The 115,343-nt window shown below is 34.9% G+C and carries 129 protein-coding genes, 2 pseudogenes and 2 riboswitches (1 of these 133 running past the window's edge); of the genes and pseudogenes, 32 read left to right on the top strand and 99 right to left on the bottom strand.

Annotated features, from left to right (window positions below; translation table 11 throughout):
- From JJJ02_RS09670 to rpsJ, 23 genes are all read right to left on the bottom strand, one after another.
- On the bottom strand, window positions 1-420 hold the 5' portion of the coding sequence (locus tag JJJ02_RS09670; protein ID WP_096077486.1) for an adenylate kinase. The gene continues 228 nt to the left of window position 1, outside the view; the window shows 420 of its 648 coding nt (coding positions 1-420); its start codon is at window positions 418-420; its stop codon lies beyond the left edge, outside the window.
- A gap of 17 nt (window positions 421-437) precedes the next feature.
- A complete protein-coding gene (gene secY, locus JJJ02_RS09665; protein ID WP_111716800.1) occupies window positions 438-1,727 on the bottom strand; it encodes a preprotein translocase subunit SecY in 1,290 nt (429 codons plus the stop codon).
- Entirely contained in the window at window positions 1,727-2,167 is a 441-nt protein-coding gene (gene rplO / locus JJJ02_RS09660) for a 50S ribosomal protein L15 (RefSeq protein ID WP_096077488.1), read from the bottom strand. Before rplO ends, secY begins: the two co-directional genes overlap by 1 nt.
- 27 nt (window positions 2,168-2,194) lie before the next feature.
- Window positions 2,195-2,374, bottom strand: coding sequence for a 50S ribosomal protein L30 (gene rpmD, locus JJJ02_RS09655; protein WP_099578977.1), 180 nt, complete (start codon window positions 2,372-2,374; stop codon window positions 2,195-2,197).
- A 14-nt stretch (window positions 2,375-2,388) separates the two neighbouring features.
- On the bottom strand, window positions 2,389-2,886 hold the full coding sequence (rpsE, locus tag JJJ02_RS09650) for a 30S ribosomal protein S5 (RefSeq protein ID WP_099578979.1): 498 nt from the start codon (window positions 2,884-2,886) through the stop codon (window positions 2,389-2,391).
- 18 nt (window positions 2,887-2,904) lie between these two features.
- A complete protein-coding gene (gene rplR, locus JJJ02_RS09645; RefSeq protein WP_096077490.1) occupies window positions 2,905-3,267 on the bottom strand; it encodes a 50S ribosomal protein L18 in 363 nt (120 codons plus the stop codon).
- Between the two features lie 27 nt (window positions 3,268-3,294).
- Window positions 3,295-3,831 (bottom strand): 50S ribosomal protein L6, encoded by a 537-nt coding sequence (gene rplF, locus JJJ02_RS09640; RefSeq protein WP_099578981.1) that lies wholly within the window; start codon window positions 3,829-3,831, stop codon window positions 3,295-3,297.
- 28 nt (window positions 3,832-3,859) lie between these two features.
- Window positions 3,860-4,258, bottom strand: a complete 399-nt coding sequence (gene rpsH, locus JJJ02_RS09635) for a 30S ribosomal protein S8 (protein WP_096077492.1) — start codon at window positions 4,256-4,258, stop codon at window positions 3,860-3,862.
- Between the two features lie 29 nt (window positions 4,259-4,287).
- Complete coding sequence (gene rpsN / locus JJJ02_RS09630) at window positions 4,288-4,473, bottom strand: 30S ribosomal protein S14 (RefSeq protein WP_036787751.1); 186 nt, start codon at window positions 4,471-4,473, stop codon at window positions 4,288-4,290.
- A gap of 28 nt (window positions 4,474-4,501) precedes the next feature.
- Window positions 4,502-5,047: a 50S ribosomal protein L5 gene (gene rplE, locus JJJ02_RS09625; RefSeq protein ID WP_096077493.1), complete on the bottom strand. Its 546-nt coding sequence runs from the start codon at window positions 5,045-5,047 to the stop codon at window positions 4,502-4,504.
- Window positions 5,048-5,070: 23 nt separating this feature from the next.
- Entirely contained in the window at window positions 5,071-5,379 is a 309-nt protein-coding gene (gene rplX, locus JJJ02_RS09620; RefSeq protein WP_099578983.1) for a 50S ribosomal protein L24, read from the bottom strand.
- A gap of 31 nt (window positions 5,380-5,410) precedes the next feature.
- Window positions 5,411-5,779 carry a 50S ribosomal protein L14 gene (gene rplN, locus JJJ02_RS09615; protein WP_086041702.1) on the bottom strand — a complete coding sequence of 123 codons (369 nt, stop codon included), beginning with the start codon at window positions 5,777-5,779 and terminating at the stop codon, window positions 5,411-5,413.
- A gap of 30 nt (window positions 5,780-5,809) precedes the next feature.
- Window positions 5,810-6,073 carry a 30S ribosomal protein S17 gene (gene rpsQ, locus JJJ02_RS09610; protein WP_096077495.1) on the bottom strand — a complete coding sequence of 88 codons (264 nt, stop codon included), beginning with the start codon at window positions 6,071-6,073 and terminating at the stop codon, window positions 5,810-5,812.
- Between the two features lie 26 nt (window positions 6,074-6,099).
- Entirely contained in the window at window positions 6,100-6,312 is a 213-nt protein-coding gene (gene rpmC, locus JJJ02_RS09605) for a 50S ribosomal protein L29 (RefSeq protein WP_041635771.1), read from the bottom strand.
- Window positions 6,302-6,736 (bottom strand): 50S ribosomal protein L16, encoded by a 435-nt coding sequence (gene rplP / locus JJJ02_RS09600; protein WP_086041700.1) that lies wholly within the window; start codon window positions 6,734-6,736, stop codon window positions 6,302-6,304. Before rplP ends, rpmC begins: the two co-directional genes overlap by 11 nt.
- 2 nt (window positions 6,737-6,738) lie before the next feature.
- On the bottom strand, window positions 6,739-7,392 hold the full coding sequence (gene rpsC / locus JJJ02_RS09595) for a 30S ribosomal protein S3 (RefSeq protein ID WP_096077496.1): 654 nt from the start codon (window positions 7,390-7,392) through the stop codon (window positions 6,739-6,741).
- Between the two features lie 27 nt (window positions 7,393-7,419).
- Window positions 7,420-7,797: a 50S ribosomal protein L22 gene (rplV, locus tag JJJ02_RS09590; RefSeq protein WP_240838699.1), complete on the bottom strand. Its 378-nt coding sequence runs from the start codon at window positions 7,795-7,797 to the stop codon at window positions 7,420-7,422.
- A 22-nt stretch (window positions 7,798-7,819) separates the two neighbouring features.
- Window positions 7,820-8,098: a 30S ribosomal protein S19 gene (gene rpsS / locus JJJ02_RS09585; RefSeq protein ID WP_012656110.1), complete on the bottom strand. Its 279-nt coding sequence runs from the start codon at window positions 8,096-8,098 to the stop codon at window positions 7,820-7,822.
- A gap of 66 nt (window positions 8,099-8,164) precedes the next feature.
- Window positions 8,165-8,995, bottom strand: a complete 831-nt coding sequence (gene rplB / locus JJJ02_RS09580; RefSeq protein WP_096077499.1) for a 50S ribosomal protein L2 — start codon at window positions 8,993-8,995, stop codon at window positions 8,165-8,167.
- A 47-nt stretch (window positions 8,996-9,042) separates the two neighbouring features.
- The gene (gene rplW, locus JJJ02_RS09575) at window positions 9,043-9,318 is read right to left on the bottom strand and encodes a 50S ribosomal protein L23 (protein WP_096077500.1); all 276 of its coding nucleotides are present in this window, start codon (window positions 9,316-9,318) and stop codon (window positions 9,043-9,045) included.
- Window positions 9,318-9,941: a 50S ribosomal protein L4 gene (gene rplD, locus JJJ02_RS09570; protein ID WP_099578989.1), complete on the bottom strand. Its 624-nt coding sequence runs from the start codon at window positions 9,939-9,941 to the stop codon at window positions 9,318-9,320. The genes rplW and rplD overlap by 1 nt, the downstream gene beginning before the upstream one ends.
- Before the next feature lie 28 nt (window positions 9,942-9,969).
- On the bottom strand, window positions 9,970-10,632 hold the full coding sequence (gene rplC / locus JJJ02_RS09565; RefSeq protein WP_099578991.1) for a 50S ribosomal protein L3: 663 nt from the start codon (window positions 10,630-10,632) through the stop codon (window positions 9,970-9,972).
- Window positions 10,633-10,658: 26 nt separating this feature from the next.
- Entirely contained in the window at window positions 10,659-10,967 is a 309-nt protein-coding gene (gene rpsJ, locus JJJ02_RS09560; protein ID WP_096077503.1) for a 30S ribosomal protein S10, read from the bottom strand.
- A 424-nt stretch (window positions 10,968-11,391) separates the two neighbouring features.
- Between rpsJ and JJJ02_RS09555 the strand changes: the two genes are divergently transcribed.
- Entirely contained in the window at window positions 11,392-11,790 is a 399-nt protein-coding gene (locus JJJ02_RS09555) for a hypothetical protein (RefSeq protein WP_096077504.1), read from the top strand.
- A 37-nt stretch (window positions 11,791-11,827) separates the two neighbouring features.
- Here JJJ02_RS09555 and JJJ02_RS09550 read toward each other — a convergent pair whose 3' ends face one another.
- On the bottom strand, window positions 11,828-13,165 hold the full coding sequence (locus JJJ02_RS09550) for an NCS2 family permease (RefSeq protein ID WP_240838696.1): 1,338 nt from the start codon (window positions 13,163-13,165) through the stop codon (window positions 11,828-11,830).
- A gap of 254 nt (window positions 13,166-13,419) precedes the next feature.
- Here JJJ02_RS09550 and JJJ02_RS09545 point away from each other — a divergent pair, with 254 nt between their 5' ends.
- On the top strand, window positions 13,420-14,136 hold the full coding sequence (locus JJJ02_RS09545) for a PepSY domain-containing protein (RefSeq protein WP_240838693.1): 717 nt from the start codon (window positions 13,420-13,422) through the stop codon (window positions 14,134-14,136).
- A 53-nt stretch (window positions 14,137-14,189) separates the two neighbouring features.
- On the opposite strand, the gene JJJ02_RS09540 is transcribed toward JJJ02_RS09545, so the two are convergent.
- On the bottom strand, window positions 14,190-15,707 hold the full coding sequence (locus JJJ02_RS09540) for an SLC13 family permease (RefSeq protein ID WP_111716803.1): 1,518 nt from the start codon (window positions 15,705-15,707) through the stop codon (window positions 14,190-14,192).
- A 77-nt stretch (window positions 15,708-15,784) separates the two neighbouring features.
- Entirely contained in the window at window positions 15,785-17,914 is a 2,130-nt protein-coding gene (locus JJJ02_RS09535) for a DNA topoisomerase III (RefSeq protein ID WP_240838690.1), read from the bottom strand.
- Window positions 17,915-18,044: 130 nt separating this feature from the next.
- Here JJJ02_RS09535 and JJJ02_RS09530 point away from each other — a divergent pair, with 130 nt between their 5' ends.
- The 4 genes from JJJ02_RS09530 (at window position 18,045) to JJJ02_RS09515 (ending at window position 21,529) form a co-directional block, all read left to right on the top strand.
- Complete coding sequence (locus JJJ02_RS09530) at window positions 18,045-18,857, top strand: HAD-IIB family hydrolase (RefSeq protein WP_239242028.1); 813 nt, start codon at window positions 18,045-18,047, stop codon at window positions 18,855-18,857.
- A gap of 5 nt (window positions 18,858-18,862) precedes the next feature.
- Window positions 18,863-19,714: a GNAT family N-acetyltransferase gene (locus JJJ02_RS09525; RefSeq protein WP_239242029.1), complete on the top strand. Its 852-nt coding sequence runs from the start codon at window positions 18,863-18,865 to the stop codon at window positions 19,712-19,714.
- Window positions 19,715-19,874: 160 nt separating this feature from the next.
- The gene (locus tag JJJ02_RS09520; protein ID WP_111745204.1) at window positions 19,875-20,726 is read left to right on the top strand and encodes a GRP family sugar transporter; all 852 of its coding nucleotides are present in this window, start codon (window positions 19,875-19,877) and stop codon (window positions 20,724-20,726) included.
- A 17-nt stretch (window positions 20,727-20,743) separates the two neighbouring features.
- Window positions 20,744-21,529 carry a glucose 1-dehydrogenase gene (locus JJJ02_RS09515; RefSeq protein WP_239242030.1) on the top strand — a complete coding sequence of 262 codons (786 nt, stop codon included), beginning with the start codon at window positions 20,744-20,746 and terminating at the stop codon, window positions 21,527-21,529.
- A gap of 46 nt (window positions 21,530-21,575) precedes the next feature.
- Here JJJ02_RS09515 and JJJ02_RS09510 read toward each other — a convergent pair whose 3' ends face one another.
- The 3 genes from JJJ02_RS09510 to ybaK are packed head-to-tail and all read right to left on the bottom strand — an operon-like array spanning window position 21,576 to window position 24,062.
- Window positions 21,576-22,481: an AEC family transporter gene (locus JJJ02_RS09510; RefSeq protein WP_239242031.1), complete on the bottom strand. Its 906-nt coding sequence runs from the start codon at window positions 22,479-22,481 to the stop codon at window positions 21,576-21,578.
- 26 nt (window positions 22,482-22,507) lie between these two features.
- Entirely contained in the window at window positions 22,508-23,590 is a 1,083-nt protein-coding gene (locus JJJ02_RS09505; protein ID WP_239242032.1) for a metallophosphoesterase, read from the bottom strand.
- On the bottom strand, window positions 23,580-24,062 hold the full coding sequence (ybaK, locus tag JJJ02_RS09500; protein ID WP_239242034.1) for a Cys-tRNA(Pro) deacylase: 483 nt from the start codon (window positions 24,060-24,062) through the stop codon (window positions 23,580-23,582). The genes JJJ02_RS09505 and ybaK overlap by 11 nt, the downstream gene beginning before the upstream one ends.
- Window positions 24,063-24,139: 77 nt before the next feature.
- On the opposite strand from ybaK, the gene JJJ02_RS09495 reads away from it, so the two are divergent.
- The 4 genes from JJJ02_RS09495 (at window position 24,140) to mspA (ending at window position 26,331) form a co-directional block, all read left to right on the top strand.
- A complete protein-coding gene (locus tag JJJ02_RS09495; protein ID WP_170122541.1) occupies window positions 24,140-24,613 on the top strand; it encodes a GyrI-like domain-containing protein in 474 nt (157 codons plus the stop codon).
- A 3-nt stretch (window positions 24,614-24,616) separates the two neighbouring features.
- The gene (locus JJJ02_RS09490; RefSeq protein WP_239242035.1) at window positions 24,617-24,775 is read left to right on the top strand and encodes an SE1832 family protein; all 159 of its coding nucleotides are present in this window, start codon (window positions 24,617-24,619) and stop codon (window positions 24,773-24,775) included.
- A 93-nt stretch (window positions 24,776-24,868) separates the two neighbouring features.
- Window positions 24,869-26,014 carry an MFS transporter gene (locus JJJ02_RS09485; protein ID WP_239242036.1) on the top strand — a complete coding sequence of 382 codons (1,146 nt, stop codon included), beginning with the start codon at window positions 24,869-24,871 and terminating at the stop codon, window positions 26,012-26,014.
- Window positions 26,011-26,331 (top strand): membrane stabilizing protein MspA, encoded by a 321-nt coding sequence (gene mspA / locus JJJ02_RS09480; RefSeq protein ID WP_111716823.1) that lies wholly within the window; start codon window positions 26,011-26,013, stop codon window positions 26,329-26,331. The genes JJJ02_RS09485 and mspA overlap by 4 nt, the downstream gene beginning before the upstream one ends.
- A gap of 32 nt (window positions 26,332-26,363) precedes the next feature.
- Here mspA and JJJ02_RS09475 read toward each other — a convergent pair whose 3' ends face one another.
- The 8 genes from JJJ02_RS09475 to JJJ02_RS09440 all read right to left on the bottom strand — a co-directional run bounded on the left by JJJ02_RS09475 (window position 26,364) and on the right by JJJ02_RS09440 (window position 37,058).
- A complete protein-coding gene (locus JJJ02_RS09475; RefSeq protein ID WP_111716825.1) occupies window positions 26,364-27,524 on the bottom strand; it encodes an aminotransferase class I/II-fold pyridoxal phosphate-dependent enzyme in 1,161 nt (386 codons plus the stop codon).
- Window positions 27,525-27,535: 11 nt separating this feature from the next.
- On the bottom strand, window positions 27,536-28,378 hold the full coding sequence (locus JJJ02_RS09470) for a MetQ/NlpA family ABC transporter substrate-binding protein (protein WP_239242037.1): 843 nt from the start codon (window positions 28,376-28,378) through the stop codon (window positions 27,536-27,538).
- 85 nt (window positions 28,379-28,463) lie between these two features.
- Window positions 28,464-29,126 (bottom strand): methionine ABC transporter permease, encoded by a 663-nt coding sequence (locus tag JJJ02_RS09465; protein WP_111716828.1) that lies wholly within the window; start codon window positions 29,124-29,126, stop codon window positions 28,464-28,466.
- Window positions 29,127-30,137 (bottom strand): methionine ABC transporter ATP-binding protein, encoded by a 1,011-nt coding sequence (locus JJJ02_RS09460; protein WP_239242038.1) that lies wholly within the window; start codon window positions 30,135-30,137, stop codon window positions 29,127-29,129.
- Between the two features lie 71 nt (window positions 30,138-30,208).
- Window positions 30,209-30,314, bottom strand: a riboswitch (SAM riboswitch).
- Window positions 30,315-30,381: 67 nt separating this feature from the next.
- Entirely contained in the window at window positions 30,382-33,561 is a 3,180-nt protein-coding gene (locus JJJ02_RS09455; RefSeq protein WP_255724845.1) for an efflux RND transporter permease subunit, read from the bottom strand.
- Window positions 33,562-33,684: 123 nt separating this feature from the next.
- A complete protein-coding gene (locus JJJ02_RS09450; RefSeq protein ID WP_111716831.1) occupies window positions 33,685-34,533 on the bottom strand; it encodes an NAD(P)-dependent oxidoreductase in 849 nt (282 codons plus the stop codon).
- Window positions 34,534-34,991: 458 nt separating this feature from the next.
- Complete coding sequence (proC, locus tag JJJ02_RS09445; RefSeq protein WP_111716833.1) at window positions 34,992-35,777, bottom strand: pyrroline-5-carboxylate reductase; 786 nt, start codon at window positions 35,775-35,777, stop codon at window positions 34,992-34,994.
- A 30-nt stretch (window positions 35,778-35,807) separates the two neighbouring features.
- Window positions 35,808-37,058: a lipid II:glycine glycyltransferase FemX gene (locus JJJ02_RS09440; RefSeq protein WP_239242039.1), complete on the bottom strand. Its 1,251-nt coding sequence runs from the start codon at window positions 37,056-37,058 to the stop codon at window positions 35,808-35,810.
- A gap of 118 nt (window positions 37,059-37,176) precedes the next feature.
- Between JJJ02_RS09440 and JJJ02_RS09435 the strand changes: the two genes are divergently transcribed.
- Window positions 37,177-37,434 carry a hypothetical protein gene (locus JJJ02_RS09435; RefSeq protein WP_240838688.1) on the top strand — a complete coding sequence of 86 codons (258 nt, stop codon included), beginning with the start codon at window positions 37,177-37,179 and terminating at the stop codon, window positions 37,432-37,434.
- Here JJJ02_RS09435 and JJJ02_RS09430 read toward each other — a convergent pair.
- The 12 genes from JJJ02_RS09430 to JJJ02_RS09375 all read right to left on the bottom strand — a co-directional run bounded on the left by JJJ02_RS09430 (window position 37,427) and on the right by JJJ02_RS09375 (window position 50,910).
- Window positions 37,427-38,191 (bottom strand): VOC family protein, encoded by a 765-nt coding sequence (locus JJJ02_RS09430; protein WP_240838685.1) that lies wholly within the window; start codon window positions 38,189-38,191, stop codon window positions 37,427-37,429. The genes JJJ02_RS09435 and JJJ02_RS09430 overlap by 8 nt on opposite strands.
- Before the next feature lie 3 nt (window positions 38,192-38,194).
- Window positions 38,195-38,875: a class I SAM-dependent methyltransferase gene (locus JJJ02_RS09425; protein WP_111716841.1), complete on the bottom strand. Its 681-nt coding sequence runs from the start codon at window positions 38,873-38,875 to the stop codon at window positions 38,195-38,197.
- Between the two features lie 117 nt (window positions 38,876-38,992).
- Complete coding sequence (locus JJJ02_RS09420) at window positions 38,993-39,685, bottom strand: LutC/YkgG family protein (protein WP_255724844.1); 693 nt, start codon at window positions 39,683-39,685, stop codon at window positions 38,993-38,995.
- Window positions 39,685-41,118, bottom strand: a complete 1,434-nt coding sequence (locus JJJ02_RS09415) for a LutB/LldF family L-lactate oxidation iron-sulfur protein (protein ID WP_111716845.1) — start codon at window positions 41,116-41,118, stop codon at window positions 39,685-39,687. The genes JJJ02_RS09420 and JJJ02_RS09415 overlap by 1 nt, the downstream gene beginning before the upstream one ends.
- The gene (locus JJJ02_RS09410) at window positions 41,118-41,852 is read right to left on the bottom strand and encodes a (Fe-S)-binding protein (RefSeq protein WP_111716847.1); all 735 of its coding nucleotides are present in this window, start codon (window positions 41,850-41,852) and stop codon (window positions 41,118-41,120) included. Before JJJ02_RS09410 ends, JJJ02_RS09415 begins: the two co-directional genes overlap by 1 nt.
- Before the next feature lie 129 nt (window positions 41,853-41,981).
- Window positions 41,982-42,683, bottom strand: a complete 702-nt coding sequence (locus tag JJJ02_RS09405; RefSeq protein WP_240838681.1) for a FadR/GntR family transcriptional regulator — start codon at window positions 42,681-42,683, stop codon at window positions 41,982-41,984.
- Between the two features lie 106 nt (window positions 42,684-42,789).
- Window positions 42,790-44,976 (bottom strand): thermonuclease family protein, encoded by a 2,187-nt coding sequence (locus JJJ02_RS09400; protein WP_240838678.1) that lies wholly within the window; start codon window positions 44,974-44,976, stop codon window positions 42,790-42,792.
- A 268-nt stretch (window positions 44,977-45,244) separates the two neighbouring features.
- Window positions 45,245-46,915 carry a glycoside hydrolase family 13 protein gene (locus tag JJJ02_RS09395; RefSeq protein WP_240838675.1) on the bottom strand — a complete coding sequence of 557 codons (1,671 nt, stop codon included), beginning with the start codon at window positions 46,913-46,915 and terminating at the stop codon, window positions 45,245-45,247.
- Window positions 46,916-46,924: 9 nt separating this feature from the next.
- Window positions 46,925-47,989 (bottom strand): GTPase domain-containing protein, encoded by a 1,065-nt coding sequence (locus JJJ02_RS09390; protein WP_111716855.1) that lies wholly within the window; start codon window positions 47,987-47,989, stop codon window positions 46,925-46,927.
- Between the two features lie 101 nt (window positions 47,990-48,090).
- Entirely contained in the window at window positions 48,091-49,089 is a 999-nt protein-coding gene (locus JJJ02_RS09385; RefSeq protein WP_240838672.1) for a FecCD family ABC transporter permease, read from the bottom strand.
- Complete coding sequence (locus JJJ02_RS09380; RefSeq protein WP_240838670.1) at window positions 49,089-50,105, bottom strand: FecCD family ABC transporter permease; 1,017 nt, start codon at window positions 50,103-50,105, stop codon at window positions 49,089-49,091. The genes JJJ02_RS09385 and JJJ02_RS09380 overlap by 1 nt, the downstream gene beginning before the upstream one ends.
- A complete protein-coding gene (locus tag JJJ02_RS09375; RefSeq protein ID WP_111716860.1) occupies window positions 50,098-50,910 on the bottom strand; it encodes an ABC transporter ATP-binding protein in 813 nt (270 codons plus the stop codon). Before JJJ02_RS09375 ends, JJJ02_RS09380 begins: the two co-directional genes overlap by 8 nt.
- Window positions 50,911-51,056: 146 nt before the next feature.
- Between JJJ02_RS09375 and JJJ02_RS09370 the strand changes: the two genes are divergently transcribed.
- Complete coding sequence (locus JJJ02_RS09370; protein ID WP_111716862.1) at window positions 51,057-52,094, top strand: NAD(P)/FAD-dependent oxidoreductase; 1,038 nt, start codon at window positions 51,057-51,059, stop codon at window positions 52,092-52,094.
- A 26-nt stretch (window positions 52,095-52,120) separates the two neighbouring features.
- Here JJJ02_RS09370 and JJJ02_RS09365 read toward each other — a convergent pair whose 3' ends face one another.
- The 4 genes from JJJ02_RS09365 to JJJ02_RS09350 form a co-directional block, all read right to left on the bottom strand.
- Window positions 52,121-52,846 (bottom strand): glucosamine-6-phosphate deaminase, encoded by a 726-nt coding sequence (locus JJJ02_RS09365; RefSeq protein WP_240838666.1) that lies wholly within the window; start codon window positions 52,844-52,846, stop codon window positions 52,121-52,123.
- Between the two features lie 12 nt (window positions 52,847-52,858).
- Window positions 52,859-53,710: a YitT family protein gene (locus JJJ02_RS09360; protein WP_099579106.1), complete on the bottom strand. Its 852-nt coding sequence runs from the start codon at window positions 53,708-53,710 to the stop codon at window positions 52,859-52,861.
- A gap of 136 nt (window positions 53,711-53,846) precedes the next feature.
- On the bottom strand, window positions 53,847-54,785 hold the full coding sequence (locus JJJ02_RS09355; RefSeq protein ID WP_111716866.1) for an L-lactate dehydrogenase: 939 nt from the start codon (window positions 54,783-54,785) through the stop codon (window positions 53,847-53,849).
- Window positions 54,786-54,831: 46 nt separating this feature from the next.
- Window positions 54,832-56,427, bottom strand: coding sequence for an L-lactate permease (locus JJJ02_RS09350; RefSeq protein WP_240838663.1), 1,596 nt, complete (start codon window positions 56,425-56,427; stop codon window positions 54,832-54,834).
- A gap of 344 nt (window positions 56,428-56,771) precedes the next feature.
- Here JJJ02_RS09350 and JJJ02_RS09345 point away from each other — a divergent pair, with 344 nt between their 5' ends.
- Window positions 56,772-57,311 (top strand): hypothetical protein, encoded by a 540-nt coding sequence (locus JJJ02_RS09345; protein WP_239242050.1) that lies wholly within the window; start codon window positions 56,772-56,774, stop codon window positions 57,309-57,311.
- 200 nt (window positions 57,312-57,511) lie between these two features.
- Here JJJ02_RS09345 and JJJ02_RS09340 read toward each other — a convergent pair whose 3' ends face one another.
- Window positions 57,512-58,729, bottom strand: a complete 1,218-nt coding sequence (locus tag JJJ02_RS09340; protein WP_111716871.1) for a NupC/NupG family nucleoside CNT transporter — start codon at window positions 58,727-58,729, stop codon at window positions 57,512-57,514.
- Window positions 58,730-59,030: 301 nt separating this feature from the next.
- Between JJJ02_RS09340 and JJJ02_RS09335 the strand changes: the two genes are divergently transcribed.
- Window positions 59,031-60,308 carry a DUF1958 domain-containing protein gene (locus tag JJJ02_RS09335; protein ID WP_240838661.1) on the top strand — a complete coding sequence of 426 codons (1,278 nt, stop codon included), beginning with the start codon at window positions 59,031-59,033 and terminating at the stop codon, window positions 60,306-60,308.
- A gap of 66 nt (window positions 60,309-60,374) precedes the next feature.
- Window positions 60,375-61,079, top strand: a complete 705-nt coding sequence (locus tag JJJ02_RS09330; protein WP_240838658.1) for a M50 family metallopeptidase — start codon at window positions 60,375-60,377, stop codon at window positions 61,077-61,079.
- Between the two features lie 167 nt (window positions 61,080-61,246).
- Here the strand turns inward: JJJ02_RS09330 and JJJ02_RS09325 are convergent, their stop codons facing one another.
- From JJJ02_RS09325 to JJJ02_RS13350, 6 genes and pseudogenes are all read right to left on the bottom strand, one after another.
- Window positions 61,247-62,131, bottom strand: a complete 885-nt coding sequence (locus JJJ02_RS09325; RefSeq protein ID WP_240838655.1) for a nuclease-related domain-containing protein — start codon at window positions 62,129-62,131, stop codon at window positions 61,247-61,249.
- Window positions 62,132-62,735: 604 nt separating this feature from the next.
- Window positions 62,736-63,304 (bottom strand): annotated as a pseudogene (locus JJJ02_RS09320) (tyrosine-type recombinase/integrase).
- 136 nt (window positions 63,305-63,440) lie between these two features.
- Window positions 63,441-63,830: a transcriptional regulator gene (locus JJJ02_RS09315; protein ID WP_240838652.1), complete on the bottom strand. Its 390-nt coding sequence runs from the start codon at window positions 63,828-63,830 to the stop codon at window positions 63,441-63,443.
- Window positions 63,831-64,003: 173 nt separating this feature from the next.
- Window positions 64,004-64,338 (bottom strand): annotated as a pseudogene (locus tag JJJ02_RS09310) (ArsR/SmtB family transcription factor).
- A 19-nt stretch (window positions 64,339-64,357) separates the two neighbouring features.
- Window positions 64,358-64,975 (bottom strand): CadD family cadmium resistance transporter, encoded by a 618-nt coding sequence (locus JJJ02_RS09305; RefSeq protein WP_149459927.1) that lies wholly within the window; start codon window positions 64,973-64,975, stop codon window positions 64,358-64,360.
- A 161-nt stretch (window positions 64,976-65,136) separates the two neighbouring features.
- Window positions 65,137-65,259, bottom strand: coding sequence for a hypothetical protein (locus JJJ02_RS13350; protein ID WP_255724840.1), 123 nt, complete (start codon window positions 65,257-65,259; stop codon window positions 65,137-65,139).
- Between the two features lie 119 nt (window positions 65,260-65,378).
- Between JJJ02_RS13350 and JJJ02_RS09300 the strand changes: the two genes are divergently transcribed.
- From JJJ02_RS09300 to JJJ02_RS09290, 3 genes are all read left to right on the top strand, one after another.
- Window positions 65,379-66,830: an NAD-dependent succinate-semialdehyde dehydrogenase gene (locus JJJ02_RS09300; RefSeq protein WP_240838649.1), complete on the top strand. Its 1,452-nt coding sequence runs from the start codon at window positions 65,379-65,381 to the stop codon at window positions 66,828-66,830.
- A 160-nt stretch (window positions 66,831-66,990) separates the two neighbouring features.
- A complete protein-coding gene (locus JJJ02_RS09295) occupies window positions 66,991-68,136 on the top strand; it encodes an MFS transporter (protein ID WP_396614741.1) in 1,146 nt (381 codons plus the stop codon).
- 89 nt (window positions 68,137-68,225) lie between these two features.
- Window positions 68,226-69,260 carry an SDR family oxidoreductase gene (locus JJJ02_RS09290; RefSeq protein WP_240838646.1) on the top strand — a complete coding sequence of 345 codons (1,035 nt, stop codon included), beginning with the start codon at window positions 68,226-68,228 and terminating at the stop codon, window positions 69,258-69,260.
- A 58-nt stretch (window positions 69,261-69,318) separates the two neighbouring features.
- Here the strand turns inward: JJJ02_RS09290 and desA are convergent, their stop codons facing one another.
- From desA to JJJ02_RS09255, 7 genes are all read right to left on the bottom strand, one after another.
- Window positions 69,319-70,332, bottom strand: coding sequence for a Delta(5) desaturase DesA (desA, locus tag JJJ02_RS09285; protein WP_240838644.1), 1,014 nt, complete (start codon window positions 70,330-70,332; stop codon window positions 69,319-69,321).
- 225 nt (window positions 70,333-70,557) lie between these two features.
- On the bottom strand, window positions 70,558-71,571 hold the full coding sequence (moaA, locus tag JJJ02_RS09280) for a GTP 3',8-cyclase MoaA (protein WP_240838840.1): 1,014 nt from the start codon (window positions 71,569-71,571) through the stop codon (window positions 70,558-70,560).
- Complete coding sequence (gene mobA, locus JJJ02_RS09275) at window positions 71,549-72,181, bottom strand: molybdenum cofactor guanylyltransferase (protein WP_239242066.1); 633 nt, start codon at window positions 72,179-72,181, stop codon at window positions 71,549-71,551. The genes moaA and mobA overlap by 23 nt, the downstream gene beginning before the upstream one ends.
- A complete protein-coding gene (locus tag JJJ02_RS09270; RefSeq protein ID WP_240838642.1) occupies window positions 72,182-72,415 on the bottom strand; it encodes a MoaD/ThiS family protein in 234 nt (77 codons plus the stop codon).
- A 5-nt stretch (window positions 72,416-72,420) separates the two neighbouring features.
- Window positions 72,421-72,861 carry a molybdenum cofactor biosynthesis protein MoaE gene (locus JJJ02_RS09265; protein WP_239242068.1) on the bottom strand — a complete coding sequence of 147 codons (441 nt, stop codon included), beginning with the start codon at window positions 72,859-72,861 and terminating at the stop codon, window positions 72,421-72,423.
- Complete coding sequence (gene mobB, locus JJJ02_RS09260; RefSeq protein ID WP_240838639.1) at window positions 72,848-73,351, bottom strand: molybdopterin-guanine dinucleotide biosynthesis protein B; 504 nt, start codon at window positions 73,349-73,351, stop codon at window positions 72,848-72,850. The genes JJJ02_RS09265 and mobB overlap by 14 nt, the downstream gene beginning before the upstream one ends.
- A complete protein-coding gene (locus JJJ02_RS09255; RefSeq protein ID WP_240838637.1) occupies window positions 73,345-74,592 on the bottom strand; it encodes a molybdopterin molybdotransferase MoeA in 1,248 nt (415 codons plus the stop codon). Before JJJ02_RS09255 ends, mobB begins: the two co-directional genes overlap by 7 nt.
- Window positions 74,593-74,657: 65 nt before the next feature.
- Between JJJ02_RS09255 and moaC the strand changes: the two genes are divergently transcribed.
- Entirely contained in the window at window positions 74,658-75,134 is a 477-nt protein-coding gene (gene moaC / locus JJJ02_RS09250) for a cyclic pyranopterin monophosphate synthase MoaC (protein ID WP_240838635.1), read from the top strand.
- On the opposite strand, the gene JJJ02_RS09245 is transcribed toward moaC, so the two are convergent.
- The 11 genes from JJJ02_RS09245 to JJJ02_RS09195 form a co-directional block, all read right to left on the bottom strand.
- Entirely contained in the window at window positions 75,135-75,641 is a 507-nt protein-coding gene (locus JJJ02_RS09245) for a MogA/MoaB family molybdenum cofactor biosynthesis protein (protein WP_240838633.1), read from the bottom strand.
- Between the two features lie 11 nt (window positions 75,642-75,652).
- Complete coding sequence (locus JJJ02_RS09240) at window positions 75,653-76,648, bottom strand: ThiF family adenylyltransferase (protein WP_240838631.1); 996 nt, start codon at window positions 76,646-76,648, stop codon at window positions 75,653-75,655.
- Between the two features lie 18 nt (window positions 76,649-76,666).
- Window positions 76,667-77,824 carry a nitrate/nitrite transporter gene (locus tag JJJ02_RS09235; RefSeq protein ID WP_240838628.1) on the bottom strand — a complete coding sequence of 386 codons (1,158 nt, stop codon included), beginning with the start codon at window positions 77,822-77,824 and terminating at the stop codon, window positions 76,667-76,669.
- Window positions 77,825-77,991: 167 nt separating this feature from the next.
- The gene (locus tag JJJ02_RS09230; protein WP_111745245.1) at window positions 77,992-78,498 is read right to left on the bottom strand and encodes a hemerythrin domain-containing protein; all 507 of its coding nucleotides are present in this window, start codon (window positions 78,496-78,498) and stop codon (window positions 77,992-77,994) included.
- Between the two features lie 11 nt (window positions 78,499-78,509).
- Window positions 78,510-79,160 carry a nitrate respiration regulation response regulator NreC gene (gene nreC / locus JJJ02_RS09225; RefSeq protein ID WP_240838625.1) on the bottom strand — a complete coding sequence of 217 codons (651 nt, stop codon included), beginning with the start codon at window positions 79,158-79,160 and terminating at the stop codon, window positions 78,510-78,512.
- A 10-nt stretch (window positions 79,161-79,170) separates the two neighbouring features.
- Window positions 79,171-80,199 carry a sensor histidine kinase gene (locus JJJ02_RS09220; protein WP_240838623.1) on the bottom strand — a complete coding sequence of 343 codons (1,029 nt, stop codon included), beginning with the start codon at window positions 80,197-80,199 and terminating at the stop codon, window positions 79,171-79,173.
- A gap of 1 nt (window position 80,200) precedes the next feature.
- On the bottom strand, window positions 80,201-80,668 hold the full coding sequence (locus JJJ02_RS09215; protein ID WP_133445335.1) for a GAF domain-containing protein: 468 nt from the start codon (window positions 80,666-80,668) through the stop codon (window positions 80,201-80,203).
- A gap of 17 nt (window positions 80,669-80,685) precedes the next feature.
- Entirely contained in the window at window positions 80,686-81,360 is a 675-nt protein-coding gene (narI, locus tag JJJ02_RS09210; protein WP_086037887.1) for a respiratory nitrate reductase subunit gamma, read from the bottom strand.
- The gene (gene narJ, locus JJJ02_RS09205; RefSeq protein WP_240838620.1) at window positions 81,353-81,931 is read right to left on the bottom strand and encodes a nitrate reductase molybdenum cofactor assembly chaperone; all 579 of its coding nucleotides are present in this window, start codon (window positions 81,929-81,931) and stop codon (window positions 81,353-81,355) included. The genes narI and narJ overlap by 8 nt, the downstream gene beginning before the upstream one ends.
- Window positions 81,924-83,474 (bottom strand): nitrate reductase subunit beta, encoded by a 1,551-nt coding sequence (gene narH / locus JJJ02_RS09200; protein WP_111716195.1) that lies wholly within the window; start codon window positions 83,472-83,474, stop codon window positions 81,924-81,926. Before narH ends, narJ begins: the two co-directional genes overlap by 8 nt.
- Complete coding sequence (locus tag JJJ02_RS09195; protein ID WP_255724835.1) at window positions 83,464-87,138, bottom strand: nitrate reductase subunit alpha; 3,675 nt, start codon at window positions 87,136-87,138, stop codon at window positions 83,464-83,466. Before JJJ02_RS09195 ends, narH begins: the two co-directional genes overlap by 11 nt.
- A 191-nt stretch (window positions 87,139-87,329) precedes the next feature.
- Here JJJ02_RS09195 and fdhD point away from each other — a divergent pair, with 191 nt between their 5' ends.
- Window positions 87,330-88,121 (top strand): formate dehydrogenase accessory sulfurtransferase FdhD, encoded by a 792-nt coding sequence (gene fdhD / locus JJJ02_RS09190; protein WP_240838618.1) that lies wholly within the window; start codon window positions 87,330-87,332, stop codon window positions 88,119-88,121.
- Window positions 88,122-88,156: 35 nt separating this feature from the next.
- Here fdhD and JJJ02_RS09185 read toward each other — a convergent pair whose 3' ends face one another.
- The 6 genes from JJJ02_RS09185 to JJJ02_RS09160 form a co-directional block, all read right to left on the bottom strand.
- Window positions 88,157-88,444 (bottom strand): hypothetical protein, encoded by a 288-nt coding sequence (locus JJJ02_RS09185; RefSeq protein WP_239242082.1) that lies wholly within the window; start codon window positions 88,442-88,444, stop codon window positions 88,157-88,159.
- Window positions 88,419-88,760 (bottom strand): hypothetical protein, encoded by a 342-nt coding sequence (locus JJJ02_RS09180; protein ID WP_240838615.1) that lies wholly within the window; start codon window positions 88,758-88,760, stop codon window positions 88,419-88,421. The genes JJJ02_RS09185 and JJJ02_RS09180 overlap by 26 nt, the downstream gene beginning before the upstream one ends.
- A 130-nt stretch (window positions 88,761-88,890) precedes the next feature.
- Window positions 88,891-89,442, bottom strand: a complete 552-nt coding sequence (locus JJJ02_RS09175; protein WP_240838612.1) for a biotin transporter BioY — start codon at window positions 89,440-89,442, stop codon at window positions 88,891-88,893.
- A 121-nt stretch (window positions 89,443-89,563) separates the two neighbouring features.
- On the bottom strand, window positions 89,564-90,493 hold the full coding sequence (locus JJJ02_RS09170) for an ABC transporter substrate-binding protein (RefSeq protein WP_240838610.1): 930 nt from the start codon (window positions 90,491-90,493) through the stop codon (window positions 89,564-89,566).
- Between the two features lie 132 nt (window positions 90,494-90,625).
- Window positions 90,626-91,768 (bottom strand): acyl-CoA dehydrogenase family protein, encoded by a 1,143-nt coding sequence (locus JJJ02_RS09165; protein WP_239242090.1) that lies wholly within the window; start codon window positions 91,766-91,768, stop codon window positions 90,626-90,628.
- A 10-nt stretch (window positions 91,769-91,778) separates the two neighbouring features.
- The gene (locus JJJ02_RS09160) at window positions 91,779-92,378 is read right to left on the bottom strand and encodes a C39 family peptidase (RefSeq protein ID WP_240838607.1); all 600 of its coding nucleotides are present in this window, start codon (window positions 92,376-92,378) and stop codon (window positions 91,779-91,781) included.
- A gap of 289 nt (window positions 92,379-92,667) precedes the next feature.
- On the opposite strand from JJJ02_RS09160, the gene modB reads away from it, so the two are divergent.
- Window positions 92,668-93,339, top strand: a complete 672-nt coding sequence (gene modB, locus JJJ02_RS09155) for a molybdate ABC transporter permease subunit (RefSeq protein WP_239242093.1) — start codon at window positions 92,668-92,670, stop codon at window positions 93,337-93,339.
- Window positions 93,340-93,439: 100 nt separating this feature from the next.
- Here modB and JJJ02_RS09150 read toward each other — a convergent pair whose 3' ends face one another.
- Window positions 93,440-94,432 (bottom strand): D-2-hydroxyacid dehydrogenase, encoded by a 993-nt coding sequence (locus JJJ02_RS09150; protein ID WP_240838605.1) that lies wholly within the window; start codon window positions 94,430-94,432, stop codon window positions 93,440-93,442.
- Window positions 94,433-94,447: 15 nt separating this feature from the next.
- Window positions 94,448-94,849, bottom strand: coding sequence for a PTS sugar transporter subunit IIC (locus JJJ02_RS13455; RefSeq protein ID WP_396614739.1), 402 nt, complete (start codon window positions 94,847-94,849; stop codon window positions 94,448-94,450).
- A 56-nt stretch (window positions 94,850-94,905) separates the two neighbouring features.
- Here JJJ02_RS13455 and deoD point away from each other — a divergent pair, with 56 nt between their 5' ends.
- On the top strand, window positions 94,906-95,622 hold the full coding sequence (gene deoD, locus JJJ02_RS09140; protein WP_096077572.1) for a purine-nucleoside phosphorylase: 717 nt from the start codon (window positions 94,906-94,908) through the stop codon (window positions 95,620-95,622).
- Between the two features lie 80 nt (window positions 95,623-95,702).
- On the opposite strand, the gene JJJ02_RS09135 is transcribed toward deoD, so the two are convergent.
- The gene (locus JJJ02_RS09135) at window positions 95,703-96,062 is read right to left on the bottom strand and encodes a hypothetical protein (RefSeq protein WP_240838601.1); all 360 of its coding nucleotides are present in this window, start codon (window positions 96,060-96,062) and stop codon (window positions 95,703-95,705) included.
- Between the two features lie 172 nt (window positions 96,063-96,234).
- Between JJJ02_RS09135 and JJJ02_RS09130 the strand changes: the two genes are divergently transcribed.
- The 3 genes from JJJ02_RS09130 to JJJ02_RS09120 all read left to right on the top strand — a co-directional run bounded on the left by JJJ02_RS09130 (window position 96,235) and on the right by JJJ02_RS09120 (window position 98,502).
- Window positions 96,235-96,843 (top strand): DedA family protein, encoded by a 609-nt coding sequence (locus JJJ02_RS09130; protein WP_111716171.1) that lies wholly within the window; start codon window positions 96,235-96,237, stop codon window positions 96,841-96,843.
- Between the two features lie 345 nt (window positions 96,844-97,188).
- Window positions 97,189-97,971, top strand: coding sequence for a TerC family protein (locus JJJ02_RS09125; RefSeq protein WP_111716169.1), 783 nt, complete (start codon window positions 97,189-97,191; stop codon window positions 97,969-97,971).
- Between the two features lie 105 nt (window positions 97,972-98,076).
- Entirely contained in the window at window positions 98,077-98,502 is a 426-nt protein-coding gene (locus JJJ02_RS09120; protein ID WP_099579185.1) for a hypothetical protein, read from the top strand.
- Between the two features lie 66 nt (window positions 98,503-98,568).
- Here the strand turns inward: JJJ02_RS09120 and JJJ02_RS09115 are convergent, their stop codons facing one another.
- Window positions 98,569-99,015, bottom strand: a complete 447-nt coding sequence (locus JJJ02_RS09115; protein ID WP_240838599.1) for a hypothetical protein — start codon at window positions 99,013-99,015, stop codon at window positions 98,569-98,571.
- A gap of 94 nt (window positions 99,016-99,109) precedes the next feature.
- Window positions 99,110-99,213: riboswitch (TPP riboswitch) on the top strand.
- Between the two features lie 83 nt (window positions 99,214-99,296).
- Between JJJ02_RS09115 and JJJ02_RS09110 the strand changes: the two genes are divergently transcribed.
- The 7 genes from JJJ02_RS09110 to JJJ02_RS09080 all read left to right on the top strand — a co-directional run bounded on the left by JJJ02_RS09110 (window position 99,297) and on the right by JJJ02_RS09080 (window position 106,609).
- Entirely contained in the window at window positions 99,297-99,869 is a 573-nt protein-coding gene (locus JJJ02_RS09110; protein ID WP_240838836.1) for a thiamine phosphate synthase, read from the top strand.
- Complete coding sequence (locus JJJ02_RS09105; protein ID WP_240838597.1) at window positions 99,842-100,954, top strand: NAD(P)/FAD-dependent oxidoreductase; 1,113 nt, start codon at window positions 99,842-99,844, stop codon at window positions 100,952-100,954. The genes JJJ02_RS09110 and JJJ02_RS09105 overlap by 28 nt, the downstream gene beginning before the upstream one ends.
- A complete protein-coding gene (thiS, locus tag JJJ02_RS09100; protein ID WP_096077580.1) occupies window positions 100,938-101,135 on the top strand; it encodes a sulfur carrier protein ThiS in 198 nt (65 codons plus the stop codon). The genes JJJ02_RS09105 and thiS overlap by 17 nt, the downstream gene beginning before the upstream one ends.
- 1 nt (window position 101,136) lies before the next feature.
- Window positions 101,137-101,904 carry a thiazole synthase gene (locus JJJ02_RS09095; RefSeq protein WP_239242099.1) on the top strand — a complete coding sequence of 256 codons (768 nt, stop codon included), beginning with the start codon at window positions 101,137-101,139 and terminating at the stop codon, window positions 101,902-101,904.
- Window positions 101,901-102,890: a HesA/MoeB/ThiF family protein gene (locus tag JJJ02_RS09090; RefSeq protein ID WP_240838595.1), complete on the top strand. Its 990-nt coding sequence runs from the start codon at window positions 101,901-101,903 to the stop codon at window positions 102,888-102,890. The genes JJJ02_RS09095 and JJJ02_RS09090 overlap by 4 nt, the downstream gene beginning before the upstream one ends.
- A gap of 139 nt (window positions 102,891-103,029) precedes the next feature.
- The gene (locus tag JJJ02_RS09085) at window positions 103,030-105,711 is read left to right on the top strand and encodes a YhgE/Pip domain-containing protein (RefSeq protein ID WP_240838593.1); all 2,682 of its coding nucleotides are present in this window, start codon (window positions 103,030-103,032) and stop codon (window positions 105,709-105,711) included.
- A 64-nt stretch (window positions 105,712-105,775) separates the two neighbouring features.
- Complete coding sequence (locus tag JJJ02_RS09080; RefSeq protein ID WP_111716154.1) at window positions 105,776-106,609, top strand: YitT family protein; 834 nt, start codon at window positions 105,776-105,778, stop codon at window positions 106,607-106,609.
- Between the two features lie 118 nt (window positions 106,610-106,727).
- On the opposite strand, the gene JJJ02_RS09075 is transcribed toward JJJ02_RS09080, so the two are convergent.
- From JJJ02_RS09075 to lrgA, 11 genes are all read right to left on the bottom strand, one after another.
- Complete coding sequence (locus JJJ02_RS09075) at window positions 106,728-107,672, bottom strand: alpha/beta hydrolase (protein ID WP_240838834.1); 945 nt, start codon at window positions 107,670-107,672, stop codon at window positions 106,728-106,730.
- 19 nt (window positions 107,673-107,691) lie between these two features.
- Window positions 107,692-108,027 (bottom strand): monovalent cation/H(+) antiporter subunit G, encoded by a 336-nt coding sequence (mnhG, locus tag JJJ02_RS09070; protein ID WP_239242252.1) that lies wholly within the window; start codon window positions 108,025-108,027, stop codon window positions 107,692-107,694.
- Between the two features lie 43 nt (window positions 108,028-108,070).
- Complete coding sequence (locus JJJ02_RS09065; protein WP_111716149.1) at window positions 108,071-108,349, bottom strand: Na(+)/H(+) antiporter subunit F1; 279 nt, start codon at window positions 108,347-108,349, stop codon at window positions 108,071-108,073.
- Window positions 108,346-108,831, bottom strand: coding sequence for a Na+/H+ antiporter subunit E (locus JJJ02_RS09060; protein ID WP_133423607.1), 486 nt, complete (start codon window positions 108,829-108,831; stop codon window positions 108,346-108,348). Before JJJ02_RS09060 ends, JJJ02_RS09065 begins: the two co-directional genes overlap by 4 nt.
- 4 nt (window positions 108,832-108,835) lie before the next feature.
- Window positions 108,836-110,302 (bottom strand): proton-conducting transporter transmembrane domain-containing protein, encoded by a 1,467-nt coding sequence (locus JJJ02_RS09055; RefSeq protein ID WP_240838591.1) that lies wholly within the window; start codon window positions 110,300-110,302, stop codon window positions 108,836-108,838.
- Window positions 110,295-110,621, bottom strand: a complete 327-nt coding sequence (locus JJJ02_RS09050; RefSeq protein ID WP_240838569.1) for an NADH-quinone oxidoreductase subunit K — start codon at window positions 110,619-110,621, stop codon at window positions 110,295-110,297. The genes JJJ02_RS09055 and JJJ02_RS09050 overlap by 8 nt, the downstream gene beginning before the upstream one ends.
- A complete protein-coding gene (locus tag JJJ02_RS09045) occupies window positions 110,618-111,043 on the bottom strand; it encodes a monovalent cation/H+ antiporter subunit B (protein WP_111716144.1) in 426 nt (141 codons plus the stop codon). The genes JJJ02_RS09050 and JJJ02_RS09045 overlap by 4 nt, the downstream gene beginning before the upstream one ends.
- Complete coding sequence (gene mbhE / locus JJJ02_RS09040; RefSeq protein WP_240838566.1) at window positions 111,030-113,330, bottom strand: hydrogen gas-evolving membrane-bound hydrogenase subunit E; 2,301 nt, start codon at window positions 113,328-113,330, stop codon at window positions 111,030-111,032. The genes JJJ02_RS09045 and mbhE overlap by 14 nt, the downstream gene beginning before the upstream one ends.
- Before the next feature lie 12 nt (window positions 113,331-113,342).
- Window positions 113,343-113,873 carry a tyrosine-type recombinase/integrase gene (locus JJJ02_RS09035; protein WP_240838564.1) on the bottom strand — a complete coding sequence of 177 codons (531 nt, stop codon included), beginning with the start codon at window positions 113,871-113,873 and terminating at the stop codon, window positions 113,343-113,345.
- A 161-nt stretch (window positions 113,874-114,034) separates the two neighbouring features.
- Entirely contained in the window at window positions 114,035-114,742 is a 708-nt protein-coding gene (gene lrgB / locus JJJ02_RS09030; protein ID WP_111716242.1) for an antiholin-like protein LrgB, read from the bottom strand.
- An 8-nt stretch (window positions 114,743-114,750) separates the two neighbouring features.
- Entirely contained in the window at window positions 114,751-115,182 is a 432-nt protein-coding gene (gene lrgA / locus JJJ02_RS09025) for an antiholin-like murein hydrolase modulator LrgA (protein ID WP_111716139.1), read from the bottom strand.
- Window positions 115,183-115,343 lie beyond the last annotated feature (161 nt).

Below are 115,343 nucleotides of genomic sequence, written 5' to 3'. Positions count from 1 at the left end.
CACTAAATGATAAGTTGTCCCACAAGTTTCGCAAATACGACGTCCCGTTAAACGGTTCATCAATTCTTCTTCCTGAACATCAATGTTAATTACGCCTTCAATCTTACGATCCACAGCAGCTAACATTTCGTTCAGTGCTTCAGCCTGCTCAACTGTTCTTGGGAAACCATCAAGTAGGAAACCGCGTTTAGCATCTTCTTCTAACAATCTTTCACGAACGATACCAATCGTAACTTCATCTGGAACAAGTTCGCCGTTATCCATAAATGACTTTGCTTTTTGACCAAGCTCAGTATTATTTTTGATAGCTGCACGGAACATGTCTCCAGTAGAAATATGAGGAATTGGGTATTTCTTAATAATTTCACTCGCTTGAGTCCCTTTACCTGCGCCAGGTAAGCCCATTAAAATGATATTCATAAAATGCCCTCCAGACATTAACGTCTTTTAAAACCTTTATATTCACGTTGACCAAGTTGAGCCTTTAACTGAGCAATTGTCTCTAATGCCACCCCAATTACGATTAATAAACTTGTTCCACCAATGCGTAATGATTGCGGTAAGTTTAAGAAATCTGAAACGATTAATGGTAACACTGCAATACCTGCTAAGAATAAAGAACCAACAAAAGTTAAACGATAAAGAACTTTTGTAATATAGTTTTGAGTATTTTTACCAGGACGAATTCCCGGCACGTAACTACCCTGTTTTCTTAAATTGTCAGCCATTTGTTCAGGATTAACTTGAACAAATGCATAAAAGTAAGCAAATGCAATAATTAATATTACATATACAATCATACCGATCGGCTGTGCCGGATCAGAATGTGCTGCTAAAGTTTTTGCCCAATCCGCTTTCGGGAAGAGTAATTGTAACGTCTTCGGAAGCATGAAAAACGCCATTGCAAAGATAACCGGAATAACCCCAGCAGCATTAACCTTTAACGGTAAGAATGTTGCTTGTGGTGCTAATCTGTTACCTGTTGTGCGTTTCGCATATTGAATTGGAATTTTACGAACTGCTTGAAGTACGAATACTGCAAAAGCAGTAAGAAGTATCATACCAATAAAAATACCAATCGCTTCTAAAACTGCCATTGTTGTATCGTTCGCACCAACAAATGATTGTTGATAGAACTGAATTAACGCTGGTGGAATAGAAGATAAAATACCACCGAAGATGATAATAGAAATACCATTACCAACACCGTGTTGTGTAATTTGTTCACCTAACCACATTAAAAATGCAGTACCTGCTGTTAACACGATAGCGATAAGAATGAAGTTCCATATACTTGTATTCGTGATCAATTGACCACCTAACATGTTATTGAAACTATAACTCATACCAAACCCTTGAATGAATGCTAATACAATCGTGAAGTAACGCGTAAATTGCGTTAGCTTTTTACGTCCAACTTCACCTTGTTTAGACCATTCTGTAAACTTGGGTACAACATCCATTTGCAGTAATTGAACGACGATTGATGCAGTAATGTAGGGCATAATCCCCATTGCAAGAATGGAGAAGTTTTGCAGTGCTCCCCCACCAAACGTATTCATCAAATCAGTAATACCTTTATTGGTCTGACTTTCAAACGCTGCTGGGTTGACACCTGGAACCGGAATATATGTTCCGATTTTAAAGATAATTAACATTGCGAGTGTAAAGATGATTTTGCTACGTATTTCTTTTACTTTAAAGAAACTAATAAGCGTATCAAACATTAGATCACCTCAGTTGTTCCGCCCTTACCTTCAATTGCTTCTTTCGCTGAAGCTGAAAATTTATGAGCTTTTACTGTTAACTTTGCTGTTAATTCACCATTACCAAGAATTTTAATACCTGATTTTTCGTTAGATACTACACCTGATTCAATAAGTAAAGCTGGTGTTACTTCTGTACCTTCTTCAAAACGGTTTAATTGATCTAAGTTAACAATCGCATAGTCTTTACGGTTAATGTTTGTAAATCCACGTTTTGGTAAACGACGGAATAAAGGTAATTGTCCACCTTCAAAACCTAAACGTACTCCACCACCAGAACGTGCTTTTTGACCTTTGTGACCACGTCCACTTGTTTTACCATTACCTGAAGCCATACCGCGACCAACACGGTTACGTTCTTTACGAGCGCCTTCAACTGGTTTCATTTCATGTAATTTCATTTCGGCACCTCCTTATTCTTAAAAATTTTATGCTTCTGTTACTGTCACTAAGTGACTTACTTTGTTAATTTGCCCACGAATCGCAGGGTTGTCATCAACTTCAACTGTTTGATGCATTTTGTTAAGCCCTAAAGCTTTAACAGTTTTACGTTGTGTTTCAGGACGACCGATAATACTACGAGTGAGGGTAATCTTAATTTTAGCCATTGTTTATGCCCTCCTTAATTGTATAATTCTTCGACTGATTTACCACGTAATTTAGCCACATCTTCAGCAACTTTAAGTTCTTTTAAACCTTGAACAGTAGCGCGAACCATGTTGATTGGTGTATTTGAACCTAATGATTTACTTAAGATATCAGTAATACCAGCTAATTCTAACACGGCACGGACTGGACCACCAGCGATAACTCCTGTACCAGGTGCTGCAGGTTTGATTAATACGCTTCCTGCTCCGAATCTACCTGTAACTTCGTGAGGTGTTGTACCTTTAACACGAGGAACAGTGATTAAGTTTTTCTTAGCATCTTCGATTGCTTTTTTAATCGCTTCTGGTACTTCTTGTGCTTTACCAGTACCGAAACCAACGCGACCATTTTTATCTCCAACAACTACTAAAGCAGTGAAACGCATACGACGTCCACCCTTAACAACTTTAGATACACGGTTGATGGTAACTACGCGTTCTTCAAATTCTTTAACTTCTTTTTCACGACGCATTAAGAGTTCCTCCTTTTATTAAAATTCTAAACCGTTTTCGCGTGCTGCATCAGCTAATGCTTTTACACGTCCGTGGAATAAATATCCTCCGCGGTCGAATACAACTGCTTTAACGCCTTTTTCTACTGCTAATTTAGCAACTGCTTCACCGACTTTAGCTGCTGCTTCAACATTTGAAGTAGCTTCTAAGCCTAAACCTTTATCTTGTGTTGATGCTTGAGCTAAAGTTACACCTTTAACGTCATCAATCACTTGTGCGTAAATGTGTTTGTTTGAACGATATACGTTTAAACGAGGACGCTCAGTAGTACCAGCTAATCTACTACGTACACGAGCATGTCTTTTCATACGCACTTTGTTCTTATCGATTTTAGTGATCATGAATATTCTCCTTTCCTATTTTAGAGATTACTTACCAGTTTTACCTTCTTTACGACGAACATATTCGCCTTCGTAACGTACACCTTTACCTTTGTAAGGCTCTGGAGGACGAGTAGCACGGATATTTGAAGCGATTGCTCCAACACGTTCTTTAGAAATACCTTCAACTTTTACTTTCGTATTTTTATCTACTGATAATGTAATACCATCTTCAGCTACGATTTCAATTGGGTGAGAGTATCCAACGTTAAGGATTAAGTTTTTACCTTGCATTTGAGCACGGTAACCAACCCCGATTAATTCTAAGTTCTTTTCAAATCCTTTAGATACACCTTCAACCATGTTAGCGATTAAAGCACGTGTAGTTCCGTGGATTGTTTTATGAGCTTTAGAATCAGATGGACGAACTACTTCTAAAGTATTGTCTTCTAATTTATATGTCATTTCTTCGTTAAATGTTCTAGTTAATTCACCTTTAGGTCCTTTAACCGTTACAGTATTACCGTCGATTTTAATGTCAACCCCAGCTGGGATTTCAATAATCTTCTTACCAACACGACTCATTAGTCGGCACCTCCTTCTTTAATAATTCTTACCAGATGTAAGCTAATACTTCTCCACCGATGTTACGTTGACGCGCTTCTTTATCAGTTAATACACCTTCAGAAGTTGAAACTAATGCAATACCTAAACCATTTAATACTTTTGGTAATTCATCAGCTTTCGCGTATACACGTAAACCAGGTTTAGAGATACGTTTTAAACCAGTGATAACACGTTCGTTGTTAGAACCGTATTTTAAGAACATACGGATAACACCTTGTTTATCATCTTCAATATATTCAACACTTTTAACGAATCCTTCACGTTTAAGGATTTCAGCGATTTCTTTTTTAATGTTTGATGCAGGTAATTCTAATTTCTCGTGACGTACCATGTTTGCGTTACGTACGCGAGTTAGCATATCTGCGATTGGATCTGACATAGTCATTTAAAATATCCTCCTTTCAGGTTTGAATTTTACCAGCTTGCTTTTTTAACGCCAGGAATCTGACCTTTATAAGCTAATTCACGGAAACAAATACGGCAAAGTTTGAATTTGCGTAATACTGAATGTGGACGTCCGCAACGTTCACAACGAGTGTATTCTTGTACTTTAAATTTTTGTTTACGCTGTTGTTTAGCGATCATTGATTTTTTAGCCACTAAATTTAGCCTCCTTTTATATTAGAGATTACTTTTGAAATGGCATACCGAATTGTGTTAACAATTCACGAGCTTCCTCGTCAGTGTTAGCAGTAGTTACGATAACGATATCCATTCCGCGTGTTTTACTTACTTTATCATAATCGATTTCAGGGAAAATTAATTGTTCTTTTACACCTAATGTGTAGTTACCGCGACCGTCAAACGCTTTGTTTGAGATACCACGGAAGTCACGTACACGAGGTAATGAAACGTTTACTAATTTATCAAAGAATTCGTACATTCTTTCGCCACGTAAAGTAACTTTTGCTCCGATTGGCATACCTTCACGTAAACGGAATGTTGCGATTGATTTTTTAGCACGTGTAACCATTGGTTTTTGACCAGTGATTGCTTGTAATTCTTCAACTGCTGAATCTAAGACTTTAGAGTTTTGAACAGCGTCACCGATACCCATGTTTACTACGATTTTTTCGATTTTTGGTACTTCCATCACTGATGCGTAATTAAATTTCTTCATCATTTCAGGTGAGATTTCTTTAATGAATTTTTCTTTTAAACGTGTTTGTGTCAATGTGAGAACCTCCTTCCAGATAATTATTTAATGATTTCTCCAGATTTCTTAGCTACACGTACTTTCTTGCCATCTTCTATTTTCGTACCAACACGTGTTGGTTTATTTGTTTTTGGGTCAATTAACATAACATTTGAAACGTGAATTGCAGCTTCAAATTCAACGATGCCGCCTTCAGGATTCATTTGAGTAGGTTTTTGGTGTTTTTTTGCGATGTTTACACCTTCAACAACTACGCGATCTTTTTTAGGAAGAGCTTCGATTACTGTTCCTGTTTTACCTTTATCTTTACCTGTGATAACGATAACTTTGTCGCCTTTTTTAATATGCATGTCGTAGACACCTCCTCTTTATTAGTGTTTATTATAATACTTCAGGTGCTAATGAAACGATTTTCATGAAGTTACCTTCACGTAATTCACGTGCAACAGGTCCAAAGATACGTGTTCCACGAGGTCCTTTGTCATCACGGATGATAACACAAGCGTTTTCGTCAAATTTGATGTATGAACCGTCGTTACGACGTACACCAGATTTAGTACGAACGATAACAGCTTTAACAACGTCACCTTTTTTAACAACGCCACCTGGTGTAGCATTTTTAACTGTACATACGATTACGTCACCGATGTTAGCTGTTTTACGACCAGATCCGCCTAATACTTTAATAGTTAATACTTCACGAGCACCAGAGTTATCTGCTACTTTCAAGCGTGATTCTTGTTGGATCATTCGAGTTACCTCCTTTATCTAATTTACTTATTAAATGATAATTGATTCTTCAACAACTTCTACTAAACGGAAGCGTTTTGTAGCTGATAAAGGACGTGTTTCCATAATTTTTACGATATCGCCCATTTTCGCTGTGTTGTTTTCATCATGTGCTTTATATTTTTTAGAGTACTTTACACGTTTGCCGTATAAAGAATGTGTTTTGTAAGTTTCAACTACAACAGTGATAGTTTTATCCATTTTGTCAGATACAACTTTACCTGTGTAAACTTTACGATCGTTTCTTTCGCTCACAAGAGTTCCCTCCTATTCCTTAAAAATTATTTTTGTTCAGTTTTTTGTTGCTCGATTTCTCTTTCACGTACAACAGTTTTCATACGCGCGATTGATTTTTTCACTTCGCGAATACGTGCTGTATTTTCAAGTTGACCTGTAGCTAACTGAAAGCGTAGGTTGAAAAGTTCCTCTTTAAGCGATTTTACTTTAGTTTCAATTTCTGAAGTGGTTAAATCTCTAATTTCCTTAGCTTTCATTTGTGTCACCACCCAATTCTTCACGTTTTACAAACTTAGTTTTCACTGGAAGTTTGTGAGATGCTAAACGTAATGCTTCGCGCGCTACTTCTTCAGATACGCCTGCGATTTCAAACATAATACGTCCAGGTTTTACTACTGCTACCCATCCTTCAACTGCACCTTTACCAGATCCCATACGTACTTCTAATGGTTTTTTAGTATATGGTGTGTGAGGGAAGATTTTAATCCAAACTTTCCCGCCACGTTTCATGTAACGAGTCATTGCAATACGAGCTGATTCAATTTGACGAGATGTAATCCAAGCAGCTGTAGTTGCTTGTAAACCATATTCACCAAATGTTACTTCGTTTCCGCCTTTAGAACGACCAGTTGTTTTAGGTCTATGTTGACGACGGTATTTTACACGTTTAGGTAATAACATTACTATTTTCCTCCTTCACTAGACTTCTTTGTAGGAAGAACTTCACCACGATAGATCCATACTTTAACACCTAATTTACCGTAAGTAGTGTCTGCTTCTGCATGTGCGTAATCAATGTCAGCACGTAATGTATGAAGTGGAACAGTTCCTTCTGAATATTGTTCAGCACGCGCGATGTCTGCGCCGCCTAAACGACCTGATACTTGAGTTTTGATACCTTTAGCACCTAACTTCATAGCACGTTGGATCGCTTGTTTTTGAGCACGACGGAATGATACACGGTTTTCTAATTGACGTGCAATGTTTTCCGCAACTAATGTAGCATCCATATCAACCTTTTTGATTTCAATAACGTTGATGTGAACACGTTTACCAGTTAAGCTGTTTAATGCGTTACGTAATTTTTCGATTTCTGATCCGCCTTTACCGATAACCATACCAGGTTTACCAGTGTGGATAGCGATGTTTACACGGTTCGCTGCGCGTTCGATTTCTACACGAGAAACAGAAGCGTCTTTTAAGTTTTCTGCGATATATTTACGAACTTTTAAGTCTTCATGTAATAGAGTAGCGAAATCTTTTTCTGCATACCATTTCGCATCCCAGTCACGAATGATTCCGACACGAAGTCCGATAGGATTAATTTTTTGACCCACTGTATTCCCTCCTTAATGAGATTGAAATTATTTTGCTTCTTCTGTAGTTACTGCTTTGTTTGAAGTTTTTACTTCTTTGTCGCCAACAACGATTGTGATGTGGCTTGTACGTTTGTTGATCGCACTTGCACGACCTTGTGCACGTGGACGGAAACGTTTTAAAGTTGGTCCTTCGTTTGCATAAGCTTCTTTAACGATTAAAGTATCAATATTCATATCATAGTTATGTTCTGCATTAGCTAATGCTGACATTAATAACTTTTCAACTACTGGTGATGATGCTTTGTTTGTTAATTTTAAAATAGCGATAGCTTCCGCTACTTCTTTACCTCTGATAAGATCTAAAACTAATCTCACTTTACGAGGTGCGATTCTGATTGTTCTTACAACCGCTTTTGCTTCCATGGTTATTCCTCCTTATTTGAAATTAGCGTTTAGTTTTCTTGTCGTCTGCACCGTGACCTTTGTAAGTACGAGTTGGTGCGAATTCACCTAATTTATGTCCAACCATATCTTCAGTTACGTATACAGGTACGTGTTTACGTCCATCGTATACTGCGATAGTGTGTCCGATAAAGTTCGGGAAAATTGTAGAGCGACGAGACCAAGTTTTGATTACTGTTTTTTTGCCGCCTTCCTCTAATGCTTCAACTTTTTTCATTAAGTGATCATCGATGAAAGGTCCTTTTTTAAGACTACGAGCCATTATGGCGCCTCCCTCATGTCTTACCTGTCGTTAGCGGTCTATGCCGCTAACTTAAGTAAGTTATTATTATTTTTTACGTCCACGAACGATAAGTTTGTTAGAACGGTTTTTCTTCTTACGAGTTTTCTTACCAAGCGTTGGTTTACCCCATGGTGACATTGGAGATGGACGACCGATTGAAGTACGACCTTCACCACCACCGTGTGGGTGATCGTTAGGGTTCATTACAGAACCACGAACTGTTGGACGGATACCTTTCCATCTAGAACGACCCGCTTTACCAATATTGATTAATTCGTGTTGCTCGTTACCAACTTGACCGATTGTAGCACGGCAAGTAGCTAAGATCATACGAACTTCACCAGATTTTAAACGAACTAATACGTATTTACCTTCTTTACCAAGTACTTGAGCTGAAGCTCCAGCTGAACGTACTAATTGGCCACCCTTACCAGGTTTTAATTCGATGTTATGAATTACTGTACCTACTGGGATGTTTGCTAATGGTAATGCGTTACCTACTTTAATATCAGCTTCAGGACCGTTGAATACTTGTGTACCAACTGTTAATCCTTTAGGAGCGATAATGTAGCGTTTTTCTCCGTCTAAGTAATGTAATAAAGCGATATTTGCTGAGCGGTTTGGATCGTATTCGATTGTAGCCACTTTCGCTGGGATACCATCTTTGTTACGTTTGAAATCAATTACACGGTATTGACGTTTATGACCGCCACCTCTGTGACGTACTGTTAACTTACCTTGGTTATTACGACCCGCTTTTCTCGGAAGGGGCTCAAGTAATGACTTTTCAGGTGACGTTGACGTAATTTCAGCGAAATCTGAACCTGTCATATTACGACGACCGTTTGTTATTGGCTTATAATGTTTAATTGCCATTGTCGTTTTACCTCCTTAATGGTAAATGTTTATTTTTTAGTTTAATTTTAGCTGAAGAAGTCGATTGAACCGTCTTTTAAAGTAACGATCGCTTTTCTTCTTTTGTTTGTGTAACCGCTGTGACGGCCAACACGTTTTTTCTTAGCTTTATAGTTCATAACGTTTACTTTATCAACTTTTACATCAAAGATATCTTCGATAGCAATTTTGATTTGAGTTTTGTTTGCACGCGTATCTACATCAAATGTGTATTTATCTTGTGCCATTTGTTCAGATGAACGTTCAGTGATAACGGGGCGCTTAATGATATCGCGATTTTCCATTAACCAAGCACCTCCTCTACTTTTTCAACTGCACCTTTTGTCATTACTACTTGATTCGCATGAACGATATCTAAAACGTTTAAGCCAGTAGCAGTAATAACAGTTACGCCTGGAATGTTACGTGCAGATAATGCTACGTTTACATCTTCAGCTTCAACGATGAATAATACTTTTCTTGGTAACTCTAAAGTAGTAGTCATGTTTTTGAATTCTTTTGTTTTAGGAGCATCAAAAGTTAATGATTCTAAAACTGTAAATGCGTTTTCTTTCACTTTAGCTGATAACGCTGAACGTAAAGCTAAGCGACGCATTTTTTTAGGCATTTTGTATGAATAACTTCTTGGTGTTGGACCGAATACGATACCACCACCACGCCATTGTGGAGCGCGGATAGTACCTTGACGCGCACGTCCAGTACCTTTTTGCTTCCAAGGTTTACGTCCGCCACCGCGTACTGCTGAACGGTTTTTAACTGCATGAGTACCTTGACGCATAGAAGCTCTTTGTAAGTTAATTGCTTCGAATAATACATGTTGATTAGGTTCGATTCCGAATACACTTTCGTTTAATTCGATTGAACCAGCTTTTGTTCCATCTACTTTTAATACATCATAATTTGCCATTATGTTTGTTTCCTCCTTTCGTGGTTACTTATTTATTACCTTTTTTAATTGAAGTTTGAATTTTTACTAAACCTTTTTTAGGTCCTGGTACATTACCTTTAACTAAGATAACGTTCGCTTCAGCGTCTACTTTAACGATTTCTAAGTTTTGCATCGTAACTGTATTACCACCCATACGGCCTGGTAATGCTTTACCTTTAAATACTTTAGAAGCGTCAGATGCCATACCCATTGAACCTGGGCGTCTGTGGTAACGAGAACCGTGACTCATAGGTCCACGTGATTGACCGTGACGTTTAATAGCCCCTTGGAAACCTTTACCCTTAGAAACTCCTGTTACGTCAACGATGTCACCAGCTTGGAACGCGTCCACAGTGACTTCTTGACCTACTTCGTATTCAGAAGCATCTACGTTTCTGAATTCACGAATGAAGCGCTTAGGTGCTGTGCCTGCTTTTTTAGCATGGCCTTCAGCTGGTTTCGTCGCAAATTTGTTTGATTTACGCGTTGCTTTGTAAGCTTGTTTGTCTTCAAAACCGATTTGGATTGATGAGTAACCATCAACTTCTTCAGTTTTCTTTTGTAATACTACGTTTTGTGCTGCTTCTACTACTGTTACTGGAATTAATTCACCGTTTTCAGCGAATACTTGTGTCATTCCAACTTTTCTTCCTAAGATTCCTTTGGTCATCGAAAGTCGCACCTCCTACTTTATTATTATAATTTGATTTCGATGTCTACGCCTGATGGTAAGTTTAAGCCCATAAGAGCATCAACTGTTTTAGGTGTAGGGTTAACAATGTCGATTAAACGTTTGTGTGTGCGTTGTTCAAACTGTTCACGAGAATCTTTGTACTTATGAACGGCACGGATAATTGTATAAACTGTTTTTTCCGTCGGTAACGGAATCGGTCCTGATACTTCTGCACCTGAACGTTTTGCAGTTTCTACGATTTTCTCAGCTGATTGATCGATCACGCGGTGATCATACGCTTTCAAACGAATACGAATTTTTTGTTTTGCCATAATTTTACCTCCTCTTGTAACGTCTATTTTGGTTTGATAGACTTCTCCACGAAAATTGTCAAACACATCGCCATGGCAAAGCGGCCGGGTGTGTCAGTAACCTCTCGCTTCATCGCTTTTTAAAGTCCAACAGTAGATATAATACACGAATATAAATGAATAAGCAATAGTTTTCATGATATTTGTTAATATATTTTTAAGATTATCTAAATCTTTATTAATTATTAGTAAATATCAAAAATTCAAGGTATAGATATATATGAATTAATTATATATTAAGCGCTTATTATTCTGTATTTAATATAGAAGAAACTTTAAAATGTCTAACTGAGCGTTTTTACATAGAATATGATTATACCATGTTATAATGTATATATAAAGAAAAAGTTCCATTTGTTACTTTTAAATTTTGGAGGGTATAAAAATGAAAAGTCCAATACGTATTATTTTATTGATTCTTGGTTTTATTATGTTGTTTTCTGAAGGGTTTATGGGATTACCTTTCTTAGGAGGTACTTATGTCTTATCTTTAGGATGGGCACCGCTTGGTAGTAATATTTCGATTTACATCATCATGTTACTCATCACCGCACTTGATCGCTCAAATGAAGCGAGATTTTCACTTTCTACAATTGCTGTAGTAGGCATTATTGCAAACGCCATAGCATTCATTCCAGTTGTAGGAATGTTTATGCACTGGTTAATGTTCTTCTTAATGTTAGTTTATATCGGAATCGTGTTAAATACGCGCGAATATAGAGGCAATACAACGCATTACAATAGTCGTCGTGCCGGTGAAACAGTAAGAGAATATAAAAATTAAAAAATTGCGGATTCTAATAGTAGAATCCGCAATTTTTTTATGAATGTTGTACGAAAGCAAAATAACAAATAAAAACTACTGCCATGAAGTACATAATTGGATGCACTTCTTTATGACGTTTCGCCATAACCATCGTAATAGGATAGAAGATAAATCCACATGCAATACCTGTAGCGATTGAATATGTTAATGGCATCATAATAATTGTTAAAAATGCCGGTACTGCGATTTCGAACTTCGGCCATTCTATCTTATTTAAATTACTAACCATCAATACACCTACGATCACTAACGCGGGTGCTGTTACTGCATTCGTAACTACTGACATTAATGGTGAGAAGAATAAAGCCAATGCAAAACAGATTGCTGTAACAACACTTGCAAATCCTGTACGTGCTCCAACTGCTACACCTGCAGATGACTCGATATAAGATGTTGTAGTAGATGTACCGAATATTGCTCCCGTAATTGTCGCTAATGAATCTGCAAATAACGAACGTCCTGCTCTTGGTAATTTATTATCTTTTACTAAACCTGCTTGTGTTGCAACAGCAACTAATGTTCCTGCTGTGTCGAAGAAATCGATGAATAGGAATGTAAGTACAACTGAAATGAATTTCCAGTTTAATAATTCAGAAGGGTTACTAAAAGCATCGAATGCTTTACCGAAAGTCGGCTCAATACTCGGTACTGCTCCAATGATTTGCTTCGGTGCATCGATTAATCCGAACAACATACCTGCAATAGCCGTAATGATCATTCCGATAAAAATACTACCCGGAATACGTTTAGCCATTAAAATTATCGTTAGTACGATACCTGCTACAGCAAGCAATACATGAGGATCATGTAAGTTCCCTAAAGATACTAATGTCGCTTCATTTGCCTGAACGATACCAGCACCTTTTAAACCAACGAAAGTAATGAATAATCCAATACCTGCTGACACTGCCATTTTAAGTTCAAATGGAATTGCATTAATAATCGTTTCTCGAAGACCGGTTATCGTAAGCAATGCAAAGAAGATACCAGAGAATAATACACCTGTTAATCCAGTTTGCCATGGAATATTATATTGTAATACAACCGTGAATGCGAAGAATGCATTAAGTCCCATACCTGGTGCTAAGGCAATAGGATAGTTCGCAATAAGCCCCATAAATAAACAACCGACGATTGAAGCTAAAATTGTAGCAACGAAAACTGCACCCGCATCCATACGCATACTCTCAGGAATACCTTTAACGCCTGCTAAAGATAACATTGCTGGGTTAACCGCTAAAATATACGCCATTGATAAGAACGTCGTTAATCCACCAAGTATCTCTCTTTTATAATTCGTGCCTAATTCATCAAATTTAAAATAATTTCTCATTGTGCACTTCCCTTTTTTAATTTTTATACTTGTATAGTCTAATCTCAACGTTCGGAAAAATCAATACAATTTTATGAATATTAATTTTAATATTCGTATTTTAGTTATTTTTCTTATCCTAAAGTCATATCTTTTAAACTTTCTATAGTCATTATGTCTTAATCATAATGAAAAATGCATATAAATCATTTGAATGTTTTTTTGTCTATATTTTGGGAATACAAAACATAAATAACAAAGGAGGAATTATTATTATGAAATTTAAAATATTAAGTTTAATTCTATCTTCGGCACTTGCGCTTGCAGCATGTAATAATGACGCGAAAGATATTGAAAAATCTCCAAAAGACGAGTCTAAACAAGAACAACAAACAGAAAAAACGGATACAAAAGCAACGGATACAAATGACAAAGACGATAATGCTGACGAAAAGAACGATGCAAAAGAAGAAGGCGACAGTAGCGTAGAAGAACAAGATGACGTAGACAATGAAGATGAACCTACTGAAGCTGATGATGATAACGATAAAAATGAAGCTTCTATTAAATTAGATGATATTAAAGTATTACCAGAAGATGCAATTAAAACTGCACAGAAAAAAATTCCTGGTGATTTAGAAAGTATTTCATTCGATCGTGATAACGGTCAATGGATCTATTCTATATCTTTAATTGATACAAATAAGAAGACACATGAAATTAAAGTAAATGCTGAACAAAACAAAATTATCTCTACTCAAGTAGAAGATGATGAAGATAACGTAAAGACTTTTGATTACGGTAAATTTGTTCCAGCTGATAAAATCATAAAAGCTGCACAAAAAGTTTACAATGGAGATATTAAAGAGTGGTCACTTGATCACGATGATGGTAAATTTAAATATAACGTTGAATTAAAAGGTCAAGATGGTAAATCTAAAGAATTTGAACTTGATGCGAAAGATATGAAAATTTTATCTAAAGATGCATAACACAAAAAGAGCACAGTGAATTTTTTCACTGTGCTCCTTATTTTGGTCATTTTTTATAACAATCCTATCCACTGCCAATACGTCGCACTAAATAACAGGATAAGTAAGTAACCGATAATTGTTAATGCGATACCTGTTTTTAAGAAGTCTTTTACCGTAAATGTACCTGTACCATATGCCAACATGTTTTGTGGTGCTGATACTGGTAATAAGAAGCCAAAGCTGATGACAAATTGCTGAATTAACACAAAACCAATAGCGTTATCTTTTAATCCTAGTGTTGCAGTTAAGGCAATAAACACTGGAATTAAGGCACTCGCTAAACTAGTAGCACTTGCAAAGCCTAAGTGAATGATAATGTTGAACAATGTAATTAAAGCGATTGTTGCAAGTAACGGCATATGTTCTAACCCCATTAATCCAAACGTTTTATCACTTAGCCATTGGGCTGCTGTTGTTTGCAGTAATAAATTTCCTAGAGAGATACCGATCGCAAATACAATGATCGTTCCCCATGGAATTAACTTTTCAACATCTTTCCACGTAAATACACCGACTTTAGGTGTTAACATAATCGCTAATGCTACTAGCGTAATAGAAGAAGAATCAATTGGGTGTAACTTCGCTTCTGTTGCCCAGAAGAATAATAATGCTACTGAAATAGCTATGAGTCGCCATTCTCTTGCAGTAACCGGACCAAGTTCAGCAAGTTGTTTCTTCACCAACTCTTTACCGCCTTCAATTTCTTTCGTTTCAGGCTTAATAACTGTGATCATAATGAAATATAAGGCAATTGACATTAATATTGACCATGGTGCTGCATACATAAACCACTCACCCCAAGATACATCCTGGTTAAATTGTTTATTGATAAATCCCATAGCGACCATATTTTGTGCTGCACCTGTCTTTATACCTACGTTCCAGATAGACACTGCCTGAACAGCAGTAATAACAAGTAAGGCTGCGAGTCGTGATTCTTTTTTTGCACCAAATGCTGTTACCATACCTAATAAAATTGGTACTACAGCACCTGCTCTTGCCGTAGCTGAAGGCACAAAGAATGCGAGTATAATTGAAACAATGATCGAACCTGCTACAACCGCATTTGTTTTATTACCAACTACAGATAAGACAAGTAATGCAAGACGTTTATGCAAATTGGTTACCTGCATTGCAGTTGCTAAGAATAACGCTGCTGCAACTAGTGCTACTGCAGAACTCGAGAACCCACTAAATGCTATTTTTAATGCATTTTGTGTACCGAACATCGCATCTTCAGCTAATGGTTTCCCTGCTACCATTGGGTTACCCATTGCTGCACCTAATTTTTGAATCGGACTAAAACCTATCAACATGATGATCAATGCTACGATCATCATACTGGAAACCGGATAACTCACCGCTTCAGTGACCCACATAATCACTGCAAATGCTAAAATAGCAAGTGCCATCTTAGCCATAATCGGCAAATCTGCTGGTGTCGGTAGTAATATGATAGCAATTAAGACGATAAAACTTAAAATAATCCAATACGGCTTTAAATTCAACTTCTTTTTAACTTCTTCCATAGTAGAAGCCCCCTTAACTTTATTCAATCCTATTGTATCATGTTCTGTGAAAGCGGTAACAATGTTCACAAAATCTACTAAAGATTTAAGTTTTTTAAAGCGTCTGCAAATGGATTGTTAATCGGTTCTTCCTCTTTTTTCATATACTTCTTCATTTCATTTTTCGATACTTTACCAGTTTTACGTGATTTAAATCGTTTATCCATTTGTTCCTGCGTTTCACGGAAACCACAAGTACAACTGTACATCGCTTTCGGACCTTTACCATGTAACGTTAATTTCTTTTTACATTCAGGACAGCGTGCATTTGTTTTGCGTTGCACATTCTTTTTCGTGCCACATGTTGGATCCTGACAAACGAGCATCTTACCATTACGCGTCTTTTTCTCCAACATGAATTTACCACACGTTGGACATTCTGTTGTCGTCAAATTATCGTGTTTAAATTTATCTTCACTTGATTTAATCTCATCGATAATCTCTTTCGTGAATTTGCGCATCTCACCTATAAATTTATTTTTATCATATTTATTTTTCTCAATTAACGTGAGCTTATGTTCCCAATCAGCCGTAAGTTCTGGTGATTTCAACGCATTTGGTGCAAGTTCTAACAATTGTCGTCCTTTATTCGTCACTTTAATATTGCCATTAAAGTTCTCTATCGCATTTAAATTATAAAGTTTTTCTATAATATCTGCACGCGTGGCAACGGTACCAATACCACCAGCAGATTTGAGCGTTGATTGTGCTGTCTTATCAATCTCAAATATGCTACTTGGATTTTCCATCGCTTTTAATAATGTGCCTTCATTTAAATATGGAGGTGGCTCAGTTTCATGCGTTGTTTTATTAATTTTAATGTTTTCTAAAGTCGTGCCTTTTACGAAACGATGATGTTTTTCTAAAGAAGCTTGATGATTTAATGCCTTAAATCCTAATGTTACAGTTTGTTCCTGTTTCGCTACAAAAATAGACCCACCAATATTTACAGTGACTTTTTGTTCTGCGTAGACATTCGGTGGTAATAAATTGCTTAAAAAACGTTCCGCTATCAACATATAGATATTTTGCTCTCGTCCACTTAAGCTATCAAGATTTACACGCACTTCTGTCGGTACAATCGCATGATGATCACTTACTTTAGCGTCATTGATAAAATGGCTGCCGCCTTTGATTGGTGACTTTAATAATTCAACAACTTGTGTACGATATTCAGTTGATGAAAGTGAAGCTACACGATCTTTTAATGTACTTACCATATCAGTCGTTAAATAGTTTGAATCAGTACGTGGATAAGTCACAAGTTTATGTGATTCATATAAATTTTGCATCGTGCTTAACGTTTCTTTAGCAGAATATTTAAATCTGCGATATGCGTCTTGCTGCAAAGAAGTTAAATCATATAGCTTACCTGGATATCGTTTCTTCTCGTTCGTTACAACATCGCTTATAACTGCTTTTTCGGTTTGCAATGCTTTAATAAGTTCGTCTACAACTGTTTCATCAAAGATTCTATTTGGTGACTGCCAGTTAAAAGTCACCCCATCAACAACAATATTTAAACCATAATATTTTCTTGGTTGAAATTGATTGATAGCATCTTGTCTGATTTTCACCATTTGTAATGTAGGCGTTTGTACACGTCCAGTTGAAAGTTGCGCATCATATTTCGTCGTCAAAGCACGTGTTGCATTAATACCAACAATCCAGTCTGCCTCACTACGCGCAAGTGCGGCTTGATATAAACCATGATACGCACTCCCCGGCTTTAGCTTTTTAAATCCTTCACGGATTGCTCCATCTGTAACTGATGAAATCCATAAACGTTTAACAGGTTTATTCCCTTTACATTTCTCTAATATTAAACGCGCTACAAGCTCTCCTTCACGACCCGCATCTGTCGCGATGATTACTTCATTCACATCTTGACGTTCAATCTGACTTTTTACGACGTTAAACTGCTTACGCGTCTTACCGATTACTACTGATTTCATACGTTCAGGTAATATCGGAAGATCTTTCATATCCCAAGTCTTATATTTACTATCATATTGCTCAGGGTCTGCATTTGTCACTAAGTGACCTAATGCCCATGTTACGATATACTGATTGTTCTCCATATATCCATTTTTCTTTTGATTACAATTCAATACACGCGCTATATCACGTGCTACTGAAGGCTTTTCAGCAAGTACTACTGATTTCATATTATCCGTCCTATTCTCTATTGATTTCTTAAATTATAACAGATTTTTAGAATCATCTGTTTTTTTGATATTTACAATTGTTATTTAATAATGACTCCGTTATGCTTAAATAAAATAAGGAGGGGATGTATTGAAGTCACTTCATTTCCCGGAAAATGTTGAATACTTAATCTGTTCGGATTTTGACGAAACGTTCTTCGCGCATGATTTAAGTAATCCTGAAGATGTACTCGCACTAGACGCATTTTTAGAACAAAATGTTGTAGCTAAAGGTATTCTTTTCGGCATTATTTCTGCCAGCACTAAAGAAATGATAGAAGCTTGTTTTGATAAAGGAAATTACAGACACTATCCACATTTTATTTCAACTAATTCAGGCACTGAGATATATTATGTAAAAAATAATAAACTGATTAGAGATGAAACTTATCATAACAAATTTCAGCAATTAAATTTTGATAAAAGCGTCATTCTCAATATAGAAGAACAACTTAAGCAACAAAATATAGACTTAATCACACAAACCCCTTTTGAAAATGCACCATTTTCTCGTAACTATTATTACTGCTCATTAGGAGAACTGGATGCAGAAAATATTGATATAATTAAGACAACTGGTAAAAAACATAATTTTATCGTGAACGTTAGTAAGTGTAATCCTAAAATTGGTGACCCGGAAAATCATTATGATGTGGATTTCTATCCATCAATTGCCGGTAAACATGCAGTCGTACAATATTTAATGGATAAATTCAATATTGATAGAGACCATACCTTTGCTTTTGGCGATAGTGGGAACGACTTATTAATGCTAAACAGTGTCAAACATGGGTATTTAGTAAGTAACGCAACTGAAGAAGCAAAATCTAAATATAAACACCATACCAATTCACCATATAATAGAGGCATATTAGAAGGACTACAGCATTATTTCAAGGAGTGAAAGACTTGTACATTTCTCAAATGAAAGATATACAATTATTAGCTGATTTCTTGTTCCAATTAAACCAGGATAGTAAACACCACGTAGGAAACATACGTGTCACAAAACAAAGTATTATCGATCAACTTAATAATATTGATCCGGAAGATATGTTACAAATTACTGAGGGTGATGAAATCATCGCCGCATTTGGTATGGAACATATTAATGAAACTGAAGCAAATATTCTTGGTCCAATTACTACAAAAACAGATAAAGAAACCCTTAATATGATAGATGTCATGTGGCAGGATTTCTTACGCAATCATCCAAGTACAACAACGTATTATTTCAGTTTCCATGAAGAACATCGATTTGGTCAGGCTGTTATGAAACATCTCCGCACTCAATATTTAGGCACAACATATACGATGGAAGCTGAAGAAAATAAAACGACAGCTATCGCACCACAAATCATCAAGTATAAACCTATTTATAAAAAAAGTTTTACTCGTCTTATGAAAGATTTACAGGTAGACTATAAAGCTAAATGCGAGAAGATATTATCTACAGTTGGACAAACACATGAACTTTACCTTTATTTAAATGAAGGACTTGTTAAAGCTTGTATATGGATTCAAATCAACGACGATGATGTTTGTAATATCGAATATTTAGCGACACATCCACAGTACCGAAATAAAGGTATCGGTCATGAGCTTGTGTCTTTTGCCGTAGATCATGCCTTCAACAAACATCACGCAAAGCGCGTACAGATTTCCGTGAAAAGCAAGCGTGAAAAGAATATCGCTTTCTATGAAGCGATTGGATTTAAGAAAATCAATGAAATGAATCATTTTAAATATACAATAGAGTAAAATACACCATCTCATTATATATATTAAAATCGGGGTAGATTTTATAAACTATTTTTTAGTTAATAAAGTTACCTCGATTTTTTCGATTAAAGATACTCGTTTTAGTAAAAATAATTAAGGGTAAAAGATAGTTATCGATATAGAGAGAAGGAGTGAATATATGGATTTATTAATTGCATTACTCCCTGCATTACTATGGGGAAGTGTTGTACTCATAAACGTTAAAGTGGGTGGTTCTCCGTATGAACAAATTATGGGTACAGTATTAGGTGCATTCATTATCGGTACAATTACATACTTTATAGTACAACCTGAATTAAATTTGAAAATACTAGCAGTAGGTATTATTTCTGGTGCTTTTTGGGCACTTGGTCAAGGTAATCAGCTTAAAAGTGTTGAACTGATAGGTGTTTCAAAAACAATGCCTATTTCAACTGGTTTACAACTTGTGAGTACTACGTTAATTTCTGTACTTTTCTTTAACGAATGGACAACTACAAAAGCAGTAGTACTAGGCATAGCCGCATTATTATTTCTTGTTATCGGAGTCATTTTAACTTCATTAAAAGGTGACAATGAAGATGGTGGTAATAATAACTATAAGAAAGCTTTGCCCATACTTATAATTTCTACAATCGGTTATGTTACATACGTTGTCATCGGACAATTCTTCGGAGTTGAAGGATGGGATGCTCTATTTCCACAGGCTATCGGTATGGTGATTGGTGGTATTTTATTAAGTTTCAAACACCAGCCTAAAAAGAAAAATGTTTTAAAAAATATTATCCCTGGTGTTGTATGGGCACTTGGTAATATGGCTTTGTTCTATTCACAACCAAAAGTCGGTGTTGCAACCAGTTTCTCATTCTCACAAATGTTAGTCGTCGTTTCAACATTGGGCGGTATTTTTATTTTAAAAGAAAAGAAGACAAAGAAACAGTATATCGGTATTGCAATCGGTATTATTCTTATTATTGTAGCAGCATTTTTATTAGGACTAGCTAAAAAATAAATACTGGAGGTTTTATGATGTATAAAGATTTAAAAGATAAGGTTGTCGTTATTACTGGTGCCTCTAGTGGTATCGGTAAAGCTATGGCTGAAGCATTTGGTATTGAAGAGTGTAAAGTAGTCATCAATTATAACTCAAGTAAAGATAAAGCAGAGGACGTTGCTGAAATCGTTAAGAAGAATGGAGGAGAAGCAATTACTGTGCAAGGCGATGTTTCCGTAGAAGAAGACGTTGTTAACATTATACAAACCGCAATCGATACCTTTGGTGGTTTAGATATTATGATTAATAATGCGGGATATGAGAAAGCAACACCATCAGTCGAAATGTCAGCCGAAGCATTCAATAATGTCATGCACATTAACTTAACCGGTGCATTTGTCGGTAGTAGAGAAGCATGTAAACATTTTATCGAAACCGGTAAAAAAGGCAATATCATTAATATTTCAAGTGTACATGATGTCATTCCATGGCCAAACTATGTGAATTACGCATCAAGTAAAGGTGGCATGAAATTAATGATGGAAACGATGAGTATGGAATTTGCACCTAAAGGCATTCGCATTAATAATATTTCACCTGGTGCCATTGTAACTGAACATACAAAAGAAAAGTTTAGCGATGATAAAACACGTGAAGAAACAGAACGAATGATTCCTATGGGAATAATCGGTGAACCTCACCAGGTAGCAAATGTGGCAATATTCTTAGCGAGTGAAAATGCAAGTTATATTACAGGTGAAACAATCTATGTTGATGGTGGTATGACAAAATATCCATCATTCATGGGTGGTAAAGGATAAAAAATTATGAGCGTAAGACAAAGTTAATTTGTCTTACGCTCTTCTTTTATAGCATTATCAACTGAAATATATACAGGATCACAATCGATATCACTATCGTAATATTTGTTATCATACTGATCAGTGGAATAGTCTTATATTTAAATTCAATTGCATACGGAATAATCGCTACACCTATCGGTAATAGCCAACCAATAAGTAGAGTCGTTCTAAACATCTCATTAAACGGTAATAAGAAGTAACAAATCGCACCGACAAATGCCCCTAATCCATAATGGAACGCTAAGTATTTCATTGCAATCGGTAAGTAATACTTATCGATTTTAAAGTTTAAAAAGACACCTAATAAAATCATGGATAACGGTAGATTGGCTTTTGATATGATTTCAAAGAAATCCAGCACTTGAGAAGGTAATTTAAAGTGAATCACATTAAATATCAGCATGATGATATATGTCATTAACGGTACGGTCTTTAACATACTCATCAATAAATATCTAATATCAAACGTGTCTCCCCCTTCACTAAAGTAACTGCCGACAAAGTAAGTTACACCAAACATCATAATAGATCCACCGATATCAAACATTCCAAAGTACAGTAATCCTTTAGCACCAAACATCTGCTCAACCAGTGGATAAGCAAATAATCCAATATTAAAAGCTGAAGCCATCATACCTACTGAGCCACGAAGTTGATTATTATATTTCAGAAACAAAAGGATTGCTAAAAATTTTGCGATGACTGCATATATAATCATGATAATCGGAAGCATAATCAATGATGCATCAATTTCTACCCCGCTTAAAGTCACAATCACAAGGGAAGGTAATGTTACATTCATCACTAAAGTAGCGAGTACTCTTCCATCTTCTTCTTTTAAATATTTTAGCTTTTTCAAAATATATCCGAGCATAATCAAAGCGATAATCATAATAAAGCTTTGTGTCATGATAAACCTTCTCTCTTAATAACTTGTTACAATACTTCTTCAGGTACCCAACCAGTAATACCATCTTTCATAATAAGTGTATACCCTAAGTATGAATCATCAATGATAGCAACTTCTTCTCCAATTGATACATCCATGAAATAATCGGTGTAATCATCTTTTAGACGGTAGCCATCTTCAATTGCTTTAATAAATTCTGTCTTTACCATAAAGTCTATTCCTGTATGTATGTGTTTTGCCTGCGTGAAATATTCATCCCCATCAAATACTTCTATTTCAAAATGCGGATAAGTAAACGTATGCGGCTCCTGATAGGCCACTTCGAAATCCTGAATTACAACCTTTCTCTTATAATCATCTACCGCCAAAGTATTTAATGTGTATGCATCATCTGTATATTCAATGATTAACGCGTTAAGTTGACCACTATATTTCACTTGATTGCCACCATCGATATCAATGATACGTGACGCTTCATTTATCTTAATGTTGTTATTCATAAGTCCATCTTCAACAAAGTTACATGTCGGAAAATGACCGACCACAACCATTTTTTCAGCATCATGCGTTGCATTATAGAAATATGGCATGTTCAGTGCGTTATAACGAGACGTATTCATATAATCATATTGGTCTATACCTGCATGTACAAATATGAAATCTTCTGTTTCAATCATTAAAGGTAAATCACGAACGATATCATGAATGTAACTAAAATGCTTACGCACGTCCTTAGCCATATCACTTTGTGATTCATAATCATCCAGTGTCTTACCGAGTTTATCCAGCGCTTCATGTACAAGTGTATGACGGCGTTTCATATAATTGTACAAATAATCTTCTTCTAATTCATCGAAGATACAGTCACAATTCCCGAGAACCATGTGAACATGTTCATTTTTCAATAATTCTCCTACAAATTCAACGAGTGCTATACTTTTAGGACCTTTATCGATAATATCACCTAAAATAATGAGCCGATCATCTTCTGTATACGCTACTTTTAAAAGCAAATCTTTAAATAAATCTATATTGCCATGAATATCTGAGACAACGATTGTACGTCTATCTTTAATTGACATTGTCATGTAGTTATCTTTAATCTTCATCGGTAATCCGACTCACTTTCGCATTGATTAATTGTATGAGTTCATCTACATTAACTTTCATCTGGATACCTATTTGCCCTGCACTGACAATAATTTTCTCATGTGTTTGAGCAGATGCATCAATTACAGTGGGAAATTGTTTTTTCATACCTACCGGTGAACAGCCACCACGAATATAACCTGTTGTTTTTTCTAGATTTTTTACAGCAAGCATTTCTAACTTCTTCTCACCAACTACTTTACTGACAGCTTTAATATTAAGCGTTGCTTCAACTGGAATAACAGCGACATAATAATTATTTTTACCTTGTAGTACTAATGTTTTATATACTTCTTCAACTGGTTGGCCAATTTTATTCGCTACGGTAATCCCATCAACTTGATCTTCTTCTATCGAATATGTGAACGTTTCATAAGAAATTTTCTTTTGATCAAGTTTTCTTAATGCGTTTGTTTTTACTTTTTTACTCATATACATGCCTCCAATATTCTTGTCACTTTATAATATACCACTTTTCATGTATATTTCTTTTAGAAGGGGGTTTTTCTATGACATATAAAGTTGTATCGCTCGGCGCATTTTATCTTAGTGGTTTAAAAAGAGAATTCACTACCGAAACAATGGGAGAAATCAAACCGCTCTGGGATGAGCTTGAACACAACGGCACACTTGCTGACTTACAAAAATTAAATGATGTAGATACTTTAAAAGGTCACATCGGTGCATGCATTAAAACAGAACCATCTGAACATTTAAATTACTTAATTTCAGTTGCGACTAAAGAACCGCATGAAAATTACGAAACAGCTTATATCCCTGCGTCTGAATGGGTTGTATTTGATGCAATCGGTCCCATTCCAACAGCTATTCAGGAAACATTTGAGTATATTTACGGTACTTGGTTTAAAGATGCACCATTCAGACCATTGCAAACTGCTGATTTAGAATTCTACCCGCTAAATATGAATTTTGAAACCGATAACCCGAAAGTAGAAATCTGGATACCTGTAGAAAGGAAGTAAATAATGAATTTAGAACAACAATTAGTAGAACTTAAAGAAGAATATATAAGAATCCAAAACGATTTAGAGAAGGTTGAATCAACCGGTCAATCTTCACCTAAATTAGAACAAAAGCTTGTTGAAATCGAAAAAGCAATACAGGAAACACGCGATAAAATGTAATGCGATCTGTCACGGTAAAAAACCGTGACTTTTTATATTCTTTTCCACTATTATTCGTTACAATATATGTATTAAATTTTTTGGAGTGACTTTATGAACAAACAAATCAAATTACTTATGGCAATTCAGTTTTTTATATATTTTGGCTTTAGCATCGTTATTCCTGTAATCCCGGCACTTGTGCATAGTATGCACTTAAATGCATTTCATATGGGATTATTGCTAGCCAGTTATTCAATATTTTCATTTTTAGCCGCACCATTTTGGGGATATCTATCAGATAAAATTGGCCGTAAAAAAATATTGTTCATCGGGCTTATCGGATTTACATTAAGCTTCTTTTTGTTCGGTCTTTTTATCGATAACCTGGCAATGCTCTATACTGCACGTGTTATAGGTGGTATCTTCTCCGGTGCTTGTTTCTCAACGACAACAAGCATGGTGAGTGATATGACAAGTGAAGAAGAACGTAATAAATATATGGGACTCATGGGAATGATGATTGGACTTGGTTTCATCTTCGGTCCTGCAGTTGGTGGCTTGTTATCCGGCATCAGTTATCAGGTGCCATACTTTGTCACAAGTGCCATACTGGTACTAATTGCAATATTATCAATGCTAACTTTACAGGAAACTTATCACGGAAACAGTGGGAAAGAAACTGAGCTAGGTACTTCAAAAATGCTGACACCACAAATTATATTCATCTTAATCTCAACTTTTATCGTTATGTTTACGATGAGTGGTATGGAAAGTACTTTCCAGCTCTTTGAAATTGAGAAAATAAATATCACAACTACTCAAATGGGTCTTCTTTTTATGATCGGTGGATTGATCAATGCCGGTCTCCAAGGTGGTTATTTACGTAAAGTAAAAGATGGGAAAGAAAAACCTGTTATTATTACAGGTCAGATATTAACAGTTATCGCATTTATCCTATTACCATTCTCTATGAATTTATGGTATGCAGGACTATGTTTAGTACTTCTAATGGCTGGTAACGCATTAGTTAGAACGTTGCTTACAAGCAGATTGACTAAAGAAGGCAATCGTAGTAATATGGGTAAACTCACTTCTATCAGTTACAGTATGGATAGCTTAGGACGTATTCTTGGTCCACTTGCTTTTACCGGAATTTTATCAAAACAAATTGATGCACCATTTTATTTCGGTGCAATAATGACAGTTATAGGTACAATCGTCTTAATGATGTACTTTAAGAAAGGACGTACAGTATGATTTTTTTAATCACTTTGTTCACATTGATGTATCTTATTGTAAGTTACACGAGTATCTATCATCTTAAATTGAATATATTAAATATATTACGTATTATATTAGGATTAGGGTATTGCTTCTTTATATTTACATCTGTAATGCATATCCCGGGAAATATGAAGTTCTGGATTACATTACTTGCGATATGTTTATTGATGAATATTGAAATCGCAGCTTATAAACATAAATTTAATGATTCAAAAGCAAAAAGAATTCTAGATATTTTTTCACTTGTTATCGCTTTAATGGTTATTGTGATTATAGCCATATATATTTAAACAGGATGCCAAAATAGCATCCTGTTTTTTTATCATTCATAAAGAACATTTGTTTCTTTAATGCGTTCAATAAATTCATCCACTTGAGCATCATCTACTGCAAGTGAAACACGAATGTATTGATCACCTAAACTTCCAAACGGAAGTCCCGGTGTTGTAAGCATACTTTGTGACTTTAGTAAGAAATCTACATATTCTTCACTATTAAATTCATCCGGCACTTTTATCCAGATAAATATGCCACCTTGCATCGGCTCAAACGGAATATCTGCTTCAATTAAAGCTTGAGTCACTTTATCTCGACGTCTTTTAAATAATTCATTCTGTTCATTTAAAAACGATTCACCAAGTTCTAATGCCGCTACAGCACCGTCCTGAATGGCACCCCACATACCCACCTGCGTGTGATCCTGGAAATAGTTCAAGTTCTCGATAATTTCTGCATTACCTACAGCAAATCCCACGCGTACACCAGACATATTAAAACCTTTAGATAATGAATAGATTTCAATCGCCACATCCTTAGCACCTGGTGATTGCAAGATGCTAGGATTTTTTGCATCAAACCCAAATGCAGCATATGCAAAGTCATGCACAATTTTTGTATCTGTGTCTTTAAAACGATTGATCGTCGCATCAAAGAATGCTTTTGTTGCAACTGCACCAGTAGGGTTACTTGGATAATTTAAATAGATTAGTTTTGTGTTATTAAGTTTTGCTTCATCTACTTTATCGAAATCAGGTAAATAATGTTCTTCCGGATACAGTTTCAGCTCATAATGTTCCCCTCTAGCAAGTTTCACACCCGCTAAATAATCCGTGTATCCCGGATTTGGTAATAATACACCATCTCCCGGCTCAATCACACATGTCGGTAGATGCACTAACCCACTTTTCGTACCATATAAAATACAAATTTCTTTGTCCTGGTCTAATTCAACATCATATACGTCTTTATAGAACTTTTTAATTGCAGCTTTAAATGTTTCTTTCCCTCTAAACACACCGTATTTATTATTCTGTGGATTTTGAATACTTTCAGTCAGTGCTTGAATTACGCTATCAGGTACTGGTTTATCAGGTATCCCTACCGCCATATTTATGAGGGGTTTACTTCCAACATCAAGTTTACGCCCCATCGTCTTACCAAAATAACTTTCCGGAATTGTTTCTAATATTTTTGTGTATGCCATTACACTGCCTCCTATGGTTTATCAAATCCAACGAATGATTCATCTATTACTTTATCAAAGGCTTTAGATGTTATTACTTTATTAATATCTTTTGTTAATTGACTATTTTCATTTTTCTTGTTAACAACGATACGATTTCGATAATGTTCATCCATCTTCTCTAACTGTAATGCTGATTTTAAATCAATTTTAGAAGCTAATGCAAAGTTACCAGGAACAGCTGATAATCCTATACTATCTTTGCTACGTGGTAATTGCGCCGCTTCTACTGCAACAAACTTTAAATTTTTCTTGTTGTTAATGACATCGCGTTCTGAAATAGTAAGTTCGTTTGTCCCCGGTTTAATATCTATAAGATGTGCTAATTTTAATGTCTTAAAAGCACGTGCTGCATTGACTGGATCATTTGGAATTGCAATTTCTGCACCATTAGGTACTTCATCAAATGATTTATATTTACCAGAATAAATACCCATCGGCGCAGTTGGAACTTGTCCTGTCGCAACAAGATTCGTCTTATTTTGGGCATTGAACTGTTTCATAAATTCAATGTGCTGATATAAATTCGCATCTAAATCACCTTTTGCTAATGATTTATTCGGTTGAATGTAATCAGAGTATTCAACGAGCGCTACTGTATAGCCTAATTTTTCTAAACCAGGCTGAATTGCTTTCTTTACCATATCAGCATAAGGTCCACTCGTTGCACCAATACTAACTTTGCCTTTATCTTTACTTTGCGTACTTTTTACATCCGCATTTTGACGCTCATACGGATTACCTTTATCTAATAATATCCCGGATAACAATATAACGATGATGCCTGACAATATAAAAATAACTATATTCTTCATATTCTTCCTTCTTTCGTTGCTTTAATTTTTTCGTTCTTTATTATTTTCGTTTATATTTTTTATTTTAATCTTTCGTTTTTACTTATTATCTTTTATCTACACGTTTACTGATAAAGTCACCAGTTATTTGAATCAATTGTACAAGTATAATGAGTATAATGACTGTTACAATCATCGTAACGTTGTCATAACGATAGTATCCATATCGAATGGCAAGGTCACCAATACCTCCGCCACCGATAACACCAGCAGTTGCACTATAAGCTAGTATGCTAATAATCGCTAAAGTAATTGCCTGAAAAATCCCTGACATACTTTCTGGAATTAACACGTCCATAATAATTTGTTTAAGTGATGCACCAGTAGCTACACATGCTTCAATGACACCTTTATCGACTTCCTTTAAAGATGTTTCAATAAGTCTAGCAAATAAAGGTACAGCGGCAAGCGTTAAAGCGACACTTGCAACATAAGGACCATGGGACTGCCCAACAATCTTGGTAGCAAATGGCAGTATCGCTACCATCAAAATGATAAACGGAAACGAACGGATGATATTGACGATAAATCCTAATATCGAGTTAAGTGGTCCATTCGGTAAAAGCAATTGATTGCGTGTTAAATAAAGAAGGATACCAAGTGGCAATCCAATAAGAACAGAGAGTGTAATTGCAATACTAGACATTAAAATCGTTTCTAAAAATGCTTTATATAATTCTGGTAGAAGTGTTTGAAATTTATCGCTCATTTATGCCACCCTCTCGATTCCGTTCGATTTCTTTATGTATTCATTTATAGCAATTCTTTCTTGAATATCACCTGTAACTTCGAAAGTTAATATACCTATCGGTTGATTCTGTATGTATTCAATCCTACCTTGAATAATCGAGATATCGCAGTTAAATTTCTTATATAAATTATTGATAAAGGCACTTTCTGCACTATCTCCAATAAACTTAACCGTAATAATTTCTTTATGTTCATCATTTAATTTCGTATATTGATCTGGTAATTCCAGATGATAGATATCATTTACAAAGTGTCTTGTTAAATCACTTTGTGGATTAGAAAACACAGTAAATACATCTGCATGTTCCACGATTTCACCATTATCCATTACGGCCACTTCATCACAAATTTCTTTTATGACATCCATCTCATGCGTAATTACAACGACAGTAATCCCTAATTTCTGATTAATATCGCGAATCAAGTTTAATATACTTTTTGTTGTCTCTGGATCTAGCGCACTCGTCGCTTCATCACACAACAATATTTCCGGATCATTGGCAAGCGCACGTGCAATTCCGACACGTTGCTTTTGTCCTCCAGACAACTCTCTTGGATAACTATCACGGCGATGGGTTAGTCCTACAAGATTAAGTAATTCAGTAATGCGAGCATCATACTGTTTCTTAGGGAAATGTGCTGCTTTTAAACTGAATGCGATGTTTTCCGCTACTGTCTTAGATTGGATTAAATTAAACTGCTGGAAAATCATCCCTATGTTTAATCGTTCTTTTTGTAGTTTCTGTTTGTTTAACGTTGTAATATCTACATCATTGACAAGCACTTGGCCACTCGTAGGTCTCTCGAGTAAATTTATTGTTCTGAGCAAAGTACTTTTTCCAGCACCACTATAACCAATAAGTCCAAATATCTTTCCGGTTGGAATCGTTAAATAAATATCTTTCAACGCTTGTGTCGTCTTACCGTTCCTTCTGTATGTCTTATTGACATCAATAAACTGTATCGCCAATCTATTCCCTCCACTTACTTATCCAAAGAAAAAAACGTCATTGCTTAATAGCAATGACGTAATATATGAGTCACTTATCTATCAAGCATAATAGCTTGTTGGATTTAGCACAGTACTCGTAAGAGCCCGCTGCTGAGACGTCATAGGGCCAATTCCCTCAGTCTCTCTGGATAAGATATTTAATTTTTAATATGGTATTTATATTAGTACTCAAATTTTCAATTGTCAATGAATTCTTTAGTTTTTATTTATTTACAACGGTTACGCGCTCTGTTGTTGTATTACTTTTCGTAAATTTATTACGCATTTTCATCAATAATTCATATACAATCGGAACTACAATTAATGTTAATAACGTGGATGATACTAAACCACCGATTACCGTTACAGCAAGCGCTTTAGAAATCAATACCGAACCATCTCCACCAAATAATAACGGCATTAATGCGCCAACTGTAGCAAGTGCTGTCATAAGTATTGGACGTACACGAGTCGTTGCAGCTTCTAAAATTGCTTCACGTGTCGGTAAACCTTCTGCTTCTTTGTTAATGACACGGTCAATTAATACGATAGCATTTGTTACAACGATACCTATTAACATTAACATACCAATCATAGATGGTACTGATAAAGTTTCTTTGAAAGCTAATAGTCCTAATATTACGCCGATAATTGTAAATGGTAATGAGAATAGGATTGCAAGTGGTGCAAGTCCACCTTTAAATGTTAATACTAAGATGAGATAAACAATACCTACTGCTGCAAGCATTGCAAGCCCGAGTTGAGAGAAACTTTCTCCAATATCTTCACTTGTTCCACCAACGTGAACATCAACATTATCAGGGTGTTTTAAAGTATTAACCTTTTCTGTTACATCTTGTGTTGCTTTACTTACATCTTTACCTTTGATTTTACCTTCAACGGATGCTGAAATATTACCATCTTCACGTTTAATCGTGTCAGAAGTTTTAGTTTCTTCAATTTTTACAACATCACTTAATTTCACTGATTTACCTAATGGTGATGTAAGTTTTGTATTTTCTAACTTTTCTTTCGTCCAGTTATCTTCTTTTTTCTTCGTTAAGATTACTTCCGTTGATTGTCCTTTTTCGCCAACTTTCGTTACAACTTTATCATCGCTACGTTGATTTAATGTCATTGCAACTTGTCCAGCTGTTAAACCTAACTCAGATAATTTATTATGATCTACTTTTAAAGTATACGCATCGTAACTATCTGAAAGTGACGTATTGACATTTGTTAATGATTTTACATCTTTTAATTCTTTTTCTAACTTTTCAACGACTGGTCGAATAGCTTCTGTCGATGGTCCATTTACGGTTACTGTAACCGCATTTGTTGCACCACCTGTTGCGAAGTCCTGGTTTTTCCAATCGCCCTCATGATTTAATTTAGCAATTTTCGCTAACACTTTATCCGCTTCATCTTCCCAGTTTGGTGTATCTTTCTTGTATTCAACCATCATTGCCATATCATTAGATGCGACAGGGTTGAATGGATTTTCTCCACCAACAGAAAACTGTGTATTCACAACGTTTTCATTTTTAGCTAATATTTTCTGAACTGCTTCACCTTTTTTCACAACGTCTTCTTCTTTTTCACCTGGTTTCGGTTTGTATGTTAATGCCAGTAACTTATCTTCACCTGTAGAAATAAATGACGTACCTAAGTAAGGTGTTAAGAATAGACTACCCACAAGTAATAACACACTTAATGCAGATACAATCGCTTTATGTCTTAATGACCAGTCTAATATCTTGCGATAGAATCCAGCAATCTTTCCAACCTTCTCTTCATCGTCATGATGACCTTTAATACCGTTCTTAAAGAATGTATGTGCAAGCATCGGCACGATAGTAATCGCAATTAAAAGTGAGGCAAGTAATGCAAATACAACGGTCCATGCAAATGGTCTGAAGATTTCACCAATAGACCCAGATACTAAAGCTAATGGTAAGAATACAGCGATTGTAACCATCGTTGAACTCATGATTGGAATGAACATTTCTTTCGTTGCACTGCTGATTAATGCAAATCCTGTTAACTTCTCACCTTTAAGCGACATACGACGGAATATATTCTCAATAACGACAATCGAGTCATCAATAACACGTCCAATTGCAACGGTCATCGCCCCTAACGTCATAATGTTAAGTGAAATGTCCATCTGTTTTAAAATAAGCATCGCCATTAAAATAGACATCGGAATAGAAACAACCGCAATTAAAGTTGAACGAATATTTCTTAGGAAGATCAAAATCATAATAACCGCAAATATCGCACCGATAATCGCTTTTTCCGCCATCGTCTTAACTGAATCTTCAATCGGTTTTGCCTGATCCATCATAAGTACGGCACTCATATCAGGATTGTCTTTTTTAAATTGTTTAACTTTTTCTTTTACTTCATTAGCCAAAGTTACAGTGTTCGCATCGTCTGATTTGATAACCTGCACGCTTAATGAGTCTTTACCATTTGTTTTAGAAATTGATTCACGGCTTTGCACTGTTTTTATATCTGCTACTTCTGATAACTTCACAGTTGGCACTTTGGCATTTTTCATCGCTTCCATCATAGCCTTCTGTGCTGCCGGATCCGGATCTTGTGGCATTTGTGCCGACTGACTTGGGGCTGTTTGGCTTTGAGTAGCACTACTATCTGTCACCGGAATTTTAAGCGATTTTAATGCTTCTACATTTGTAAACTGACCATTTACAATAATGCTCTTTAAATCATTACCGAAAGTATATAATCCAAGTGGCGCATCCATTGTAGCACCTTTAATAAACTGTAATACGCTATCTTCAGTTAACTTTTTCGCTTTTAACTTTTTGTCGTCAAACTGAAGTTCAACCTGTTCAACTTCCTGTCCTGAAAATGTAACGTTTGTTACACCTTCAATACCTTCAATTTCAGGTACTAAATCTTTCTTTATCTTTTCTGTTAAAGTCTTGATATCTGATTTATCACTAGATATTGAATAGCTGATAATCGGGAAAGTGTACATCGACATTTGAGATACTTGTTTATCCATAGCACCTTCAGGCATCTCAACTTTATCAATCTGCTTTTCCAGTTCATTTTGTGCTTCATCCATATCTGTACCAAATTTATATTGCACCGTTACAGCAGAAGCGTTTTCAAGAGACTGACTTGTTACTTTTTCTACACCTGATAAATTCTTAACTTTTTTTTCAATCGGATCGGTTATACCTTCTAAAACATCCTCAGGTGTAGCACCTGGATAAGGTGTTGTAATCGATATTACCGGTGTTGACATACTTGGTAACATTTCCATCTTCATCTTCGTTGCACTATAAACCCCAGCTGCTAAAATAATTAATGTCATCAACCAGATAGCGAGTTTATTATGCAAAGAAAAATCAATTATTTTCTTAATCAAGACTTTTCCTCCATTCATATATAACTTCTTAACAATAGGCAATTTTACATGATTTATCCAAATAAAGCACCTAATATCACACAACTTCATTAAATATTAATATTTTCTTTTCTTTTATATCTTTTACTGATATTTTTTATAGATAATTTGTGTGCCTGTCGTCTGCTTCAACGCATCAGACAGTGTATCGTATAATTCATATGCAAGAGATAAACCTGGTAATTGAATATTCATTTTCTCTGCTTCTTCTAAAGCAATCTTCATATCTTTTAAAAAGTGATGTGTATAAAAACCCGGTGCGAAGTCATCAACTAACATACGTGGTGCAAGGTTAGATAATGACCAGCTTCCAGCAGCACCTTTCGAAATTGTTTCAAGTACACGCTCAACATCTAATCCGGTTGACTTTGCATAATAAAGACTTTCTGCAACACCTAGCATATTAGAAGCGATTGCTATTTGATTCGCCATCTTCGTATGCTGTCCACTTCCTGCAGCGCCAAAATAAGCAATAGATTTACCGATGCGTTCTAATAGCGGATAAACTTGATCAAACGTTGTTTCATTACCACCTACCATAATAGAAAGCGTGGCATTTTTGGCACCAATATCGCCTCCACTAACCGGTGCATCGAGCACTTCAATTCCTTTTGTTTGTCCTGCATTAAACAATTTCTTAGCAAGTTCAGGACTGCTCGTAGTACAGTCAATAAATATTTGATGCTCTCTACCGTTTGTAATTAATCCATTCTCACCAAGATAAGTTTCTTCAACATCTACAGGATAACCAAGTATCGTGAATACGATGTCAGCATGTTCAGCTACTGCTTTTGGTGATTCACACCACACAGCGCCAGCTTCTATTAAAGACGCAGCCTTCTCTTTCGTTCTGTTATGCACGAATAATGTTTCACCCAAATGACTTGCCATGCTACGTCCCATAACACCTGTTCCGATAAATCCTATTTTCATCATAACAACTCCTTAATATTTATATTATTTTATATTTTTATTATTTTATATTTTTATTATTTTATATTTTTATCAATCAATATATATTACAATATAAGTGATTGGAGGTTAAACCATGCAAAGAGTAATGATGACGATGCTAATTGTCATGCATATTGTATTTTTTTTGAGTTACTTTATTCATAGTGGCATTATTTTTCTAACCATATATTTTTGGTTAATATTTTGTATCGTTACTTTTCTGATAGGCATACATTATCATTTTTCTAATGATCTGAGCCTCTCTAAAAATATTACCTACAGATTACTTGCGATATTTTTAACTTCATTTAGCGTCTTTAACTGCCTATTTATATTATACGTTACATTTGTAAATCCGTTTCTATATATGAATACAAAACAATCAATTTTTAGCATCTTTAACTAAAAAAGAGACTGTACACTTTCGTGTCAGCCTCTTAACCTTTATTAAAAGCGTTAATCGCATCCATCGCTTTTGAGATAGCATCTCTAAAACCTTTTTCTTCTAACATTTTTACACCTTGAATTGTAGAACCACCTGGTGTTGTTACCTGATCTTTTAATACACCGGGATGCGCTTTCGTTTGACGTACCATCGTTCCTGCACCAATAATCATCTCACTAACCATTTGATATGCAAGCTCACGATTTAATCCTTCACTCACAGCATTGTCTGCCATCGCTTCAATGAGAAGATATATAAACGTCGGGCTGGATCCAGTCACAGCAGGCATTAAGTGCATTAAAGATTCATCAATCCAATGTGTATAGCCTAAACGTTTCATTATTTCTTCCACTTGCTTTGCTTCTTTTTTCTCGACAAATTCATTTTTACTCATCGCTAGCACACCAGCATTAACCCCCACCGGTGTATTAGGCATAAGTCGAATAATTTTTGGGTGCTCATCAAATTCATCATCAATCTCCTGAATAGATAATCCACCGACGATAGAAATAAGAATATGATGTTCGCGTATTTGTTTTGCCATTTTTGAAGTAACTTCACGGTAATTGTTAGGTGTCACACCAAGAATAATTGCATCGTACTGTGTAATATCACTCATCTTTGTAAGTGGTGTAATATTATGTTTTGCATTAAAGCTTTGAAGTTTATCTTTATTTCTCATCCAAATACCTAAATCCGTTCTAGTAAGTCCACTTCTGTTTAACCCTTTAACCATCTCTGTAACCATTTTACCGCCACCGATAAATGCTATTCTCAAAAGCTGTCACCTCAATTATTATATTAACTTTTACTTAGTTCTTATTTTAATCTTCTTCTTAAGATCTGTCATTTTTGGTTTAACAACTTCTATTAAATGATAAATCGGTTGATTTAATACATAATCAAATTCTCCAACTTTTTCACTCAATCTAGTACCCCAGACTTTCTTAAATTGCCATAATCCAAAATACTCTGAGTCTTTATCTGGCTCTTTACTCGTTCCACCGAAATCGTAACTTGTAGCGCCAACTGAACGTGCATATTGCATCATACTAAATTGCATATTATGGTTAGGTAAGTAATCTCTGAATTCATTGCTCGAAGCGCCATATAAGTAGTATGACTTTTTACCAGCAAACGTTAGTAATGCAGCTGATAATACTTTGCCTTCAGGGTGCGTTTGTTTTAAAGTTTCTAACGCTGCAATTTGTTTTTGAATTTTCTCTTGTTTAATATTTAAATCATTTAGCTGATTCTGTGCTTTCTTCTGATCTTTCTTTTGCGTGAGTTTTTCTTTCTGTATTTCAATATCGATAAGTTCCTGGTTTAAATTTCGAAGGACTTTGTCTGGTACTAATTTCACTAAAAATAATTCGGCATCGCCATTTGGATTCAATGCATCATAAATGTTTTCAAAGTAGGAAACATCTCGCGTTAAAAAGCCATCACGCGCTCCTGTTTCTTTCATCAATTCAGCAAATGTACCTAAATCCGTTCTATCACCTTTAATACAATCTGTTCCCATCTTCAAACTACGTTTCACTTTTGAACGATTGTTTCTTTCAAATGATTTAAGCAAAGTTTCATCGTCAACACTAATATCTGTCACCATCGTCATTCGAGGCTGAATGTAATCTGAACTTAAGCCATCACCAAATCCTCGGTGTATAAAGCCTAATGCTTCTAATTGTTGTACCATATTACCCATTGATTCTACTTCAACATCAGGATCGATTTTTATCACATATGCTTTTTCTGATTTTGCAACTTTGATTGCATCCTTTACTAATGCTTCTACCGCTTCTTTATCTTTGTAATCAACAATAAATCCTCTAGAAATATAGCAAAGTTTGTATGGTAATTTAGGTACTTTCTTGAACAGTAATTGTCCTACCCCGACAATCTCACCATCTCGACCAACAGCAATACGTCGTGCATACCAACCTGAACGAGATTTTGAAGCTGCCCAATCCGTTAGTTGTAATAAATCTCCGTTATCATGTGTTTTTACGAAATGATCATGTACTTCATTACTTATATTCATTCTTGAAACTGTCATAATAAGAATCCTTTCATACGTTACGCAACAATTTTTATTATTTTATTGTTATAATTGAACTAATGTTAATGTTACTTTATTATTTTAACATTATTCTATAAAAAATGAGGTTTTTTATATGTTGAAAAATTTATTATTAGTGTTACTTACGGTTATCAACGCATATTTTATATATACTATATCAACCGATGCTTCTATTAATTTATTGAGTGTCCATATCATTTCTGCTGGTTTTGCAGTTATTTTGTCTATATTATTTTTAATTACACGCGTTAAATCATTTACAAAAATACTTGCAGCTTTAACAATTATTATTACTTCTTATCATATCTATTTAATCGTTATGGTTATCTACAATTATGTTTACGTTAAATAAATGCATATACTGCATCATGCACAAGATGTTCGCCTTTAAGACTGTCATCTTGTGTTTTTATTTCTAATCTTCTGATTTTGTTTTCATTTCCAGGGACTAACTTAATATGAGGTAATCCTTCTTTTTTTAATAGAAAATATGTATTGATAACCCCACCTATTACTTCATAATCAAGCCACGATACAAATATTTCTGCAATGCTATCAAAGTCATGCGTTTCGATAACAATCGTGTCGATATGAAGGTGCAATTGCATCTCACTTTCTAATACTTTCTGTCTTTCTTTATCCGACTCTCCCCATTGTATAAAGAAAGGTAACTCAAAATTACGTTCGTCATCTATATATAAAAGTTCCCATTGTATCAGTTTACCTTGAGGTGTGACTCTTTCCATCTTTAATGGTCCTAATGTCTTTAAACCTAACGATTTAAAGTGATGATTTAGGGCATAAATGTCATGCGTTCTAAAACATAATCGTTTAAATCCTTCAGTATAATTAGTTCTTCCTAATGTACTCGCGAAACTCAAATATTCTTTATCATCTTTCATCGCAGCTTCTATTAATTGTTTATCAAATACGTCGATAAATTCGATATAAGATAAATCTATTCTACTTAAACTATTTTTAGTGCCTAACGACAAATGTTTTCCTCCTGGGATAATATTTAATTTATTACTCGGAAAACGAAAGTCTTCAATGCCATTTATATAATGTATAATATGATCGAATTGAATATCGATATTTTTTTCTTTCATTAATTATCCTTCTTTCTTCTGCCAGACGACATTAATCCATCCACCTGCATTGTCACTCATCAATCTTTCATTCTCTAAAGTAAATTCACTTTCCTCCGCATCGGGCGGAACGAATAAACACTCTCCTGAGCCTATTATTTCTTCCGGATGAATACGCATCAGCTCATTTAAATTTTTAAAATGGGCATGTGCATACACTTTTCCTTTATTATATTGCGGGTCCATATAACGTTTCCCCCAAGCACTATCTCGATTAACAACAGCAATGGAGATTTTACCACCAGGCTTTAGCACACGATAGGCTTGCTCAAAAGCATGTTCTAAATCATCTACAAAATCTAATACACCCATCGAATAAATACGATCAAAAGTATTCTCAGAAAAATGAAGCGCATTAGCATCCATATGTATAAAATCTAAATTTAATTGCTGTTCAATTACTTTCTGACGTGCAATTGCTAACATTTCACCTGAAATATCAATACCTGTTACATTACACCCTTGTTGTGCAAATGGAATACTATATATACCTGTACCACTACCAATTTCAAGCACACGCATACCACTTTCAATATCAATCAATTGATTCATTAAATCTGTTTCAACTTGCCATACATATCGTCCTTTTTTCGTTTCAAAATATGCATCATACTTATTGGCAACTTTATTATTAAATATCGTCATTTCATGCCTCCATAAAAATTTATTTTATGAACGTTAACACTATTCTATACAAAACATAATATTTATTAAAGCAATAGCAAAATAAACAACCTGGAGCTTTTGCTCCAGGCTGGAATATTATTTATCATCTAAAACAATATATGTTGCTTTAATTGGACCATGAACACCTACTACAAGTTTCATCTCTATATCCGCTGAGTTAGATGGTCCAGTAATTAAGTTAATGCAAGTTGGAAAGTTAGCTGCGTCTTTCATCATTTCATTCATTTCTTGAGCAGCTTGTGTAAATCTTGGCACAATAGTAGATTTAGGTACAATCGCAATATAAGTTGCTGGTAAAAGACTCACACTTCTACCAATCCCTTTATCTGCATATAATACAACTGTCCCACTTTCAGCTAATGTTGATTCACTAATTGTAATGCCGACATTCGCACGTTCAGCTACATGTAAATTTTCAGCACCTTTAGCTTCATCCCAGATAAAGGCATCTTGAGCAGCTAAATCAATACCATATTCTGCGTAGCGTTTATCATTTGTAGCAATTACTTCACCATTCCCATATTTCGCAATAATATCTGATAAAGTTTTATTTACTTCATTTGAATTAGTCACAACTAAATCAGTATGGATAAATTCACATTGCTGCTTTAAAACATCCAACAACTCATCTTGAGAAAGTCCTGTTAATGTTTTATCTTGTGGTCTAAATTTCCACTCAGGGATTTCTACCTTTTCAGGCATTGCACGATTAAGATTTTTTGAGATGTTACTCATAAACGAATCTTTATTTTGAATTGTTCCTTTCATTATTTCGCACCTCTTTTCAATCTGTTTTGCATCCAGTCACGGAAATTCTCTTCATCCGGCATTGGGAAATCGCGTGTATCAGTCCAGGCATGTAATGGTTTCGGTCCTTTTGTTATCATATGTTCTTGTTTATTTTCAAATGGTGCCATCATTGAAGGGGCCATCTTAGTGCCATATTTAAATAAAGTTGCATGAGATGCTCCCATACTAAATCCTTTCATGACTAATCGTTCTGCTACAGGAGACATGTGTTCTTCTTCCACAATGACACGTCTATGTTCTAACAATAAGTCATGTAACGGGATTTTAACAGGACATGCTTCCGTACACGCACCGCATAGTGTTGATGCATATGGTAGTTCTTTATAATCTTTATAACCACCCAATAAAGGTGTCAATACAGCACCGACTGGTCCTGGATAGATAGAACCGTAAGAGTGTCCTCCAACCTGGCGGTATACAGGACACACATTAACACAAGCTGCACAACGGATACATTGTAAAATAGATTGGAATTGTGTACCTAATATTTTAGAACGTCCATTATCAACGATAACTAAATGAAATTCTTCTGGTCCATCGATTTCATCATCTGCACGAGGGCCTGTTAAAGTTGTCACATAACTTGTTAAATTTTGTCCAACAGCTGCACGCGTTAACATAGAAACTAATACTTCTAATTCTTCGTGTGTTGGTACAATACGTTCCATACCCATCACAGTAATCTGTGTTTTTGGTAAAGTTGTTACCATACGTGCATTACCTTCGTTCGTTACTAATGTGAAAGATCCACTTTCAGCAACACCGAAATTACAACCTGTAATACCAACATCTGCTGACAAGAATTCTTCTCGAAGCTTTTTACGTGCAAATAAAGCTAAATCTTCAGGACTATTTGATTTAGTGTAACCTAGTTTTTCAGTAAAAACTTTTTGAATCTGATCTTTATTCATGTGTAAAGCTGGTGTAACGATATGTGATGGTGGATTGTGATCATCAACTTGTAAAATATATTCACCTAAGTCTGTTTCGATGACTTCACAACCAACAGCTTCCATCGCCTTATTCAAATCAATCTCTTCTGTAACCATTGATTTTGACTTTGCTACTTTTTTCGCCTTTTTTTCTACTAATACTTTTTGAACATACTCATTTGCTTCTTCTGCAGTTTCAGCAAAAAATACATGTCCGCCTTTTGCTGCGACATTTTCTGCGAGCATATTTAAATAATAGTCTAAATTCGCTAATGTATGCTGACGGATCTCTTCAGAGTGACTTCTCCACTCTTCCCAGTTACCTAGTGATTCCTGAGACTTTATTTTTCGTTCACGCAATCTATCTTGGGCACTAGAGACCGCACCACGCATAAAATCATCTTTAAGTTCTGTTTTTACAGCTTTCTTAAATGTTTCATTACCAATTTTCATACTCATTATACAGTCACCGCCTCTGTATTATTATTCAGGATTTCTACGATGTGATAAACCTTAACTTTTTCACCTCGACGTTTTAAACGTCCTTCAATATTCATTAAGCAACTTGCATCTGCGCCAACTAAATAATCGGCACCACTTTTTACGATACAATCTACTTTTTCATCGACCATTTCACCTGAAACATCATTCATCTTAACAGCAAATGTTCCACCGAATCCACAACAATTGTAATATTCAGGTAGCTCTACAATCTCTAATCCTTCTACTGCTGATAATAACTTCTTCGGTGGCTCTGAATTATGTAATAAACGTGTATTATGGCATGATGGATGCATTGTTGCTTTACCTTCTAACTTGGCACCTACATCCGTAACACCAAGAACATTAACGATAAATTGTGTTACTTCATAAGATTTATCCGCCAAACGTTTTGCGCGATCACGCCACACCATATCATCTTTAAATAAATCTGGATAATGTTTAAACATTGTAATACATGAACCAGACGGTGCTACAACATACTCTGAATTTTCAAAAGCTTTGATCATGTTTTGTGCGGCTTTTTTCGTTTCTTCATGATATCCAGAATTATATGCCGGTTGCCCACAACATACTTGTGCCGCAGGAAAGTCCACTTCACAACCTAATTTTTCAAGTAATTCTACAGTTGCAATACCCACTCTTTTTTCAAAAACGTCTACTAAACATGTACTAAATAAACTTACTTTCATAATGAAACACCCCTCTAGTTATCAATATCGCCCAATATTGATAAAATTTTCAGTCATCGGATGACTGTATCTCTAACAGTACTATTTTATTGGAATGATAATCTAAATGCAAGTGACAAAATTCCATTCTTACTTTGTTTCTAAATGTTCTAATAATACATATTCCACTTCTTCTAAATGTTTAAGCATCTTTTCTTCAGAAAGTTTTATATCTTTTTGTTTGATTGCTTCATAAATCTCAAGATGTTCTTTATATAACTTCTCGATAGATTTCGTTTCTGTATAAATCCAGATTTTACGCGTCTCTTTCATTGTTGTCTTCACTTTATCTGATACTTCTACTAATAGTTGAGCTAACAACTCATTCTTAGTAGCTTTAGCAATCGCTAAATGGAAAGCAAAGTCACTTTGTTCACCAATTGCTTTATTATGTACTGCTAGTTTCATCTGCTCGAGTGCATCTTTAATATGCTGTAAATCCTTTTCTGAATGCTTCACAGCAGCACGACCTGCAGCGCCAACTTCTATAATTTTACGTACTTCTAATAAATCAATAATATCTTTTTTATTATATACTGACATCTCTTTAGAAAAGACTTTAGGTTTAATATGCTTTACAAACGTTCCTTCACCATGACGGATTTCAACGAGTTCCATTACACGCAAAGCATTTAAAGCTTCTCTAATAGATGCTTGTCCTACGCCATAATCTTGAGCGAGTTTTTGAATCGATGGCAGTTTTTCATCGATCTCAAATTCACCTTCTTTGATTTGCATAATAATGCGATCTGCAATCTCTTCATATAATTTCTTCTTTTCAATTCTTACCACATTCATTCCTCCGATATGCCCTACTGGTGCTATTATATCAAAGGATAAGTTAAGTGTGAGGTTTTAAAAATAAAAAAGACAGGTAATTACCCTGTCTTTAGCAATATTATTTATGCTTCATTTTGCCAACCGGTTTTGTGTATCCAGCTGAAATATTTTGTTTATCAAGTTCATTAATTTCTAATTTGACTTCCCCATTGATAATATCTGAATCTACTTCGTCATTACCTTTATCATTAAACGTTTCAATAAATCCATTTGGTTGTTCGAAACGTAATGTATAGTGACCGTTTAATAATAATGCTTTATATTCACCATTGTCATCAGTAACCACTTCTTCAACAAGTTCATTTTCTTTGTAGATTGACACTTTTATATTTTTTAATAATTTATCTGGACGGTCAAATTTACCATTGTGGTTTTGATCTAAGAAAGCTATTCCAGATAAAGTCTTTGGTACTTCTTTAACGATTTCTTTTTCTACAATATCTACTGGAAGTAATTTATAGTTATCATAACTGTATGTTACTACACCTGTAATAGCATGATATGTTTTACCTACTTCTAATCCTGATTTTACTTTAATCATAAACGTTTTGCCGTTTTCATCTTCTACTGTATATTCCTGATGCTCATTAACTGATTTTACTGTAACATCGTTAATTGTAATTAATTCTGCTTCTTCTGTTTCACCGATAGCAGATAAGTCTTTAATTTCAGGTGTCACTTTTGAAGTGCCTGTTACTTTAATATTTTCAGATTCGATTTGATATAATCCGAAATATTCACTTGTTTCTCCAGTAGCTTCAATGACATCACCAATATTAGGTTTTACTGTTTTACTGCGGACAACAATGCCACCAGTATTGTCCTGAATATAAATGTTATAACCGTCAATATGTGTCACTGTCCCAGTTACAATTGCATTAGTACCTTTACCTGATTCACGAGCTGTCTGAATATCCATCACTTTTGCTGGCTCAGTCACGACTTCTCCTTCACCATTTCCTGAAGCTGGTGTATAACCTTGTGCAATTGCTTCTTCTTTAGTAAAAAAGATACGTTTATCTACTGGTACCTGATCGTAGTTTTGCGGATCATAAAATACTTTCGTATCAGAATTACCAACATATCTTAAGAAACCTTTGCCATCATATCGTGCACGGAATGCAAAAGGCAATTCCATTTGAGGATTTTCTCTGTTCCACATACCAATTCCAGCATCTTGCGCTGCTTTTACTGCTGATTGAAACATGTTATAGTCATCCATACTTAATACTGGCCAGATAAAGTAAGTTGCAGCAAAACCTTCTCTTACCATCTCTAAATTAATGTTCACATTGTCACTCGTGCGGATAACTTGTCCTAATACACGTCCGTAGTCATCCGTAATGTGATCTTTGTTCACCTTCACTGTAATATCCATACCCGCAGTTAATTTTTCATTCAATGCTTTTTTCGCTAATTCTCCATAATATTTTTGATTATGGTTTAAGTCTGTTGTAATTAAACTTTCGTCATACGCATCTAAATGATATGTTTCAGCTGTATCCATATTCACGAAACGAATAGTATCAGAGCCCATAATAGCAGGTGAAATTTTAATCGTATCTCCATCTACTACTCGTAAAACTTTCACTTGATACTCATCTTTAGCAACTTCTGCTGGCGGTGCTATAACTGTACCATCGAACTGACCTAGTTGATCAAATGTATCTTTCGGTAATGCAATAAATTGTTGATTTGGATTGTATGCATCTTCAATATTTGTATCAGCTGTCATCAATTCGTTTGTTCGTACTAACGTCATATCTAATGTTGAAACGTCTGTTCCGAAATCCGTTCCTGGATCTACTCCAATTTGTCCGATAGAATCCTGAATAACGCCATCTTTAGTTACTGCATCATAATTTTGGAATAAAACGATTGTGTCATCACCATTGAAATTCATTACAGCGCTACCTGTTGTAAGTTGCGCCTTTGATAACACCGCTTCACCAGCATTTTGATTTGCAACAACATATGTTGATTTTGCATTGATCGTACCTGATAACTTTAAAGCTGTAACCGTTCCAGTTGTTCTGTTTGCACCATTCGTAAAAGTAACAAGACTATAATTTGATAAATCGACTGGTGTATCGCCTGGGTTATAAATTTCAAGTGCTTTGTTATAGCTAGAACCTTCTACATACTCAGAAATTAATAAATTAGATGCCGCATGTGCTTCTTTTGAATAAGGCATCATTGAAATCATTAATGCAACTACTAATACGAGTCTTAAGATTTGTTTCATGTCCTTTACTCCTCAAATGTGAATTAATATTACTTATTCACTGTATCAGTTGTATGTGTATTTCATATTTATTTTTTGTAAATTTATTGTTAAATAAATAAGGGTGAAACATAGGTCTTAGCTCTCTTCTGTTTAACATCTTAAACGGCGGAACAGAAGTTGCCCCTACGACAAAAACCGAACAAAAACTATAAATCAAAGCGCGATTTATTAGTTTTGTCCGGTTTTTGCTTGCGGCAGAACACTTCTGTCCTAGCCTCTCCTATCATTAATGTACTTTATAAACTCTTGCCTCAAAAGGCATCAGTGTAAATACATCAGCTGATTGTTTATCAATTGGATAGTTGTTCAATACTTGTTTTTCTTTAGCTAAATCGAGCTTTTCATCTGTCTTTAAAGTGACTTTGTCGTGACTTAAATTTCCTAAAATAATATATTGTTCATCATCTAATGTACGCGTATATGCAAAAACATTTTTGTCTTCCGGATAGATTAAATCAAATGTTCCATATGTTAATGTTAAGTTTTCCTTCTTTAATCGAATCATTTTTTTATAGAAATTTAATAGTGAATCTTCTTTTCTTTCCTGTACGAAAACATTAATCTCTTCATAATTTGGATTCACTTTTAACCAAGGTGTACCCGTTGTGAAACCTGCATTTTTTGTATCATCCCATTGCATCGGTGTACGCGTATTATCTCTTGAGATACGCCCTAACATTTCTAATACCGCTTCTTTTGTCATTCCTTTTTTAAGTTCCTGATTATAAATATTTTTAGCATGCACATCATCGAAATCATCTATTGTTTCAAAAGGATAATTGGTCATCCCAATTTCCTGACCTTGATATATAAACGGCGTACCTTGCAACAAGAAATATACAATAGCATGACTTGTGGAGCTTTCAAACCAATAATTTACATCGTCACCCCATGTAGATGAAACACGCTGACGGTCATGATTCTCAATGAACAATGCATTCCATCCTGTTGCTTCTAATCCTTTCTGCCATTCACTTAATACTTTTTTGTAACCTAATATATCAAAACTTTTACCTACATTGTGATCCCATAGATTTAAATGTTCAAATTGAAAGACCATGTTAAACTTACCGTTATCTTTGCCAACCCACTCATCAGCATCTTTAGTTGTGACACCGTTTGCCTCACCAACCGTCATTATGTCATACTTATCAAAAGTGTTTTCTTTTAATTCCTGTAAATAGTTTTGAATCCCAGGCTGATTCATATGGCCATCAAAAGATTCAGCGTAGCCTAACTTATCAACATTGGGTAAGTCACCTTTTTCGAAACTTTTTTTGATGTGACTGATAGCATCTACTCTAAAACCATCGATTCCCTTATCAAGCCACCAGTTCACCATATTATAGATTGCTTGACGCATATCTTTATTTTCCCAGTTTAAATCGGGTTGTTTTCTGCTAAATACATGCATGTAATATTGATCAGTTGTCACATCATATTCCCATGCCGAGCCTTCAAATATACTTGCCCAGTTATTCGGTTCTTTATCTGCTTTACCATCTTTCCATATATACCAGTCACGAAATGTATTATCTTTACTCTTTCGAGCTTCAACAAACCATTGATGTTCATCACTTGTATGGTTGATTACAAGATCTAAGATAAGTTTCATACCTCGCTCATGCACTTCATGTAATAATCGATCAAAGTCTTCCATCGTTCCAAAATCTCTCATGATTGCTTGATAATCGCTAATATCATAGCCATTATCATCGTTAGGCGATTCAAATATCGGACTCACCCATATTACATCTATTCCCAATGCTTTCAAATAATCAAGCTTTTCAGTAATTCCATTAATATCACCGATTCCATCGCCATTTGAATCTTTAAAACTTCTTGGATAAACTTGATAGCATACCGCTTCTTTCCACCATTTTCTTTCTACCGCCATAGCGACCTCCTATTGTGCATTATTATTTTGTTTTTGGTCATCTTCTATCACTTCACGTGCAATCTGCTTAATTTCTTCTACATATTTAGCAACAGCTTGAAATATTGGAAATGTATTTGTCAAGCCCATCTCTAAAATAGAAGAAACAGCCGCTGTTACAGGGTTGATACTTTTCATTTTAAACGATGTTCTAATTAATTGCACAATTTTTGTAAACTCCATCAGTTGCGACAGCCCATTATTTTTATCTTTTTCTTTCATTTCTTCAAACTCACGGACAAATTTATCTATATCAATCCATTCTTTTCGACGCTCCATTATGTCATCTTCCTGGATTTTAAAATGTGTCATTATCGTACGTTCAATAACTTTAAAATTTTCCTTTAAGACAATCTTTTTAAAGCTCGGCGTGAACAGTTTAGGAAATGATGAGTTTACTTTATAATTCAAATAACTATCGAGATAAGCAGCATCATTGTATCTTTGCATATATTCTTTTTGTTCTTCTTCAAATATACTTTCAATATGTAATTTAAGTGTTTCAATCCCTGTACCATCTAAAGCACTTGTAAAGTGATAGTTAAGTGGCGTCTTTATATAAGGCTTTAACGTCACTTTTAGTTCCGTATCTTTATCACGCATTAATATTTCTTTGTCATCTTTACCGTTCACATCGATTAACGCATCTACTTTGTTGTAGATAAACGTAATCATCTTATCTTGTTTGCTTAAATATTTAATCATCTCAATATCTACTTCTTTGATTTTACTTGAAAAAATATAAAAGTAATGTTCTATCGCTGCTTCATTCTGAATAATCTTTTTATATTTTTGAACAGTTACCTCTTCTGTCCCAACACCTGGAAAATCCACCAAAAATCCATAATCATTATATGGATAAGTCGTAGTTTCTAAAGTAGCATCTGTATGCACAGATGTATGTGCTTTAGCTGGACACAGCGCATTAATCAATGCACTTTTTCCTGCATCTGGTTGTCCTATAATTCCTATTTTATTCAGCGATCTATTTCTAATAAACGTTTCGTATGCTCTGATTAATGGATGCTTCTCCATAACTGTCACCCTTCCACATTATTTCTATTCTTATTCCCCTTTCTGTTCACAACAAGCATAAAAAGGCACATTTCCAGTCAGAAAATGTACCTTTCATCGCACTACAATCCTCTACGCATTAAATAAAGAAAGTATGGTGCTCCAATAATACTTACTATGATACCTGCAGGCATGCCAGCAGGTTCTATTAAAAGACGACCTAAAGTATCAGCAAAACTTAAAAGTATCGCACCTAACAATATTGTAATCGGAATAAAAACCTGATGTCTCGGACCAACTAATTGACGTGCAATGTGAGGAGCTATCAAACCCACGAATGCTATACTACCACAAATTGAAACTGCGCTTGCACACAACATTACAGAAATAATCAGAATCACTAATCTTTCTCTATTAATCCTTATGCCAAGACCTGTTGAAATATGTTCATGTGTATTAAGAATATTTAGTATATCTAGTTTCAGCAAAAGGATAGGTATCGTGATAATTAATACGGTAATAATCATCCAGACGAATGGCCATGTATCACCCCATATATTACCACCTAGCCATTTAGAGATAAATTCAACATCTTCTTTATTAAATGTCGATGTCATCATAATCATCGCACCAGCGAGGGCAGTAGACAACCCAACCCCTATAAGAATCATTTGCATCGGATTTAAACCACGTTTAGAACTACTCAACAGAAATACTGTCGCTGCTGTAATCAGACCACCAATCAAACTAAATAGCGGCAGTACATATACAAAATTACTGCTGTCGACCGGCATGAATATCATCAGCAATGCTATAAAGAAGCCACTGCCTGCGTTTATCCCTATAATACCTGGATCTGCCAGTGGATTTTTAGTAATACTTTGCAGTAGTGCACCACTTAAACTAAGTGCAGCACCACACAATATCGTTACAAGTAATCTTGGCATACGAAATTCATATAGCACCATCGTATCAGTTTCATTTCCCATACCAAATAATGTTTTTAAGAATTGTAATGGTGACATCTTAAAATCCCCAACAGTCATACTCACTGTAATGATTGCAAATAAAATTATAATCAAAATAGTTGGTACAAACACATTTTTAATTTTTGTATGCATTATGAAATTCCTACCTTTCTTACGAGATAAATAAAGAAAGGCACACCTATAATTGAAATGATTGCACCTACTGGAGACTCTCCCATCATACGTGCCAGTATATCAGCACAAACAAGAAATATTCCACCTAAAAGCGTTGCGACAGGTAGCAACTTTCTATAATCTACGCCAACTAAAAGACGTGCAATATGTGGAATCATCAATCCAACAAATGCTAAGGAACCTGCCATTGCCACTGCGACACCGGCTAAAATCATCGTTAATAATGAGAATATAATTCTAATCGTCGTTAAATTGACCCCTAAACTTTGTGCCATTTCATCACCTAAAGATAACACAGTAAGCTGATGACCGATAAGCAGTATGAAGATGATAACAATTAATATTATCGGGGATGCATATTTTAGTTGTGTCCAGGTCGTACCAGCAACACCACCACTAGACCAAAGCATCGAACTTTGATTCGTTCTAAAATATAACGAAATCCCTTCAGCAATTGCTAATAACAAACTACTCACAGCTGCTCCAGCTAATATAATACGCATCGTATTAAAGCCACCTTTTTTACTTAAACCGAGCATCAATACAATGGATCCTCCTACAATTGCACCGATAAATCCAGCCAGTATAATCGCAAAAAAGTTCGCTCCATGCGTAAATGCAAATAAAATACTTATACCTAAAGCTGCTCCTGAGTTAAGTCCGATTAAAGCAGGATCTGCCAAAGGATTCTTAGTCACGCCCTGCATGACTGCACCAGTACAGGCAAGACTCATCCCAACGAGCATGGCAGCTATCTCTCTAGGTATACGTATATCGCGAATAATATTATGTTCAGCAATATCTCGATAATGAAATAGCGCATCATATATCGTTTTAAAACTATAGTTATTTACACCCAACATAAATGAAACAATTAACATTGCCAGCAATAAAAGAAGCAGCAAAGGAATGACAATGTATAATTTCCCGGAAAATATATATCGTTTATTTGTAAATGTACTTTGTTTATTCATCTGTATCCCTGCTATAGTGCTTGCATAATAAATCATAGGTTACAAGCATCGGCTTTCCATTGCGTGGATCTACGCTGAGCTCGGCATCTATATTAAATACTTCTTCTAAGACATCCTTAGTCAAAACATTCATCGTATCTCCCTGCTTAATGATATTCCCATCTTTCATTGCAATAATATGATCAGAAAATCGAACTGCCTGATTAATATCATGGAGAACCATTATAATCGTACAATTTTCCTGTTCGTTTAAATCTCTAACAAGTTCTAAAATTTCTAATTGATGCGAAATATCTAGATATGTTGTTGGTTCATCCAGAAAAATAATATCCGTCTTCTGAGCTAATGCCATAGCAATCCATACGCGTTGTCGTTGTCCACCACTTAAATCATTAACATTCTTATCTTTGAAATCTGTTGTACCTGTGACACGCATCGCCCATTCAATTTCCTGATGATCAAGCTGAGTTAGTCTACCAAATCCTTTCTGATAAGGAAATCTGCCATAACTGATCAGTTCATAAACGCTTAATCCATCTGCCACATCAGGTGATTGCGGTAGGATTGCAATCTTTTTAGCAACCTCTTTAGTCGGTTGCTGATGAATATTCTTTCCATCTAATACAACCTCACCATGCGCTACGTTTAATATTCTTGACAATGCTTTTAATAACGTTGATTTTCCGCATCCATTCGGCCCTATAATAGATGTCACTTTTTTATCAGGAATGGAAACATCTAAATTTTTAATGATGTCCCTTTCGCCATAATTAATGGTAATCTGCTTACCTTCTAATCGATTCATATATATCCTTCTTTCATATTTTCCATAACAAAATATTTCATACTATAAATCATAATCACTCTCATATAATTGATAATCATTATCAATACTGTTATATTTTATAGTATAATAACTTACAACGCAAGATAATTAGGGAGATATAAATTATGAAGCAATTATTAGATATAACGATAATCGGTGGTGGGCCTGCTGGTCTCTATGCTGCTTTTTATGCAGGATTACGAGGTTTGAAAGTACGCATCATTGATCAGAACAATACTTTAGGTGGTAAACTTAATCTTTTTCCTGAGAAAATCGTATGGGATGCTGGTGGGATTCCGCCGCAACCTGCAGCAGAGATTATGCAGAATTTGATTAAACAAGGCACTACATTTAATCCTGAAGTCATATTAAACACCGTCGTAACCGATATAAAAAAAGAAAATGACTTTCACTTTATCGTAGAGACAAACGATAAATCTTATCACTCCAAAACTGTTATCGTGGCAGTGGGTTCAGGTATCATCAAGCCGATTAAACTGGATATTGAAGGTGCCGATCGATATGAAGTTAATAACTTACATTATGTCGTCCCTTCTTTAAAACGCTTTAAAGATAAGCGCGTTCTTATTTCTGGTGGTGGAAATGCCGCAGTTGACTGGGCACATGATATCGCTCCTATTGCAAAAAGTGTGCATATTATATGCCGTAAAGAAGATTTTAAAGGTCACGAAGAGACAGTGCGCCAACTGGATGAATTAGGAGTAGTCAAGATGACAAACCAAACAATTCATTCTCTAATTGCAGAAGAGGACGAAATTAAACAAGTTGAAATTATTCATAATACTGATGACACAATTCAAATTTTAGATGTCGACGATGTCATTATCAATCATGGTTTCCACATGGACTGCGAGCTATTAAATGACAGTTCAGTTCAATTTGAACGTGTTGATGATTTTTATATTAAAGGAAATGCGAATACTTCTACGAACACGCCAGGTATTTATGCTATCGGTGACATATTGAAACACGATGCGAAAGTCAACTTGATTATCGGTTGTTTCCATGACGCAGCGACTTCTATTAATCAGATTAAAATGTATCTTGACCCAAATGCACTATCATACGGCATCGTTTCAAGTCACAATCCAATATTCGAAGAAGAAAATGAAAAGATAAAGAAAAAATTATTTGAATCATAAAAAAGAGGACTAAATTAGTCCTCTCATTATAATGGTGAAGCATCATTGTCCGTAATTATCAATACATTCGGATGATGCAGCAATACACTCGCTGGTATCGCTTCATTTGGTTGTGTCATATCGTATAATTGTCGAATGATAGATTTTTTCTTTTCTCCGGTCGCTAAGAGAATAATTCTATCTGATTGCATAATCGTATTTATACCCATCGTCACTGCTTGCGTAGGTACTTCGTCAATTGTATCGAAAAATCTTGCATTCGCTCGAATCGTTTCTTCTGAAAGGTCCACCATTCTCGTATTGGACGTAAACGGTGTACCCGGTTCATTAAAACCTATATGACCATTCGTCCCAATGCCAAGCAACTGAAGATGAATAGGATGTTCTTTCATTATCAATTCATCATAAGCTTTATTATCCTCATCCAGATTCTTTCTATCATTATCCGGGAAATAATATTGTTCCGGCTTAATATCAATATGATCAAATAAATGATGTTTCATGTAATAAAGGTAACTTTTCGGGCTTTGCTTATCTAATTCAAAATATTCATCTAGATTAAATGTTTGTATAAGAGATAAATCAACCGGGTTTGATTTTAACAGTCTCACTAATTCAGCATATACAGGTTCCATTGTACCACCAGTTGCTAAGCCTAGTTTAGTATGTGGATTACACTTGATTTCTCTAAATAATTCAATCGCAACATATTGAGCAGCAAGTGATGCATTCCCTAAATTAATAAATTCCATCATTATTTCTCCTTAATCTTCATTGATAAAACCATTTCCTAGAACATCACGAACATCATGGACGACAACAAATGCATTTTCATCAATCTTTTTAATCATACGCTTTGTCTTTGTAAGTTGTAATTTATTAATAACACAATACAGAACTTCTGTCTCTCTTTTACTATAATACCCACGACCATTGAGTATTGTAATGCCGCGACCAATATCTTCATCTAACATTTTAGCAATTGGATCCGGATTTTGCGAAATAATCGTAATCGCTTTTTTAGGGTTTAATCCTTCTATGATCATATCCATCGATTTAGTACCTAAATATAAACTTAAAACTGTTAACAGTGCTTTTTCCACCGGGATAACAGTTAATGAAATCGCCACAACAATTAAATCAAAGAATAACAATGCATAAGATGTGCTTACATCTAAGTATTTATGGGCAATACGCGCAAGTATCGTTGTACCAGCTGTAGTACCTCCTACAAGCACGATCATACCGATACCAATACCTACTAAAAATCCACCGAAAATCGTGCTCACTAACACTTCTTTTAAATGAAGTTGTAACGGCTCAGTTATTTTTAAAAATACTGAAAGTGCAACAATAGAAATAATCGTTAGTGCCATAGAACGTTTCGATAAAAATTTATATCCTACAGCGAGTAATACCAGGTTCATTAATAGCGTTGTAATCGCAGGAGACCAACCGAAGCTATATAGGAAGATAAGTGACATCCCCGTTACGCCACCTTCACCTAAATTGGCAGGTATAATGAAAACGTTCACTGCAAGAGAAAATATTAAAGAGCCTAAAAGTACAAAAAAGACTGATTTCCAGGTAAGTTTTAAATTTTTAAAATAGTTCATCTTTTCCTCCTTTAAGAATGAAATAATAATTGAAGTCGGTTGTAAGTGTATCGAATTTTATACACTCTTTCAACAATACGGCATAAAAAAGGACATCTGTTTACAGATGCCCCGAAATATATTATTTTAAACGTTATTATTTAAAGAAAGGTTCTTGGATAGCTTTTAAAGTTGCAACCGATTTATCAAATTTTTCTTGTTCTTCAGCTGATAATGGTGTTTCAAATACTTTACTGATACCATTACGGTTGATTAACGTCGGTACACCAATATACACATCGTCATGGCCATACTCACCATTTAATTTTGCCGAAACTGTTAATACCGAGTTTTCATTACCTAAAATTGCTTTAGAAATACGCGTTAACCCCATTGCTACACCATAGTATGTTGCACCTTTTGCTTTAATAATTTCATATGCAGCATCGCGTGTATTAACAAAGATTTCTTCCATTTTCTCTTTGTTGTCTTTAAGAAGGTCTGTTACTTTCATTCCAGCAACATTTGCGCTACTCCATACTGCAAGTTCTGAATCTCCATGTTCACCAATAATATATGCATGCACACTATCAGCAGCTACTTCAAACTCTTGACTAAGCAAGAATCTAAAACGTGCAGTATCTAATATCGTACCTGAACCAATTACACGTCCTTCTGGTAACCCTGAGAATTTTTGAACTGCATATGTTAAAACATCTACAGGGTTTGTTGCGATTAAGAAAATGCCATCAAATCCAGTCGCCATAATTTCATCAACGATAGATTTGAAAATTTTCATATTCTTACCTACTAAATCTAAACGTGTTTCACCTGGTTTTTGAGCTGCACCCGCACAAATTACGATTAAATCTGCGTCTGAACAATCTGCGTAAGTACCATATTTAATATTCATTGGATTTGGCGCATACACAACACCGTGATTTAAATCCATTGCATCTCCGATAGCTTTCGCTTCGTTCAAATCAATAATAACGAACTCATCACAAACACCTTGATTTAACATTGCGAATGCATAGCTTGATCCAACTGCGCCGTTACCTACTAATACAACTTTATTACCTTTAAATTTAGTCATTTCAACTTCTCCTTTAAGTTTATTTTGAATTTATTAATGCTATGAATTAAAGCATGATACTTAATACAAAAGTCCATAGACATACAAATACGAGTAACGCGATACTATACTTAAGCGTCATATTTAATAATTTTGATTCTTCCCCAACTGCTCCAACTGCTGCAGATGCAATTGCAATTGATTGTGGTGAGATTAATTTAGCCATAACACCACCAGCAGTGTTTGCTGCTACAAGCAATGCTGGATTTGTACCGATAGAGCTTGCTGCAGTCGCTTGAATTGAAGCAAATAATACGTTGTTATTTACAACTGAACCAGTCATAAATACACCTATCCAACCTAAAATTGGAGAAAGTAATGGGAAAATCGAACCTGTTTTGGCAATTGCTTGACCCATTGCTACAGTTAACCCACCATATGTTGTTAATTTAGCAATAGCTAATATTGCTGAAATCGTTACGATTGGAATCCATAATTCTTTAATTGTACGACCAAGTAATTCAATCGATTTACCAATATTAATTTTCGGTGAGAACGCAATTGTAAGTAATACTGCGATTAAAATAGCAGTACCCGTTGCACCGATTAAGTCTAGTTTAATCATTACACCTTTGCCAAGTGTTTCATTAAACGTACCAGGCATTGTAAATGTAAGAATTGTTTTTGCTAATGGCCCACCTTCAGCGAATAATGCTTTGAATGCTGGTAAGCTCCATAACAATACTAAACCAGTTAAGAAATAGAATGGACTCCATGCAGTAATGATTTCTTTCGATGGATGTTTCGTTACTTTTACTTCATCGTCTGTTAAACGGAAAATATTTTTTGGTTGCCATTTGCTACAGAATAAAGCTAATGCTGCCATCGCAATCAAAGCTGGTAATAACGCAGCAAGTTCTGGTCCCATGAATAAAGTAATAACAATTCCCATACCAGTGTAAACTAATCCTGAAACTAAAATTGCAGGTAATGTTTCTTTAATACCTTTAAAACCATCCAGAATAAATACTAATAAGAATGGGATAACTATATTAATAATAGGTAACGTGAATACAGACGTTTGTGAAACATCCATTGCTGTTACGCCACCCTTTAAACCTAATGTGTTGATAATACCAACAGGTATACCAATTGCTCCAAAAGCACCTGATGCACCGTTAGCTATCAGACAGAACATCGCAGCTTTCAATGGTTCAAAACCTAATTGTACAAGTAAAACAGCACAAATTGCGATTGGTACACCAAATCCTGCTGCTCCTTCTAAGAATGCGTTGAAACAGTATGCAATTAATAATAATTGAATACGTTGGTCAGCAGAAATACCAGAAATCGAATCTTGAATAACCTGGAATTTCCCACTTTCTACAGCAACTTTGTATAACCAAACAGCCATAACGATGATATAACCAATCGGGAATAAACCTTGTACAATTCCTTCTGTTACACCACCTGCTGCTACAGCACCAGGAATTTTAAATACGAATAATGCAATTAACGCAGTTACAACAAGCGTAAGTATTGCTGCGTTGATACCTTTCATTTTTAAAACTGTTAAGCATAATAAAAACATTATAATAGGTACTGCGGCAACAATTGCTGATAAAGCTAAATTGTTGAATGGATCGAACGATTCTACGAACATCTCTTTTCCTTCTTTCTTTCTAAAATTTGTTTTTTAGGATATTTACTTTTTATGAAAACAAAGAAAACTGTTACTATCTTAAATCGAATACCCTTAATACAGTTCCATACTACAACGTTATGAAATGATATGCAAGCATTTTTTGTGATTATTTTCACAAATTCTAAATATATGTTTTAAAACATGTCAATTTAAGCACAGTACTTAGTGTAATAGCCTTTAAACTAACGAATTTCAGCTAAAACACTGAATGAGATGATTATTTTGCTTAATTAAAGGGTAAACTGTAACTAAATATAATGCAAATAATAACAAAATAAATCATTTTTATGGGGGACGAAACAATGAAGAAAACAATAACTATCGGCTCAACATTACTTGCTGGCACTCTTTCGATGACGTTTATTGCTCCGAACTATGCTGATGCTGCAGGATATTATTACTGGCACAAAGGTGATATGGATGATAGTACAGTTTTAAAGACAACTTTTAAGAATGCAATAAATAAGAATGGTTTCACGTACGATGGTGTAAACATTAATACTGAATACGGAATATTCAAGCGCGTGATGAAAAATAACCAGATTGCTTATAAAAAATTACGTAACGGTGTATATCAATCACGAAATGCAACATTTATCTTTAGTTTAAAAAATAATAAGCTCCATAATAATTCAAAACTTAGAGGTATATACTTTAAGTTTGATGACTATGCCATTTCTACAGCTAAAATAAAAAAAGTATATGGTACACCTGCAAATACGAAACGTATTAAGAACGGTTTAACATATACTTATAAAGCACATTACAATATTAAAAATAAGTTTGATTTCGTAAAATCAAAGGGCAGTTATAAACTTACGGGCTTTATGACAACAAAATAAAAACTAAGACAGGGTCGGAGATATCTCCAACCCTGTCTTAGTTTGCTAATGACTTCTTATTCGATTTAAATGCACGTTTCAAGCGTCTTCTAAGATCCCTTAACAGTCTTTTCAAAAGAACCGTCTCCCTTATATTTCGCTTTATTACATATATATTATAACAAGTCTTTATTAATTCAATATGAAGTTAATATTAATTCTTACCAGCTGAATAAACCAACGAATGCTGCTGATAAAAGTGATACTAAAATACCTGCTAGTAACATCATAGGTACATATTTAGCGATAAAGTCAGAAGTTTTCACATCGACGATACCTTTTAACGCCCCAATAATCATACCTACTGTTGAGAAGTTGGCAAATGAGATTAAGAATGTAACAAGTACCGCTTTCATGTGGTTGTCCATTGATTTCATTGCATCTTGAATTCCGATCATAACTACGAACTCGTTTGTAACGATTTTAGTTGCCATATGTCCTGCGACAGTCCATGCTTCACCAAAAGGTAATCCTAAAAGAATTGCGAATGGGAACATAAATAAACCTAAAATATCTTTTAAACGAATTTGCATGCCAATGTATTTATCTAATAAAGATAATAACATATCAGCAAATGCCGCTAATGATACGAATGCAATTAAGAAAGCGATGATGATTAAGATTAATTTACCTGCACCTAATACAGAGTCACCTAAGAATGAGAAGAATGGTTGACGATTTTCATGTTTGATTTCAACAACATAATCTTCTTCCGGTGTTAATTTAACTGGATTTAAAATAGTTGCGATAATAATTGCGTTAATAATATTTAATGGAATTGCTGTTAACACTAATTCACCAGGCACCATTGTTACATAAGCACCAACGATTGAACCTGAAATACAACTCATCGACATCAACGCAACAGTAAGTACACGTGCTGCATTCATATGACTAACTTGCTCTTTTGATACCGCTAAAGCTTCAGTATTACCTAAGACCATCATTTCAACTGAATAGAATGATTCAAATTTAGGTTGACCAGTTACTTTACCGATTAACCAACCGAACCATTTAATAATAAATGGTAACACACCGATATACATTAAAATATCAAATAAAGGTACTACGAAAAGAATCGGTAATAATGCTGAAACTGCCATATCCATTTTTCCAGGTCCTGGTGCTGTCCAGCTACCAAACGGCATTCCGATACCTACATAAGCTGCTTGTAACATCCAGCTAAATGCATCTGCTACAGCTTTTACACCATTACGTCCCCAAGGGAATTGCGTAAAGAACCAAGCTAAAAATAAGTTAACAACTAACATAATAACGACTGATTTCCAGTCGATATTTTTCTTGTCACGAGAGAAAACAAATGCGACTAAAATAAAGACAAAGATACCTAAAACATTAAGTAATAAATAAGTATTCATGATTTCCACCTTTTAAATTTTTTATCTTAAAGATTATAGCATGATTAACTTGCAAACAATACAATTATTTTCATTTATTTACGAACATTTTTTCATACCGATGCTATTATTTTTTCAAATCTCGAATATTAAAAGTTTTGAAAACGTTTTACCAATAATATCATCTGTATTTTATTTTTTATTTTGTCATATTACACTCTATTTACGAAAAAATATTTTTCAAAAATGATGAATGTCTTTTTCTATTAGGGTATTATGATAAAATGTAATCATTGAAAACAGAACATAGGAGTTTTATATCATGAAAAATTATAATTTAAAAAGCTTAATTGTAAGCTTTATTCTTTTCTTTTCATTTACAGGATCGATTTCAGCAGTGACACCATCTGAAATTGCAACACAGCAAGGGATGAATATAGCTCCTAAATATAATCCTAAAGGTACGATTGTTATTGCAGAAAAAAATGGTCAGATTCTATATGGTGATAATATTGATACCAAAGCACCACCCGCTTCTATGTCTAAATTGATGTCAATATATTTGTTAATGGAAGAAATGGAAAAAGGAAAAATTACTTTTAATACGAAAGTAACAGTTAACGACAAATATTGGACGATTGCTCGTTTACCGATGTTAAGCAATAACGTGTTTAGAAAAGGTGCCACTTATAAGGTCTCTGATCTTATTCAGCTCGCAGTAACACCATCAAGTAACGCGGCAACTTATATGTTAGTGAATTTAGTAGAAAAAGACGATTCTGATTTTGTGGATCGTATGAATAAAACTGCAAAAGCACTTGGTATGAAAAATACACGTTTCTTAAATCCTGTCGGTGCACCAAATAATATGCTTCTTCAATATAAACCAAAGCGTTATCAAGCAGATGGAGATAACTTAACTTCTGCGAGAGATTACTCAATATTAAGCCAGCATCTAGTTAACGAACATCCAGAAATTTTAAAGTTTACTAAAAAAGCGTTTGTTACTGTTAAACCCGGCACTGAAGATGAAGAATCTTTCCATACATACAACCATTCTTTAGAAGGAGGAGAATATCCTTTTAAAGGAGCAGACGGATTAAAGACTGGTTCTAGTGATACAGCTGGTTTCAATGTAACAGTTACCGCTAAACAGCAAAACATGCGTGTTATCGCAGTCGTTCTAGGTGTACAACATTGGCTAGATCCTGATGCGGAATACAATAGAAATAAAATGGCTAACGCTGTGATGCAGGATGCATTTAATAAATATGAATATAAGAAGGTTTTAACAAAAGGCGTACATAAATTTAACGGTAAAGAATACTATGTTCATAATGATTTATATGATATCGTGAAAAAAAATCAGCCTGGGAAATTAATTTTAAAAGATGGTAGTGTTCATTATGATTATGAACGTCAATTTGTATCAAATGATTATAAACCTGCAAGTGTCAAATACGAAGATTACCAGCAATATAAATTGAAGAAGTTTTGGAACGATCATTATTTATCAATAATGACCGCCTTAATTTCTTCATTTTTATTGGGACTCGGGATATTGGTTTACTATTATTGGCCGAAAATTAAGAAGAACTAAAAGATGCGACTCCAGATTGAGGAGTCGCATCTTTTTTTATGCTACTATCTTTATGAGGTGAACCATTTGAATACTTTTTTATTGTTAGCATTTGCTAGCATTTATTTAATATTATCATTGTATTACTATAATCGGCCGAATGTATTGATGTTGTGGTTGAGTTATTTACCAACATTATTGCACGAATTCGGACATGCATTAATATGTCAGTTAACCGGGGGAAATGTAAGCGACATCGTTATCGTGACAAGAAGAACTGAACGACTTTCAACTGGACGTAACGGTTATGCTGTTTCACATACGACATCTGGTTGGAATCGATTTGCTACTTTTATCGCAGGTTATATGTTTCCACCACTATTTTTAATACTTGGAGTATTTTGTTTATCGAGAGCGTGGCAAATCGGTTTTTGGATATTACTAGGACTTGTTTTCCTCTATTATTTTGTAAAAACATCTAGAAAGATATTTCCTTTTGTTGTGATGTTATTAATTGCCGGTGGATGTTATTTGTATTATCGTTATCAGGATGCTGTTTCAATGTGGGTGGTTGGAGATTGGATTATTTATATCGTGCTAGGAGTTCTATTAGCTGACACGATTCTATCAAGCTATACGATGACTATCATCTATTTCCAGGGGAATACCTCTTGGGATGGTGCAATGTTAAGCCGTCTAACAAGATTGCCAGTTTTGGTTTATTATTTATTATTTATAATAGTGCAACTCGGAAGTTGCTGGTACGTTGTGAAAGTCTTGATATTGGGATGAAATGGGTCGATTCTATTGTTGAATCGGGCCATTTCATCTTGTTTGGCACGGTTCCTTATTTGAATCGGGCCATTTTGCTTGTTTTGGCACGGTTCCTTAGTCCAATCGAGCCATTTCATCTTGTTTGGCACGGTTCCCTTCCTGAATCGGGCCATATCCTCTTAAATTTATTTATAATAATTCGTGAAATAAAAGTACTGTTCCCCGTCTTTTTTAAAGTACTTCTCCAACACTCTATAAGTAGTATTTCTCAACTCTCTCCCAACCCAACGATGTGCATCTTTTGTCGTTATCGGGCGATTTAACAATACTTCTAATTCTATTAAGTTATCTCTAATCAATTCCATCTTCTTCATGCGCTTCAAACACCCTTTGCACACAATTGCTTTCGTCTTATCACAAATAACGTTAATTTCAGAACCACATTTCGTACATTGCAATCCGCGCTTAACTTTTTCAAAGTTAAAATTCGGTCTTCGATCATATAAACTAATTGGTCTATGGATATCCTTAAAGTAACTTGCCATTCTGCTTTCAAGTTCTCCTGCTGGTGCGCATTCTCCAACCGACTTCATTATACGACCTATATCATAGTACTTTACCATGCCAAAAACTTTATTTTGAAATGAAAATCCTTTATTAATAAATATCATTTTACTTTCAACAGTATGCCCTGTTTCCATCCATTGAATCAATCCAGTCAATGTTTCATGCATCGTTACAAATTGTACTTCTGGATTCTTTAAACTAAAGCCAGGCTTTTTCCAGACCATCCCTTCATTCACAAATTTTCCAAAATAATTCTTTACATCAAATGCAAATATCTTCTCTCCGGTTAAAATCATGCGATCAACTTCAAAAGACTGACCTTCGAACTCTATACAAATATTAAACAGCTGAATATATTTATCTTCCACAGGAAATTCGTTCAAGAACTGTAACTCACCTAAATAACCATAGTAACTACGGTGATAATCTTCACTATATTCATAATTAGGCAAACGACGCTTCAATATATCTTCCAGTACAACAATTCGTGGTGGCTGAATCATAATTGTCCTCCATTAAGTGATAACTTACATATATCAAATCGTTGTAAAATTACTATTACAGATGTATAAATTTTACACAAAAAAACCACTACAAAGTGATGTCTTTTAAAAACTTAATACGAATACATTGTACCAGCATAGTGCATATCACGATGATCACTATAAACGACACAACAGATGCTTCTCACATAATCCCAACGAGTGGCGACAATAATCTTGGATTTGTGTCAAGAAATCGGACACAAATCCACCCTGTTACTAACTGTACCTTACTTGATAATAGCCTGTTTATTCATTTGGAGTAAATCTGAAAATACATTCATTATTTTTATCCTATTAATGATTGCTACAGGCATTGGAGTTGGACTTGTAAATGTTTCTATGTCAGTGTATAAACAACTTAACTCAGTTGATGAATTTTAAGGTAGATACTTTGGTATAGAATCAACTTTTCCTCAAATTTTTTCACCTATAGCTTCTATTGCGGCTGGCTATATTCTTTCCATTACAATAAAAATGTATGCTATATCCTTTGTATCTATCTTTGGATTTTTGTTATCAGGATATTTTCTTGAAAAGTTATTTCTTATTAAATTTTGAAGAATTAGATATTATATATATTAGTCATTATATTTGTGATAGATTGGTTTACCTCATCTTGATTAATGCCTATAAAACTGAGAGTCACAGATTGAGATGAATGATTAAATAAATCCATCAACAATGCGACATCCTTCGTTTTCCTGTAATAATGATAACCAAACGTTTTTCGCATCGAGTGTGTGCCGATTTCACTTAAACCGATTGCTTTGCTGAATGGTTCAGGATTCTATAGGCTTGTACATGACTAATCGGTTTACTATTGCCCTCAGAATCGAGTTTACTACTTTTAAACAGATAATCTTCGTCCTTCAGGAACTGAATTTAACGATCAATATCCTCCTTTAGATGATAAAGGGGGAATTGTTTCTGTTTACGTGTTTTCTGCTCTCGGAGTTTGATTGTATAGTCCTTAATATCTTTTTTCTTCAGCCCCAACATACCACTCACTCTCAGACCACAGTTAATCCCGAGATTAAATAAAAAAACGTCTCGCTCTGATCCATAATAGGCAAGTGCCTCTTTCATCTCCTGTATCTTTTTTACGTCTCGAATCGGTTCCACGCTATTCATTAAAATCCCTCCTATATGATACATTATTCCAGTTATAAAAATAAACCCCTTTGGTGTCGGGGTTTGTCATGTAACATAATTTATATTGTGTTACTTTATTCAAGGTAAAAAAAAACCAATCAATTTAATGATTGGCTTATTTGGTAGATATTAAAATATTAATAGTATTATCGGAATTATATTGTTCAAAATCCCTATCGTATTTTCTTTCTATTATGTTTTGTTCCTCATCTTCCCATATTTTAGCCCAAACTTTTGGAATTTCTTCTCTATTTTCACATCGATATAATGTCATATCGTTAAGACTTACTTCTATTGTGTCAGCGTCATATTCTTTAGTGGTATACAATGATAAAGTATAATCACCTTTATAGTCAGATTCATATTCTTCATAAACAGCATACATATTAGCATTTTCTATATCATATTTATTAAATACGTTTTCCCACATGCTACCTATTTTTTTCATGATTTCTGGGTCATTGAAATTATTTGTTCTTATACTACCAAGTTTATACAAAATCATAACAAACCTCCCATTATTTTTCGCCTATATTATAGCTTAAATTAAAATAGAAAGACAGTTTTTATAAACTCTTTAAATTCGTATCTTCACCTAATATTATGATTAATACAACTCAATACATATTGTGTTACATGAATGAGAATAAAAAAAAGCAGTCACAGAAATATGATTGCTTAATTATTACTAAAAAATAACTTAATTTCTTCATCTTTAATAAAATAATATGCCATTTTCCCATTTTTATAAAAATCAAGAACATCATTTTTATACAATAATCTAAGATGATGAGATGTAGAAGCCACACTCATATCTAGAATGATAGCAATATCACAGACACAAAGTTCTTTTTCACTCAGTAAAGACAATACAATTTTTAATTTTTTTCATCGCATATTTTTTGAAAAATATTAAGTAATCTTTGCGACTTCTCAATTTTTAAAAAATCTAACGCTTTGTCCACTTTATCTTCATGAACACATACTATGTCACAAGTAATAGATTTATTCATTTAATTTCAACACCCTTATCTAAAATAAAAATTCTAAAATTGTTTGAATTGTTTTATTTTCTATGATAATAAACATTCCTAGTCCTATATAAATAACAGCCATTATCCAACGACTATACTTCTCAATAGTACCACCAATTCCAGGTATATTAGCAATTTTTTGAGCTGTAAAAACTAATACAAATATCAACACTAAAAATGTAATAAGTGTAACTATTAGATTTGACATATTAAGTGAAACAAAATATGGAACAAACAATCCAATGTTATCAGCACCACAACTTGCGATAGTCACTAATGCCACAGTTCCTATTAATTTTGATAATCCTTTTTTATCCAATTCTTTTTTTGCTCTTTTTTCACCAGCACAATCGTCATATAATGCTACTTTAACACCGAAATAAATTGGTATTATACCTAGCAGTCCTAACATCCATTTCTCTGGAACATAATTTAATACGAAAGCTAAAAATAAACTTACTAATATTAAAATAATAGAACCTAGATATTGTCCAATATAGATGTTTCTATATTCTTTCTTTGTGCTAGCTCTAGCAAAGAAAATTAATAAAATAACTAATAAGTCTACAGCAGTTGCTGTGTATAAAACAGTAGCAGTAATAATAGTTTGAAACATAAAAGCACCTCATTCAAAAATTCGTTTGAATGAAGCTTAACATATCCATCAATAACATTCAAGTATATTTTTGAATGTTATTTTAACTCAATAATTTTTTAATATCACTTAAAGAAACGTGACAACAAGCCACCTTTTTTATTTGTCGTGCTATTACTTTCTTACTTCTCTTCTCTTAAATCTTTATAAAAGCTATCAACTTTATTTGTATCAGCTTGAGAAGTATCGTCTTTAACTTCCTGTAACTCAATCTCAAGAGCCTTTATTTTCTCATTTGACTGCAATTGTAAAGACTAATGAAATAATTATTAGTATACCTTAACTCACAAAGCATATCATTTGTTTAACTTCATTATGCAAGGGAAAATATAACTACAAGCAAAATATAGAAAGAGGGATATAAATGACAGAATCAATTAACAATGTTCATAAAGATCTATTTATCAATGGAGAATGGGTAAAGACCGCTGAATATAAAGATTTAATTAATCCTGCATCAGGAGAAGTCATCGCTAAAATTGCACAAGCTGACGAGACACAAGTAGAAGATGCAATTCAGGCAGCCCATGATGCTTTTCAACCATGGAAAAGTTTAGAATTAAAAGATCGTACTAAATACTTACACAACATTGCTGATTTACTAGAAGAACATGCTGATCGTCTTGCAGAAATCATGACGATTGAACAAGGTAAACCACTAAAAGAATCTAAGCTAGAAGTACTAGCCGGTGCTGAAAGTTTCAGATGGAACGCTGAAGAAGCACGTCGTCTCTATGGTGAAACAATACCTGCACCAAATAACCATAAGTATGAAATTGCCTATGAACCCGTTGGTGTCGTTGGTGCCATCACACCATGGAACTTCCCATCAGGAATGATTACTCGAAAGATCGCACCTGCACTTGCAGCAGGAAATACAGTTGTCCTTAAACCATCAAGTGATACGCCACTTTCAGCATTAGCAATCTTCGAATTATTCGAACAAGCTGAATTACCTAAAGGTGTTGCCAATATCGTAATGGGTAGTTCTAAAGAAATAGGTGAAGCAATGACTTCTTCAAAATTAGTTAAGAAGATAACATTCACAGGCTCTACACCTATTGGTAAAGCACTCTATGAACAATCAGCTGATACATTGAAAAAAATGTCACTTGAACTTGGTGGACATGCGCCATTTATTATCAATGAAGATGCAGATATCGATGCTGCGGTAGAAGGATTAATGGCTGCAAAATTCCGTAATAACGGACAAGTTTGTATTGCACCAAATAGAATTTTCGTTCATAAATCTATTAAAGATGATGTATTAAAACAACTTACTGAAAAAGTTGAAGCACTTAAAGTTGGAAACGGCCTTAATGAAGATACGAATGTTGGACCACTTATACGAGAAGATGCTATAGATAAAATTAAGAAACAAATTATTAATGCAACTGATAAAGGTGCAACACTTGTTACAGGTGGTCATCGTTTAACAGGTGATGAATATGATAATGGTTTCTTCTTCCAGCCTACAATTTTAGATAACGTTAATCGCACAATGGATATCTTCTATGAAGAAACATTTGGTCCAGTTATTCCAATCATAACATTTGATACTTTAGACGAAGTCATCGAAATGGCGAATGACAGTGAGTTCGGTTTAGCAAGTTATGCTTATGCTAAAGATAGCAAAACGATACAAACGATAGCTACTTCGCTTGAGTATGGTATGGTTGGTATAAATGAAGTAGCGATTTCAAATCCTGAAACCCCATTTGGTGGTGTAAAACATTCAGGATTCGGCCGAGAAAATTCTCACCTCGGTATTAAAGAATACGTTACTGCTAAATTTATTAACACTAAATTCTTATAAAATTAAGCTTAAGGGACATTTTCCTTAAGCTTATTATATTTACTTATAGATGAAACAGGCCTATAATATCTTAGTTATTGATTTTCAATATATCACTTAAGAAAGGAATGATTATTTGTCACATTCAGTAGATAAATTATGGACAAGAGAATTTGTACTCGTGTCACTAATCAATTTCATTATTATGCTTTCAATGTTTTTATTACTTGTTACAATCGGTGGTTACGCTGTTGAACATTATCATGTTTCAACAAGTACAGCTGGTCTTGTTTCAGGTATTTTTATTGTTGGAAGCTTATTCGGCAGATTTTGGGCTGGAAAATATATTGATATCATCGGCCAGAAAAAAACACTTGTAATTGGTGTCATTATATTTGTTGTAACAACTGCACTTTACTTTGTTTCATTCGATCTAACCGTTCTTATTACTGTTCGTTTATTAAACGGTATAGGCTGCGGGATAGCTTCTACCGCTACAGGTACGATTGCCGCATTTATTACCCCAAAGAAAAGACGTGGTGAAGGTATAAGTTATTTCAGCATGAGCGCTGTAATGGCAACTGCTGTAGGACCTTTCCTAGGAATGTTCTTATTACAATTTATAACGTTCAGACAACTATTTATTTTCTGTTTAGCATTAGCGTTAATCGCACTTTTCATGTTACCAAGCATCAAAGTCAATGAAGATCTAGAAGGATTAAAATCACAGGCACCTAAAGGTCTACACATTTCTAATTTTATCGATACGAATGCTATTCCTATTGCAATCGTTGTGTTAATTTGTTGTACTGCTTACTCTAGCGTACTCAGTTTTATTTCATTTTTTGCAAAAGAGAATAATATGGTCACTGCCGGTAGCTTCTTTTTCTTAGCATATGCTATTGTCGTATTATTATCCAGACCATTTACAGGTCGACTAATGGATACACGAGGTACAAATGTCGTTATGGTACCTGCAATGCTCGCATTTATTGCAGGGTTACTCTCACTTAGCTTAACGCACACTCCTATGATGCTAATAATTAGTGCGATGTTACTAGGATTCGGATATGGCAACTTTTTATCAATCGCGCAAGCTGCTGCGGTAAAACGAACGGAACCTCAAAAAATCGGTCTCGCTACATCTACTTTCTTTATCTTCTTAGATTTTGCATTAGGTTTTGGACCGTATTTATTAGGTATCTTCATTCCAATTATCGGATTACATGGCTTGTATTTTTATATGGGTATTGTCGTAGTCATCGGTATGATTGTATATTTCATCTTACATGGAAGAAAGGCACATATTTATGATGCATTAAACTAAGACTTTTTTGTCTTGGTTTTTTCTTTACTTATCCATACAATTTATTGCACAATAGAAAGTACTTAACAAAAATAATGGATGTGAAAACTTTGAAAATATTTTTAACGGGTGCAACAGGATTTGTAGGAGCCCAACTAATTAATAATTTGCTTAACAATAAAGATTATGAACTTTATGTTCTGTATCGTGATGAGCATCGTAAAAATAAACTTATTACAGAAGACAACAAAGACAGATTACATTTTATTAAAGGTGATATTACTGCAGAAGATTTTGGCGTAGATAACAATACGATTTCGCGTCTTCCTGCTATGGATTATTTTTATCATCTAGCGGCACTTGTAAAATTTGACGAAGATTTAAGAGAAGATTTATTTAGGATTAATTACGAAGGTACTAAACATGCATTAGCTTTTGCTGAAAAAATCAATACGAATCATTTCCTTTATGTATCTACAGCTTATACTGTAGGCATTAATGAAGATGCAAAAGAAATATTACACGACATTGATGCAGAAACAAATAATCCTTATGAAGAAAGCAAAGTAAAAGCCGAGTACTTAGTTGCTGCTTCACATATGAAAACATCTATTTTAAGACCTGCAATTATCATCGGAGATTCAGTTACAGGCGAAGCAGACTCTAAGTTTACGATGTATGGCTTCATGAAAGCTTTAAAAGTTTTCAAACGCAAGATGGATCGTAATCCAGAAAGCGCCAAACATATATATCGATTATTTGTAGATGATAACTGTACTTCTAACTTAGTTCCAGTTGATTATGTCGTTCGTGTATTAACACGTGCAATACCAAATGCTGAAGATAGGAAAATTTATCATATTACAAATAACCAACCTCCTGAAAACTTGGCAGTACTAGAAATTATTAAAAAGTATTTAAACTTCGATCAACTAACCGTTGCACCTACAAGCGATCAACATACGATGAATGACCAGGAAGCTATCCTGAATGGTTATATCGATGTATTCGAACCTTATTTTAAAAAATCAATCACTTTTGATGAAACCAATACAAAATCAATGCTTGATAAAACAGGGGAAAACACACTGACACTTACGACAGCACAACTCGACCATATCATTGAAGTATTTTTTAAATCTTAAAAAGGATTTGGACATATGTCCAAATCCTTTTTTTCAGTTCAGTAACACGTTAGTTACTTTATATTACTTTTTTATTTGCATAGTTTTGATAATACTCTTTGAAAGTAATAAACACTTTCTTTTTCTCATCATATAACTTATATCGTATTGATTCTAAGCTTGTCTTTAAAGTAATTGTTGTTGCATGCTGTAAAGGCGGTGTTTCTTCATGTGCTTTTTCCAGGTAATAATTTGGAATTCGCGGACTTAAGTGATGCACATGATGAAAACCTATATTACCAGTCAACCACTGCAATAATTTTGGCAATTTATAATACGAACTACCTTCAACCGCAGCTTTTACATAATCCCACTCTGAATTTTCTTCAAAGTAAGACTCTTCAAAGGTATGCTGAATATAGAACATCCAAATCCCAAGCATTCCTCCGACAAACATTACTGGAATAAATACTGCAGCAAACAATCCAAAACCGAAGAAATAAATAATTGCTCCATATACTACAACAATTGCTATATTATGCAACCATGTGTTGATTTTTTCTTTTTGTCTTGCATCTTTACGATTGAATCGATTTGAAACAAGCAATAGATAAATCGGGCCAATAACAAACATCACAAATGGATTTCGATATATGCGATAAGCAAGTTGCGTCTTCTTATCAGCAGCTTCATATTCTTCAATTGTCATCATCCCAATATCACCGACACCTTTTTTATCTAAATTCCCACTCGTAGCGTGGTGAATATTATGTTCTCTGCGCCATTGTTGATATGGAAATAACGTTAAAAACCCTGTGAAATTGCCTAAACGATCATTCCACTTTTTGTTCTTAAAAAATGAACCATGACAGCAATCATGGAAAATAATGAAACTACGTACTAAAAAGAACGCCCCAACTACACCAAGTGCAATTGAAATCAATGGCGAAATCTGATACGCAAACATCCCTAAAATGATACATAGTAAATAAGGTACAAGCGTATTAAAAATTTGTATGATACTCAACTGAAATTCAGATTTCTCATACGGCTTTACTGCTTTTCTTAACATTAACTTTTTATCCCTTTCCATAGGTCACCTCTAAATAAAATAATAATGAAGCCAGTATTCCCTAATCAGTTACAAAAAGTCTTTACTTAACTATTATAAACGTTTCATCTAAATAATAAAACATAAAAAATAGCACCTAGTCTTAAAAACAGACCAAATGCTATTTTACTATTATTAATAAGCGGTTAAACACTATACAATCACATTGCATATATTCTAAAAATTATATTAGTATAGGAAATAAAATTATCCACCGATATAATTCATATTGATTTTTTTCTTCTTTCTGTTTTTCACTGTTTCTTCAGTACGTTCATCCGAATAACGATCACTTCGATTGTTCCACAGTTGAGTAAGTTTCGTTTCAAGCGCTTCATCGCTGACACCGCTTCTCATAAACGATTTGATATCATAACCATCTGTCGCAAAAAGACACCCGAATATCTTACCGTCAGAACTTAAACGTGCGCGCGTACAAGTTGAACAGAACGACTCAGAAACACTCGTAATAAATCCAAGTTTTGCACCATTGTCGTGTGTGTAATATTTCGCAACTTCACCAAAATATTTTGGTGCTTCTGGTTGAATATCAAAAGCTTCGGAAATGACTTCGATCATTTCTTTTTTTGAGATGACTTTATCAAAATTCCATCCGTTATCATTACCTACATCCATGAATTCAATAAAACGTAACGTGATTTTCTTATCTTTAAAATATTGCACCATCGGTATCATCTGTTCATCATTTAAACCTTTCTGAATGACCATATTCATCTTCACTTTCAGACCGATAGATACTGCATAATCAATTTGTTCTAAAATTTGATTCGCTGTAATACCACGCCCATTGATTGCTTCAAATGATTCATCTAACGCGTCAAGTGATACATTGATACGGCGTAAACCTGCATCATATAACGCCTGTCCATGTTTTTTTAATAAAAGACCATTTGTCGTAAGACCGATATCTTCAATACCTTCAATGTTGTTAAATGCTTCTATCAAACTTGGTAAATCACGTCGTAGTAAAGGTTCCCCACCTGTGATTCGAATCTTTTTCACACCTAACTTGGCATAAATTTTTGCCAACCTCACAAGTTCTTCAAATGAAAGTAACTCATCTTTCGGTAAGAAGACATAATCATCGCCGAATATTTCTTTCGGCATACAATATGTGCACCTAAAATTACAACGGTCCGTTACTGAAATTCTAAGGTCGCGGATCGGACGCCCTAATTTATCTGTTATTTGTCCCATAATATCCACTCCTTAATTTGAGGACACGTTTTAAATCTTCTTTAGTATTGATATTTTCATACCAAAACGGTGTGCTGTTAATGCGATTAATATGAATCAATGTTGTACTTTGCTGCGTCAATTCTTTTAATGCAAGTCTTCCTGTATCAAGTGACTCTTTTACGATTGGTAATAACGCATAGCGATATACAGCTATCGTTCTGTGTATTTGCTCATTGTCTTGATATAAGATAGCATTTGATCTATTGTGTATACCTGCCATTTCATTTAAGTACCGAATTGCAACTGGAGTGACAAAAGGTGTATCAACAGAAATTACACAATAGTCTTCATCTGGTATTGCATGCATTACTGCATAAATACCAGATAATGGTCCACATTCTTTATAAGATACTTCATCAACAATCACTTCAATATCAAGTTGACGCATCTTTATATCATCTATAAAATATTGCGATAACATCTTATTTGAACTCAATACAATTCGCTCTATACCACTTTCAATCATTGTATGATAAACATGTTCATAGAATGGTTTCTCATCAAGTGGGTATAGCGATTTATGACTTCCAAAACGAGAAGATTTACCACCTGCAAGAATAACTCCTATCATTTAACCACCACTTACTGGCGGGATGAGTGCAACAATATCGTGGTTATGAATTATTTCGTCATCCTTAACAAATTCCTCATTCACAGCTATTTGATAGCTTTCGCCTTGAATGTTTGGATATGTCTTTCCTAAGTGTGCTTTCAAATCATTTACTGAAATAGGCTCAGTAAATATAAACTCGTCTTGAGAACGATTTACTTTAGCTTTAATATGTGCAAAATATAATACTTTCATCTATATCATCCTTTGTAATTTGGATGGTAACCACGCTGACCACCAATCCATTCTTCTCCGTCTTCCCAAATTTCTTTTTTCCAGATTGGAACGACTTCTTTTATACGTTCGATTGCGTATTCATTCGCAGCATAGCTGTCTTTACGATGCGGACTAGAAACACAGATTACCACTGCAATTTCTGACACTTGTAAATTACCGATACGATGCGCGATACTTACAATAGTCCCTGGCCATTTTTCATTAATTTCTTTACCGATTTGTGCGAGCTTTTTCTCAGCCATCGGAATATATGCTTCATACTCTAAATACTCTGTTTTAACCCCTTGTGTCCATTCACGGACAATGCCTGTAAAAACACATACTGCACCTTGATGCGGTGTTACAGTCATTTTTCTATAATGCTCAACGTCGATTGGCATCGTTACAACTTCAAATTGTTTCACGTGTATCATCCACCCATTTGTTTATAAATGTCTCTATCATTGTAGTGCATTCCTGTTGATCTTTTGAAGTATCAACCATTAATTTTATATTGATTAATCTTTTTAAATCCAACTCATCTTTAGTCGATTTAAATAATACTATTTTATCATAGTTTGCCTGCTTATAACCTTCTATAAGGATTACATCCGGTTGAGAAGTAACTTCGTGTTGCATAATATACTCTAAGTTATTCAGCACATCTATATCTTCTTGTTTTATCAGTTTGTGTAAATATTGATAACCTTGTACGATGCTCTCATCAGCACCACTTTCCATATAAGTAATGTGATCACGTGATTTAGGTATATCTATTTCGTCACCATTTTTGTCTCCGTGATGTTTAATAACAGTAACTGTTAATCCTTTAGTCTTTAATAAACGTATCATTGTATTCATTGTTGTTGTCTTGCCACTTTTTTTATATCCTACTACTTGTAATATTTTTACCATGGGACACCGTCTGATGGCGACAATCTATTCACTAATACATCAACCGTATCACCTGCAACAAATCCTCTCGTACCACCTGGCAATATAATCATACTATTGCTCTTAGCAATTGCTATTACTGCATTACTTTTATTGAAACCACTTGGTTTTACAGTCATCGTTCTATAGTCAAGATCCGCACGTATAAAACGTGTGAAAGGGTTAGCTTTCGTAAAATCTTCGGATAATATTGCTTTTACAAACGTTGGGTAAACGTCTCTTTCACCCATCATTGTTCGTAACACTGGACGTGTATATAATTCAAATCCTGTATAGCATGCGCTTGGATTACCTGATAACCCGAATAAGAATTTATTTGCTTTTACTGCTACTGTCGTTACACTACCTGGTCGCATCGCAATTTTATTAAACAATACATCAGCCGCTAAGTCTTTATAAATTTGTGGCATATAATCAAAGTCACCGACACTCACGCCACCTGTCGTAATAACAATATCATGATTTTGATATGCATCACGCACTGCATTAAAAAGTGTTTCGTAATCATCCGCTTTTACATGATAATTCAACACTTGAATATTCATCTCTTTACATAACCCCATAATCATCGGGCCGTTTGAGTTTCTTATTTTTCCGGGTAATAGTGCTTCATCGATGTCAACAAGCTCGCTTCCTGTTGCGATGATTGCAACTGATGGCTTTTGATATACTTTCACTGTTGCATAAGAAAAGGTTGCAAGTACCGCAATCACTCCAGCATTAATGATCGTACCTCGCTTGAGGATAGTATCACCTTTTTTGCACTCTTCACCCTGGAATGAAATGTTCTCACCACTCGTAAATGGCTTTCTTAGTGTAAACCCATCATCTGTAGCTACAGTTTGTTCAAGCATTACAATTGCATCAGCACCTGCAGGAATTTTAGCACCTGTCATAATGCGTACTGCTTCTTTATTTTTGAGTGATTTCTCACTTACACTACCAGCCCCAATATGGTCAACTACCTTAAAAGCGACGCGATTGTCTCCGCTCGCTCCAGCACTTGCTTCACTACGAATTGCAAAGCCATCATATGGAGACTTATTAAACATGGGGATATCATAAGTCGCGATGATATCCTCTGCTAAAACATAATTTAAACTGTCAAGATAGTTAATTTCTTTAACTTCTTTTCGCTTGGCATATTTGATACATTTCTCAATCGCTTCACTAACAGGTATTGGTGTTCTTCTCTCTAACATATATATCCTCCTGCTCTAAAATTGTAGTATGATTAATATAAGTATATAAGAAAGGAAGTAATTCTATGAGCGAATTGACTCACTTTAATGAACAAGGTAGAGCTAAGATGGTAGATGTTTCGGATAAACAAATTTCTACGCGCACTGCAGTCGCTATAAGTTCAATCAAAGTAAATGAAATCATTTACGATCAGATTATCAACCATACAAATAAAAAAGGCGATGTGCTTGGCGTTGCACAAGTTGCAGGTATTATGGCTACCAAAAACACCGCACAAATTATTCCAATGTGTCATCCGCTTAATTTGAGTGGTATCGATATTACATTTGAATGGGATACAACAGATGGTTACGAAATACTGATTACTTGCACTGTTAAAACAACCGGTCAGACTGGTGTAGAAATGGAAGCATTAACTGGAGCAAGCGCCACAGCGTTGACGATCTATGATATGACTAAAGCAGTCGATAAAGGCATGATTATCGGACCGACATATTTAGTTTCAAAATCTGGCGGAAAAAATGGCGATTTTAAACGTTAATTATTTTGTAAGCTCATGCACAATATGATGAATCTGTTGTGTAATGAGCTTCTTCATTGCTAAATTTACAGCACCGACCGAACCAGGAATTGAGAAGATTACCGTGTTATCTTTCGTGCCACAAATCGCACGTGAAAGAATCGCCCGCGGTCCTACATCTTCTGTATAACTTAAAAATCTGAAAATCTCTCCGAAACCTTCCATTTCTTTATCGATGACTGATTTCACCACTTCTATCGTTACATCGCGCTTCGCAATTCCCGTTCCACCAGTTGTAATAATCACATCTACTTTCTCGTGTAAAAGATGTTGAATCACCTTTCGAATTTCCGCCTGATCATCTTTTACGATTGAATAGTAGGCTTTATTGACAGAAATATTTATATCAGCTAAATGCTGAATCACTGCTTTGCCACCTCTATCTGTATCAAAGTCACGGGTATCACTCACCGTTATTACTGCAACTTTTAATGGTTTACGCTCGATATTATCATGTTCGTTATGCATTGATTTTCCTCCTACCCAAATAACTGATGATAGATTTTTTTAGCTTCATTGACTGTCTTCACTTCATGAATCAATAACCTGCCACCTTTAAACCATATCATAGGTCGATCCATAAACTTAAACCTTATGAAATAAGGATTTACATTAAACATAATATTTTGTGCTTTTAAATGACGAATAAGTTCCTCTTCATTGAACTTTAACGTCATAAATTGTACTGTATCTCGCCCGCAAAGCATCGTTTCCGTTTGCTTAAACAATAGATTAGGAAACGTCTTATCGTCACCACATGTTATACATTTTTCATTGAACATTTTAGAGAACTTCAAAGCTGTATGATCCATCTGCCATACATCTCCGAATATGAGTTTAGCATCAAATGGTGTTTTACTTAAAATTTTCATACAATACATCATTTGATAGCTTGTCGCAAGATTCACAGCAGGCTCTATAATTCCTACAGTATCACATGTTCTATTCATTACAGGAAGTATACCCATTACACAGTTAAAGCATGGTGTTACACCAGGAATAAATGGACAGGCAACGTATGTAGATTCTACACATGCACCATAAATCCACGGTATATTATTTTTATAACTAAAATCATTGATAACCAATCGCGTTTCAAAGTTATCCGTCGCATCTAATATACAATCACATTGCAAAAACGCCGCTTCAAGAAGCGACGCATCACAATGTGCTATATAAGTTTCAATTTCTAAATCACTGCGTATAGCTTTTAATTCTCGTTCACATGCCACAACTTTAGGCGTGCTCAGTTCAGCATCTGATTCTTTAAAAAGTGATTGTCGTTGCAAATTTGAAACTTCGACATAGTCACGATCGACGATAACAATTTTTTTTACGCCACTTCTAGCAATAGATTCTGCTAAGTGTGTGCCTAATGCGCCGCACCCAACAATACCAACTGTAGCATTTTCGATGAATGATTGACCACTTTCACCAATCCCGTAAAACTTTATTTGTCTATCGTATCTTGTCATGACTACCCCTCAATTCCGTTACTTTCTACCTTCTTTTTTATCCATCCAGAACATTGTTATTAAGGCAATTATACCAAACACTGCAAGGAAAGCGAAAGCCGGTTTATTCGTACCAAAGCTTGCTGCACAAAAAGCAATGACTAATGGCGGGAAGAAACCACCTAAACCACCCATCATCGATACAATACCGTTTACAATACCAGCCTGTTTAGAATAATAAGTCGGTGCTAATTTAAAAATCAGACCATTACCTAGACCAGCACAAGCAGAGATGATTAAACATCCTGCAGTGAAGAAGAAGATTTGATGATTAATAGAAAGCATTGCTGCCCCAATGATTAATCCGACAAATACAACCTTTAATACATCCATTGCACGTAGCTTATCACCAAGCACACCTCCTACAGGGCGTAGCAACGTTGCTATTGCGATAAACGTACCTGTTCGAATACCAGCATCAACTTTATCTAAACCAAAATTATTAACTAAAAAGTTCGGTAAGAATAACCCGAATGCTACGAAAGAGCCAAAAGTGATAAAGTACCAGAAACTTAATAAGTATAATTTATACTCTGGCAATACACCTTTAATCTGATCCATCAATGGTTGTTTAACTTTCGGTTCATCTTTATCACCGAATAAGAAGTTCAGTAAAGCAAATAAAGCCATAACGATTAAATATGATTTTACTGTGTTACTCCAGCCAATCGCGTTCGCTAAAGGTGGCGCAGCAAATGCTGATACTGCCGTACCGATGTTACCCATACCGTAAATACCGTTAGCAAGACCATGCTTTTCTTTAGGGAAATATTTTGGCACACTTGTAACACCTACAGAGAAGATTGCGCCCCCAACCCCTAGAAAAAGACCGGCAATCATCAACATTGTAGTCGATTGCGCCATACTAAGTAAAAATACAGGAATGAGCAGGAATATAAATGCTCCTAAAAATACCTTTCGTGCACCGATTAAGTTTGCATAATATCCTAATGGAATACGTAATACAGAACCTAAAATAACTGGAATTGCTAAAATGATTGCTTTCTGACTTTCAGGAATTGAGAAGTCCTGAGACATAAATGGTAATAACGGTGCAATAATTGTCCAAGCCATAAATCCAGCTAATAAACTGAACGTTTGAAGCGTTAACTGCACTTTACCTGATGCTTTGTTCATACGTTTCACCCTTTTTTATGAGTTTGTGATTATTTATACAAACTTATTTTAAGGCTTTTTAAGTACGTATATAATTGGGGATTTCCCCTATGATGAGGAAAGTTTCCCTATATGTTGTACAGTACAAAAAGTAAAACGCAGAATAATTATTATCCTGCGTTCTATACTTATAATATTTTTGTATTCACTACTTCCAGCAGCAAATCTTCATCCTTAATCTTGAATACTTTTTCTGCCATCGGAAACAGTACATTTTCTTCTTTGTACATATGTACCATACAGATTTCATAGCCTTCATTTAAATCCTGCATGATTAAAGGGATATCATCCACTTCGTAATTCATCACCTTTGTCACCTCTAAGAAGTGATCAAAATACTGCATCATCTCATCGTGTTCTGCTTCTATCGTAATAATGGGACCTTGATCTGTTCCGATGTAAGAACCTAGGATAGGAAAGAAGAAGCGGGATTCCTTTTCCTGATGCTTAATCAATATGGGAATAAACGCTGTCATCAGTTTACGTATGTTGTTTACATGTTCAAAACGTGCGAGCGGTGCACATGTTTTAACAATTTGCATTTCACTAAACCATTCATGCATTAAACTTCTAATGAGCATATGCTCATTTTCTAATATGCGTAATGCTTTCATCTTTGTCTGGAATTGTTGCATATCTCCACGTCCTAAAAATCTAATAATTTTTTCTTTAAAGCATATTCTACTAGCTCAGGCTTTGATTTTAAGTTCAACTTATCCATTATTCTTGCTTTATGTGCTTCGACTGTCTTAACAGAAACAAAGAGCATCTCTGCAATCTCTTTATTACCATAGCCTTTAGCGATGAGTGGTAAAATCTCTAACTCTCTTTTAGATAGTATTTTTAAGTGATCATTTTTTGCCGAGTATTCACTATCATGATGAATGAGCTCATGAACAAGTGAGGTTGCCATCTTCGGATCAATATAAGTATCTCCAGCATAAACTGTCTTTACTGCCTGAATCAGTTCTTCATCCGGCGCATTTTTTAATATATAGCCATTGGCGCCATTCTTTAATACATGAAATAAATACTCATCATCATCATACATCGTAAGAATCAATATTTTAGTATCAGGAAATGCATCTTTAATTTTGCCGGTTGCAATTAATCCAGATTCTCCTGGTGGCATGCTTAAATCCATAATTAACACATCCGGTTTATGTGTTGCTACAACTTGAAATGCTTCTAATCCATCAGCAGCAGTTGCAACAACTTCCATGTCTTTCTGATAGTTAAGAATCATGGAAAAACCAGTTCTGACCACTGCATGATCATCAGCAATTACTATTTTCATGTTACTCCCCCTACAGTGGAATGGTGAGTGTTACAAAAGTCCCCTTACCTTTCTCACTGTTAATTTTTACAGAGCCATTTACGATTTCTGCACGTTCCTGCATTCCATATAAACCTAGCCCTGTGCCTTTAGGTGTCTGTCCAATCTCAAATCCATCTCCATTGTCACTAATTTCTACAATCAGTTCATCTATTTCTTTTTGAACTAATACGTGCACCACATCAACATTTGCATATTTTAAAGCATTAAGTATCGCTTCCTGTGTTATACGGTAAACTGCAGTTTCTATTTCATTTGAGAAGCGCTCCGACTGTATGTTTGTATCGAACTGGACATCTAAACCATAGTTCTTCTCTAATTGTTTGAAGTGCGAGCGAAATGCTGCAACAAGACCGAGATCATCAAGTGAGGAAGGACGCAATTCAAGCGATAAATTCCGAATATCATTCATCAGTCGTGACATTGACCCTTCCATGAGCTGTATATGCTTATTTCTATCTTCATCATCTTTATATTTCAGCAATCTTAAATCAACCACAACATTGAGTAGTTCCTGAACTACACTATCATGCAATTCTCGAGAAATTCTTTTTCTTTCATTCTCTTGTGCATTGATAATTTTTTTCGTGATAGTTTTTTGATGTAGCATCTCCTGCGTTCTAAGTTGTGGAGAAACGTTTTGTAATGTAAGGACTTTCACATTTGGTGCATTCTGAAGTACTACATAAGATGCTGAATATGCAACAGGTTCTCCAATTTCATTCTTTAAAAAGAGTTGAAATGATTGATTGTTTTTATCTTCTTTCATAAAACAATTCATACAGGTCATCAATGCATGTTCATTTGTATAACCCATACAAGTTGAACAAAAACTTTCAAGTAACACATCTAAATTCTTTTCGTAATTTAGTACTCGTTTTGCAGCATCATTCATCGTAATAATTGAGTTATCCGCATTGATGAAAATGATTAATTCTTCCGTATCATTGTAATAATATTTGATCAGTTCTTCTAATAAATTCTGATTAAATTGATTCATACTAAGTGACACTATTAATCACATCCTTACGATAAAATGCACCAAATCCTTTATCTAACTCACCATTAATTGTTTCATAAACTTCTAGATTGAATGGACGTTGTTCTCTATTGCCGACAAGTAGAACCGCTGCCACTTTATTATATTTCCAAAGAGGTATAGCCATAAAATTAGTTAACTTCTCGAATCTCACTATCGGAAAATCAAAAATATGCGTTGCAATACTGCTTGTTGAAATATCTAATTCTATCCAGGAACGGCCGGATTTGAGAACAAATCCGGCGATACCCTTTCCTTTTTGAAGTTCTATTTTTTTATATCTTTCGTTTGTAGCTCCCGATACAAATGTCCAATGTATATCAGTCTGTAAGATTAGATCAGAGGGCATTGCAAGGCCAACAAAATCTACATTTAATTTATCTTTTAATTGATCTACTTCATCTTGATAATTATAGTGTATCGCTTCCATGCTACCTCTCCTAACCGTTATCTATGTTTACGATAAATAATATGACTACGACCTACATAGTTTACTGGTACACTCCACACATGAACGAGTCGTGTGAATGGCCATAGTGCTGTAATTAAAAATCCAGAGATGACATGCAGTTTGAATGCTAGTGGTACATTTAGCATAAATTCTGCTTGAGGTCTAAGAATTAACAACCCTCTAAACCATTCTGAAATGGTCGCACGATAATCAAAATCTGGTGTTGTAGCATTCGTTACGATTGTTGAATAACAACCTAAGAATACAATCAACAATAACAATAAGTTTACTAATATATCTGATGCAGAACTTAAATGCCTTACATTTTGATTCGTAATCCGTCTTGCTGTCAATAATAACATACCGATAAGCGTTACAATACCAAAAATACTTCCAATGTATACCGCTCCGATATGATAAATATGATCATTTATACCTATTGCTCTTAACCAGTTTGCAGGAATTCCAAGCCCGACAATGTGGCCCATTATAACCGGAATAATACCTAAATGAAATAAAATACTTCCCCACATCAGTTGTTTCTTTTCTACAAACTCACTTGACTTCGCAGTCCATGAGAACTGATCATACTTAAAACGGAAAATATGACCGATAATAAATATAGCAATACATGCGTATGGAAAGATTACCCATAGTAATTGACTAAGCATGTGATGTCACCTCTTTATCGTCTATTGATAGACACGCTTTACAAGTTTCACGAATAGCAAGGATTAAATTGTAGTATGGACTTTGAATTTTCTCTAATGCACCGAGCAAATTATAAGTACCGTCTTCAATGACCATAAGTACTAGCTGCATACTTTCTTCAGCGCGATCATCCCCACGCCATTCAGCTGCATAAATAAATTCACACATTAAAGGTAAGAAATCCGATAACTCAGATGACGGCATTTCTAAACCGAACATTTCATATAATACTTTTAATCGTGCAAGCATTTGTCCGCGTTCTTTTTTATCTTCGAACTTCACAAATGTCATATATAATGTCGTTTTTTTCTCGAAATCAAACGTAGAAGTATAGACTTCCTGTATTTCTGACAGACTAATTTCATGCATATCTTTCCAGTATTGATTGACCGCTTCATAAGCTGGATGATCGTTGTCAAACACACCTTCAAAAGCTTTAGGATGGAAGTTTAATTTTTCAGGATAAACGAGCTGGTGGCTAAAAAATCCGAATGACTTTTTATACTCGTATAATTTATTTAAATCAATCACGCCAAATGCCTCCGTAGAAGTTATCTTCATACACTTCTTTTCCTGATTTACCAGCTGGTACTGGTCCACAACCATCACAATCTGCTCCGAAGTTGTCACTTGTATAACCTTCGCCACCTTGAGCGCTATACGTATTTACATAACCTTCTTTATGTGATGTCGGAACGACGAAACGATCTTCATGTTTAGCAATCGCAAGTAAGCGATACATTGCTTTTACTTGTTGTGCTGTTAAACCAACACGATCAAGTCTTGATTCATCGAAATCTTTACCGCTTGAAATAGCTCTCATATAACTACGCATCATCGCCATTTTTTGTAATGCGCGCTTCACTGTTTCAGCATCTCCTGCTGTCAGCATATTCGCTAAATATTGAATTGGTAAACGCATTTCTTCAATGGCCGGGAAAATCATATCCGGATTCTTAATTGAATCCTTTCCTTCAAAGTAGTTCATAATCGGACTAAGTGGCGGGCAATACCAAACCATTGGTAATGTACGATACTCAGGATGTAATGGGAATGCTAATTTATATTCAATTGCTAATTTATATACTGGTGAATTTTGTGCTGCTTCAATCCATTCCTGACTTATGCCATCACGTTCAGCTTGCGCAATTACTTCTGGATCAAACGGATCTAGGAATAAATCAAGTTGAGATTGATATAAATCTTTTTCATCTGTAACTGATGCTGCTTCTAATACTTTATCTGCATCATACAGTAACACCCCTAAGTAACGCATACGACCAGTACAAGTTTCGGAACATACTGTCGGAAGACCAGCTTCAACACGTGGAAAACAGAATGTACATTTTTCTGCTTTATTCGTTTTCCAGTTGAAGTAAACCTTTTTGTAAGGACAACCGGTCATACAATAGCGCCATCCGCGACATGCATCCTGATCTACAAGGACAATACCATCTTCATCACGTTTATACATTGCACCACTCGGACAACTTGCGACACAACTTGGATTTAAACAGTGTTCACATAAACGCGGTAAATACATCATAAACGTCTGTTCAAAATTAAATTTGATTTCTTCTTCGATTTTTTCAATGTTCGGGTCAGTTGGACCAGTAATATGAGCACCTGCTAAATCATCTTCCCAGTTTGGTCCCCATTCTAAATCCATTTTCTTACCTGTAACTAGTGATTCTGCACGAGCAACCGGAGAGTGCTTTTTCTCTTTTGCATTCGTTAAATCAGCATAATTATACGTCCATGGTTCATAGTAATCTTTCATTTCCGGCATATCAGGATTATAGAAGATCTTACCTAAGGCAATCTTAGAAAGTTTAGAACCAGATTTCAGCTCTAACTTTCCTTTACGACTCAATTGCCATCCACCTTTATATTGCTCCTGATCTTCCCAACGTTTTGGATAACCGATACCCGGTTTCGTTTCTACGTTGTTAAACCACATATATTCAGCACCCGGACGATTTGTCCATGTCGTCTTACATGTCACACTACATGTATGACAGCCGATACATTTATCTAAATTCATCACCATTGCAACTTGAGCTTTAATCTTCAAGCCAATCAACCTCCTTCATCTTACGAACAGCAACGTAAACATCACGTTGGTTTCCGATTGGTCCGTAGTAGTTGAATCCATAACTAATTTGCGCATATCCACCAACAAGTTGCGTTGGCTTTAAGTGAATACGTGTCGGTGCGTTATGTGAGCCTCCACGTGTATCTGTAATTTCTGACCCTGGTGTTTGAATATGTTTATCTTGTGCATGATACATAAACATTGTGCCACGTGGCATACGGTGAGAAACAACCGCACGTGCTGTCACTAAACCATTTCTGTTGTAAACTTCTAACCAGTCATTATCATAAATTTCATGACTTGCTGCATCTTCGTTGTTGATCCAAACCGTTGGACCACCACGGAATAAAGTTAACATGTGAAGGTTATCCTGGTATGTTGAATGAATATTCCATTTACCGTGGGGCGTTAAGTAACGTAACACTAAACTATCTACGCCACCTTTAATCTGTTTATCCTTCGTACCGAATACCATAGGTGGCAGAGTTGGTTTATACACTGGTAAAGCTTCACCAAGTTGCTGGAATACTTCATGATCGATGTAGTAACTTTGACGTCCAGTTAACGTTCTAAAAGGTACTAGTCGTTCAATATTTGTTGTAAATGGTGAATAACGACGACCTAATTTATTAGAGCCCGGGAACACAGCTGTTGGAATTACTTCACGTGGTTGTGCAGTAATATTTGCAAATGTAATTTTTTCTGCTGCACGTTCTGCTGAAATATCTTTTAATTCCATACCTGTCTGTTCTTCTAAATCAGCATATGATTTTTGAGATACTTGACCGTTCGTTGCAGACGATACATTTAAGATAACATCTGCAACACGTTTCGCTGTATCAATTCTCGGCTTACCATTCTTTACTGTATCATCTTCGTAAGTGCCTACCATTGAACGTAACTCATCGTATTGTTCTTTAACGCTGAACGCAACACCGTGTGCGCCGACTTTACCATTTTCAAGTAATGGTCCAACAGACACGTATTTATCATATACATCTGTATATGTTCTATCGACGACTGCAAATCCTGGCATCGTCTTACCTGGAATCGGTTCTACTTCGCCTTTTGTCCAATCTTTGACAATACCCATCGGTGTTGAAATTTCTTGTTGTGAATCATGTGCAAGTGGTGCTGTTACGACATCTTTAAACGTACCTGGTAAATGACGTTCTGACATTTCAGAGAATGTCTTCGCGATAGATTTGTAAATATCCCAGTCACTTCTAGATTCCCAAAGTGGGTCAACAGCTGGATTGAACGGATGTACGAATGGATGCATATCTGTTGAAGATAAGTCATGTTTTTCGTACCATGTTGCTGCCGGTAATACAACATCTGCATATAAAGGTGTTGTTGTCATACGGAAATCAAGTGCTACAAGTAAATCTAATTTACCTTCAGTATCTTCTCTCCATGTGATTTCTTCTGGTTTCTCTCGTTCATTTGGTTCTGCAAGTAAGCCGTGTTTCGTACCTAATAAATGCTTCATAAAGTACTCTTGCCCTTTCGCTGAACTCGAAATTAAGTTTGAACGCCATACGAATAAAGTTTTCGGGTGGTTTTGTTTCGCGTCCGGATCTTCTACTGCAAATTTTGTTTCACGTGATTTTACAGATTCAACAGCACGTTTTAATACTTCTTCATTCGTGAAGTTACCAGCGTCACGTGCATCTTCACCGAATAACAGACTATTCTTATCGAACTGTGGATATGATGGTAACCATCCTAAACGTGCAGCTAATACGTTGTAATCTGCTGGGTGCGTATATTTTACGTTTTCAGCTAATGGAGATGTTAAAGTATCTACACCCGCTTCTTCATATTTCCATTGGTCTGTCGCAAAGTAGAACCAACTTGTCGCATTTTGTAGACGTGGTGGTGCTGACCAGTCTTTTGCGAATGCGATTGTTGACCAGCCTTCAATTGGACGACATTTTTCCTGACCAACATAATGTGCCCAACCTCCACCGTTTACACCTTGCGTTGCACAAAGTGTTACTAAGTTTAATACTGAACGGTAAATCGTATCTGAGTTAAACCAGTGGTTTATACCTGCACCCATGATAATCATCGAGCGGCCACCAGTATCAATTGCGTTTTGTGCAAATTCACGTGCAATTTGGACCACAACTGAAGGTTTAACGCCTGCTACTTTTAATTGCCATGCTGGTGTGTAGATTGAAGTTTCATCGTCATAACCTTTCGCTTCTAAATTCGTATTGAATCGATTAACACCGTATTGAGATAACATTAAATCGTAAATCGTTGCAACGTATTTTATTTCTCCATTTGCTAATGTTACTTTCTTCGCAGCAATCGGACGTTTGAATGTACCGTTGCCTGCGTTATCAAAGAACGGGAAGACAATTTCAACAACTTCATATTCATTATCTTTAATCGTCATTGATGGATCAATTTTTGTACCATCTGCTGTTTCTAATTTAATATTCCATTTCACATCTTTTTCCCAACGTTGTCCCATTGTTCCATTCGGTACAACGATTTGCTTGGAAATATCATCGAACACCACAGGTTTCCATTCGCTATGTTCACTTGTGTCACCTAAATCACTTGAACGTAAGAAACGGCCTGCTTTTAAAGTATCTTCATGTTCATCTAACATTATTAAGAAAGGCATATCTGTGTATTGTTTTGCGTAGTTAATAAACATCGGTTCTTGTCTTTGTTCATAGAACTCATCTAAAATAACGTGCGTCATTGCTTGTGCAAGAGCAGCATCTGTACCTGGGTTTGGTGCTAACCAGTTATCTGCGAATTTTACGTTTTCAGCATAGTCTGGTGCTACAGAAACCACTTTCGTCCCTTTGTATCGAACTTCAGTCATAAAGTGAGCATCTGGCGTACGTGTTAATGGTACGTTAGAACCCCACATAATAATATATCCTGCATTGTACCAGTCACTTGATTCAGGTACATCTGTTTGTTCACCCCAAATTTGTGGTGATGCTGGTGGTAAATCAGCATACCAATCGTAGAATGATAACATTTCTCCACCAAGTAAAGAGATGAAACGTGCCCCAGCTGCGTAACTGATCATACTCATTGCTGGAATCGGCGTAAAACCTGCGATACGGTCTGGGCCATATTTCTTGATTGTGTAAATCAATTGAGATGCGATCAGTTGCGTCACTTCTCTCCAATTGACACGGACATGTCCGCCCATACCACGTGCCTGCTTATAGCTACGTGCTTTTTCTGGATTTTCAACGATTGATTGCCAAGCACGAACAGGGTCTCCGTGTTCTTCTAAAGCTTGTTGCCAAAGGCGCCATAATACACCACGTACATATGGAAACTTAATACGTAATGGTGAATATTCGTACCATGAGAATGATGCGCCACGCGGACAACCACGTGGTTCAAATTCAGGCATATCAGGACCACATGAAGGATAATCAATTTGTTGATTTTCCCAAGTGATAATGCCGTTTTTCACAAACACTTTCCATGAACATGATCCTGTACAGTTTACCCCGTGTGTCGTACGTACTACCTTATCGTGGCTCCAGCGTTGTCTATACATTTTCTCCCATTCACGACTCTTCTCTTCTAAAACTGACCAATTGCCATTAAATCTTTCTGTAGGTTTAAAAAAACGTAATCCCGTACCAATTGCCATTCATAACACTCCTTTAATTGCAGTTTTGCCCTCTTACCATAGATTATGAAACGTTTCACAAATGATTACTATTGGGGATTTCCCTAAGCATGTAGGGTAATCCCTAGAACAAACAATTGTAGGAGCAAGTCAATTACAACATATAATTTTAAAATGTACTGTAATATAATATGTATATAGGAGTTGATTGAATGAGTCATGAAGTATATCAACATAAAAAAATGATGAAATATATAGATGGAAAATTTATAAATGTTGAGGATTCAATTGCGAATGAATTTCCATTGACGTTATATGTGAATAAAGAGGAATTCGCTACAATTGTATGTACACCGAAGTATTTAAGAGAACTTACGATGGGTTTCCTAGCATCTGAAGGCGTTATCAGAAAACATAGTGACATAAAAAATTTTCATCTTGATGATGCTAAAGGATTATGTCATATCGAATTAGCGCATGAAGTGGATACAACACAAAGTCAATTTACAAAACGCATGATTAGTTCTTGCTGTGGTAAAAGTCGCCAGTTTTATTTTGTCAATGATATGAAAACGTCAAAAGTTGCTACGACAACACGTTCAATCAAACCTGATGAAATCTTTCATTTGATGCATACGATGCAAAGTCAAAGTACAGATTTTAAAGTGACTGGTGGTCTGCACAATGCTGCACTCAGTGATGGACAAGATTTCTACTTACACCGCAATGATATCGGTCGCCATAATGCACTCGACAAACTGTACGGGCACTGTATATTAAATAACATCTCAATAAAAGATAAAATACTCATCTTTTCTGGCAGAATATCTTCAGAAATTTTAATAAAAGCTTCTAAAATTGGGGTCGGTATAATATTAAGTAAATCTGCACCTACCGATTTAGCAATAGGACTTGCTGAAGACTTAAATATTACTGCTGTAGGTTTTGTACGAAATGATACTTTTAATGTTTACAGTCATCCTGAAAGAATAATAACTGAATAAATAAAGTAGAGGACTTAATCATTAAGTCCTCTACTTTATTTTAATTGAATCGTACCAGCTAACTTTAGCTGCCTGCCATATGTCACTTTATATTCAATCACGTCGTTTGCCTGAAATAGATCAAGGAATAGTCGTTCGTCTACAAACACCTCATTTTTGAACGTTGCCTGGTTAGAAATCACTTCAGGAACATTGAGTAATGTTATCACTTTATGCATCACTAAATTGCCAGGTACTTTCTTTTCTATTAATGCGTCATCCGAATCTTCAGCAACTGCATCTCGGTATTGTTTTAATTCATCCAATGTGATTTGAAACTGCATGAGACACCTCTTCTATATAAGTTGATATCACCGTTGCTTTCAGTACATCATCAAAATAATAATTTAATTCGTATGTATATTGATCCACATGTTTAATCTTTCTCTGATCTATCAGCTTAATTTTTACAGCATACGTTTTTTCTACTTCTAGTTGGTTTTGTGTAATCAACTGTTTAATATGCTGACAACTTTTTCTTTCCTGATGGAATCTTGAAACATACCATGGCTTTATCAATAACACATCAGGTACTCTAAAATCTTTTCCATTCATTAATTCCACATCTTTACGAGAAAATCGCATTGCTATCGTTTCCAATTTATTTCCCACTCTCTTATATATATTTCTTAAATCATAGGAAAAACGTAAATATGTATATGATTATCATCATATTAACATGTATAATGTAATATTTCCTTTTCTATACAAGAAAAAAAGTTTACGCATATTAATTTATGCGTAAACTTTTTTGAATAGATGGGTTATTACGTAATTTTACCGCAAGTATTGCTGCAATCAGTGCTTTTATACAATCACCAGGGATAAATAACATCACTGATTTAAGCGCAGTGAATAAATCCTGCTTTAAATTAAATGCCATAAACGTACCACCAATTAAATTACATAAAAATGCACCAATTAATGCATTAATCAGAAACACTTGCCACACTTTTGGAGACTTCATACGTTCAACAAATAATCCGATTAAAAAAGCAATGAGTGTGAATGAAAGAATATAACCTCCAGTCGGACCAAAAAATAAAGCAAAACCACCACGTCCACCTGACAAAACTGGTAGTCCAATAGCTACTAAGATTGTAAAGATAAGAACAGATAACCCTCCTAATCGACTACCCAGTAAACAACCCGCTAAAATAAAACCTAAATTCTGAAATGTGAATGGAACTGGGATACCTGGAATACTTATTGGCGGTAATAAACCTAACACAGCAATTAATGCAGTAAACTTGCCGACAATGACCAAATCTTTTGTTTTCATAATCTTCCTCTTTTCTGACAGAATAATCTTATTATAGCAATAGCGTTAACCTAAATAAATAATAAGTTTACAATCGTCTTAAAAAAAGCTGAGACATTAGTCTCAGCTAGCTTGAAATAATTTATTTTTCTAATTTTAATAATGCTTCTTTTAATACTTTTCTTTGATGCTCTAAAGAAATTGGATCATTGAACCAGAAATCTTCCGCATCATATTGTACGACTTTATTATTGTTAACAGCATCCATGTTTTTCCACACTTTAGACTCAGTTACTGTATTTGAAATTTTTCCTGTATCACTAGAAACAAGTACGATATCTCCTGCGTAATCGCCTAAGCTTTCAGCAGAAACTTTTTTCCAGCCAGTAGGTTTAACGTCTTTCGTAACTTTATCCTGCATGTTTAAATCAAAAGCCTGATAGATAATTTCTGAACCACGACCCCAGTTATCTCCGTATACATATATTTCTTTTTGGAAGAATTGGAAGATAGAATACGTTTTATCGTCTCCTAAATGTTTTTTAATTTCTTCACCATCTTTTTTCGTTTCTTCTTTCCATTGATTCACAAAAGCTTTCGCTTCTTTTTCTTTACCAACAATTTTACCTAATAATTCATGTACATCTAGATAGCCATGCTTAGTATAAGTAAAAGGAATTGTTGGTGCGATTTTAGCATATTTTGAATTGTCCTTATCTGTATCGAACGTTAAGATTAAGTCTGGTTTCAATTTAATAATTTTTTCGATTTCACCCGCATTTAATTTTTCTACACCTTTTAATTTAGTTTTTAAAATATCTGATTGGAATGCATATTGATCAGCACCTACTGGTTTAACACCTAAATCTAATAGATTTCCGACATAACTTGCGCCCATTACTACGATTCGTTTCGGTTCTTTCGGAATCTTGATTGTCTTACCATTATCTAATTTGAAATCTAGCATTTCTGCTTTCCCTGAAGTATCTTTTGTTTCTTTTTTATCACTCGTACCACCACATGCTGCAAGAACCATAATGCATGCGATTAACAACGCTAAAAACTTTTTCATTTTCCATCCCCCTAATTGAGATTGATTATCAATACCATTTAATTATAAATGGTTTCAGAAATTAATCAAATGTTATTTTCAAATTAAAATATGTCAATTTTACACAAAAAGCATAGACTTGGGTATCCAAGTCTATGCTTCACGCAATATTTTATTCACTATCATTCTTTCTACAGCATCATCCATCGGTGGATTATGCAGACCAGCGCGCATTGAGCGATATAATCGTTCCATCACACGTGTTTGCTCTAAGCTTTTCGCACCGAAAATACGCATACTTAAATCGATTACTTGTAGTCCATTATTGACGACAATATATTTTGCGAGCCCAAATGTTTCCCCTAAGCCATCTGTTTTACCTGCTAAATGCATATCACACGCATGATAGATAAAGTGACGTGATTGCATATTTAATATTTCCATTTTTGCTATTTTATCCTGAATATGCGGAATCTCAGAAATAGATGTATCGATAGAATTTGGTTGATAGTGCATGCTGAAGTTTACCGCTTCATCTACAGCGCGCTCTGCCATACCGAGATAAATGGCAGGGATATGCATTAACCATGCATTCGGTCGACGTTCACGATTTACTTCCAACAAATATTTTTTTGGTATCGTAACATTATTAAAGATAATATCGTGACTCGCTGTCGCACGCATGCCTACCATATCCCAAGTCTTCACAATTTCAATACCTTCTAAATGACTCGGTACATAATAAAAGCACATCGCTTTAAGTTCAGGATCAAAGGCACCTACAATAAAATGTGTAAGTCGTTCACTCATAGAAGCGAATGTTTTCGTACCGTTTATCACGTATTTATCATCGATGAGTTGCGCATTCGTACGTGGTTTACCACCTCTTGTAGGACTACCCATCTCACTTTCTGACACAATGCGATTCGTTATGGCACCGTTATGAATATCATCAATAAATTCAGTCATCATTGCTTCAGACCATAAATCACCTTCAAACACTTCACCTACAATACCAAGATGCCATCCAATCGATAATGCCGTTGATTCATCGAGCTGTGCGAGTTGCGCTTGTATATAAATCAGTTCTTTAATATTAGCACCCATACCACCATGTTCTGAAGGAAGTGTTAATTTGTGATAATCGTGTGCTATGAGCCAGTCTATTAATTCATGGTTGAGTTCAGCATAAAGATCTGCATCTCGTGCACGCTTCTCAATCCATTCTCTATTCTGATGAAATAGATCACGCCATTTTCTTTCTAATTCTGTCTCTAAAAACAATGTTTCTTCCACTTCACTCACCTCAAATAATAATACTCATTCGACCTGCATTCTCGTATCTTTTCTCTAATGTTTTTCTTTTCACTTTTATTAATTGTTGTTTCATCGGAAAAAGTGCCGGAAGTTTAATCCATCCAAATTTTGCCCATAGTGGATCTATCATATAATAAAATGTATCATCCATACCTACAAGTAAAGTAATATGTATGTTCGATACAAATTCAAGTTTTCGTCCTTCAACTTTAAATTCTCTTAAAATCGGATCAACTTTAAAATGTGTGGCATAAAGTACGACAGAGTGATTATTCAAAATTGCTTGTTCTAATTCTGCCATTGATTTTCCAGTACTATCTTGCGCTGTATAATAGGGTTTTAAATAATCCACCATCACGTTCGGAAAGACAGTTTGATGCCGGTCCGTTTTGATGATGCGTTTCGGTCCAACATAGCCTTTAAAAGGATTTGTTTTATGTTTCGGAATTTCAGCTAAAATCTTTCTTGCAGATAATTTAACACCTTTATATCTTAATCCCATCGACACTGCTACTGCTTCACATCCTAATAGATAAAAATGCGGAAACCACTGTGTCTTCGGTTTAATGTTAAGTATTAATCTATTCATTATCATCGCCGCCTGTCTCTTCTTATCTGTAATTAAATAGTAAATTCCATGAATAATCAAATATATTGTTCACACAAAAAGAGAGACTTTCGTCTCTCTAATAATGTATTAATGGCTATTTCACTTTTTGTGCTTTTGCAATAATTTCTTTAATAAATGAAGCAGAATCATGCAGTAATTTTAATTCTTTTTCATTTCATTACCCTCCATCGTGTTATTATCAGGAAACATATATAGTGCTATAATAAGCTTAAATCTCTAACCGGAAGAAAAGATAAGGAGGGTAGCAATGCAACAACTTATTACTAGCGATACATTTTTATCGCCGATTCTCATTTCATTAAAAGTCGCTACAGTTGCAACATTCCTTAGTCTTATCATCGGTATAACGCTTCATTATTTTATAGGCACCAGATCATTTCCAGGGAAATCTATTTTAGAATCCCTTATCATGCTGCCTATGGTTTTACCCCCAACAGTCGTCGGGTTCATACTACTAATACTATTCGGGAAGAAAAGCATCATCGGAAAGTTAATTGAACAACTCTTCAATCAACCAATAATATTCACAATCTATGCTGCTATTCTGGCATCAACACTTGTCGCACTGCCACTCATGTATCAATCCCTTAAAATAGGTATCGAACAAGTACCTCAAACCATCATCAATGCTGCAGTTGTAGACGGGGCAAGAAAAAGACAAATCTACTCAAATATCATCTTACCGCTTGCTAAACCGGCCTTGCTCACAGGCATTTTATTATCCTTTGCCCGAGCGATCGGTGAATTTGGTGCCACACTTATATTTGCAGGTAATATACCAGGCATCACCGAAACAATGCCAACAGCAATCTATGTTGCTATAGATAATAATGATATGACACTTGCCTGGGGATGGGTTGCAATTATGATCATACTTTCTTTCCTGTTGATGATGACCACACAGTTACTTAGAAGATAGTTTTTCTCTTAAGAAATATTGAAAGTACTTTAACTTATAAATCATAAAAATTAAAAAAATGAAAGAGACAAAATTTTGTCTCTTTCATTTTTAAATTATATTAATTAACTCTATTCTCACAGCTGCCGGTTTCTACAACTTCTTTCGCTGAATTTAAACCACCTTCAACTAAATTCATAACTGCTGTTTCAGTATAGAATGCAATATGCTGCGATACTTGTACATCTTCACGTGCGATTAACTCCAACAATACTTTATCTTCAATTTCTTTATCTCTGAAATCTTTTGGGAAGTATGGCGCTTCATTTTCATACGTATCTAATGCAGCAGCAGCTACTTTTCCTGAATTTAATGCATCAAGTAACGCTTTAGTATCGACAATACCACCACGTGCAGTATTGACGATATAGACTCCGCCTTTCATTTTAGCGAATAAATCTGCGTTGAACATATAAGTATTATCTTTTGTAAGTGGCATATGAATAGAAATTAAATCTGCCTGACGCACCGCTTCTTCTAAAGTATCTGTATACGTTAGGAACGCTTTAGCATCTTCATTTGGATACAAATCATAACCAATCACTTTCGCGCCAAAACCGTTAAGAATTCGTCCTGTAATACTACCAATTCGACCTGTACCGATAATTGCCACTGTCATTGCACGCATTTCTTTACTAATAATCGTTTTATTCCATGTAAAGTCATGCTCTCTTACTTTACGCTGAATCTTTTCAGTATTTCTGATAATATTCATCGCTGCGGTTACTGCATATTCAGCAATTGCATTGGGCGAATAGCTTGGTACGTTCGAAATGATTAATCCATGTTGTGTAGCTAAATCTAAATCAAACATATCGAAACCTGCTGAACGTTGTGCAATTTGCTTAATCCCTTTATTTGCTACTATTTCATATAATCTATCATCAAATTGCGCTGTCTGACTCGTTGTCACAGCCTCATATCCATCTAATAAATCTACCGTTTCCATTGTTAATGGACCTTCATTAAAAGTTACTTCAACATTTTCTTTTTGTGCCCACGCTAAGGCTGCTTCTTTTTCGTCTTCTCTAGTACCAAACATTAATATTTTCATGCATCAGTCCACTCCTTATTCTCCAGATTGGAATTTGAACACTTCAGGACTATATATTTTAAATTTAAGACATAAAGTATTCATGATTAATCCTGTAATAACAGGAATTACAATATAAGTTAATGCAAGTATACCTAAATTTAATCCTATATTTCCATCCATAAACTTCAATGCATTAATCGGACCAACTAATCCAGAGTAACCAAATCCTGCTAATCCACCGGCGATAATCGGTAATAAGATGATATTCAATGAACCTAATCTATCTTTAATCCATAAAATAATTAAGACTGAAGCTGATGCTGTTAACATCGTATTGATTAAGTCCCCTATACCTATTAACATCCACGCTTTATCCTGGAATACTGCAGCACCACTACCAACGAATGATGATATTATCACGCTGCGACTTGAAATAAATTGTATTACTCTGTAGACTGAAATTAATACTATATATAAAGGAGACTTACATTATGTCTAAATCAACACCTCATATTAAACCGGAAAACAATCCAATCGCAGAAACTATTCTTTTACCAGGAGATCCATTACGTGCAAAGTTTATCGCTGAAACGTATTTAGAAGATGTCGTTCAATTTAATGAAGTACGTAACATGTTTGGTTATACAGGAACGTATAAAGGGAAAAAGATTTCAGTTATGGGAACAGGAATGGGTATCCCATCAATCGGTATTTATTCATATGAATTAATCCATACATTCGGTGTTAAAAACTTAATTCGTGTAGGTTCATGTGGTGCAATGCAGGAAGGTATTAATGTATACGATGTAATCATCGCTCAAGGTGCATCAACTGATTCAAATTATGTAGCTCAATATGGTTTACCAGGACACTTTGCGCCAATCGCTGATTACAGTTTATTAGCGCGTGCAAAACAATTAGCTGATGAAAAAGGTGTTCCAAACCACGTTGGTAACGTATTATCATCAGATATTTTCTACAATGCTAACAAAGAAGCTACTGATAAATGGCGTTCAATGGGTATTTTAGCTGTTGAAATGGAATCTGCTGGTCTTTATATGAATGCAGCGTACGCTGGCGGAGATGTGAAGGCATTAGGGATATTTACAGTAAGTGATCACCTATTAACACATGAAGAAACTACACCTGAAGAACGTCAAACTTCATTCACAAAAATGATGGAAATTGCATTAGAAATCGTAGAATAATCTTTAAACAGATGCTAAAATACTTTTTTATCTATGCTAAAAGCACCTTGATACAAATGTATCAAGGTGCTTTTAAACTATTATTCTGAAACGTTATCCTGTCTTTCTTTTACTTTTTCAATTTGCTGGTTTACAAAGTCCACAAATTCCTGTGCATCACCTTTTGTAATATTCGTCATTGGGATACCACCCATATGAAAATCTAATAACACACCTTCATCAGTTATAGATGCATCATTCATTTCATTATAACCTACAACACGCTCATAAACTTTCTCACCCATATCGACATTCATAAATAATCTTTCATTCGTTGTAATATATGCACCACTAAATTCAGATGTCTCTCCGACTTGAAAATGCACAGTCCCATAAATCTCTGGCCCCAATTGTTCAGTAGGGAATAATTCAGATGTTGTAATTTGTCTAAATTGATTCATCATGTCACTCCTAAAAGTTCTTCATTTATTTGTTTATACCCTTTAAAGCCCCTGGTAATCATTGTGAATTGTAATAAAAATCTAAATACTATGCTTAAAATTATCATTTATTTTGAATTTATATATTACATTACGTTAAAATAGTATTTACTAAAACTATTGGAGTGACGATATGCAGGAATGGATTATGAAAGTTATGGAACAGTTTGGATACTTTGGAGTATTTTTTTTAATATTACTTGAAAATGTTTTTCCTCCTATCCCATCAGAAGTAATTCTAACATTTGGCGGTTTTATGGTTGACCAGTCTCCAAAACTCACATTCATAGGAATGCTTATCGCTTCAACACTTGGAGCAGTTATCGGAGCTATTATTCTTTATTATGCCGGACATATACTTGGTCTTAGAAGAATTGAAAAAATTGTAGATAAATACGGCTTTATATTGCGTCTTGATATTCATGATTTACACAGTGCAAATAAATGGTTTCACAAATACGGCTATACCGCAGTATTTTTATGCCGATTTGTCCCTTTGATTCGCAGTTTAATTTCCATTCCTGCTGGTTTGAGTCAAATGTCTATCGTTCCATTCGTTTTGTATACGACAGTCGGGACACTCATCTGGAATGCAGTCTTAATATATCTTGGTATGGTTTTAGGTCAGAACTGGGAAGTTGTACTCCACTATTTCGATCTTTATTCTAATGTGTTTTATATTTTAATGGCGGTTATCATTATCGGAGGCATTATCTGGCTCTATCGCAGAAAGAAAAACTAAATATTTATATGCTTCATTTTTAAACATTTAATGTTTATAACAGCATTAAATATATCATCCTCATCATCTATTATTATTCATATAAAATAAAATTATAGCTTTATACACATTTCTGTGTTAAGATGATTTTAATGATATTTATTCATAATTTGAATAAATCAACAAATGAATATCCTAAGACTTATGTCGAAGGGGAGTAGCTCAAGGGGAGACCCTAAGCATAACGTCGTCATTACGAAGTTTTGGAACTTCCGGCGTTATGGAACAATTACTGTTCAGTGAGACCTTTGCCAATATATTTGGCATGGGTCTTTTTATATTCATTAAAATTAAGGAGGAATTATAGTGGATCCAAGTATTTTAATGGCGTATGCATGGGTAGTAATTGTTTTAATCGTTTTGGAAGGTTTACTCGCAGCAGATAATGCAATCGTTATGGCGGTAATGGTAAAGCATTTACCGGAAGAACAAAGAAAGAAAGCTTTATTTTATGGTTTAATGGGAGCATTTATCTTTAGATTTATCTCATTATTCTTTATTACATTCTTAGCTAAGTATTGGCAGATACAAGCACTTGGTGCAGCATATCTAATCTTTATGTCGATAAAGAGTTTATATACTTATTTCAAAAAGAAAAACCATGTCGATGATGAAAGTGTTCCTGATATTGCAGAAGAAGAAGCAATGCCTAAAGGTAGTGGTTTCTGGATGACTGTTCTGAAAGTTGAAGGTGCAGATATCGCATTCGCGATTGATTCAATGTTAGCTGCAATCGCAATCGCGGTTACTTTACCTAAAGTTGGTCCTGACTTCATGGGACTGAACGCTGGACAGTTTACGGTAATGTTTATCGGAGGTATGCTTGGCGTTGTGTTAATGCGATTTGCCGCAACATATTTCATTAAAATCCTGGAAACATATCCTGGACTTGAAGCTGCAGCATTTGCGATTGTAGGCTGGATTGGTATCAAACTTGTCGTGCTTGTATTAGCACATGAATCGATTCATGTATTACCTCATGACTTCCCTCACTCATTACAATGGCAACTGATCTTCTGGGGGGTATTACTTTCAATCTTAGTGATTGGTTTTGTTACAAGTAAACGTGGACAAAGTCATCAACATTAATGATCACTACGTATCTGAATAATATAAGACTAGGGAATCCCCTAGTCTTTTTATTATATTTTCTATAATACAATAGTGATAAATATACTGAACGGAGATGATTGTATGCCAGTCGGACCATCACTAAGACAACTACATGCACATAAACAAATTCACGATACAGGTTTAGGCCTTGCTGTGAATATGACAGATGAATTGATCAGAACATATCAAAACGGTACGGAAGAAGAAGTGATTCAAGAAGTAATCGCGCTTGTAGATTTCTGGGAATCACGTGTCATAAGTCACGCGGATGCTGAGGAAGAAGCAGATGGTTTTTACACAGAAGCGGAAAATAATAATCCTGAACTACATGATAAAGTTCAACAACTCACACGTGATCATGATATTATGCGTCAAGTTGTCGCTAAGATTAAAGCACAAATGGAGAACGAAGGGTTCTCCACTCAAATTATCGATTATTTTAGAAGTTTGATTATCGTTAATGAAATTCATTCACGAGACGAAGAAGCATTTTTACTGAAAGATTAATCTCTGACTAACAAGCAAGAGTGGAACTAAATTGTTCCACTCTTGCTTGTTTGATGTAATAAACACTTATAACAGATTATTTACATGCTCACCTAAGAATGTGATATATATTTTGTCATCATTAATTCTGATATATCCCGCTTCAATATAATCATTTAATTGTTCATCTAAATCATCTGGTAATAATTCAGCTTCACTATGCGCACATATATTGCGCAGTTGATGGATTGTAATTGTATCTCCTTCATGAAATTTGATCGTATGGACAATATATTTAAATAATTTCACTTCTTCAACTGCTTGCGCGTATTCTTCTTCAAGTTCTTCTTCTTCTGCAATTTCTCTTAAAATTTCTTCAGAAGACATACGTTCCTGTTGTATCGCTGGTTCAAGCACCACCTCTACAGAATCCGTATGATTTTGTTCAATTTCTGCTTTGTCATACACCGTCTCATTTTGAATAAGTTCTGTACGTTCATCAATTAATAAAGATAACTTCTCTTCTTCATTCATCCTTTTACACCCCATTTTATCGTTAATTTATTTTATCATGAATTTGAGATGATTGAAATTCACTCTAACTAGTGGTAGGCTTAATACAGAATTAAATATTTGCTAGGGGTGCCCACAACCGGGCTGAGAGGAAATGATTTCCGACTCTTTGAACCTGACTTGGTTAGAACCAACGTAGGGAAGCGTGATTGAATTTTAGTGTTTTTAATTATACTAATTCCAACACCCACTAGCTTATTTTAGTTAGTGGGTGTTTTTTCGAGGTGAAACGTGTGTTTATCATGATTACATCGTCAAAACCTTCAATCACCGTTCTCAATCAAATCATCCAGGTTCATGATGAAATAGATGGCGTTATTTTAAGGTTTGATGCAGCAGAAAAAGAGATCATTCATTTCATAAATCAGCTGATAACAAGAATTCCTAAAGATAAAATTATCGTGCATAACAATCCAAATATTTTATTTGCATGTCATTTAACGAGAATTCACTTTAAAGAAAGTAATTCTGAAATAGATGCCTTTAGAAATGATTATCCGGAAATACAAGTCAGTCAAAGCGTTCATTCTTTGGCATCAGCCAAACACGCTGAATCGCTTAATTTATCATTTATTTTATTTGGTCATGTCTTCCCTACACCATCCAAACCTGATTTACCACCTAGAGCCGCAGCTCAAATTGATGCAGTCACTCATGTCGATATGCCTGTTATCGCATTAGGCGGCATCAACATCGACACAATAAGACAGTTAAACACTAAATTTTCAGGATTTGCAGGTATCAGGTTATTTACTAATAAACAGGAATTTATTTCTGTAAAAAAGGAGTGGTTACTACGTACGACATCGTTGTAATAGGCGGAGGAATTATCGGAGAAAATATTGTGTACGCACTCAAAGACCATACAGATAATATTGCAATCATAGATGATGCACATGGTTATAGAGCAACACACGCTGCTGGCGGTATGCTCGGGGCACAAAATGAATTTACTGAAGATAGTCCTTTATACAGACTCTCTATGCTTGGTCAGCAAATGATGCCTGATCATATTCAGCAACTGGAAAACTTGACTGGATTAACTATTGATTTACAACAACATGGATTGCTTAAAATTGCTTCACCTGGAGATGAAGAGAAACTAAAAGCTCAATACTTATTTCTAAATTCAAAACATGAACAATTTGAGTGGATCGCTTCAAAATCGTTATCTTCTTATGCGAATGGTTCAATCAGTAATGTGTTTGAACAGGCAATGTGGATTCCTACAGATGGTCAAGTCAATGCCGGTAAATATTTAACCGCTATACAGCATGCAAATCAAGATATTCCTCATATTTCAGATTACGTCAAGTCCATTAACTACGTAGATGATAAATATCACTTATCAATAAGCGATAAAACCATCATCTCAGAAAAAGTCATTATTGCTGCAGGATGTAAAAGCGAACCATTACTTAATATGCTTGATATAGACTTTCCGATGCAAGGTGTGAAGGGAGAGGTACTGACTTTACATCATCCTGATCTTCATTTAAAAGAGACACTTTTCCAAACAAACGGACATTATATTGTCCCTAAATCAGACAATCATTATTTGATAGGTGCGACAACTTCACTTGATACAAATCAACAACCGAGTGCAGAAAGTATAAAGTGGTTACTTGAAGAAACGTTTAAACTCATCCCGATATTACGAGAAAGCACCCTCGTCAGCATTGATTGTGGATTTAGACCAGATAGCACGTTGCATCGACCTGTCCTCGATCAGTTAGATGAAGGATTATTTGTGGCAACAGGACACTACCGTAATGGTATCTTATTATCACGTATTACCGGAGAATTTATTCGTCAAATGATCTTTGAACAAGACGGTGAACTGTATCAACAATTTCAAAAAGATTTTAAGATAGGAGAAATTTATGAAAATATACATTAACGATGAGCCTTTTGAAACAGACAAGACAAATTTATCTGACTTACTCGCAACTTTTACAAGTGATAAAAAGAGGATTGTAGCGCTAGTGGATGATGTTCCCATCGAACAATCTAAATGGCAATCTATCACTTTAAAACCCGAACAAAAATTAGAATTACTAGAATTCGTTGGAGGCGGCTAATATGTTAAAAATAGGACACTTGGAATTATCTTCTCGTTTAATATTAGGAACAGGTAAGTTTAAAGATGGCGAAACACAAAAACAAGCGGTTGAAATCAGTGAAACGAATGCTTTAACTTTTGCAGTACGACGCATGAGTTTATATGATAAATCACTCCCTAATCCATTAGAGTCTGTAGATTTAGATAAATACATCACCTTTCCGAACACTGCTGGCGCTAAAACAGCTGAAGAAGCAGTAAAGATTGCAGAAATTGCACGTATTGCAGGTATGTGTGACATGATTAAAGTTGAAATTATCGGTGATGATACAACGCTTCTACCAGATAGTATCGAAACATATAAAGCATGTGAAATGCTTTTAGAAAAAGGATATATCGTATGCCCATACATCCCTTGTGATGTCGTCCTTGCAAAAAAATTAGAAGCATTAGGCTGTCATGCTATTATGCCACTTGGTGCACCGATTGGAACTGGTCTTGGTATCAATGATCCGTTAAATCTAAAATATATCATTGATGCGGTTAACGTCCCTGTTATCGTTGATGCAGGTATCGGTTCACCTAAAGACGCTAGTTTTGCGATGGAGCTCGGTGCAGATGCAGTGTTACTCAATACAGCAGTCTCAAATGCAAAAGACCCGATTAAGATGGCTGAAGCAATGAAATATGCCGTACAGGCTGGTCAACTAGGATTTGAAGCGGGACGCATCCCTAAGAAATATACTGCCCAAGCATCAAGCCCTATGGAAGGCCTTGAGTTTCTATGAGCGAACGATTTGATCGACAAATCAAATCACCTGGTTTCGGGCAAAAATCACAAGATAAATTAAGCAGCAGCACATTTCTTATTATTGGAGGCGGCGCTTTGGGAAGTACAGTAAGTGAAATGCTTGCCAGAAGCGGTGCAGGACATCTAGTAATTTGTGATATGGATGTTGTGTCACTTAGTAATTTACATCGTCAAAGTCTTTTTGATGAAGCTGATAGCACTGCTTATACTTTAAAAGTCGATGCATTAGCGTCACACATCAACCGTATAAATAGCAATGTAAAAGTGACTACACTATCTGAAGAAGTAACAGTAAACAATATCGAATCCATTATTGAAAAATATAAACCGCTTCTCGTCATTGACGGTACTGATAATTTTGCAACGCGTTATATCATTAATGATGCGTGCCATAAACATAATATGCCATGGATATATGGGGCGTGTCTAAATGTATATGGCACTGTTTATGGTATAGAAAATCAACCATGCTTGAGATGTATTCTACCTAATGAACCTACTACCGGACAAGATTGTACTATTTCAGGTATTATGCCACAAACTGCTCACCTCGTTGCAAGTATTCAAGTTTCAGAAGTAATGCACTATATCAGTCATGGTCATTTTTCAGGAAAACTTACTACAATAGATTGTGAAAAAATGATATTTAAAAGTAGAAATATCGATGCTATACACAATCCTGCATGCCCTACATGTGTGAATAAAGATTATCCAGCACTTAAACAATCTTTATCCTTTGTTACTAAGATGTGTCGCGGAAAATATCAAACGCATGTATCTTCTAATCTGTTTAACACCATTAACGAATATATTATTCATCAAAATGAACATTTTAAATTACTTTCTTTTCGGGAACATAAGATACATCTCCTCAGTAACGGTCGCATTATTGTATTTGATGTCTATTCAAGTGAAGAAGCTACCGCAGTTATAGAAGATTTAATCAAGCATGTGCAAACATAAAGAGACATATTTTTATATGTCTTTTTTGTTGTATCTTTTTACCCTATTTGCTATATTGATATATACTCATTTTAAATATATTTATAAGAAACTTATGTTAATTTATAAAATTACTATATTAGTATAAAGAAGGGTTCAAATGAAAAACGCATATCAACTATTCTTACATGATTTAAAAAATATTAAACGCACTCCCAGTTTCATCATCTTACTCATCGGATTATCAATCTTGCCATCATTTTATGCATGGTTTAATTTGAAGTCATCATGGGATCCATATTCCAATACGAAGTATCTCCAAGTGGCAGTCATCAATCATGACACCGGTGCCGAAGTAAAAGGAAAAGAAGTCAATGTTGGTAACCAACTTGTAAAATCTCTACGTCAAAACGATAAATTTAACTGGCAGTTTAAAGATAATTTGAAAGATGCCAATCACAAATTGCGTATGGGTGAATATTACGCGATTATTCACATTCCAAAAGACTTCTCTAAAGATATGACAAGTATATTTCATAAAAAACCAAAACGTGCCCATATCGATTATAAAGTGAATCAAAAAATTAATGCGATTGCACCTAAAATGACCAATGCAGGAGCTACGGCCATTACAGAATCATTAAACGAGAAGTTTGTTGACGCTGCCACAAAAGCACTATTACAGGAAAGTAATCGTGCTGGTATTAAAATAGAGGAACAGATTCCACTTTATCATAAAATTGAGAATGCAGTATTCGATGCTGAACGTGCACTTCCAGATATCGAAAGATTTAGAAAAGCTGTGATTAAAATTGATGAACATCAAGGTGATATTTCAAAATATGCTGATGAATTCTACAGTTTAAATCAATATCGTGACAAACTAAATGGTGGTGCTGACAAAATTATTGTAGCAAATCAGCACGCATCAGATATAAATACATTAGGTCAAATGATTGTTAAGCTAAATAATAATTTGCCGCGCATTGAAAATGCTTTACAAAGAGCGAATACAATTGAGCAAAAATTTCCAGAAATTAATAATGCGGTACAACAAGGTATTGAAGCTACCACTAAAGCACAACAGGTATTAAATCATTCCCAAGATGCTATGCCTAAAGTACATAACAAGATTAATACAGCTCAGGAAATAAATAAAAAAGGACAAGAAAAGTTAAGTACGGTCGATATTAAACCTGCTCACACCGCACTTCAAAACGGACTTGGTGCACTCTCAACATTAACCGGCGAACAAGCAAATACAACACTGGAAATGTTAGATCAATTGAATGAACTTGCAGAACAAAAGCCTGGAGCAACTGAGACACTGACAAAAAATTTAACAGTATATCAGGATAATATTAATCAAGCGATTCGTTTCAATAATGAATTGATGCGTATTATGAATGACGTTAATGATTTAGGATTTGATACAAATTCGATTTCAAATGAATTGAGTAACGTTAACCAGTCACTCGATGCACTCAATAAAACAATTTCAAATGCTATATCACAATCTAAGTCAAATCAAGCTGTTAATATCAATCAGGAAGCGATTAATTCAGCACGAACTGCACTTAAAGATTTGAGTACGTTCGCTAATACCACAATGCCGGATATTTTTGATCGAGGACTATCAAACCTAAGTGGTGACCTGGATTCGATTGCACAAAAATTAAACACAGCTCAGTCGTTTGCTAATAAAGTCGACGAGATATTAAATGAAGCATCACGCATTACGAGTGAAGCGAACACAACATTGAATCAAATTAATCAACAACTTCCATCTCTGGAACAACGCTTTAAACAAATTAATCACACAGCACAGACAAATTATCCGTTATTCAAATCCAAAATTGGTCAGGCCAGTAATTTTGTACAATCTGATTTACCAAGTGTATTGAGCGACCTGGAACGTCTTAGTAACTTTGCTGAAAACGACTTACCTGGAGTGTTAAATAAATATGATAATACATCAAAATTATTAAAGAACAATCTTCCAGGTGCGCAAGATGGTATTCATGAGCTCGCTCAATTTGCACGTGATGAGTTACCTGCTATCGAAAAAGATATACAAAAATCTGCTAAAAAACTAAGAAGTTTTGATCATAAAGATACTTTAAATAAGCTTGTGAGCTTGCTGAAAAATGATATGAAAAATCAATCTGATTATTTTGCTAAACCTATTCAACTTGATGAAACTCAAGTATTTCCAATACCTAATTACGGTTCTGCTAGTGCACCGTTCTATACAGCATTAGCACTTTGGGTAGGAGCGTTACTATGTGGTAACTTACTTACTACTGAATTAAAAGATCCGGCGATTAAAGACAAGTTTAGTTTGCGTGAAATATATCTTGGCCGAATGATTTTATTCCTTCTAATCAGTATCGCCCAGGCAATAATCGTCGTACTTGGGAACTTGTTTATTTTAGATGCGTATGCTAAGCATCCTATCTATAATGTGATATTTGCCATTCTCGTTGGACTTGCTTTTACCGTTATCGTCTATACGCTTGTAAGTTTACTTGGTAATATCGGTAAAGCTGTTGCCATCATTATTATGGTATTACAAATTGCCGGTGGGGGTGGCACATTCCCTGTTCAAGTTACACCATTGTTCTTCCAGCGTATACATCCGTTCCTGCCATTTACTTACGCTGTAGACTTACTGAGAGAAGCTGTAGGTGGTATCACCCCTGAACTGACATGGTCAAAACTTGGATTTTTATATTTGATAACAGTCATTATTTTTGCGTTCGGTTTAGCAATGAAACCTAGATTTGAACCTATTAAGAAAGGATTCTATTCTCGAAGTCAGGCGAGTAACTTAGTAGAATAAGCACCCTATTATTTTTAAAATATTGTTGATATAATGGCTTTACATGATTAAAGGAGTTTTTCAAATGAATTATCAGGATAACTTATTATTCAAGACATTCATTACAATAGTCGGATCGTTTCTTATTGCATTTGCGTTTAATGTCTTCTTATTACCTAATGATGTATTGAGCAGTGGAATCGGTGGACTTGCTTTACTATTAAATAAATTATTGCATGTCGATGCCGGTCTGTTAAATCTTTTATTAAACCTGCCTTTATTGATACTTGGATTTATGAAATTAAATAAATCTGTAATGTACAATACAATACTTAGTGTAATTGTTGTTTCATTTTTCCTTACTGTCATTCCAACAGAAAGCATCGCAAATGAACTTTTTGTAAATGTGATTTTTGGGGGTGTAATCGTCGGTATCGGTGTAGGCATCATTCTAAAATATTCTGGTACTACAGGCGGCATGGATATCGTTGCGATGATTATCAGTCAAAATAGCAATATATCTATCGGTCTCATTATGACGATTCTTAACGGCATTATTATTATTTGTTCAGGTTTCTTATTTGATTGGAACCTCGCATTGATGACTTTACTTTCAATATATATTACCGGCAAGACTGTTGATACAATCTTTACATCTAATATTAAACTAACCGTTAATATTATCACTTCAAACTATGAAGGTGTTAGACAAGGACTGATTGATGAGATCTATCGTGGTATAACAGTGACAGATGTTTATGGCGGTTATTCTAACGATAAAAAACACATGATTACAATGGTGCTTACACGTTATGAATTACCTAATGTCATCAAAATCGCTAAAACCCATGATGAAAATTGTTTTATCAATGTTTATGAAACAACCGAAGTGCATGGAAATTTTGCACGTAATCAATAAAAAGAGAGCGGCTGGGACAGAAGTCTTAGCCTTCTTCTATTTAACAGCTTAAACGGCGGAACAGAAGTTGCCCCTACGACAAAAACCGAACAAAAACTATAAATCAAAGAGCGATTTATTAGTTTTGTCCGGTTTTTGCTTGTGGCAGAACACTTCTGTCCCAGCCTCTTCGTTCATCTATTATACTTTTAAAAAATTTCATCTCATCTAAAGTACATTGCTTCGCATTCGATCTTCTAATATCCATTTGAAAGTTATGTTGGGCAAAAAAGTCACCTTTACCATACTCTCTGTATATCGTTTTAATACCACTTCTTCTTAAATCAATGAGTATATCCGGAGCTTTACCCACAAGTAAATCGTTTACACTACTCGCTACGAAAGTTGGCGGAAATCGTTTATTGATAAATGGTTCACAGTTAATTTCGCTTTGTTTCATGTGAAAATCTTTACCAACATAATCTTCCATTAATCCTCTCACCATAAAGCGTGTAAATGACTTTTTCTTTGCAATCGCTATATCGATTGCATTAAAGAAACCACAGTTAATCGCAATACCTGACACTTTGACTTGTGGCAACTTCATCTGAAAAAGTTGGTGATATTCAGGATTAGTAAGTATCGTTACATACTGTGCCATAATTTGAGCACCCGCTGAATCTCCTATCATAAATAACTGGTTAATATCTAAATTGTACTGTTCATAGTTTTCATGTAACCAGTGCATACATTCATTAAGCTGGACAATTGGTGTAGGATATTTCAGCTTTGGTGCTAAGTCATAATCATAACTTATTACAGCAAAGCCATGCGACGCGAGGGTCATGCAATATGCTTCATATGTTTCTTTTGTAGAATAAACATATCCCCCACCATGAATATTAACAATGATTGGATAACGTTCCTTCCGATGATATGGATAATAAATATTCAGCGTGGCATTCTGTTTACGATTGCTATAGACAACATCTTTTGTAGCTCGAATCCCTTCAGGTTTCTGATTAAAAATATCTTTATATTGATCCATTACCTTTATAAATGTGTTAAATAACATTGATTGCATCGTCACGCTTGTCACTCCATTATTTATCTTTTAATAACGCATTGTCCTTAGAAGTTTTCTTTTGAGTAGGCAGCAAATCATTTAAATGCTTACCTTTTGAACCTTCGACTTTCATCTCTACACCACTATTATACGCAGCACGTGTAATGAGATGTCCAGCGACAGGACTTGTTAAATATAAGAAAAATATACCGAGCAACAACCGAAAGCTCACATAACCATCATTGACGATAAAATAAACGAAAACACCGATTAACGTAAGTAATACAGCAAGTGTGGAGCTTTTTGTCGCTGCATGACTTCGTGTATAAACATCTTTAAATATCAATATGCCTATTGCGCTAATAAGTGCCATAATACTACCTACAAAAATAACAATCGAAAGAGTAAGATTGATGCTATCGTTTACGTTCAAAGATAACACCTCGCTCGATAAATCTTGATGTTGCGATTGTACTGATAAACGACAATACACCAATAATTAAAATCGCTTCTAAGAATAGCGTCGTATCCATGATTAAACATATAATACTCACACTTGACATGACCATCGCACCAATACTATCGAAAGCTACTACTCTATCCGGTAAGGAAGGTCCAGCAATAACACGATATAACACTATCATTATAGCAATACCATATATTACGAGTGCAGCTTGAATCAGTATCATATTCATGTTTCTCCTACCTCCTTAATAACGCGTTCATAGCGTTTAATAGATTTTAATAATTTCATATTTTCTGATGGTGTCGCATGTAATGTATGAATAAATAATTTCTGATTATCATGTGATAAACGAAGCACTACTGAACCTGGTGTTAATATAATCAGCATCATTAAACTTGTAATTTCCCAGTTCTTCTTCATTGATGTATTATATGTGACAACCCCCGGAGCAATCTTATGCGGAATAAATAAGATGTGATACATCGTTGAAAGACTTGAGCTCATCAGTTCATAGTTGAAGATCAAAACAAGCTTTAATAAAATCATTAACTTCCATAAATAAAACTGATGTCCGAAAAAGCGATGTATGATGTAGAGAATTATAATACCGATTAAATATCCTTTTATAAACGTCGATAAATAGATTTGATCTTCATCAACCATAAGCACCCAAATCATAGCAATAAATAAATTTAATACAACCTGTGCGATAATCTTATCCTCCCATCATGACATTTTCTATATATCGATCGTAATGAATTGCTGATAAATGTTGTTGTAATGGTGCAGCAAAAATAGAAATCATACATGTGATGACTAAAACCACGCCAATGACAGTCAACTTCTTACTATATGGTTTATTTAATGCATGTCTTTGTGCATCGGTCAGCTGAACACAAGATCCATCCTCTTCTCCAAAGAACAATGTGATAAACATACGCATCATCGCAAACATTCCTACGAAAGTCCCAATAACCATTACTATTGCATAACCTAGTGGATGCGCATCCATACCAGCTTGCAGTATCAATAATTTCCCCGGAAATCCTCCTGTAAACGGCATTCCTCCTATCGCAAATACAAAAAATAGCACAATAATGGCGGTAGCTTTAGCATGATAAAATAATCCTTGTTTATATTTCATATTGATAAGGCCAAATCTTTTTACGATGAGACCTGCTAAAAGAAATAAACATGATTTCACCAACATATCATTTAACGTATACAACACTGCACCATCTATACCTTTTTGACTAAATGTAGAAATACCATAATAGATGATTCCTATAGATAAAATAATCTGATAACAAAACATCAATTTAATTTCTTTATATTTAATAACGCCTAACATACCGATAATGACTGTAGCAGTAGCCATATACAAAATAATCGATGATAACATGGATTGATAAGGTACAAAGATTACTGTCGTTGTTCTTATCATCGCATAGACGCCTACCTTAGTTAATAGCGCCGCAAAGACTGCACCAATTTCGTAAGACAACACACTATAAGATTTCGGCAACCATATGAATACAAATAATGCTGATTTTAAACTGAATACTACGACAAATAATAATACGATGACGGCATGCTCAGGAACAAATCCAGCTTCCTGCATTCGCATTCCTAAATGAGCGAAATTTAATGTACCATATACGCGATACAAAATGCCTATTCCAATCAGAAATACCCATGAACCAATTAAATTTAATACAACGTACGTAATACTCGCCTTAAACTGATATTTTTTCTTACCGACAACAATTAATATAAACGATGACAGTAACATGACTTCAAACATTACAAATAGATTAAAGATATCCGCAGTTAAGAAAGAACCATTTACACCAGCAAGAATAAATAAAATAAAAGGTACTGTTAAGTCTTTGAGTTGGTTAATATATTGGAAATATAGCACAACAATCACTACAACGATACTCACAATAACGAACAACAAACTCATAAGATCCCCATAAAGCTGGATGCCGTATGGTGCACTATAACCACCTAAACTTAAAATAATAGGTTTTTTTATAGATGAATAAGCTAAGACAATAGTAGTAATTAAACTTATAGATAATGTAGCAATAGCAATGGTATATATTCTTTTATCCTTTAAATACGTAAATACACCCAATAATATAGGAATCAATACAGGTACAATCAATAAATTACTCATCTGTACCTCCTAAACTATCAACTTGATTATCTTTATTCATTTGATAGTTTCTATATACTAAAACTAACAACAATGCGGTTGTGGCAAAACTAATGACAATAGCTGTTAAAATTAAAGCTTGTGGCAATGCATCTACATCCGGATTACCCTTATCTACAAATGGTAAATCCGTTCCTGGAAATGACATTGATATTAAATATAAATGTGCTGCATGGCTTAATATGCTTGTCCCTAATACAACACGTATTAAATTTTTAGATAACACAAGATTTACACCAACATATACTAAGGTTGCAGTAATAATTGTAAGTATCGTCATTTAATATCACCACTAATCGATAATAATATCGTCATTATCACTCCGACAACCGTTAATAATATGCCAAATTCAAATAATGTAACGCTTGATAAATGGACTTCGTTCAATATTGGTAAGTGAATGTATATATCTTCATGATTTAAAAATGCATGTCCAAAGAATATAGGTGCAACCATAACAAATAATGAAATAATAATACCTATCGAGATGAGTTTATGAAATTCGAATGGAAGTAATTTTCTTATCCGTTTAGCATCAAACGTCAGAAACATTAATATAAATGCCGAACTAAAGACCAGGCCTCCAATGAAACCACCGCCTGGTGCATTATGTCCATTGAAAAAGATATAGAAGCCGAATGTTAATATAATTACTATTACTATTTTAGAAATACTCTCAAGTAACAAATCATTTTCCCTCATGTGTAGCTCCTTTCTTTAATATTGTATATATTCCAAATCCTACAATCATAATAACAACACCTTCGAGCATCGTATCAAACGCGCGGAAATCACCTAAGATTGCATTAACGACATTTTTTGCACCTACTAACTGGTAACTATTATTATAGTAAGCAGAGATAGTCGCAAATGAATCCATTTGATTGCTTCGAATCATGATTAAAAAGATGATGGTAGCAATGGAGAAAGCTATACCATGTCTAAATACTTTATATATCAATGAAGATGTTTCTTTCTTTAAATTCGGTAAATGATAGAAACATGCTAAGAACAACACAGTTGTAATTGTTTCGATAACAAGTTGTGTTAATGCTAGATCAGGTGCTTTAAGTTCCATAAATAAGATAGATATACCATAGCCTACCAATCCAGTGAGCACTACCGCTGTCATTCTGCTTTTCACAACTAATAAGCCTAATGCGCTAATAATCATAATTAATCCGATAATCATCGTAAATATAGTAATTTCATATTTCATCGACCATTTTATATCCATAGTCATTAATAAGTTAGGTAATATTAAGATGATAATGAAGAGATATACGTATAACGCATAAACATTTAACGTCCCTCTCATTACCAATGATAAAATCTTAGTTGAGACGTTTTCTTTTGTTCTACCTATAAAGTCGTACACCTTGTTTAATGACACATTGTTAAACTTATCGTAAATTTTACGATACACGCCAGTATATAAAACTATAAAACCAGCAGCGAAAATGAACATCGTTATAAATAATGGCGGTGTAAAGCCATGCCAAGCAGTAATATGCTTAAGCTTTAATGCTGATTGTTCTAGTGCAATGGGTTGTATCAAATGATGCTGGATAATGTTTGGAATAAAGAAAATAAAAATGGTTGCGAGCGTTAAAGTAATACTGCTCATATATATGAGTGGATGCTGTGCTTTTATCTTTGTTGATTGCTTACCCATAAATGGTCTGATTATTAATACGAAAGAATAAATAAAAGTACCTATACTCCCCAGAATAGCGATGATTAATAATATAAATAAACTCAAATGTGCATCGTTGATTTCATATAATGCTGTGATAAACAGCTCTTTAGATAAGAATCCACTTAAAAAAGGTAATCCCGCCATCGATACAGCTGAAATAAGCATCGTAGCAAATACAATAGGTAATTGCTGTCTCAGACCAGACAATTGATTCATATCACGTGTACCTGTTGCTAAATCTATAATACCTGTGCCCATAAAGAGCGTTGCTTTATAACAGGCATGACTTAATATAAGAAGTATTAAAGCGCTGTACGCTGTACCTCTCACTCCCTCTGAAATCACCGTATGGGGTAATGCAATCACGCCTATGAGTACAACCATCATACCTAGCTGACTAATTGTCGAATATGCCAGCAAGGCTTTCATATCATGCTTTGAAATAGCAATAAAACTTCCGATAAACATCGTCAAAATACCAACTGAAATGATCATTCCTGTAAGCATATGATTACCACTATAAACAGGTAACAATTTAATTAATAAATATATTCCTGCTTTAACCATTGTTGCCGAATGCAGCAATGCACTGACTGGTGTCGGTGCCTCCATTGCGTCAGGTAGCCAAATATGGAAAGGAAATTGTGCAGATTTACTAAAAGCACCCAGAAAAATTAATGTCATACTCATGATAAATAATGGATGATTGGTAAGTTCAGTTTGAGTTAATATGTCATCAATCTGTGCAGTACCAGCAATATGATTTAAGATTAACAGGCCAACAAGCATTAGGCTTCCACCTAAGATGGTAATGACAAATGATTTTAAAGCACCCAGATAAGATGTTTTTTTAGTAAAGTGAAATGAAATAAGCAGAAATGAAGCTACGCTCGTTAGTTCCCAGAAAAAATACAATATAATCGTATTATTTGCTAGAACTACGCCGTACATCGCAATAATAAAAAGGATTAGACTACTATAAAAATATGTATGTCTCGCATATTTTTTCATATAAAAAATACTATAAAAGAGAACAAGGATACTGATCATTGAAATGACTACAAAGAAAAAGTAGGACACAGAATCAACTTTTAATGAGAACATAAGTCCCGCTTCAGGTATCCATGATAACGTATTTGCTGTATACTTTGGTGTTATCATCATAAGAATCATCGCAATAACGGGATATAGTAAAGCGACAATTGCAGTGAATGGTTTTGCTAAATGCTTCTGAAATAATTGTATGAACAATATCATACAAACACCGAGTAAAATAATATTAAAAAGCATCGTTCACATCCTTTACAAATTTATTTGGATTGTTTTGTGATCTGGTGGATTAACATCAATAAATCGATATGTTTCTGACTTAGTATTGTGACCTAAAATATGCATCAAATCAAATATGTGAATGCCTTGGTGATACGCATGATATGCAAATGTTTTCTTTAATGCCTGAGGACCGATCGAATGTTTACAACCTATTGCCGTTGATGCCGCACTTAATATTCTATGAAACTGTTGCCTTGTTAACAGAGATTTCGTCTTCATCGATTCAAAGATATAGTCATCAAGTGACTTTGTTGCAACAAATCGCTTTAGAATACTGCTATCTTCTTTGTTTAAATAGATGGTATAGTCGTTAACGATAAATTGATAACAACCATCTTTAAAAACAAGATCACGACACTTTAATTCTAATAGTTCTTGTAATTTCATAGGTATATTGATACCAAGTACAAACAATAGATAATCTCTTGTACGCTCATTCAATAAATAAGTCTTCATCATGTGAATTTCATGGGTCGTTTTTATTGGTTGGGATTTAATCATGTCTCCTCCTATGTTACATAAAAATAATAACATATATTTATGTCACATTAAAAAATACTGCTCAAAAATATAATATTCAAATAAAAAAGTCCCGATAAGATTGATATATCTCATCTGGACTTTGTACTTCGTCATTTCGTTATTTACTTTTAACTTTATTTTTAAACCCCGAGCAAGATTGGTGTAAGTATCGGGATAATCACTACAACAATTACACCTACAATTACGAGCGCGATACTTGCCATTGAAGTTTCTGTTTCACCTAATTCTGTAGCAGCAGATACGCCTAATGCATGACCACTTGTTCCTAAAGCAAGTCCTCTTGCAATTGGATTACTAATTCTGAAGAAGCGGAGCATCTTATTACCTAATGCATAGATGATCACAGCATTTAAGATTACAGCGAGTGATGTTAATTCCGGAATACCACCGATACCATCTGAAACTGGTAAGGCGATTGCAGTTGTAGCTGCCTGAGGTAACATAGAAGCAATAATTTCTTTACCAAATCCGAATAACTTCGCTACACCATATATACCAAAGATAGCGCCCGTTGTTCCTAACGCAATGCCGCCAATAATATGTAACCAATATTTTTGTAATACATCACGTTTTTTGTATAACGGAATGGCAAAACAAATTGTAGCTGGCTCTAAGAAGAAACTAATAATACTTCCACCTTTGTTGTACGTATCAAAATCAATGCCGGTAATCGCTAGAAATGCAATGCCAAAGACCATTCCTACAAACAATGGTGCGAATAAGAAGAAGCCATTTGATTTTTTAAATAATATTTGTCCGATAACAAATGGTACGATTGTAAGTAATATCCCAAAGTATACTGTATTCACTCCTAAGTGATCTAACATTGTCATGATTAACGCACCTCAGCTTTACGATAATTTTTTACTTCTTTTTCATTTTTTACAGTTGATTTCTCTTTACGTTCAGTTGTCATAACAATCATTTGTGAGAAGAATCCTGTACATAATAATAATAATAATGTTGAAATGAAGATTAATCCGATGATTAAAAATGGATGCTCACTGATAAGACCGAGTGATTTCACAACCGAAATACCTGCAGGAACGAATAATAATCCGATGTTATCCGTTAATGCTGTACCTACACGTTCTACTTGTCCTAATTTAACAATACCTGTGCATAAGCATATAAATAATAATACGAGTCCAATTACTGATGCAGGCATCGGTATCGGCATAAATGATTCGATAATCTTAGAAATAAGCAAAATTACTGATATCACGATGACTTGATGAAAAAAGTTATACGTTTTATTGTTTGTCATTGTAATGACCTCCCGATATTTATCTTGAGTTCATCATACAACGAAAAATAATAAATAAAACGTTTTCATGTTGAGATGCAAAAATAGATAGTTGAAATGCAAAAAGATAAGGCTAAAATTATTTTAGCCCCAGACTGTAGACAAAGTCTCCTTCGGAGATG

The sequence above is a fragment of the Macrococcus sp. PK genome (genome assembly GCF_022501545.1).
GTDB lineage: Bacteria > Bacillota > Bacilli > Staphylococcales > Staphylococcaceae > Macrococcoides > Macrococcoides epidermidis.
This window is presented reverse-complemented; position numbering and strand designations above follow the sequence as displayed.

Bases quoted from the DNA above. Each gene is read 5' to 3' on its own strand.
- JJJ02_RS09385 (WP_240838672.1), bottom strand. From the start codon at position 49,089: ATGCATACAAAAATTAAAAATGTGTTTGTACCAACTATTTTGATTATA.
- mspA (WP_111716823.1), top strand. From the start codon at position 26,011: ATGATTTTTTTAATCACTTTGTTCACATTGATGTATCTTATTGTAAGT.
- JJJ02_RS09160 (WP_240838607.1), bottom strand. From the start codon at position 92,378: ATGAATAGATTAATACTTAACATTAAACCGAAGACACAGTGGTTTCCG.
- rplC (WP_099578991.1), bottom strand. From the start codon at position 10,632: ATGACCAAAGGAATCTTAGGAAGAAAAGTTGGAATGACACAAGTATTC.
- JJJ02_RS09535 (WP_240838690.1), bottom strand. From the start codon at position 17,914: ATGAAATCAGTAGTACTTGCTGAAAAGCCTTCAGTAGCACGTGATATA.
- rplN (WP_086041702.1), bottom strand. From the start codon at position 5,779: ATGATCCAACAAGAATCACGCTTGAAAGTAGCAGATAACTCTGGTGCT.
- JJJ02_RS09215 (WP_133445335.1), bottom strand. From the start codon at position 80,668: ATGGAAGCGATACACTATAATTATCAAGATGAAGTAGATCAATTAAAA.
- JJJ02_RS09195 (WP_255724835.1), bottom strand. From the start codon at position 87,138: ATGGCAATTGGTACGGGATTACGTTTTTTTAAACCTACAGAAAGATTT.
- desA (WP_240838644.1), bottom strand. From the start codon at position 70,332: ATGGAAAGGGATAAAAAGTTAATGTTAAGAAAAGCAGTAAAGCCGTAT.
- mnhG (WP_239242252.1), bottom strand. From the start codon at position 108,027: ATGGCACTTATTAGCGCAATAGGCATATTGATATTTAAAGATGTTTAT.
- JJJ02_RS09130 (WP_111716171.1), top strand. From the start codon at position 96,235: ATGCAGGAATGGATTATGAAAGTTATGGAACAGTTTGGATACTTTGGA.
- JJJ02_RS09345 (WP_239242050.1), top strand. From the start codon at position 56,772: ATGAAGAAAACAATAACTATCGGCTCAACATTACTTGCTGGCACTCTT.
- rpsE (WP_099578979.1), bottom strand. From the start codon at position 2,886: ATGCGTCGTGAAAAAGAAGTTAAAGAATTTGAAGAACGCGTAGTTACC.
- JJJ02_RS09300 (WP_240838649.1), top strand. From the start codon at position 65,379: ATGACAGAATCAATTAACAATGTTCATAAAGATCTATTTATCAATGGA.
- rpmC (WP_041635771.1), bottom strand. From the start codon at position 6,312: ATGAAAGCTAAGGAAATTAGAGATTTAACCACTTCAGAAATTGAAACT.
- rpsH (WP_096077492.1), bottom strand. From the start codon at position 4,258: ATGACTATGTCAGATCCAATCGCAGATATGCTAACTCGCGTACGTAAC.
- JJJ02_RS09475 (WP_111716825.1), bottom strand. From the start codon at position 27,524: ATGGCATACACAAAAATATTAGAAACAATTCCGGAAAGTTATTTTGGT.
- JJJ02_RS09380 (WP_240838670.1), bottom strand. From the start codon at position 50,105: ATGAATAAACAAAGTACATTTACAAATAAACGATATATATTTTCCGGG.
- mobA (WP_239242066.1), bottom strand. From the start codon at position 72,181: ATGATAGGAGTTATTCTTGCAGGTGGTAAATCTTCTCGTTTTGGAAGT.
- JJJ02_RS09115 (WP_240838599.1), bottom strand. From the start codon at position 99,015: ATGAATGAAGAAGAGAAGTTATCTTTATTAATTGATGAACGTACAGAA.
- nreC (WP_240838625.1), bottom strand. From the start codon at position 79,160: ATGAAAATAGTAATTGCTGATGATCATGCAGTGGTCAGAACTGGTTTT.
- JJJ02_RS09520 (WP_111745204.1), top strand. From the start codon at position 19,875: ATGGATTTATTAATTGCATTACTCCCTGCATTACTATGGGGAAGTGTT.
- JJJ02_RS09035 (WP_240838564.1), bottom strand. From the start codon at position 113,873: ATGATTAAATCCCAACCAATAAAAACGACCCATGAAATTCACATGATG.
- JJJ02_RS09135 (WP_240838601.1), bottom strand. From the start codon at position 96,062: ATGAATCAATTTAGACAAATTACAACATCTGAATTATTCCCTACTGAA.
- JJJ02_RS09515 (WP_239242030.1), top strand. From the start codon at position 20,744: ATGTATAAAGATTTAAAAGATAAGGTTGTCGTTATTACTGGTGCCTCT.
- JJJ02_RS09175 (WP_240838612.1), bottom strand. From the start codon at position 89,442: ATGAAAACAAAAGATTTGGTCATTGTCGGCAAGTTTACTGCATTAATT.
- JJJ02_RS09490 (WP_239242035.1), top strand. From the start codon at position 24,617: ATGAATTTAGAACAACAATTAGTAGAACTTAAAGAAGAATATATAAGA.
- JJJ02_RS09360 (WP_099579106.1), bottom strand. From the start codon at position 53,710: ATGAACTATTTTAAAAATTTAAAACTTACCTGGAAATCAGTCTTTTTT.
- rplW (WP_096077500.1), bottom strand. From the start codon at position 9,318: ATGGAAAATCGCGATATCATTAAGCGCCCCGTTATCACTGAACGTTCA.
- JJJ02_RS09095 (WP_239242099.1), top strand. From the start codon at position 101,137: ATGTTAAAAATAGGACACTTGGAATTATCTTCTCGTTTAATATTAGGA.
- JJJ02_RS09335 (WP_240838661.1), top strand. From the start codon at position 59,031: ATGAAAAATTATAATTTAAAAAGCTTAATTGTAAGCTTTATTCTTTTC.
- thiS (WP_096077580.1), top strand. From the start codon at position 100,938: ATGAAAATATACATTAACGATGAGCCTTTTGAAACAGACAAGACAAAT.
- fdhD (WP_240838618.1), top strand. From the start codon at position 87,330: ATGAGTCATGAAGTATATCAACATAAAAAAATGATGAAATATATAGAT.
- JJJ02_RS09465 (WP_111716828.1), bottom strand. From the start codon at position 29,126: ATGAGCGATAAATTTCAAACACTTCTACCAGAATTATATAAAGCATTT.
- JJJ02_RS09065 (WP_111716149.1), bottom strand. From the start codon at position 108,349: ATGAATATGATACTGATTCAAGCTGCACTCGTAATATATGGTATTGCT.
- JJJ02_RS09485 (WP_239242036.1), top strand. From the start codon at position 24,869: ATGAACAAACAAATCAAATTACTTATGGCAATTCAGTTTTTTATATAT.
- JJJ02_RS09540 (WP_111716803.1), bottom strand. From the start codon at position 15,707: ATGGAAGAAGTTAAAAAGAAGTTGAATTTAAAGCCGTATTGGATTATT.
- JJJ02_RS09240 (WP_240838631.1), bottom strand. From the start codon at position 76,648: ATGACAAGATACGATAGACAAATAAAGTTTTACGGGATTGGTGAAAGT.
- JJJ02_RS09055 (WP_240838591.1), bottom strand. From the start codon at position 110,302: ATGAGTAATTTATTGATTGTACCTGTATTGATTCCTATATTATTGGGT.
- lrgA (WP_111716139.1), bottom strand. From the start codon at position 115,182: ATGACAAACAATAAAACGTATAACTTTTTTCATCAAGTCATCGTGATA.
- rpmD (WP_099578977.1), bottom strand. From the start codon at position 2,374: ATGGCTAAAATTAAGATTACCCTCACTCGTAGTATTATCGGTCGTCCT.
- JJJ02_RS09355 (WP_111716866.1), bottom strand. From the start codon at position 54,785: ATGACTAAATTTAAAGGTAATAAAGTTGTATTAGTAGGTAACGGCGCA.
- JJJ02_RS09085 (WP_240838593.1), top strand. From the start codon at position 103,030: ATGAAAAACGCATATCAACTATTCTTACATGATTTAAAAAATATTAAA.
- JJJ02_RS09075 (WP_240838834.1), bottom strand. From the start codon at position 107,672: ATGCAATCAATGTTATTTAACACATTTATAAAGGTAATGGATCAATAT.
- lrgB (WP_111716242.1), bottom strand. From the start codon at position 114,742: ATGTTAGATCACTTAGGAGTGAATACAGTATACTTTGGGATATTACTT.
- deoD (WP_096077572.1), top strand. From the start codon at position 94,906: ATGTCTAAATCAACACCTCATATTAAACCGGAAAACAATCCAATCGCA.
- JJJ02_RS09370 (WP_111716862.1), top strand. From the start codon at position 51,057: ATGAAGCAATTATTAGATATAACGATAATCGGTGGTGGGCCTGCTGGT.
- JJJ02_RS09270 (WP_240838642.1), bottom strand. From the start codon at position 72,415: ATGAAAGTATTATATTTTGCACATATTAAAGCTAAAGTAAATCGTTCT.
- JJJ02_RS09185 (WP_239242082.1), bottom strand. From the start codon at position 88,444: ATGCAGTTTCAAATCACATTGGATGAATTAAAACAATACCGAGATGCA.
- JJJ02_RS09090 (WP_240838595.1), top strand. From the start codon at position 101,901: ATGAGCGAACGATTTGATCGACAAATCAAATCACCTGGTTTCGGGCAA.
- JJJ02_RS09350 (WP_240838663.1), bottom strand. From the start codon at position 56,427: ATGTTCGTAGAATCGTTCGATCCATTCAACAATTTAGCTTTATCAGCA.
- rplD (WP_099578989.1), bottom strand. From the start codon at position 9,941: ATGGCAAATTATGATGTATTAAAAGTAGATGGAACAAAAGCTGGTTCA.
- JJJ02_RS09050 (WP_240838569.1), bottom strand. From the start codon at position 110,621: ATGACGATACTTACAATTATTACTGCAACCTTAGTATATGTTGGTGTA.
- rplP (WP_086041700.1), bottom strand. From the start codon at position 6,736: ATGTTATTACCTAAACGTGTAAAATACCGTCGTCAACATAGACCTAAA.
- JJJ02_RS09395 (WP_240838675.1), bottom strand. From the start codon at position 46,915: ATGGCGGTAGAAAGAAAATGGTGGAAAGAAGCGGTATGCTATCAAGTT.
- JJJ02_RS09555 (WP_096077504.1), top strand. From the start codon at position 11,392: ATGAAAAGTCCAATACGTATTATTTTATTGATTCTTGGTTTTATTATG.
- JJJ02_RS09305 (WP_149459927.1), bottom strand. From the start codon at position 64,975: ATGTTTCAAACTATTATTACTGCTACTGTTTTATACACAGCAACTGCT.
- JJJ02_RS09545 (WP_240838693.1), top strand. From the start codon at position 13,420: ATGAAATTTAAAATATTAAGTTTAATTCTATCTTCGGCACTTGCGCTT.
- JJJ02_RS09315 (WP_240838652.1), bottom strand. From the start codon at position 63,830: ATGATTTTGTATAAACTTGGTAGTATAAGAACAAATAATTTCAATGAC.
- JJJ02_RS09340 (WP_111716871.1), bottom strand. From the start codon at position 58,729: ATGAATACTTATTTATTACTTAATGTTTTAGGTATCTTTGTCTTTATT.
- JJJ02_RS09410 (WP_111716847.1), bottom strand. From the start codon at position 41,852: ATGAAAGTAAGTTTATTTAGTACATGTTTAGTAGACGTTTTTGAAAAA.
- JJJ02_RS09365 (WP_240838666.1), bottom strand. From the start codon at position 52,846: ATGGAATTTATTAATTTAGGGAATGCATCACTTGCTGCTCAATATGTT.
- JJJ02_RS09110 (WP_240838836.1), top strand. From the start codon at position 99,297: ATGATTACATCGTCAAAACCTTCAATCACCGTTCTCAATCAAATCATC.
- JJJ02_RS09510 (WP_239242031.1), bottom strand. From the start codon at position 22,481: ATGACACAAAGCTTTATTATGATTATCGCTTTGATTATGCTCGGATAT.
- JJJ02_RS09430 (WP_240838685.1), bottom strand. From the start codon at position 38,191: ATGAAAGAAAAAAATATCGATATTCAATTCGATCATATTATACATTAT.
- modB (WP_239242093.1), top strand. From the start codon at position 92,668: ATGCAACAACTTATTACTAGCGATACATTTTTATCGCCGATTCTCATT.
- JJJ02_RS09120 (WP_099579185.1), top strand. From the start codon at position 98,077: ATGCCAGTCGGACCATCACTAAGACAACTACATGCACATAAACAAATT.
- moaC (WP_240838635.1), top strand. From the start codon at position 74,658: ATGAGCGAATTGACTCACTTTAATGAACAAGGTAGAGCTAAGATGGTA.
- JJJ02_RS09425 (WP_111716841.1), bottom strand. From the start codon at position 38,875: ATGACGATATTTAATAATAAAGTTGCCAATAAGTATGATGCATATTTT.
- rpsS (WP_012656110.1), bottom strand. From the start codon at position 8,098: ATGGCTCGTAGTCTTAAAAAAGGACCTTTCATCGATGATCACTTAATG.
- JJJ02_RS09375 (WP_111716860.1), bottom strand. From the start codon at position 50,910: ATGAATCGATTAGAAGGTAAGCAGATTACCATTAATTATGGCGAAAGG.
- ybaK (WP_239242034.1), bottom strand. From the start codon at position 24,062: ATGAGTAAAAAAGTAAAAACAAACGCATTAAGAAAACTTGATCAAAAG.
- rplB (WP_096077499.1), bottom strand. From the start codon at position 8,995: ATGGCAATTAAACATTATAAGCCAATAACAAACGGTCGTCGTAATATG.
- narI (WP_086037887.1), bottom strand. From the start codon at position 81,360: ATGCTTAGTCAATTACTATGGGTAATCTTTCCATACGCATGTATTGCT.
- rplX (WP_099578983.1), bottom strand. From the start codon at position 5,379: ATGCATATTAAAAAAGGCGACAAAGTTATCGTTATCACAGGTAAAGAT.
- JJJ02_RS09390 (WP_111716855.1), bottom strand. From the start codon at position 47,989: ATGGAGAAGCATCCATTAATCAGAGCATACGAAACGTTTATTAGAAAT.
- rpsJ (WP_096077503.1), bottom strand. From the start codon at position 10,967: ATGGCAAAACAAAAAATTCGTATTCGTTTGAAAGCGTATGATCACCGC.
- rplF (WP_099578981.1), bottom strand. From the start codon at position 3,831: ATGAGTCGTGTTGGTAAGAAGATTATTGAAATCCCAGCTGGGGTTGAC.
- mbhE (WP_240838566.1), bottom strand. From the start codon at position 113,330: ATGCTTTTTAATATTATTTTACTCGGTGTTTGTATGATATTGTTCATA.
- JJJ02_RS09420 (WP_255724844.1), bottom strand. From the start codon at position 39,685: ATGAAAGGAACAATTCAAAATAAAGATTCGTTTATGAGTAACATCTCA.
- JJJ02_RS09255 (WP_240838637.1), bottom strand. From the start codon at position 74,592: ATGTTAGAGAGAAGAACACCAATACCTGTTAGTGAAGCGATTGAGAAA.
- JJJ02_RS09220 (WP_240838623.1), bottom strand. From the start codon at position 80,199: ATGAATCAATTTAATCAGAATTTATTAGAAGAACTGATCAAATATTAT.
- JJJ02_RS09045 (WP_111716144.1), bottom strand. From the start codon at position 111,043: ATGAGGGAAAATGATTTGTTACTTGAGAGTATTTCTAAAATAGTAATA.
- JJJ02_RS09400 (WP_240838678.1), bottom strand. From the start codon at position 44,976: ATGAAACAAATCTTAAGACTCGTATTAGTAGTTGCATTAATGATTTCA.
- JJJ02_RS09495 (WP_170122541.1), top strand. From the start codon at position 24,140: ATGACATATAAAGTTGTATCGCTCGGCGCATTTTATCTTAGTGGTTTA.
- JJJ02_RS09245 (WP_240838633.1), bottom strand. From the start codon at position 75,641: ATGCATAACGAACATGATAATATCGAGCGTAAACCATTAAAAGTTGCA.
- JJJ02_RS09450 (WP_111716831.1), bottom strand. From the start codon at position 34,533: ATGAAAATAGGATTTATCGGAACAGGTGTTATGGGACGTAGCATGGCA.
- JJJ02_RS09470 (WP_239242037.1), bottom strand. From the start codon at position 28,378: ATGAAGAATATAGTTATTTTTATATTGTCAGGCATCATCGTTATATTG.
- rplR (WP_096077490.1), bottom strand. From the start codon at position 3,267: ATGATCACTAAAATCGATAAGAACAAAGTGCGTATGAAAAGACATGCT.
- JJJ02_RS09550 (WP_240838696.1), bottom strand. From the start codon at position 13,165: ATGAGAAATTATTTTAAATTTGATGAATTAGGCACGAATTATAAAAGA.
- rplV (WP_240838699.1), bottom strand. From the start codon at position 7,797: ATGGAAGCAAAAGCGGTTGTAAGAACAATCAGAATCGCACCTCGTAAA.
- JJJ02_RS09150 (WP_240838605.1), bottom strand. From the start codon at position 94,432: ATGAAAATATTAATGTTTGGTACTAGAGAAGACGAAAAAGAAGCAGCC.
- JJJ02_RS09415 (WP_111716845.1), bottom strand. From the start codon at position 41,118: ATGAGTATGAAAATTGGTAATGAAACATTTAAGAAAGCTGTAAAAACA.
- JJJ02_RS09230 (WP_111745245.1), bottom strand. From the start codon at position 78,498: ATGCAACAATTCCAGACAAAGATGAAAGCATTACGCATATTAGAAAAT.
- JJJ02_RS09505 (WP_239242032.1), bottom strand. From the start codon at position 23,590: ATGAAGATTAAAGATAACTACATGACAATGTCAATTAAAGATAGACGT.
- JJJ02_RS09325 (WP_240838655.1), bottom strand. From the start codon at position 62,131: ATGATTCAGCCACCACGAATTGTTGTACTGGAAGATATATTGAAGCGT.
- JJJ02_RS09440 (WP_239242039.1), bottom strand. From the start codon at position 37,058: ATGACAGTTTCAAGAATGAATATAAGTAATGAAGTACATGATCATTTC.
- secY (WP_111716800.1), bottom strand. From the start codon at position 1,727: ATGTTTGATACGCTTATTAGTTTCTTTAAAGTAAAAGAAATACGTAGC.
- rplO (WP_096077488.1), bottom strand. From the start codon at position 2,167: ATGAAATTACATGAAATGAAACCAGTTGAAGGCGCTCGTAAAGAACGT.
- mobB (WP_240838639.1), bottom strand. From the start codon at position 73,351: ATGGTAAAAATATTACAAGTAGTAGGATATAAAAAAAGTGGCAAGACA.
- JJJ02_RS09235 (WP_240838628.1), bottom strand. From the start codon at position 77,824: ATGAACAAAGCATCAGGTAAAGTGCAGTTAACGCTTCAAACGTTCAGT.
- JJJ02_RS09170 (WP_240838610.1), bottom strand. From the start codon at position 90,493: ATGAAAAAGTTTTTAGCGTTGTTAATCGCATGCATTATGGTTCTTGCA.
- JJJ02_RS09435 (WP_240838688.1), top strand. From the start codon at position 37,177: ATGTTGAAAAATTTATTATTAGTGTTACTTACGGTTATCAACGCATAT.
- JJJ02_RS09080 (WP_111716154.1), top strand. From the start codon at position 105,776: ATGAATTATCAGGATAACTTATTATTCAAGACATTCATTACAATAGTC.